This window comes from Chitinophaga sp. YR627 (genome assembly GCF_900114995.1).
In the GTDB taxonomy this organism is placed as follows: Bacteria; Bacteroidota; Bacteroidia; order Chitinophagales; family Chitinophagaceae; genus Chitinophaga.
The window spans coordinates 1-115,343 of record NZ_FOUX01000006.1 but is presented as its reverse complement, the minus strand read 5'-3'; the positions used below and the strand labels follow the sequence as shown (position 1 = coordinate 115,343).

The 115,343-nt window shown below is 46.3% G+C and carries 97 protein-coding genes; 33 read left to right on the top strand and 64 right to left on the bottom strand.

What is annotated here, in order from left to right:
- Positions 1 to 72: 72 nt before the first annotated feature.
- The 6 genes from BMZ72_RS29765 to pdhA form a co-directional block, all read right to left on the bottom strand.
- A complete protein-coding gene (locus tag BMZ72_RS29765) occupies positions 73 to 1,029 on the bottom strand; it encodes a DUF4349 domain-containing protein (protein WP_089814023.1) in 957 nt (318 codons plus the stop codon).
- A 69-nt stretch (positions 1,030 to 1,098) separates the two neighbouring features.
- Positions 1,099 to 1,512: an EVE domain-containing protein gene (locus BMZ72_RS29760; protein WP_089814021.1), complete on the bottom strand. Its 414-nt coding sequence runs from the start codon at positions 1,510 to 1,512 to the stop codon at positions 1,099 to 1,101.
- 30 nt (positions 1,513 to 1,542) lie between these two features.
- The gene (locus BMZ72_RS29755) at positions 1,543 to 2,262 is read right to left on the bottom strand and encodes a (Fe-S)-binding protein (RefSeq protein WP_089814019.1); all 720 of its coding nucleotides are present in this window, start codon (positions 2,260 to 2,262) and stop codon (positions 1,543 to 1,545) included.
- 125 nt (positions 2,263 to 2,387) lie between these two features.
- A complete protein-coding gene (gene ribH / locus BMZ72_RS29750) occupies positions 2,388 to 2,879 on the bottom strand; it encodes a 6,7-dimethyl-8-ribityllumazine synthase (protein ID WP_089814934.1) in 492 nt (163 codons plus the stop codon).
- Between the two features lie 14 nt (positions 2,880 to 2,893).
- A complete protein-coding gene (locus BMZ72_RS29745) occupies positions 2,894 to 3,607 on the bottom strand; it encodes a tetratricopeptide repeat protein (protein WP_089814017.1) in 714 nt (237 codons plus the stop codon).
- 138 nt (positions 3,608 to 3,745) lie between these two features.
- Entirely contained in the window at positions 3,746 to 4,756 is a 1,011-nt protein-coding gene (pdhA, locus tag BMZ72_RS29740; RefSeq protein ID WP_089814015.1) for a pyruvate dehydrogenase (acetyl-transferring) E1 component subunit alpha, read from the bottom strand.
- Between the two features lie 183 nt (positions 4,757 to 4,939).
- On the opposite strand from pdhA, the gene recF reads away from it, so the two are divergent.
- Positions 4,940 to 6,022: a DNA replication/repair protein RecF gene (recF, locus tag BMZ72_RS29735; RefSeq protein WP_089814013.1), complete on the top strand. Its 1,083-nt coding sequence runs from the start codon at positions 4,940 to 4,942 to the stop codon at positions 6,020 to 6,022.
- A gap of 24 nt (positions 6,023 to 6,046) precedes the next feature.
- Positions 6,047 to 6,334, top strand: a complete 288-nt coding sequence (locus BMZ72_RS29730) for a DciA family protein (protein WP_089814011.1) — start codon at positions 6,047 to 6,049, stop codon at positions 6,332 to 6,334.
- Positions 6,335 to 6,479: 145 nt separating this feature from the next.
- Here the strand turns inward: BMZ72_RS29730 and BMZ72_RS29725 are convergent, their stop codons facing one another.
- From BMZ72_RS29725 to BMZ72_RS29700, 6 genes are all read right to left on the bottom strand, one after another.
- Entirely contained in the window at positions 6,480 to 6,989 is a 510-nt protein-coding gene (locus BMZ72_RS29725; protein ID WP_089814009.1) for a DUF4252 domain-containing protein, read from the bottom strand.
- Between the two features lie 32 nt (positions 6,990 to 7,021).
- A complete protein-coding gene (locus tag BMZ72_RS29720; protein ID WP_089814007.1) occupies positions 7,022 to 7,543 on the bottom strand; it encodes a DUF4252 domain-containing protein in 522 nt (173 codons plus the stop codon).
- Positions 7,544 to 7,581: 38 nt separating this feature from the next.
- Positions 7,582 to 8,097, bottom strand: coding sequence for a hypothetical protein (locus BMZ72_RS29715; RefSeq protein WP_089814005.1), 516 nt, complete (start codon positions 8,095 to 8,097; stop codon positions 7,582 to 7,584).
- Positions 8,087 to 8,602: an RNA polymerase sigma factor gene (locus BMZ72_RS29710; protein WP_089814931.1), complete on the bottom strand. Its 516-nt coding sequence runs from the start codon at positions 8,600 to 8,602 to the stop codon at positions 8,087 to 8,089. The genes BMZ72_RS29715 and BMZ72_RS29710 overlap by 11 nt, the downstream gene beginning before the upstream one ends.
- Positions 8,603 to 8,783: 181 nt before the next feature.
- Positions 8,784 to 9,836 (bottom strand): ABC transporter permease, encoded by a 1,053-nt coding sequence (locus tag BMZ72_RS29705; RefSeq protein WP_089814003.1) that lies wholly within the window; start codon positions 9,834 to 9,836, stop codon positions 8,784 to 8,786.
- A 5-nt stretch (positions 9,837 to 9,841) separates the two neighbouring features.
- Positions 9,842 to 10,930: a BT_3928 family protein gene (locus tag BMZ72_RS29700; protein WP_089814001.1), complete on the bottom strand. Its 1,089-nt coding sequence runs from the start codon at positions 10,928 to 10,930 to the stop codon at positions 9,842 to 9,844.
- A gap of 83 nt (positions 10,931 to 11,013) precedes the next feature.
- On the opposite strand from BMZ72_RS29700, the gene folP reads away from it, so the two are divergent.
- Together folP and cdaA are read left to right on the top strand one after the other, a co-directional pair.
- A complete protein-coding gene (gene folP / locus BMZ72_RS29695; protein WP_255373329.1) occupies positions 11,014 to 11,880 on the top strand; it encodes a dihydropteroate synthase in 867 nt (288 codons plus the stop codon).
- Positions 11,881 to 11,909: 29 nt separating this feature from the next.
- Positions 11,910 to 12,722, top strand: coding sequence for a diadenylate cyclase CdaA (gene cdaA, locus BMZ72_RS29690; protein ID WP_012793063.1), 813 nt, complete (start codon positions 11,910 to 11,912; stop codon positions 12,720 to 12,722).
- Positions 12,723 to 13,116: 394 nt separating this feature from the next.
- Here cdaA and BMZ72_RS29685 read toward each other — a convergent pair whose 3' ends face one another.
- Both BMZ72_RS29685 and BMZ72_RS29680 read right to left on the bottom strand, forming a co-directional pair.
- Positions 13,117 to 13,992: an FKBP-type peptidyl-prolyl cis-trans isomerase gene (locus BMZ72_RS29685; RefSeq protein ID WP_089813997.1), complete on the bottom strand. Its 876-nt coding sequence runs from the start codon at positions 13,990 to 13,992 to the stop codon at positions 13,117 to 13,119.
- A 27-nt stretch (positions 13,993 to 14,019) separates the two neighbouring features.
- Complete coding sequence (locus BMZ72_RS29680) at positions 14,020 to 15,024, bottom strand: DHH family phosphoesterase (RefSeq protein WP_089813995.1); 1,005 nt, start codon at positions 15,022 to 15,024, stop codon at positions 14,020 to 14,022.
- 160 nt (positions 15,025 to 15,184) lie between these two features.
- On the opposite strand from BMZ72_RS29680, the gene BMZ72_RS29675 reads away from it, so the two are divergent.
- The 3 genes from BMZ72_RS29675 to BMZ72_RS29665 all read left to right on the top strand — a co-directional run bounded on the left by BMZ72_RS29675 (position 15,185) and on the right by BMZ72_RS29665 (position 17,992).
- Positions 15,185 to 15,604: a nucleoside-diphosphate kinase gene (locus BMZ72_RS29675; RefSeq protein ID WP_089813993.1), complete on the top strand. Its 420-nt coding sequence runs from the start codon at positions 15,185 to 15,187 to the stop codon at positions 15,602 to 15,604.
- A 108-nt stretch (positions 15,605 to 15,712) separates the two neighbouring features.
- On the top strand, positions 15,713 to 16,609 hold the full coding sequence (gene xerD / locus BMZ72_RS29670; protein ID WP_089813991.1) for a site-specific tyrosine recombinase XerD: 897 nt from the start codon (positions 15,713 to 15,715) through the stop codon (positions 16,607 to 16,609).
- A gap of 405 nt (positions 16,610 to 17,014) precedes the next feature.
- Positions 17,015 to 17,992, top strand: a complete 978-nt coding sequence (locus BMZ72_RS29665; protein ID WP_089813989.1) for a phosphatidylinositol-specific phospholipase C — start codon at positions 17,015 to 17,017, stop codon at positions 17,990 to 17,992.
- Positions 17,993 to 18,171: 179 nt separating this feature from the next.
- Here the strand turns inward: BMZ72_RS29665 and BMZ72_RS29660 are convergent, their stop codons facing one another.
- Complete coding sequence (locus tag BMZ72_RS29660) at positions 18,172 to 19,038, bottom strand: hypothetical protein (RefSeq protein WP_089813987.1); 867 nt, start codon at positions 19,036 to 19,038, stop codon at positions 18,172 to 18,174.
- A 433-nt stretch (positions 19,039 to 19,471) separates the two neighbouring features.
- Between BMZ72_RS29660 and BMZ72_RS29655 the strand changes: the two genes are divergently transcribed.
- From BMZ72_RS29655 to BMZ72_RS29635, 5 genes are all read left to right on the top strand, one after another.
- The gene (locus BMZ72_RS29655) at positions 19,472 to 19,879 is read left to right on the top strand and encodes a hypothetical protein (protein WP_089813985.1); all 408 of its coding nucleotides are present in this window, start codon (positions 19,472 to 19,474) and stop codon (positions 19,877 to 19,879) included.
- A gap of 27 nt (positions 19,880 to 19,906) precedes the next feature.
- Positions 19,907 to 20,575: a hypothetical protein gene (locus BMZ72_RS29650; RefSeq protein ID WP_089813983.1), complete on the top strand. Its 669-nt coding sequence runs from the start codon at positions 19,907 to 19,909 to the stop codon at positions 20,573 to 20,575.
- The gene (locus tag BMZ72_RS29645; protein WP_089813981.1) at positions 20,572 to 21,375 is read left to right on the top strand and encodes a sensor histidine kinase; all 804 of its coding nucleotides are present in this window, start codon (positions 20,572 to 20,574) and stop codon (positions 21,373 to 21,375) included. The genes BMZ72_RS29650 and BMZ72_RS29645 overlap by 4 nt, the downstream gene beginning before the upstream one ends.
- A gap of 136 nt (positions 21,376 to 21,511) precedes the next feature.
- Positions 21,512 to 22,171, top strand: coding sequence for a response regulator transcription factor (locus BMZ72_RS29640; RefSeq protein ID WP_089813980.1), 660 nt, complete (start codon positions 21,512 to 21,514; stop codon positions 22,169 to 22,171).
- 68 nt (positions 22,172 to 22,239) lie between these two features.
- Positions 22,240 to 23,082, top strand: a complete 843-nt coding sequence (locus BMZ72_RS29635) for a DUF2911 domain-containing protein (protein ID WP_089813977.1) — start codon at positions 22,240 to 22,242, stop codon at positions 23,080 to 23,082.
- A 136-nt stretch (positions 23,083 to 23,218) separates the two neighbouring features.
- On the opposite strand, the gene BMZ72_RS29630 is transcribed toward BMZ72_RS29635, so the two are convergent.
- The 5 genes from BMZ72_RS29630 to BMZ72_RS29615 form a co-directional block, all read right to left on the bottom strand.
- On the bottom strand, positions 23,219 to 24,925 hold the full coding sequence (locus tag BMZ72_RS29630; RefSeq protein WP_089813975.1) for a sodium:solute symporter family protein: 1,707 nt from the start codon (positions 24,923 to 24,925) through the stop codon (positions 23,219 to 23,221).
- A 285-nt stretch (positions 24,926 to 25,210) separates the two neighbouring features.
- Positions 25,211 to 25,375: a hypothetical protein gene (locus tag BMZ72_RS36720; RefSeq protein WP_012793077.1), complete on the bottom strand. Its 165-nt coding sequence runs from the start codon at positions 25,373 to 25,375 to the stop codon at positions 25,211 to 25,213.
- 8 nt (positions 25,376 to 25,383) lie between these two features.
- Positions 25,384 to 27,861, bottom strand: a complete 2,478-nt coding sequence (locus BMZ72_RS29625; RefSeq protein WP_089813972.1) for a PIG-L family deacetylase — start codon at positions 27,859 to 27,861, stop codon at positions 25,384 to 25,386.
- 80 nt (positions 27,862 to 27,941) lie between these two features.
- The gene (locus BMZ72_RS29620; protein WP_089813970.1) at positions 27,942 to 28,271 is read right to left on the bottom strand and encodes a DMT family protein; all 330 of its coding nucleotides are present in this window, start codon (positions 28,269 to 28,271) and stop codon (positions 27,942 to 27,944) included.
- Between the two features lie 460 nt (positions 28,272 to 28,731).
- Positions 28,732 to 29,046 (bottom strand): carboxypeptidase-like regulatory domain-containing protein, encoded by a 315-nt coding sequence (locus BMZ72_RS29615; RefSeq protein ID WP_089813968.1) that lies wholly within the window; start codon positions 29,044 to 29,046, stop codon positions 28,732 to 28,734.
- A gap of 383 nt (positions 29,047 to 29,429) precedes the next feature.
- On the opposite strand from BMZ72_RS29615, the gene BMZ72_RS29610 reads away from it, so the two are divergent.
- The 3 genes from BMZ72_RS29610 to BMZ72_RS29600 all read left to right on the top strand — a co-directional run bounded on the left by BMZ72_RS29610 (position 29,430) and on the right by BMZ72_RS29600 (position 34,596).
- Positions 29,430 to 29,972: an RNA polymerase sigma-70 factor gene (locus tag BMZ72_RS29610; RefSeq protein ID WP_012793081.1), complete on the top strand. Its 543-nt coding sequence runs from the start codon at positions 29,430 to 29,432 to the stop codon at positions 29,970 to 29,972.
- Positions 29,973 to 30,118: 146 nt separating this feature from the next.
- Complete coding sequence (locus tag BMZ72_RS29605; RefSeq protein WP_089813966.1) at positions 30,119 to 31,138, top strand: FecR family protein; 1,020 nt, start codon at positions 30,119 to 30,121, stop codon at positions 31,136 to 31,138.
- A gap of 14 nt (positions 31,139 to 31,152) precedes the next feature.
- Positions 31,153 to 34,596, top strand: a complete 3,444-nt coding sequence (locus tag BMZ72_RS29600; RefSeq protein WP_089813964.1) for a SusC/RagA family TonB-linked outer membrane protein — start codon at positions 31,153 to 31,155, stop codon at positions 34,594 to 34,596.
- 78 nt (positions 34,597 to 34,674) lie between these two features.
- Here the strand turns inward: BMZ72_RS29600 and BMZ72_RS29595 are convergent, their stop codons facing one another.
- On the bottom strand, positions 34,675 to 35,616 hold the full coding sequence (locus BMZ72_RS29595) for an aspartate carbamoyltransferase catalytic subunit (protein WP_089813963.1): 942 nt from the start codon (positions 35,614 to 35,616) through the stop codon (positions 34,675 to 34,677).
- Positions 35,617 to 35,701: 85 nt separating this feature from the next.
- A complete protein-coding gene (gene pyrR, locus BMZ72_RS29590; protein ID WP_089813961.1) occupies positions 35,702 to 36,223 on the bottom strand; it encodes a bifunctional pyr operon transcriptional regulator/uracil phosphoribosyltransferase PyrR in 522 nt (173 codons plus the stop codon).
- Between the two features lie 131 nt (positions 36,224 to 36,354).
- Between pyrR and BMZ72_RS29585 the strand changes: the two genes are divergently transcribed.
- The gene (locus BMZ72_RS29585) at positions 36,355 to 36,834 is read left to right on the top strand and encodes a peroxiredoxin (protein ID WP_089813959.1); all 480 of its coding nucleotides are present in this window, start codon (positions 36,355 to 36,357) and stop codon (positions 36,832 to 36,834) included.
- 323 nt (positions 36,835 to 37,157) lie between these two features.
- Here the strand turns inward: BMZ72_RS29585 and pruA are convergent, their stop codons facing one another.
- Both pruA and prfB read right to left on the bottom strand, forming a co-directional pair.
- Positions 37,158 to 38,792, bottom strand: coding sequence for an L-glutamate gamma-semialdehyde dehydrogenase (gene pruA / locus BMZ72_RS29580; RefSeq protein WP_089813957.1), 1,635 nt, complete (start codon positions 38,790 to 38,792; stop codon positions 37,158 to 37,160).
- Between the two features lie 304 nt (positions 38,793 to 39,096).
- A protein-coding gene (prfB, locus tag BMZ72_RS29575; protein ID WP_177222974.1) for a peptide chain release factor 2 occupies positions 39,097 to 40,186 on the bottom strand; the annotation gives its coding sequence in 2 pieces (ribosomal slippage) (positions 39,097 to 40,125 and positions 40,127 to 40,186; 1,089 coding nt in all).
- An 89-nt stretch (positions 40,187 to 40,275) separates the two neighbouring features.
- Here prfB and BMZ72_RS29570 point away from each other — a divergent pair.
- Together BMZ72_RS29570 and pgi are read left to right on the top strand one after the other, a co-directional pair.
- On the top strand, positions 40,276 to 41,079 hold the full coding sequence (locus BMZ72_RS29570) for a hypothetical protein (RefSeq protein ID WP_089813954.1): 804 nt from the start codon (positions 40,276 to 40,278) through the stop codon (positions 41,077 to 41,079).
- 157 nt (positions 41,080 to 41,236) lie between these two features.
- Entirely contained in the window at positions 41,237 to 42,889 is a 1,653-nt protein-coding gene (pgi, locus tag BMZ72_RS29565) for a glucose-6-phosphate isomerase (RefSeq protein ID WP_089813952.1), read from the top strand.
- A 75-nt stretch (positions 42,890 to 42,964) separates the two neighbouring features.
- Here the strand turns inward: pgi and BMZ72_RS29560 are convergent, their stop codons facing one another.
- From BMZ72_RS29560 to BMZ72_RS29535, 6 genes are all read right to left on the bottom strand, one after another.
- A complete protein-coding gene (locus BMZ72_RS29560; protein WP_089813950.1) occupies positions 42,965 to 43,177 on the bottom strand; it encodes a hypothetical protein in 213 nt (70 codons plus the stop codon).
- A gap of 371 nt (positions 43,178 to 43,548) precedes the next feature.
- Positions 43,549 to 43,974, bottom strand: coding sequence for a DUF3276 family protein (locus tag BMZ72_RS29555; protein ID WP_089813948.1), 426 nt, complete (start codon positions 43,972 to 43,974; stop codon positions 43,549 to 43,551).
- A gap of 159 nt (positions 43,975 to 44,133) precedes the next feature.
- Complete coding sequence (locus BMZ72_RS29550) at positions 44,134 to 45,930, bottom strand: ABC transporter ATP-binding protein (protein ID WP_089813946.1); 1,797 nt, start codon at positions 45,928 to 45,930, stop codon at positions 44,134 to 44,136.
- A gap of 79 nt (positions 45,931 to 46,009) precedes the next feature.
- Positions 46,010 to 46,939 carry a phosphoribosylaminoimidazolesuccinocarboxamide synthase gene (locus BMZ72_RS29545; RefSeq protein ID WP_089813944.1) on the bottom strand — a complete coding sequence of 310 codons (930 nt, stop codon included), beginning with the start codon at positions 46,937 to 46,939 and terminating at the stop codon, positions 46,010 to 46,012.
- Positions 46,940 to 47,074: 135 nt separating this feature from the next.
- Positions 47,075 to 48,445: an exonuclease domain-containing protein gene (locus tag BMZ72_RS29540; protein WP_089813943.1), complete on the bottom strand. Its 1,371-nt coding sequence runs from the start codon at positions 48,443 to 48,445 to the stop codon at positions 47,075 to 47,077.
- 168 nt (positions 48,446 to 48,613) lie between these two features.
- Positions 48,614 to 49,189: a DUF4142 domain-containing protein gene (locus BMZ72_RS29535; protein WP_089813941.1), complete on the bottom strand. Its 576-nt coding sequence runs from the start codon at positions 49,187 to 49,189 to the stop codon at positions 48,614 to 48,616.
- A 310-nt stretch (positions 49,190 to 49,499) separates the two neighbouring features.
- On the opposite strand from BMZ72_RS29535, the gene BMZ72_RS29530 reads away from it, so the two are divergent.
- Together BMZ72_RS29530 and BMZ72_RS29525 are read left to right on the top strand one after the other, a co-directional pair.
- The gene (locus BMZ72_RS29530) at positions 49,500 to 50,072 is read left to right on the top strand and encodes a TetR/AcrR family transcriptional regulator (protein WP_089813939.1); all 573 of its coding nucleotides are present in this window, start codon (positions 49,500 to 49,502) and stop codon (positions 50,070 to 50,072) included.
- 56 nt (positions 50,073 to 50,128) lie between these two features.
- On the top strand, positions 50,129 to 51,160 hold the full coding sequence (locus BMZ72_RS29525) for an alkene reductase (RefSeq protein ID WP_089813937.1): 1,032 nt from the start codon (positions 50,129 to 50,131) through the stop codon (positions 51,158 to 51,160).
- Between the two features lie 340 nt (positions 51,161 to 51,500).
- On the opposite strand, the gene uxaC is transcribed toward BMZ72_RS29525, so the two are convergent.
- From uxaC to BMZ72_RS29490, 7 genes are read right to left on the bottom strand one after another with little or no spacing between them, the layout of a single operon-like run.
- Positions 51,501 to 52,934 carry a glucuronate isomerase gene (gene uxaC / locus BMZ72_RS29520; RefSeq protein ID WP_089813935.1) on the bottom strand — a complete coding sequence of 478 codons (1,434 nt, stop codon included), beginning with the start codon at positions 52,932 to 52,934 and terminating at the stop codon, positions 51,501 to 51,503.
- 29 nt (positions 52,935 to 52,963) lie between these two features.
- Positions 52,964 to 54,628, bottom strand: coding sequence for a UxaA family hydrolase (locus BMZ72_RS29515; protein ID WP_089813933.1), 1,665 nt, complete (start codon positions 54,626 to 54,628; stop codon positions 52,964 to 52,966).
- A 12-nt stretch (positions 54,629 to 54,640) separates the two neighbouring features.
- Entirely contained in the window at positions 54,641 to 56,086 is a 1,446-nt protein-coding gene (locus tag BMZ72_RS29510; protein WP_089813932.1) for a tagaturonate reductase, read from the bottom strand.
- Between the two features lie 51 nt (positions 56,087 to 56,137).
- Positions 56,138 to 58,030, bottom strand: coding sequence for a DUF4350 domain-containing protein (locus BMZ72_RS29505; protein WP_089813930.1), 1,893 nt, complete (start codon positions 58,028 to 58,030; stop codon positions 56,138 to 56,140).
- 18 nt (positions 58,031 to 58,048) lie between these two features.
- Positions 58,049 to 60,244 carry a glycosyl hydrolase family 28 protein gene (locus BMZ72_RS29500; RefSeq protein ID WP_089813928.1) on the bottom strand — a complete coding sequence of 732 codons (2,196 nt, stop codon included), beginning with the start codon at positions 60,242 to 60,244 and terminating at the stop codon, positions 58,049 to 58,051.
- 19 nt (positions 60,245 to 60,263) lie between these two features.
- A complete protein-coding gene (locus BMZ72_RS29495; RefSeq protein WP_089813926.1) occupies positions 60,264 to 61,913 on the bottom strand; it encodes a RagB/SusD family nutrient uptake outer membrane protein in 1,650 nt (549 codons plus the stop codon).
- Positions 61,914 to 61,939: 26 nt separating this feature from the next.
- Positions 61,940 to 64,900, bottom strand: coding sequence for a SusC/RagA family TonB-linked outer membrane protein (locus tag BMZ72_RS29490; protein ID WP_089813924.1), 2,961 nt, complete (start codon positions 64,898 to 64,900; stop codon positions 61,940 to 61,942).
- Between the two features lie 381 nt (positions 64,901 to 65,281).
- Between BMZ72_RS29490 and BMZ72_RS29485 the strand changes: the two genes are divergently transcribed.
- A complete protein-coding gene (locus BMZ72_RS29485; protein WP_089813922.1) occupies positions 65,282 to 66,514 on the top strand; it encodes a hypothetical protein in 1,233 nt (410 codons plus the stop codon).
- Between the two features lie 53 nt (positions 66,515 to 66,567).
- Here BMZ72_RS29485 and BMZ72_RS29480 read toward each other — a convergent pair whose 3' ends face one another.
- Positions 66,568 to 68,196: a glycoside hydrolase family 43 protein gene (locus BMZ72_RS29480; RefSeq protein WP_255373328.1), complete on the bottom strand. Its 1,629-nt coding sequence runs from the start codon at positions 68,194 to 68,196 to the stop codon at positions 66,568 to 66,570.
- Positions 68,197 to 68,258: 62 nt separating this feature from the next.
- On the opposite strand from BMZ72_RS29480, the gene BMZ72_RS29475 reads away from it, so the two are divergent.
- Positions 68,259 to 69,281: a LacI family DNA-binding transcriptional regulator gene (locus BMZ72_RS29475; RefSeq protein ID WP_089813918.1), complete on the top strand. Its 1,023-nt coding sequence runs from the start codon at positions 68,259 to 68,261 to the stop codon at positions 69,279 to 69,281.
- A 2-nt stretch (positions 69,282 to 69,283) separates the two neighbouring features.
- Here BMZ72_RS29475 and gap read toward each other — a convergent pair whose 3' ends face one another.
- Complete coding sequence (gene gap / locus BMZ72_RS29470; protein WP_089813916.1) at positions 69,284 to 70,291, bottom strand: type I glyceraldehyde-3-phosphate dehydrogenase; 1,008 nt, start codon at positions 70,289 to 70,291, stop codon at positions 69,284 to 69,286.
- Positions 70,292 to 70,312: 21 nt separating this feature from the next.
- Positions 70,313 to 71,317: a GlxA family transcriptional regulator gene (locus BMZ72_RS29465; RefSeq protein ID WP_255373327.1), complete on the bottom strand. Its 1,005-nt coding sequence runs from the start codon at positions 71,315 to 71,317 to the stop codon at positions 70,313 to 70,315.
- A gap of 774 nt (positions 71,318 to 72,091) precedes the next feature.
- On the opposite strand from BMZ72_RS29465, the gene BMZ72_RS29455 reads away from it, so the two are divergent.
- The 3 genes from BMZ72_RS29455 (at position 72,092) to BMZ72_RS29445 (ending at position 74,448) form a co-directional block, all read left to right on the top strand.
- A complete protein-coding gene (locus tag BMZ72_RS29455) occupies positions 72,092 to 72,481 on the top strand; it encodes a hypothetical protein (protein ID WP_089813910.1) in 390 nt (129 codons plus the stop codon).
- An 89-nt stretch (positions 72,482 to 72,570) separates the two neighbouring features.
- Positions 72,571 to 73,401: a helix-turn-helix domain-containing protein gene (locus tag BMZ72_RS29450; RefSeq protein WP_089813907.1), complete on the top strand. Its 831-nt coding sequence runs from the start codon at positions 72,571 to 72,573 to the stop codon at positions 73,399 to 73,401.
- Between the two features lie 42 nt (positions 73,402 to 73,443).
- Complete coding sequence (locus tag BMZ72_RS29445; RefSeq protein ID WP_089813905.1) at positions 73,444 to 74,448, top strand: NADP-dependent oxidoreductase; 1,005 nt, start codon at positions 73,444 to 73,446, stop codon at positions 74,446 to 74,448.
- 127 nt (positions 74,449 to 74,575) lie between these two features.
- On the opposite strand, the gene BMZ72_RS29440 is transcribed toward BMZ72_RS29445, so the two are convergent.
- From BMZ72_RS29440 to BMZ72_RS29395, 10 genes are all read right to left on the bottom strand, one after another.
- Positions 74,576 to 75,697, bottom strand: a complete 1,122-nt coding sequence (locus BMZ72_RS29440; RefSeq protein ID WP_255373326.1) for a glycoside hydrolase family 76 protein — start codon at positions 75,695 to 75,697, stop codon at positions 74,576 to 74,578.
- A gap of 38 nt (positions 75,698 to 75,735) precedes the next feature.
- Complete coding sequence (locus tag BMZ72_RS29435; RefSeq protein WP_089813901.1) at positions 75,736 to 77,535, bottom strand: RagB/SusD family nutrient uptake outer membrane protein; 1,800 nt, start codon at positions 77,533 to 77,535, stop codon at positions 75,736 to 75,738.
- Positions 77,536 to 77,553: 18 nt separating this feature from the next.
- Positions 77,554 to 80,931 (bottom strand): TonB-dependent receptor, encoded by a 3,378-nt coding sequence (locus tag BMZ72_RS29430; protein WP_255373325.1) that lies wholly within the window; start codon positions 80,929 to 80,931, stop codon positions 77,554 to 77,556.
- A 99-nt stretch (positions 80,932 to 81,030) separates the two neighbouring features.
- Positions 81,031 to 81,966, bottom strand: a complete 936-nt coding sequence (locus BMZ72_RS29425; RefSeq protein WP_089813897.1) for a FecR family protein — start codon at positions 81,964 to 81,966, stop codon at positions 81,031 to 81,033.
- 234 nt (positions 81,967 to 82,200) lie between these two features.
- Positions 82,201 to 82,794, bottom strand: coding sequence for an RNA polymerase sigma factor (locus tag BMZ72_RS29420; RefSeq protein ID WP_089813895.1), 594 nt, complete (start codon positions 82,792 to 82,794; stop codon positions 82,201 to 82,203).
- A gap of 61 nt (positions 82,795 to 82,855) precedes the next feature.
- Entirely contained in the window at positions 82,856 to 83,848 is a 993-nt protein-coding gene (locus tag BMZ72_RS29415; protein ID WP_089813893.1) for an MBL fold metallo-hydrolase, read from the bottom strand.
- A gap of 46 nt (positions 83,849 to 83,894) precedes the next feature.
- Positions 83,895 to 84,968: a serine hydrolase domain-containing protein gene (locus BMZ72_RS29410; RefSeq protein WP_089813891.1), complete on the bottom strand. Its 1,074-nt coding sequence runs from the start codon at positions 84,966 to 84,968 to the stop codon at positions 83,895 to 83,897.
- Between the two features lie 9 nt (positions 84,969 to 84,977).
- Positions 84,978 to 86,105 (bottom strand): lactonase family protein, encoded by a 1,128-nt coding sequence (locus tag BMZ72_RS29405; RefSeq protein WP_089813889.1) that lies wholly within the window; start codon positions 86,103 to 86,105, stop codon positions 84,978 to 84,980.
- A 135-nt stretch (positions 86,106 to 86,240) separates the two neighbouring features.
- Entirely contained in the window at positions 86,241 to 87,800 is a 1,560-nt protein-coding gene (locus BMZ72_RS29400) for a M1 family metallopeptidase (protein ID WP_089813887.1), read from the bottom strand.
- A gap of 21 nt (positions 87,801 to 87,821) precedes the next feature.
- Positions 87,822 to 88,244 carry a secondary thiamine-phosphate synthase enzyme YjbQ gene (locus BMZ72_RS29395; protein ID WP_089813885.1) on the bottom strand — a complete coding sequence of 141 codons (423 nt, stop codon included), beginning with the start codon at positions 88,242 to 88,244 and terminating at the stop codon, positions 87,822 to 87,824.
- Between the two features lie 123 nt (positions 88,245 to 88,367).
- Between BMZ72_RS29395 and BMZ72_RS29390 the strand changes: the two genes are divergently transcribed.
- Positions 88,368 to 89,213, top strand: coding sequence for a universal stress protein (locus tag BMZ72_RS29390; protein WP_089813883.1), 846 nt, complete (start codon positions 88,368 to 88,370; stop codon positions 89,211 to 89,213).
- 107 nt (positions 89,214 to 89,320) lie between these two features.
- Positions 89,321 to 90,535 carry a PAS domain-containing protein gene (locus BMZ72_RS29385; RefSeq protein ID WP_089813882.1) on the top strand — a complete coding sequence of 405 codons (1,215 nt, stop codon included), beginning with the start codon at positions 89,321 to 89,323 and terminating at the stop codon, positions 90,533 to 90,535.
- Positions 90,536 to 90,590: 55 nt separating this feature from the next.
- Here the strand turns inward: BMZ72_RS29385 and BMZ72_RS29380 are convergent, their stop codons facing one another.
- The 4 genes from BMZ72_RS29380 to BMZ72_RS29365 form a co-directional block, all read right to left on the bottom strand.
- Positions 90,591 to 92,261, bottom strand: coding sequence for a RagB/SusD family nutrient uptake outer membrane protein (locus tag BMZ72_RS29380; protein WP_255373324.1), 1,671 nt, complete (start codon positions 92,259 to 92,261; stop codon positions 90,591 to 90,593).
- A gap of 23 nt (positions 92,262 to 92,284) precedes the next feature.
- Positions 92,285 to 95,563: a SusC/RagA family TonB-linked outer membrane protein gene (locus tag BMZ72_RS29375; RefSeq protein ID WP_089813880.1), complete on the bottom strand. Its 3,279-nt coding sequence runs from the start codon at positions 95,561 to 95,563 to the stop codon at positions 92,285 to 92,287.
- 542 nt (positions 95,564 to 96,105) lie between these two features.
- Positions 96,106 to 96,846 (bottom strand): metallophosphoesterase family protein, encoded by a 741-nt coding sequence (locus tag BMZ72_RS29370; protein WP_089813878.1) that lies wholly within the window; start codon positions 96,844 to 96,846, stop codon positions 96,106 to 96,108.
- A gap of 1 nt (position 96,847) precedes the next feature.
- A complete protein-coding gene (locus tag BMZ72_RS29365) occupies positions 96,848 to 97,594 on the bottom strand; it encodes a nucleotidyltransferase domain-containing protein (RefSeq protein WP_177222972.1) in 747 nt (248 codons plus the stop codon).
- A gap of 179 nt (positions 97,595 to 97,773) precedes the next feature.
- Between BMZ72_RS29365 and BMZ72_RS29360 the strand changes: the two genes are divergently transcribed.
- Positions 97,774 to 98,241, top strand: a complete 468-nt coding sequence (locus tag BMZ72_RS29360) for a hypothetical protein (RefSeq protein WP_089813876.1) — start codon at positions 97,774 to 97,776, stop codon at positions 98,239 to 98,241.
- 64 nt (positions 98,242 to 98,305) lie between these two features.
- Here BMZ72_RS29360 and BMZ72_RS29355 read toward each other — a convergent pair whose 3' ends face one another.
- The 3 genes from BMZ72_RS29355 to BMZ72_RS29345 form a co-directional block, all read right to left on the bottom strand.
- Positions 98,306 to 98,725 (bottom strand): BrxA/BrxB family bacilliredoxin, encoded by a 420-nt coding sequence (locus tag BMZ72_RS29355; RefSeq protein WP_089813875.1) that lies wholly within the window; start codon positions 98,723 to 98,725, stop codon positions 98,306 to 98,308.
- 87 nt (positions 98,726 to 98,812) lie between these two features.
- The gene (locus tag BMZ72_RS29350; protein WP_089813873.1) at positions 98,813 to 99,619 is read right to left on the bottom strand and encodes an alpha/beta hydrolase; all 807 of its coding nucleotides are present in this window, start codon (positions 99,617 to 99,619) and stop codon (positions 98,813 to 98,815) included.
- A gap of 120 nt (positions 99,620 to 99,739) precedes the next feature.
- Complete coding sequence (locus BMZ72_RS29345) at positions 99,740 to 100,675, bottom strand: LytTR family DNA-binding domain-containing protein (protein WP_089813871.1); 936 nt, start codon at positions 100,673 to 100,675, stop codon at positions 99,740 to 99,742.
- A 154-nt stretch (positions 100,676 to 100,829) separates the two neighbouring features.
- Between BMZ72_RS29345 and BMZ72_RS29340 the strand changes: the two genes are divergently transcribed.
- Positions 100,830 to 102,410, top strand: coding sequence for a DHA2 family efflux MFS transporter permease subunit (locus tag BMZ72_RS29340; RefSeq protein WP_089813868.1), 1,581 nt, complete (start codon positions 100,830 to 100,832; stop codon positions 102,408 to 102,410).
- Positions 102,411 to 102,424: 14 nt separating this feature from the next.
- Entirely contained in the window at positions 102,425 to 102,871 is a 447-nt protein-coding gene (locus tag BMZ72_RS29335; RefSeq protein WP_089813866.1) for a MarR family winged helix-turn-helix transcriptional regulator, read from the top strand.
- 73 nt (positions 102,872 to 102,944) lie between these two features.
- Here BMZ72_RS29335 and BMZ72_RS29330 read toward each other — a convergent pair whose 3' ends face one another.
- The 4 genes from BMZ72_RS29330 to BMZ72_RS29315 form a co-directional block, all read right to left on the bottom strand.
- On the bottom strand, positions 102,945 to 103,490 hold the full coding sequence (locus BMZ72_RS29330) for a DUF4269 domain-containing protein (protein WP_089813864.1): 546 nt from the start codon (positions 103,488 to 103,490) through the stop codon (positions 102,945 to 102,947).
- Positions 103,491 to 103,501: 11 nt separating this feature from the next.
- Positions 103,502 to 104,137, bottom strand: coding sequence for a hypothetical protein (locus tag BMZ72_RS29325; protein ID WP_143087816.1), 636 nt, complete (start codon positions 104,135 to 104,137; stop codon positions 103,502 to 103,504).
- A gap of 68 nt (positions 104,138 to 104,205) precedes the next feature.
- Positions 104,206 to 105,081 carry an ATP-grasp domain-containing protein gene (locus BMZ72_RS29320; protein ID WP_089813860.1) on the bottom strand — a complete coding sequence of 292 codons (876 nt, stop codon included), beginning with the start codon at positions 105,079 to 105,081 and terminating at the stop codon, positions 104,206 to 104,208.
- Positions 105,082 to 105,105: 24 nt separating this feature from the next.
- Positions 105,106 to 107,595, bottom strand: a complete 2,490-nt coding sequence (locus tag BMZ72_RS29315) for a glycoside hydrolase family 95 protein (protein WP_255373323.1) — start codon at positions 107,593 to 107,595, stop codon at positions 105,106 to 105,108.
- A 427-nt stretch (positions 107,596 to 108,022) separates the two neighbouring features.
- On the opposite strand from BMZ72_RS29315, the gene BMZ72_RS29310 reads away from it, so the two are divergent.
- Together BMZ72_RS29310 and BMZ72_RS29305 are read left to right on the top strand one after the other, a co-directional pair.
- Positions 108,023 to 112,102, top strand: coding sequence for a hybrid sensor histidine kinase/response regulator transcription factor (locus BMZ72_RS29310; RefSeq protein WP_177222971.1), 4,080 nt, complete (start codon positions 108,023 to 108,025; stop codon positions 112,100 to 112,102).
- 10 nt (positions 112,103 to 112,112) lie between these two features.
- Positions 112,113 to 112,682, top strand: coding sequence for an SMI1/KNR4 family protein (locus BMZ72_RS29305; RefSeq protein ID WP_089813856.1), 570 nt, complete (start codon positions 112,113 to 112,115; stop codon positions 112,680 to 112,682).
- On the opposite strand, the gene BMZ72_RS29300 is transcribed toward BMZ72_RS29305, so the two are convergent.
- Positions 112,679 to 113,755 carry a WD40 repeat domain-containing protein gene (locus BMZ72_RS29300; RefSeq protein WP_089813854.1) on the bottom strand — a complete coding sequence of 359 codons (1,077 nt, stop codon included), beginning with the start codon at positions 113,753 to 113,755 and terminating at the stop codon, positions 112,679 to 112,681. The two genes, BMZ72_RS29305 and BMZ72_RS29300, sit on opposite strands and share 4 nt — an antisense overlap.
- Positions 113,756 to 113,911: 156 nt before the next feature.
- Here BMZ72_RS29300 and BMZ72_RS29295 point away from each other — a divergent pair, with 156 nt between their 5' ends.
- Entirely contained in the window at positions 113,912 to 114,385 is a 474-nt protein-coding gene (locus BMZ72_RS29295; protein ID WP_089813851.1) for a VOC family protein, read from the top strand.
- A gap of 72 nt (positions 114,386 to 114,457) precedes the next feature.
- On the opposite strand, the gene BMZ72_RS36855 is transcribed toward BMZ72_RS29295, so the two are convergent.
- On the bottom strand, positions 114,458 to 114,715 hold the full coding sequence (locus BMZ72_RS36855; protein ID WP_218155298.1) for a hypothetical protein: 258 nt from the start codon (positions 114,713 to 114,715) through the stop codon (positions 114,458 to 114,460).
- Between the two features lie 258 nt (positions 114,716 to 114,973).
- The gene (locus tag BMZ72_RS29285; RefSeq protein WP_089813847.1) at positions 114,974 to 115,156 is read right to left on the bottom strand and encodes a hypothetical protein; all 183 of its coding nucleotides are present in this window, start codon (positions 115,154 to 115,156) and stop codon (positions 114,974 to 114,976) included.
- Positions 115,157 to 115,343 lie beyond the last annotated feature (187 nt).

Sequence of the window (115,343 nt, the reverse complement as noted above, 5' to 3'; positions counted from 1 at the left end):
GCACTTCAGTATATCGAAGTGCCTCTTTTTTTATATAAAACCGAATTGCCAGTATCAACAAACCACCCACTATCAGGCCACACTTGCCATTTTCCTCCTCCTTCTTCTTTTGATATATCTTCTGATGAGTACCACTATCACCACTATAACTGCTATACCCGGCCACATCTGTACGATCCCTACTAAGAAAGAAAGCAGATCATTCCAGCCGTCCTTAATTGAAAAAAAGATGCGGGAAAGGAAGCCAGGACCCTGCGGAGAAGAAGTTGCAAACGTCTGAAAAAATGAAAGATTGATCGTGCTCATGGCCACGTTATGATCGATGTATTGCAGACGGCCCTGTGATGCCTCTATTTCTTCACGAATGCTTTTCAGCTGCTCTTCTACTTTCAGAATACCTTCTACTGTTTTCGCCTGTTTCAGAATATCCAGGTAACGCAGCTCTACTTCTTTTTTTGCTTTCATTCGGGAAGCAACATCAACGTATTCTTCTGTTACATCTGTAGCTGATACATTCTTTTCTATCAGTGTATTTGCGGTGCCGGCAAGGGCCTCCAGACAGGAGTCAAATTTCTGGGCGGGAACTTTAATACTGACTTTTATTTCCCAGCTAAGATCTGAGCGGGACTCATTCTCCTCTGTGATGTAGCCATTATAACGGGCAATAATAGCATTCATGGCTTTGCGCGCGTCATTGTAATCTCTCACGGAGTAACGCACCTCGCCGTTTTTAATGATCTTTTTTTGTATTTCTGCGGATGACGCATCCTTTACTAATACAGGAGGTGTAAACTGCACCATGCCTGACGCCGCATCTTTCCCTGCTGAACTTTCAACATGGGTGACAACGTCTTCGGCATCGGAGCTAAATGTTGTTGCTGCCGGACTGGATTCTTTCAATGCCAGATATGCCGGAGCCATGCTTTTTTGTTCTGCATTATGTGCGCAGGACACAAGTGTGAGTAAACTCAATAACAGTATTGATACAGGGATCGGGGTATGCTTAAAAAAGAAACATCTTCTTGTCATAGACCAGTATTTAGTGATAAATATTGCTATAACAAGAAGATGCGCTCAGGAATAAAATTCCACAAAAAATTATTTCTTCGTCTCTCCCATTTCCAGGATGGCGTCAAACTCTTCCTCCGTAACGGCGCACACAGAAAGGCGGCCCTGGCGGATAAGAGAGAGATTTTCCAGTCTTTTTTCGGCTTTCATCTGCGCCAGTGTTACCGGCGTTTTGAAAGGTTTTACCGGCTGCAGGTCTACCACTACCCAGTTAGGATCAGGTGTGGTCGGGTCCTGGTAATGCGCTTTCGCAACTTTCGCGATACCCACTACTGCCAGTCCTTCATTACTGTGATAGAACAGTACCAGGTCTCCTTTTTCCATGCCTTTCAGGTTGTTGCGCGCCTGGTAGTTGCGCACGCCATCCCAGAAGGTTTTACCGTCTTTTACAAACTGGTCCCATGAATACTTGAATGGTTCTGATTTAACAAGCCAGTAGTTCATTATCTGATGATTTAAAATTCTTCCTGCTGCTTACCAGCCACTGGCCAGTACATCAGCAATATGCATTGTTTTGATATTCAGTTCGTGCTTCCGGATATAACCCTCCAGGTGCATCAGACAGGAAAGATCTGTTGAGATGAGGTAGTCTGCGCCACTTGCGATAGCATTATTTACCTTCTGTTCGCCCATACCGATGGAGATCGGTTCGAACTTCACAGAGAAAGTACCTCCAAAGCCGCAGCAGGTCTCACAATCATTCATTTCTTTCAGTTCCAGTCCTTTTACGTTGGAGAGCAATTTACGCGGACCTTCCTTGATACCGCATTCACGCAGGGCGCCGCAGGCGTCATGATAGGTCGCAACACCATTCAGGCTGGCTCCCAGGTCAGTCACATGCAGGACCTCTGTGAGGAACTCTGTAAATTCAAACAGGTTCTTACGCAGTGTCTTTACTTCATTATGAGCGGCGGAATTGTCAAAGAGTTTGCCGTAGTAATTGCGGACAAACCCTGTACAGGATCCGCTTGGCGCTACGATATAATCTACGGTATGAAAGTCCTTTACGAATTTATTTGCAACGGAGCGGGCTTCATCCCAGTACCCGGCATTAAAAGCCGGCTGGCCACAGCAGGTCTGGTTGGGATTATAATCGACGTTACATCCCAGCTTTTCCAGCACTTTCACCATATTGAAGCCTGTTTCCGGGAACAGCTGATCAACGAAGCATGGAATAAAAAGCTGTACGTTCATTGAGTTAGTTCTTTTATTAGAGGCCGCAGTGGAATACTGCCGGCGTCAGGAATCAATGTATCTCGGCTAAAACTGTAGCAACAATGAACATCACATGTAATAAAAATGGGGCTAAAAAGCTGCTCCTACAGTTGACGCATCATAGATATCATTTTCAGCGCGGTGATCGCGGCTTCTTCCCCTTTATGGCCATGGATGCCTCCCAGTCTGTCCTGTGCCTGCTGCATGTTGTCAACAGTCAGGATACCAAAGATAACAGGTACGGGCAAATCAAGGTTTAATTGCATCAGTCCTTCTGTTACGCCCTTACAAACATAGTCAAAATGCGGAGTTTCGCCTCTGATTACACAACCAAACGCAATAATAGCGCCAGGCTGTCTATGTGTTCCTTTTGTACGTTCCCAGTATTGCTTACAGGCGAATGGTAATTCAAATGCTCCGGGTACGATCACCTTGGAGACTTTTGATACGTTGTATTGTGCCAGGGACCTGTCACAACCGGCCACCAGTTCGTTGATCACCGTATCATTCCATTCGGTATACACTATAACAACACTGGCATCCTCTGATTGGAGAATGCCAGCATCGTTCAATAAACTTTGATTATGTATTGACATGATCTGATTTAATATCAATTACTTCTCACTTCGCCCAGGCGCGCCAGATATTTTTCTATTTCGCGACCTTCAGCTGTCTGAGGATATTTGCTTTGAATCTCTTTGTAGATCGCAACTGCATCAGCGGATTTGTTAGCTTTTTCCAGTGCCAGACCTGCGCGGAACAGGTAAGTTGGTGCTGTCAGCTCGTTATCGCTGTGATGACCTGCTTTCTTATAATATTCGATACCTTTATCGGTTTGGTTCAGTTCCATGTAAGCGTCACCGGCTAAACCGTATGCCATTGCCTGTACTACCTGGTCACCGCCATTGAAAGATGTCAGCAGATCTGCACCTTTCTGGAATTCGCCCAGTTTCACATAGCTAACGCCAGCGTAATATTTTGCTAACTGACCTGTTTTGGTGCTGCCGTATTTATCAATTACCTGCAGAAAACCTTCATAGTTACCGTCACCATTTAAAGCCAGACGGAAAGAGTCTCTCTCGAAATACTGCTGAGCATGGAATACCATGTTCTGTGCTTTTGTTTCGTTAGGACCTTTGATGAACTTGCTGTAGGCAAAAGTACCGCCTACTACCACCACAACTGCGAGCAGGGCGATGATAATAGTGTTTTTGTTCTTGTTGAAAAAGTCTTCCGCAATGTGGAGTGAGTCTTCCAGTTGGAATTCTTTAGACACAGGAGCAGGAGTATTTTCAGCTGCGGTCTTATTTTTTGTTTCGGTCATTGTAATTGTGGTCGTTAAATTGTTATTTCTTTATTACGGTACAGGTTTGGCTGTTGTAAATGTCCGCAAATATAAAAAAGGTTAGCGAATCATCCGCTTATTCTTAAACGGCCGGGATCGCTAACCTTCTCATTATTATTAGTCAACAATGAACGGGTAATCATCCTGTACATATACGTCTTTCAGCAGTTCATCATCTGCAGGCCATGGAGACTCTTCAGCGAACTGTACGCAATGTTCAACTTCCTGTTTTACCTTGTCATTGATAGCTTCGATCTCAGCGTCCGTAGCCCATTTGTTCTTCTGGATAGTAGCCAGTACCTGATTGATAGGATCTTTATCTTTATACTCTTCTACTTCTTCTTTGGTACGGTATTTCGCAGGATCACTCATGGAGTGACCACGGTAACGGTACGTTTTGATTTCCAGTAAGGAAGGACCTTCACCGGCACGTGCACGTTTTACCGCTCTTTCGATACCTTCATGTACAGTCTCACAGCTCATACCATCGATAGTAGCACTTGGCATATCGTAGGCATTCGCCAGCTTATAGATATCCAGTACGTTAGAAGTACGTTCTACTGAAGTACCCATCGCGTACATGTTGTTTTCGCAAATAAAAATTACAGGCAATTTCCACAGCATAGCCATGTTAAATGTCTCATGCAGCATACCCTGACGGGCAGCACCATCACCGAAGAAGCAAAGCGCTACGTTATCAGTTCCTTTGTACTGCTCAGCAAATGCCAGACCCGCACCAGTACCGATCTGAGCACCTACGATACCATGACCGCCGAAGAAACCCTTATCAGGAGCAAAGAAGTGCATGCTACCACCTTTACCTTTGGAACAACCTGTCGCCTTACCATACAGCTCAGCCATACATTCGTCAGCAGTCATTCCTTTCGCGATCGCCAGAGCGTGGTCGCGGTAGGCAGTGATGAACTTATCGTCCGGTTTAGTTGCACTCATCGCGCCTGCAGCAATTGCTTCCTGTCCTATGTACAGGTGGCAAAAACCACGAATCTTCTGCATCCCATACAATTGGCCGGCTTTTTCTTCAAAGCGGCGCAGCAAGAGCATCAATTCATACCAGTACAAATATGTCTCTTTGGTGAATTTCGTCTTTACGTCTGTTTTTGTAGCCACTGTTTCTTAATTTGTCCGCAAATATAACAGGAAAATCCTAAAAACTAAATACTTTGCAACTTTGCACGAAGTTACCGCTCCTGAACGCCTCTTCAACAAGGCCTGATTTCCAGTCTTTCCCGGCATCAGCGCGGATTACGATAAATTTATTTTTAATTCATAACTGATAATCAGAAGGTTAATTTGCTGTCGCTTAAAAAGATATCACTCGTCCAGTTTAAAAATTATTCGGGAAAAAGTTTCAGCTTCCATAAACGCATCGTAGGCATTACCGGGCGGAACGGCTCCGGTAAGACCAACCTGCTCGACGCCATATATTATATATGTTTCACTAAAAGCTACTTCACCAGCAGCGAAGCCCAGAATACACAGTACCAGACCAACGGCTTCCGCCTGGAAGGCATCATGGACAGAGACCACCAGGAAGGAAAGATCGTCTGTACACTCAAAGACGGCAAAAAAGAAATTGCCCTCAATGATGAAGCCTACGAACGCTTCTCCCAGCATATCGGTCGCTACCCTGCTGTTATGATCGCACCTGATGACGCTGAAATCATCCTTGGTGGCAGCGAGGAACGCCGCAAATGGCTGGATGCACTGCTATGCCAGTTACATCCGGGCTATCTTGATCACCTTATTACCTACCAGAAAATACTCCAGCAGAAAAATACCCTGCTCAAAACAATGACTGGTCAGGGTGGTAGTCAGGATACCCTGCTCGATATATTTGATGAACAACTGGTCAAACACGGTACGCCCGTATTTGAATGGAGACGCGCCTTCCTCCCCGGCTTCATCCAGCAGGTACAACAACTGTATGATTACCTGGCCGGTAAGCATGAAACAGTCAATATACAATACCTGTCCGGTCTGCACGAACAAACCTTCACCGAACTGCTCGCAGCCAACCGCTATAAGGATATGATGATGCAACGCACCACAGGCGGTATTCATAAAGATGACCTGCAATTCCTCCTGGATGATCATCCTATGAAAACAAGCGCCTCACAGGGACAACGTAAAAGCTTTCTCTTCGCGCTCAAACTCGCACAGTTTGAAGTGATTAAGGAACATAAAAAGTTCCCTCCCCTGCTGCTGCTGGATGATGTATTCGAAAAACTGGACCAGGACAGGGTAAGCCGCTTAATTAATCTTGTCGGCAGTCCCGTATACGGACAGGTCTTCATCACTGACACCCATGCTGATAGAATACTTGCAGCATTCAAAGAAAATATGGATAACTTTCAATTAGTAGAGATGGAGTAATGTGGAAATACGTATCTTTGCGGAATGCGCTACGGAATAACATCAATGGAGGATGCACTGAAAGATTTTATGTCGAAAAGCCGGTTAAAACCGAGGCTGACCGAAGTGCGCATACAGGAGAACTGGGAACAGCTGATGGGAAGAACCATTTCTCGTTATACAGAGAATTTACAGCTGATCGATGGTAAATTACACATCGCTACCACCGTTGCTCCACTCAAACAGGAACTGAGCTACTCAAAAGATCGTATTATCAAACTGGTGAACGAAATGCTGGGTGAACCTGTGGTAAGAGAAGTGATCGTTAGATAGTTAAAAACTTTTTATAAAGAAAGAGGGCGTTTGCTGATAGCAGACGCCCTCTTTCTTTACAGGACGCCCTCACAATCGCCTGATAACGCAAGAAGGCCAGTCTTTCACAGACCGGCCTTCTTGCGCTATCGCGAATAATTTATTACTAATTCTTCACAAACCCCTGTATCAGCATATTCACATCATCCATATGCAGCGTCGTTCTCAGATTCACCATCACGAAATCTTCTTCATCCTGCACCAGTATCACCACATTCCCCAGTTCATCGTCTTTCCCCTTATTCATCATATACACGTTCGCATCTGCATGACGTACCTCCACCAATGATTCAAAGCCATCTTTTTCAATCAGCGTCTGCTTCAGTGCATGGATCGCTTTGCTGTCGATCAGGCTGTTGCTGACACCTGCCAGTGTATATACTTTCACCTTCTGCAGTTTCCCGATCAGTCTTTTCAATTCTGTACCGTTCTCCATTTTAGCACTGTTAGGCATGACCCAGCTGGCGAATTTCAGCGGGATACGTCCTACACCTATTCTTACACCGACTGCATCTCCACGGTATTGACGATAGAATTTACGGAGTGATTTCTTCTGGGCCATCGCCGGACTAACAACCAGCAAAAGCGCTACTGCAATGATGGAAAAGTATTTCATATTATTCGGGTTGATCTGTGGTGATAAATGAATTATTTCTTGATGTTTTTCAGTTTGTCGAATCCGTCGATATTCATACTGTTGGCCAGCTGACTGATCTCGTTGAGATCAATATCGCCTATCAGGCTCATCGCAAGGAACTCCGTATCGCTGCCCACCAGCATGATCAGTTCTGCGATATTCCCTTTGGCATTTTCCTTTACCATAAAGCGCAGGTCATCTTTTCCATCACGTACAGTCATCAGTTCTTCAAACTCTTTACTCAGCAGAGAAGAAGCTTCTTTGAACAACTGATTACCGCCTTTGGTATTTTCCCTGGCCAGTATCCGCAGTCCTTTGATCTTTTTGACGATCTGCAGAAATTGTTTTCCATCGTTTGAATTGATGTCCAGCTTGCTGAACATACTGAACATTTTAGGCGTTACGCTGATCAGTGTAAAGGTCTGATCATTTTCATATTTCTCAAAAAAGCGGTCAATGCCGCTGCCTTGCTGGGCAAAGAGATGCGTACCGGTGACTGTCAGGAACAGCACCAAAAACAAAAAGCGTTTCATAAGTTTTTTTTTATGTCAGATTTTTAGAATGGCCGTAATTAATTCGCTCTGATCTTCTCAGTCGCGTCGTTGAAGTAAGACAGCTTCTGCACCTGTGCCGTTCCTTTATTGAGGTTGCGGGACAATAAAGCCAGTGCCTTCTGTGTCGCTGCAAATGCCTCTTTCGGATCGTCGTAGGTATCTGCGGCTATTGATCTTTCAGCCAGTACACCATCATGTCTGCTGGTGAATTGTCTGGCGCCATAACCAATACCTACTGCCATCAGCAAAATAGCTGCATACTTCATCCAGTGATGCCACACCATTGTTTTTAAGACCGTCTTTCCGGCCGGTGGCGGTGTCGGTGCGATCAGTGTTTCGATCTCAGGGAATACAGGCATCGGAATATCCGCTTCGGCTGCAAAGTATCCGAATAGTGCCTGCGCTTCTTTCAGATCAGCAGGGAGATGAGGGTGTTCCATGCTGAAAAAACTGCGCAGCTCCTCCTCTTCCTCCAATGTGGAGGCGCCATCCCAATAGCGGTCCAATAACTCCCTGATCTTATTAAACTCCATACACTTGCAGTTTTTGTAATTGTTCACGTACCGCTTTTCTGGCCCGGTGAAGATTGGTCTTCACCTCACTCAGATCGATGACCAGGATGTCTGCTATTTCCTGGTAGCTGTACCCATCTATATCTCTTAATTGTATAATAGTACGGTATTTTTCCGGCAGGCCGGCAATGATACCATGCACTCTTTTCATGACGTCCTGTTTCTCCGCAACGATATGTGGATTCTCCTGATGTATGGCTGGTAATTCGCTGGCCGTATCCAGGTCTTCTGACCGGCGGCACTTCCTCGCCTTTAGTTTATCCAGCGCCAGATTGCGTACGATACGCATACACCAGGCCTCCATATTCTGCAGATCGCTCATCCGTTCCTGTTGCTGCCATACCTTCATCAGGGTATCCTGTGTTACGTCCATCGCATCCTCCTCGTTTTCCAGCAGTCTGTAAGCGAAGCGGTACAGCTTCTGCCTGACGGGGACTACCTGTGAGAGAAATATTGCTAATGACATAAATAACAGATTCCTTGTTGCTAGTTTCAGATAACCGTTGCTGCTTCCATGTCCGTTCTCTCTTTTCTTCATCCCGGATGCTACAGGGCGTTTACATAAAGAAGACGATCCATAAAATACTTTGTTTCAAAAAAAGGGAAAGTTTTTTTTGGGAAATATTAACCTGCTATAAATGAGCTATTTATAACTTAATACGTGGATCAATAATGGTATATAACAGGTCAGCCAGCAGGTTAATTAATACAAAGATACCAGCTGTAAATAAGATAGATCCCATCAGTACAGGGAAATCGAACTTTTCCAGGGCATCCACAGTAATTTTACCGATCCCCTTCCATCCAAAGATATATTCAACGAAAAATGCACCTGCCAGCAGTTCGGCGAACCAGCCCGTAATAGCCGTAATAACAGGATTCAAAGCATTACGCAGGGCATGTCTGAAAACGACAATCCGGGTAGACAGGCCTTTGGCATAAGCCGTACGGATATAATCCTGGTGCAGTACATCCAGCATCGCACTGCGGGTGAGTTGTACAATGATAGCCAGTGGACGGATCCCCAGGGTAATAGCAGGTAAGATAAGATTACGCAGGTTCAGGGTACGGCCGGCAAAAGCATCTGTTTCAAACAGACTGCCCGTCATATGTAAGCCGGTATAATCACTTAAGACAAATCCGAACAGATAAGCCACTACAATGCCCATAAAGAACGAGGGAGCAGAAATGCCGACCACACTGGCAAAAACAGCGCCCGTATCCATCCAGGTATTTTGTTTTACTGCGGATAAAACCCCAAGTCCTATTCCCACCACGGTTGCAAACAACATAGCGGCTAAAGCAAGTACCAGGGTGCCGGGCAATGCCTCTGTCAGTATTTCCCAGACTTCCTTTTTCCCCTGATAGGAACGGCGCAGATAAGGCGTCTTCAGCACCAGAATGCGTTCTTCTCCTACATGCGCCAGGGTCAGGTAATGCATATTGTCCCGGGCTTCCGCCTGGGCATGTACACCAATAGGCGAAAGGTCATTTAAATATAAAAGGAATTGCACCGGCAAGGATTTATCCAGGTGCAATTCCTTTCTAACATTTTCCAGCGATGTAACGTCTGCGCGCTGTCCCAGTGTCAACCTGGCCGGATCGCCCGGCAGTACGTTGAACAGGAAGAATACCAGCACCACTACTCCCAGTAATACCAGTATGCCATAACTGAGTTTACGCAGCAGAAATCTGAACATGCGGTTTATGGTATATCGTTATAATGCCATTTTCCTTTGATCGTGCCTTTTTCCAGCAAAATCAGACAAGGATTGCTTCTACCAGCTGTTTTAATTGCTGTTCCATCCATCTGAACGAATGGGAACTGCAACCCGTGTGCAGCGGTAAAAGCCGAAATATCTTCCTTACTGGAAGCGGTAACACCGTAAATGTAGACCTTTCCGGCTTTAAACTGTTCCTGCAGGGCTTTCATTTTGTCATCCCAGCCCTTGCCTGCTTCTTTTACGTTTTTCACCAGGAACAGATAAACAGGTGTCGGTTCTGCGAGGATCGCCTGCGTCTGATTCACGCCATCTGCATCTGTCAGGATGAAGTCCTTTACAGGCGCCTCTCCTTCTGCTTCTCTGACTAATTTATCACGACGATCTACAAAGACCCAGGTACTATCGGACCATGGATAGTTCTCTGCTGTAAATTCTTTCTGCTGACCATCCTTTTCATAGATCAGGACAGTCTCATATTCCGCCGGACGGGCACCTGGCGGCAGTTTCATTTTCTCCGGAATGTTATTACCTACCTTATAACCCAGACAGTCTACGATCGGCAGGTGTTCCAGTGTATACCATTGAATACCGCCTGCAAATACAATAGATACGATCAGCAGGATCAGGTTCAGCTGCTTGCCGAACAATGGTTTGATGCGTTTATTATATAAAAAGAGGATCAGGATCATGACCAGCAGTACCACATCTTTCCAGAAGGTCTGTGATGCCGTCAGTTTGATACAGTCGCCAAAACAACCACATTCTTTGATCTCTCCGCTGTACAGCGCATAGCCGGTCAGGAAAGTGAAGAAGGTGATCATGATCAGCAGCAGTATAGACACCAGACGCATACGGAAACCAAGCAACAGGGCAGCGCCCAAGCCAATTTCCAGCGTGTTCATGATGATAGAATAGGCCAGTGAATAGGGAGAGAGGAATGTCATGTGCAACACTTCAAAAAACTCTTCCATTTTATAACTGAGCCCCAGCGGGTCGTTTGCTTTGACCAAACCGGAGAAGATAAACAAGACGCCAACGATAATTCTTAATAGGTTCAGGAGCAGTTTCATGGATAACTTTTTTATCGGTGCTGATATACATACTTGCAGATCACCACATTATTCTATTTTTGTCTGGCAAAATAATCAATAAAATGCAAATGGATACTATGGAAGGGAAGAACGGCGAATATACCACCATCAACTGTCAGGGCACATTACTCGATTTGTCCAAACCAGTTGTGATGGGTATTATTAACATTACGGAGGACTCATTTTTTGCCGGCAGCAGAACGCAGCATATTGATCTTATCCTGCAAAGAGCCGCACAACTACTGGAGGAGGGCGCTCAGATCCTGGATATCGGCGCACAAAGCACCCGTCCGGGTTCTATCTCCGTCGGACCAGATATCGAACTGGAACGCCTGGTACCGGCAGTACGTACACTGAAAGAACATTTTCCGCAGGCCATCCTGTCCATTGACACTTACTATGCGAATGTAGCTGAACAGACTGTCAATGCGGGCGCAGCCATCATCAATGATATCAGTGCAGGTGATCTGGATGCGCAAATGATACCTGTAGCGGGCAGACTGGGTGTACCATATATCGCTATGCACATGCAGGGCACGCCTACTGATATGCAGCAACACCCGCATTATGAAGATGTGACACAGGAGGTACTGGATTATTTCATACGAAAACGCGCACAATGCCTGGAAGCCGGTATCAAAGATATTATCATCGATCCGGGTTTCGGTTTTGGTAAAACCATCGCCCACAACTATACACTACTCAAAAAACTAAATATCTTCCATATACTGGAATGCCCGTTGCTGATAGGTATTTCAAGGAAATCCATGATCTATAAGCTACTGGAAACAACACCAGCGGAAGCACTCAACGGTACAACGATACTGCATACACTTGCCTTACAGCAGGGAGCGCACATTCTGCGTGTACACGACGTCAAAGCAGCCGTGGAAGCGGTTAAGATCACACAGTATATGAATGCATTATAGCTGGCAAATATTTGCTATTTTTACAATCTATGGAGGACTTATTTAGTTTTTACGGATATCGTTTCCACTGGCTGAATATATTGGATGCGGCGATTGTTATATTCCTGGTGATCCAGCTGTACCGGCTGCTGAAGGGAAGCCTTGCGTTTAACATTTTCGTAGGGCTGTTGATGATATATCTTGCTTACTTTATCGTACAGCATCTGCAGATGCCCATACTCTCCACCCTGTTGCAGAGTTTCATCAACGTAGGACTGATCGCGATCATCATTATCTTCCAGCCGGAGATCCGCAAATTTCTGCTGGTACTGGGCAAGAAGGCCCCGCTGAGTAAAGACAGTTTCTTTACAAAATTGTTTCTGCCGGACAGGTTCAAGAGTTATAAAGAAGAAGAGAATATCATTAATGAAGTGATCACCGCAGTCGCCCGTATGGCAGGTAGCCGGACCGGTGCACTGATCGTGATTGCCAATACCTATCGTGTAAAATTTGATACCGCATCCAGCATCGCGATCGATAGTAATATCAATGCTAAATTACTGGAAAGTATCTTCTGCAAAGGTAGTCCGCTGCATGATGGTGCACTGATCATTGTAGGTAACAAGATCCTCGCGGCTAAAGTGATACTGCCTGTCTCCGAGAATCCCAATCTGCCTACCCGTATAGGTTTACGTCACCGTTCTGCTGTCGGCATCACGGAACACAGTGATAACCTTGCGATCATCGTATCAGAAGAAAGAGGTACTATTTCCTATGCGCAGGATGGTAATCTGGTGCAGGATATTTCGCTGGAAGAACTGAAGGTGAAAATGTATGAGGTGATGGTAGAAGGATATGCCTGAGGCAATCAGGAATAGATGGGCAATCAGGAATACTGAGATGATAGAAGAATATAAAAAGGTACATCAGAGAGACCCGCTCCGTACCTCCTTAAATAATAGCCGTCAATATCTCCTCCTGCCGCGAGGTTTGCAGATGGAGATGAAGGGCCTTAGCCCTTTACGCATCACCCGGTCCATGCCTCCGAAATCCAATCAATGCCCCTCTGCCTAATTGCCCTACCGCGTCCCATAGCAGGAACGCGTAGAGGGCGTCAGCCCGGAATCCCATCTGAAACCGGCCAGGCCTCCAAAAATAAATGATCAACCCACATAAATAACGAATTTCCTGCCACAATAAAAAAGAGGCTGTCCACCTTTCGGCGAACAACCTCTTTCTATATAAAAGACGTAGAAATTACTTTCCTTGCTGCAGTGCTGCAGGAGCAGCCGGAGCTTCAGGCTTGCCTTTCACGATGTCAACCAGCTGTACATCAAATACCAGTACAGAGTTAGCAGGGATAGGACCGCTTGCCTGTAAACCGTAACCTAAAGTAGACGGGATCAGCAGGGTAGCTTTACTACCTTTGTTCAGGGCTGCGATACCAGCGTCCCAACCTTTGATCACGAAACCGCGACCCAGTGGGAATCTGATAGGCTCGATCTTAGCACCTGGTCTTAAAGTAGTATCCAGGCTGGAATCAAATACAGTACCGTTGATCAGTTTACCGGTATAGTGAACTACAACAGTATCACCTGCCTGTGGTTTTTCGCCTGCACCCTGTTCGGATACTGCTACGTAAACACCTTCAGGAGTGGTGGTAGTATTCAGTTTGTTAGTTTTAGCGTATTCAGCGATGATTTTGTCATCAGCAGCTTTTTGTTTTGCGCCGGTATAGGTACCTACTACTACAAAAGTCAAATTCAGCTTATCACCTTTTTTCGCCATTGGCGGACGCTGAGGTAAGCTATCGATAGGAATAGTGAAAGTGGCGCTATCACCTTCTTTCAGCATTACCAGACCATCCATCAGGTCATATTTGTTAACTGATTTGGAGATCACGAAAGGAACAGGACCGCCTGCTACCTTGCGGGATTCAACTATAACTGAATCGTTCAGACTCTGGATGATGTTCAACAGTACAGTGTCGCCCAGCTTCAGCTGCGCGCCGCTTCCTGACTTATGAACAACGAAATCTACCCCACCTGGAGTTTTTTTGGCGCCACCACCGGCACCGCAGCTCGCCAGGAAAAGGCCTAATGCTGCAACCAATAACTGTTTGTTCTTTTTCATTTGACTGTATTAGTAGGATTGAATAACTTACTGTAACTGCTCTTCGTTTTCTTTAATGGCTTCGAGAAAATGTTCTACGGTCTTATCGAGTGTCTCAGAGCTGTGTCCGCCGGAAGCGTGGAAATGTCCGCCGCCGTCGAAATATTTTCTTGCGAAGGTGTTTACGTCGAAATCTCCCTTAGAGCGGAAAGATAACTTAATTTCCGAGTGACGGTCTATGATCAGCACCGCCAGTTTGATACCCTGAATAGACAGCAGGAAGTTCACTACCCCCTCAGTATCGCCGGTCTGCAGGTCAAAACGCTTCAGATCAGTATATGGGATAGCGATCATAGCGGTATTGTATTCATAGTATACTTCCATACGGTTCAGCAGGCTATGGCCCAGGAACCGCAGGCGGTTTTCAAGGAAATTATCGTAGATCGCAGAGTGGATGATCTCATGTTTCAGACCGCGGTCGAACAGATCAGCCACCATACGGTGTACTCTCGCTGAAGTAGAGGCAAAACGGAAAGAACCGGTATCGGTCATGGTACCTGCATAGATGCACTGCGCCATGTCTTCGTTAATATACTGTTCATCTCCAAGTTTGTAGATCGTTTCATATACCAGCTGTGCGGTAGATGAAGCGCTCGTATCGCTGACACCATACTCAAAAGTAGGTTGCGGCTCCAGGTGATGATCGATCAGGATCTTCGTACACGTCATCTTTGTCAGATAAGGCTCCATACTCTTGGTACGGTACAATGCATTGAAGTCCAGGCAAAACAGCAGATCGATACCTTCCAGTGCCTTAAACGCCTTTTCCTGCATGGATTCAAAATCGAGTACATCCTTTGCACCAGGCATCCAGATAAGGAAGTCCGGGAAATTGGTCGGAGAAATCACGGTTACATCGTGCCCTTTCTGTCTCAGATAATGATATAAGGCCAGTGACGAGCCCATTGCATCTGCATCGGGTTTCTGATGCATCGTTATTACCACTCTTTTAGGGGTCTCCAGCAAGGGCTTAATTTCCTCTATCCTCTTCATTCTTAACCTTTAAATATGCAGGCTGCCCTGCTTTTATATTAACAATAAAATGTAACCGTTTTTGCCAAAAAATGAAGTGCGAAGTTCTCTTTTTTTTTATCACTAAACAAATTCTAGCTACATTTGCGCGCAAAATTAGTTAATTAGGAATTCTAAATATATGGCTAACAACAGAACTTTTACAATGATTAAGCCGGATGCCGTAGAAAACGGACATATCGGTGGTATTCTGAACAAAATTAACGAGGCAGGTTTCCGCATCGTAGCAATGAAAATGACCCGTCTTTCTTCTCAGAAAGCTGGCGAATTCTATGCTGTGCATAAAGAAAGACCTTTCTACGGTGAACTGGTTGAATTCATGAGCAGTGGTCATATCGTGGCTGCTATCCTGGAAAAAGACAACGCTGTTGAAGATTTCCGTAAACTGATCGGTGCTACTAACCCTGCAAATGCAGAAGAAGGTACTATCCGTAAGATCTACGCTGAATCCATCGGCCGTAACGCGGTTCACGGTTCTGATTCTGACGAGAACGCAGCAATCGAAGGTGATTTCTTCTTCTCCGGTCTGGAAAAATTCTAATTACCGAGCCGGTAGCCTGCTACCGGCAGAAGATATCAGGGGCCGTCCGCCATATGGCTGGACGGCCTTTTGTATTTTTAGCCCTCTTCTTATATTATCTTGCCGCTCATGTGGGACGTTTATCTCAAAGGATTCAGGTCATATCTTCAGCTGGAACGCTCGCTTTCCGCCAACTCGATCGAGGCATATCTCCGCGATGTCGAAAAGCTGGTCCAGTACCTGCAATCCGTTAGTATTCAATCCCCTCCCGACCAGGTATCCCTCTCAGACCTTCAGGCCTGTGTACACTGGATCGCTACTTTAGGTATGACTGCCACCTCCCAGGCGCGTATCATTTCGGGTATCAAGGCATTTTACCGTTACCTGGCCCTGGAAGATATCGTCCGCCAGGACCCTACCCTCCTGCTGGAAGCGCCTAAAACCAAAAGACAGTTGCCCGATGTACTCAGTTTTGAGGAAATAGAGCAGATTATCGGACAAATAAAGGCAGGCACACCTGAAGGCCAGCGAAACCGGGCCATCCTGGAAACCATGTACAGCTGTGGCCTCCGCGTCAGCGAAGTGATCAATCTGCAGATCTCCCAGCTCCATTTTGACGCCGGTTTCATCCGGGTAGTTGGTAAGGGAGATAAGGAAAGACTGGTCCCTATCGGCAGTGACGCCGTGAAATACATTAATATATATAAGGACGAGGTCAGGGTCCATGTTCCTGTCAAAAAAGGACAGGAAGATATCCTTTTCCTGAACCGGCGGGGCAGCGCACTGACCCGTGTTATGATATTTCTCGTCATTAAAGACCTGGCTGCTGCCGCTGGTATTGACAAACAGGTCTCTCCCCATACCTTCCGGCACTCTTTTGCAACGCACCTGGTTGAAGGCGGAGCAGACCTCCGGGCCGTCCAGGAAATGCTCGGACATGAGAGTATTACCACCACAGAGATCTATACACACCTCGACAGGGAGTATTTAAGAGATACTTTACAACGGTTCCACCCCAGGTTTTAAGTCCGCAGGAGAAAATTTCCCCCTCACTGCGCCGCAAACACTACCCTGTATCTGTATATTTATCCTGTCTGTATCGCTTTCATATTATCTTGATATTAGTTATCCGTCGTTGATCCTCCGTTTCTGAATGAAGGATCAATGAAAGATGACTAACAGCTAAACGGTATCAGCCCCTCCTCTATCCACTCCAGTACAATCATTCACCAATCCGGTCTTACGATTTTATATAAACGCCGTCATACCGCAGACGGGCATCCTATTATTACCGTATTGTTAACTCCATTTTTTGAATAGTTGGAAAGCTTTTTAGTTGTGTCTTATATATGTGAAGACCCGTGCAGAATGAAAACCTGTAATAAAATCTTTACTCCATATAAACCTTAAACCTACAATTAAACCTACAAGATGAAAACACAACGTTTCATGCCCGTTGCCGGCTTTCTGCTGTCTACTGTATTTTTTTCTGCATGTTCCAAAGAGGATGTTACCCAACCGGCATCAACACTCCGTGTTGAGAACGAAGTGGCTGTAACAGCGCAAGCTGCAGCTGTAGCGATGAACAGCTGGATGACCAGCCTGTCCGACAATACCAGCCTCGCCGCATTGTCTATCCCTGGTACACACGACAGTGGCGCCCGCAATGAGCCTGTATCCGGTACTGCAAAATGCCAGGACCTCACCATCGCACAGCAGCTGGAAGCAGGTGTACGTTTCCTGGATATCCGTTGCCGCCACATTGGTAACGCATTCGCTATCCACCACGGCTCTATCTATCAGAACCTGAACTTTGATGATGTACTGGGCGCTTGTACCAGCTTCCTGGCCGCACACCCGAAAGAAACGATCGTTATGAGCGTAAAAGAGGAGTATGATGCTACCGATAATACCCGTTCATTCGAGCAGACTTTCGACACTTATGTACAGAAATATTCCAGCTACTGGTCAACCGGTGCAACTATCCCAACCCTGGGACAGGTAAGAGGCAAGATCGTATTGCTGAGAAGATTCGGTGCTACAGCTACTCCTAAAGGTATCGAGGCTACCAGCTGGGCTGACAACACAACTTTCACTATCAACAACAGCAATGCAAGCCTGAAAGTACAGGACCAGTATGTAGTGCCTGATAATAACGCAAAGTGGACAAACGCTACTAACCTGTTCACCGAGTCCAGCACACAAAGCAACAACACCCTGTATATCAACTTCACCAGCGGTTACAAATCACTGATCTTTGGTATTCCAAGCATCACGACCGTATCCAACGCGATCAATCCGAAGATCAATACCTATTTCACTACCAACACACATGGCAGATATGGTATTATCCCAATGGATTTTGTAAATGCGGACAGGGCGTCTCTGATTGTAAATACAAACTTCTAAGAAAGTTAGAATAAGGCATATAAAAGGGCAGCGCCGGGAGATGATCTCCGGCGCTGCAAAAAAACAGCTACTCAGGTCCTGAGTAGCTGTATAATGTGTAATGAATGTGTATGTGTGGGTTACCAAACGAAGACTGGGGCTTGTAGTACAAAATATAGGTTAAATAGTACTTTAACACCTTAATGATTGACCAGTGACGACTTCCGTCTTGTCACCGCCCAGTTGTTCAACCAACCGGGTACATAACCTGATGCTTTTCTGAGTACAGTGTCCCTGATATTGATATTAATCGTACTGCAGGATGGCACTGACTTTCTTCCCGGCATCATGCCTGTCTGGGCGTCTTCCTCCCAAAGCAATTGCTTGTCGCGGTAGACCTTAAAATAAATATCCGGCCCCTTTTGCTGACGGGGCTCGCCGACCAGTATTAACCTGCTGGTTAGTTCCCTTTTGCTGAACCGGAGCTGATACCGACCATTTTCATCGGTATGCGCGCAGCCCAGCAGGCGATGGTTTCCGGCATTGTACGCTTCAACTCTAAGATGTGCTTGTCCCTCTCTGGATTTCAATCGCTTTACTGTTCCCGCGATAATCCATGTACCATAATTGGCCCTGATCTGGCTCCAGCATTCTACTGGAATAATATAGGCATAAGCAGCGACGTATCGCTGTCCTGAACGGGCCCAGTTTGGCACTACCGTACCCAGGTGATAATGGGTTTCGACTCCCCTTATATCAGCCTGTTCCGGCATATGCTGCAAACAGATATCCAGTTCAAGTGGTTCCGTAAAAAGATGTAGTTGTTCCCAGGTCAGCTTAAAATTTCCTCTCTCATCCAGTCCTGTCTCTGCCAGTAAGCGATCACGCTTTGCTTCAACCATTGCTTTTGTAAGCTGACCGGGCCCACTTAAAATATCCGTTTTGGGGCGGTTTTTCGTGGGGTAACGGCCGTCTGGTAAGTATACACGTAATTGTGCATTTACCAGAGGCTCTGTACAATCATCAGAGATCAATGCAGAAATGTTTCCGATTAACAGATAACACATAGCTCAAAGCTTTAAAAATTAAAAGAAGGGGTTAACATACTTAACCTCATTCTGGCCGATATGGTATAGCCGCTTTTTTCTCTGCATGTCTAAACAAGGAGGAACAAACATGGGTAGAAAGGCCCATTGCTATTGCTCGTATGAGTCAAAGAACTTAAACCATAACTCACCCTGCAAAGATTATGAAGTTCTTATAGTAAGACAAGCGTTAACCTACTGTTTTCTAAGAATACGTAGTTCTACGCATTTTTTATCGGTATCTACGCGGGCTCAGGCGTACTAAAACGGACATTTTTTGCATTAAACAGTTGATTATTAATATAATTACACATTTTTACTACACTACATGGTACAAAGATGTTATATACGTATTCGCTTTGTCAAGTGATTATTTGTAATAATTTTACCATCAACTTAAAACCACAGCACAACCATGGACATTCCTAAACACTTCCCCCCAGACACGGGCGACTTCATTTCCAGAAAGGAAGCCGACAGATTAAGGGACAATTACTTCAAAAAGAAACACAAGAAGCATGGTAACGAATTTATCCAGGCTTACTTCTTCGGTAAGGAGAAATTGCTCGAATTACTTAGCTGTCAGGAAGATATCGCCGGTTTACGTATCTACTACGGTGATGACAGCGATCAGGACGGAAAGGACGACAAAAAAATGGTGATCTACGCCGTAGATAAGGCAGGAAAAAACATCCTGTACAAGAAAAAACAAAACACATCAGAGGTAAATTCATTCATGGCAACAGCAGCAAAAAAAGCGAGCGATGATGATGATGGTGGTGCACTGGATAACGGTCTGCCTTGCCCTGCTGATTGTCCGTGAGAGGTTCATCAATTAAACCCATACTAAGTGTCTATTCATCTGATTTTGTTTTACATTATGGGGGGGATCGAATGCTTGCTTTTGATCCCCTTTATTATTCACTTCGGCAGGCTTGATAAAAGTAGTAAGTGGATATTTTATTTCCTGATATCAAGTATCGTTTTTGCAGTCGGCACAAAAGTAATCGCGCAGATATGGGGGAATAATCTATGGTTTTACCACACCATGTATTTTCTGGCGTTTGTCATCCTATCTCTTTATTTTCATGCAGTAATCAAATACAAAATCGTGCGGGGGATCGTTCTTGGAATGATCTTCCCTGTTCTTGCCTTTGTCATACTGGATTATGTGAAACTCGAGGGGCCCAATGTCTTCAACTCATATGCCACATCACTGGAGACCTTTATCCTGATGGTCTATTGCGCAATTTTCTTTTATCAGCTGCTGAGAGACGATGAACTGGTCAAACAATCCGTTTTTATCAACTCTTTGCCCGACTTCTGGTACAATTCAGGAATTTTCGTTTATCACTGTGGTTATTTTCTTTTTTCCCTTGCTTATAGCTTAATGAATTTTGGATACCAGGGTGTGAAAGGTTCTACAAGAATGACTTTGGCTGTAACTTTTATTGCCGGAATAATTCAGCTGGTCCTTTTGTATATTGGTTTCACAAAAGTTAAAAAAGTCCGTTCATGATTTTTTCAGACCTGCTTATTATCGGGACCGCAGTGATGTTGTTACTTAGTATCCTGGTGATCGTACTCGTAATCTTTCAGCAGAAACAGGTAATTCAGCACAAGCTGGTCATCCGTGATAAAGACCTCCAGTTACAAAAAGAGAGGTTAATGGCCATTTTACAAGGTCAGGAACAGGAACGGAAACGCATAGCAGAAGACTTACATGATGAAGTGGGGGCGCAGTTGTCCGTACTTAAACTCAATCTAAACCAGCTGCAACCATTATTGAAAACCGGAAATGGAGAAACGGAGCAGTTAAAGGAAACCAAAGACTTTACTGATACGATCATTCAGCATCTCCGCTTCATCTCTCAAAGCCTCCATCCCCAGGCACTTGAAAATCTGGGCCTTTCCAAAGCCCTTGACTCATTCTGTAACCTGATGAATAAAAATAAACAGGTCAGAATATCTTTCAAGGACGAAGGAAGCCCGCTCCACGTCGACATTGAAAAAGCATTGAATATCTATCGCGTTGTACAGGAACTCATCAACAACATTCTGAAACATGCCCAGGCTACCCATATAGAAATAACCTATCGATGTAGCACAAACGCTCTGGTAATCAACGTAGTGGACAATGGCAACGGCCTTTTGCTCCGCTCACTGGATAATTCCCGTCAGAAAACCGGCAGCCTGGGTCTCAAGAATATTGAAAGCCGCCTCAACGTTATTGGCGGCACAATTAACTACCTTCCCGGCATAGATAGTGGCACTAACGCTGAAATAAGAGTGGAAAATTATCAAAGCGCTGAGGAATAAGACGAATTTTTCTAGCTTTGTCCTGCTGAGCAGTCGATAATTGATGACCGGGGAACTAATTCCACAGTCGTCCGTCACACTATCCTGTATCAGACAAAGGGACAATTCTATCAAAATACTTAAACAGCCTCCCCCTATGGTGAACAACATTAAGGTGGCTATTGCCGATGATCACAAGATCTTCCGCAGCGGTGTTATTAATACCCTCACCCCCTACGAGAATATAACTGTGGTGTTTGAAGCTGAAGATGGGGCCCACCTGCTGGAGATAATGGAAGAGCAACAGCCTGATGTTATCCTGATGGACCTGAAAATGCCAAATATGGATGGCATTGAAGCCACTAAAAAAGTGCGTGAAAAATACGCCAATGTCAAAGTAATCGTACTAACCATGTACGAAGACGATAACTTCATTGTACACCTCATTGAAATGGGCGCTAATGCCTATCTGCTCAAAAATGCAGAGCCTAATGAGATCTACGAAGCGATCTGCACGACCTATGAAAAAGGGTTCTACTTCAATGAAAATGTGAACCTGGCCCTGCTCAAAAAAGTCATGCACAAAAACAAACAGCACTTCAAGCCTACCTTCAGAAATGAAGTACAGCTCACCGACCGTGAACTCGAAGTACTACGCCTTATCTGTAATGAATACACGACCCAGGAAATATCCAAAGAAATATTCCTGAGCCCACGTACAGTAGAAGGCCTGCGCCAGAAACTCCTGGAAAAGACCGGCGCCAAAAATATAGTCGGCCTGGTCATGCATGCTTTCAGAAACGGAATAATTGAATGATAAGTGGGTTGATGGTCTGACAAAGATGATTCATCTTTGCACCTCACTAAACCACCAAACAAACACATATGAAACCTTTATTCCGTTACCTGTCAGCTGGTTGCTCCCTGCTGCTGTGTGCTCAGTTATCTTTTGCTCAGGGCGTTAAAATGCCAGCTCCGAGCCCTGGACAGACTATCCACCAGGATTTCGCTTTATCTTTCGTTGAAGTAAACTACTCCCGCCCGGCTATCAAAGGCAGGAAAGTAATGGGTGACCTCGTTCCTTTCGACAAAGTATGGAGAACCGGTGCTAACGGTGCAACTGTAATCACTTTCGGCGATGACGTAAAATTTGGCGGAACCGAAGTGAAAGCAGGTAAATACGGACTGCTGACCATCCCGGGTAAATCTGAATGGACAGTGATCCTGACAAAGAGCCTCGACGTAACCAGCCCTGCTGCTTACAAACCAGAGAATGATGTGGTACGCGTGAAAGTGAAACCAACTGCGCTGCCTTTCGCTGTAGAAAACTTCATGATCACTTTTGATGATGTACAGTCATCTTCTGTAAACATGCTGCTGATCTGGGAAAATACCATGGTATCTGTTCCTATGACCGCTGAAGTAGACAGCAAAGTAGTAGCACAGCTGGATGCCGCCATGAAAGGTGATAAAAAACCTTACTTCCAGGCAGCTTCTTACTATTATGAAACCAACCGTGACCTGAAACAGGCACTGGCATGGGTAGAAGAAGCAGTAAAAGAAAATCCGTCTGCATTCTGGATCGCTACACTGAAAGCACGTATCCAGGCTAAAACCGGCGATAAAAAAGCGGCTAAAGCAACTGCAGAAAAAGCGATCGAACTGGCAAAAACTGCAAAAAATGATGACTACGTAGTGATCAATCAGAAGATTATCGCTTCTTTATAAGTTATTCTTTTTCTATCAATCAAAGTGGGTGTTCACCATATGGCGAACACCCGCTTTGCATTTGGGACAATGCTGCAAATAAAAAAGGGAAGCAGTCCTGACCGCTTCCCCTCTGAATTTCATATATCAATGACTGTTATACCTGTACTTCAGCTACCTTCTTCTTTCCTGCTATCAACTGGAACAACGTCGCTGTAATAATCACCAGGAAACACCCGATCGCATTCAGCCAGAGGAAAGACACAATATTCAACAGATAGATCACAATCACCCCTATCTCTGAAACAATTGCTGCCCAAAAAGTAGCGCTGCCACCGATCCACTTACAATAAAATGCCACCAGGAAAATACCGAGGATCACACCATAAAACAACGAACCCAGGATATTCACCGCCTCTATCAGACTACCCAGCTGACTCGCAAACTGTGCCACCACAATACAGAACAGGCCCCAGAAGACCGTCCACCAGCGGGATACAGATAAATAATGCGCATCCGTTTCCTCCTTCTTAAACATCCGCTGATAAATATCGATCACCGTTGTAGAAGCCAGCGAGTTCAGTGCTGCCGCAATACTCCCCCACGCTGCCAGGAAGATAATAGCGATCAGCAATCCCACCAGGCCTTTCGGCAGATTATTCACCACAAAATGCAGGAAAATATAGTTCGTATCATTCGTATCCGCTGCCGGATCTGCCTTTTTGATCAACGCGATCGCTTCTTCCCGGGTCTCATTTGAACGAACATCCGTCGCCTGCAAAGCCGCCTTCTTTTCCGCAATAACACGCTCATCTCCGGCTTTGATCGCAGCTGCCATTTCCTTTACCTGCTCCCCCTTGACGGTTGCAAGCTGTTTATATTTATCTTCCACCGCCCTGAAGGCCACCCCCTGTTCAGAGTTATATACCTTCTTTATCTGTGCCTGGTTAAAGAACACCGGGGCTCTGAAATACAGGTAAAACACAAATACCATCGCACCGATCAATAAGATCAGGAACTGCATCGGCACCTTTACCAGCCCATTCATCAACAGTCCCAGCCGGCTTTCCGTCACAGAACGTGCGGTCAGATAACGGCCTACCTGTGACTGATCCGTACCGAAGTAAGACAAGGCCAGGAAGAAACCGCCGATCAATCCACTCCAGATATTATACCGGTCTTTCCAGTCAAAATCTGTCACGATCACGTTCAGTTTGTCCATCTTACCAGACACCTGTAAGGCTTCTTTAAAACCAATATCCGCCGGTAACAGATGCACGACCATCCAGCCTGCCAGGAACATTGCTGCGAATATGATCACCAGCTGGAAGGTCTGCGTATAACTCACCGCCCTGGTTCCTCCGGAAACAGTGTAAATGATGAGCAATCCGCCCATAATAATATTGGTCACATAAATATTCCAGCCCAGCAGGGAAGACAATATAATAGAAGGCGCGTAAATACTGATACCTGTAGACAACGCACGCTGCACCAGGAATAATGCGGAAGTAAGTGTACGGGTCTTCAGATCAAAACGCTGTTCCAGGTATTCGTAGGCCGTGAATACCTTCAGCTTATGAAAGATGGGCACAAAAGTGATACAGAGCACCACCATCGCCAGCGGCAGACCAAAGTAATATTGCACAAAACGCATTCCATCAGTGTAAGCCTGGCCGGGCGCAGAAAGGAAGGTCACAGCACTTGCCTGTGTACCGATAATAGATAATAATACAATGTACCAGGGCATAGACTGGTTGTCGAGAAAATATCCCTGCATATCGCGTTGACCGCGACTTTTCCAGATGCCATACAAAACAATTCCAACCAGTGTGACGACCAGTACAATCCAATCTGCTACGCTCATGAAAATACTTTAGTGAAAAAATAAAAACCTCCAATCAGTAGTGCCAGCCATACAATGACCAGGGCATACCAGAGGGGCCAGGAAGGCAGTAATGGTGGGCGATCCTCTTTCATAAGTGAATGTTTTGATGTGAAATAGTAAAAATTAAGAATTAAAAATTAAGGATTAAGAGTTGATGCAATTGGCACCCGATGTTGTACTACATTCAAATACAACATTTATCAGAAAGTCAGACTTAAAAAGCAGGTATGACTAACCCAATTCTTAATTTTTAATTCTTAAATCTTAATTTCTTTTCTTTAGCATGTTTCCGCTGAGCAGTCCTAATGCGAGACCAATCAGGAGTCCGATATGCACTCTCTTGATCTCAAATCCGATGACCAGTCCTACGACGATACACAGTATCGCCGTAATAGTGAGCCTTGATCCGTTTTCCCGTTTTTTGCTCATTGGAGAGTTTATTTCTTCTTTGAAATAAGATTCACAAATAAGCGATATGCACCTGGCACGCCTGCTGGCAGTTCACGGAAGAAAGCCAGTGATGTGTACACATATCTGCCTTTGCCATAATTTGCTACCAGTGTAGAACCCTGCAGGTCTTCCTCTCCTTTATCATGCATCGCAAAGAGCTTCTGGTAAGAAGCATCTGCCATCTGTGTGAAGTAGAGTCCTCTTTCCTGGATCCATCCGTCAAAGTCATGGTCTGTTATCTTATTAGGATAATGCATGATCTCGTTCTGTGGTTGCAGGATGCTGACAGCAGCGTTTTCATCGGTTACACGGTCACGGGTAAGCGTAAACGGATAAGGTCCGATGTCAGTGGTCACCAGTGGAGAGCTAACGTTATACTGTACCAGGTAGGTACCGCCGTTCTTAACATATTCCATCAGGCGGGGCTGCCAGTATTTAATACGGGGATTGATATTATATACCCTTACACCAGCAATGATCGCATCATACTGTTGAAGATCACCGTTCATGATTTCCTTTTCATCCAGGATGGTCACTTCGTAACCTACCTGTCTGAGAGAAGCCGCCACCATATCGCCGGCACCGGAGATATATCCCAGTTTACGGCCGTTGCGTTGCAGGTCAACTGTTACCAGTCTTGCTGTTGCTTCAGGGAAGATATTGATGTCAGGAATGTGATCGTATGCAATGGTGCGGATACTTTGTGTATAGACCTTTCCTTCGCTGCGGATCTCTACGCGCAGGGTATCGGTACGGTTGATACCAGCTACTTTCTGTGGTGCGATATGGAAAGTGACAGCGGTTTCGTCTCCTTTGGAGGACAGTTCATAGGACTGCTCTGCTTCCTGACTGGTAAAACCGGCAGGCAGCTGCAGACGTACCGTTCCTTTATTCGGAAGACCCATCGCACGCAGTTTTACCTGTACAGGCTGGGACTGGGTCTGGGTGAAAATGAATACGCTGTTGTTCAGTGTAGCTATTACAGGCGGAGCAACCACCAGCGGCTCATATAATTCTCCTTTTACAGGATCTGTAAATTTGTATTGTACGGGTCTGGTAACTGTCAGCTGTTCTCCGTTGATACGCAGTCTGATCACCGCTTCCAGTGCTGGTTTATTCTCCGGATAACCCACCATCATCGGATCCTTGATCGTATAGATCCCGATCGGATGTGGGTCCTGTAACCAGTATGGCTGTGATTCTGCCAGTCCGGCTGGCAGGGTCATAGACTCATTGATGGTACGCAGACGGTTAAACTCCAGTGGCAGTTTATTGAATGTCGTATCCTTTCCACCGAAAGTTATCTGATCAACCGTAACGTTTGCATTACTATTGCACAGCAGCTGTACGCTACCCTGCATCGGTTGTCCGGGTACCACTACCTGGGCATTGCTGTAAGCTTCCATCCAGAGACCGGCACAAGCCAGCAGCAGGTCTTCGGTCTCTTTCAGTTTCTGGGTACGCCAGTAACCTTCCGGCAGAGCCTTTATTGCTTTACGGATTTCCAGCAGAGCTGGTACAGAAGCAGCAGGATCTTCAATATTGAAGTTTGCCTGAGCTTTGTCAACCATCTCTCCTATCGGCTTACCACCGGTAATACGGGTCCAGGTGGTATTTACACCATCCAGTAGACTATACACCGGTTTATCACCTTTTACAGGAGAGAAATATTCGTAGGAGCTACCTCTTGTCGCAGCTACGCCAAAACCCTGACTCTTATGCTGTGAGCGGCTTTCAGCGGCAATCTCTCCATAACCACGACCCAGCAGGTAATTGAAGGTACCTACATTCAGCTCGTAGAGCAATCCGGCCGAATTATCGATCGCACCACCCCAGTTGAAGCTATTCCACATGATACGGTGTGCTTTCCATGGCTTCAGCTGTTTCAGTTGCTCAGGATATCTTTTCGGATCAGCCGCTGCTTCGAAGGCTTCTTCAGCCAGCATGGCAGATGCGGTATGATGACCATGACCCGCGCGGCTGTCCGGTGGGAAACGGCATACGATAACGTCCGGCTGGAACTTACGGATCATCCAGACTACATCACCCAGGATCTTTTCTTTATCCCAGATGGTGAATGTCTCCGCCGGATTTTTGGAGAAGCCAAAATCCAGTGCGCGGGTGAAGAACTGTTCTGCACCATCGATACGACGGGCAGCGAGGAGTTCCTGGGTACGGATGAGTCCCAGTAATTCGCCCTGTTCATCCCCTACAAGGTTCTGACCACCATCTCCCCTGGTGAGGGAAAGATAGCCGGTACGGTATAACTTATCTTTTGCCAGGTATCCCAGTAAGCGGGTATTCTCATCGTCAGGATGAGCGGCGATATATAATACGCTACCCAGCGTATCTAATTTTTTGAGTTGCAGTTTTATATCTGCCGCATTGATCAGCGGAGAGCGTTGAGCCCATGCGGTAACGGCGACCAGTCCTGAAATCAGTGTTAAACAGAATCCTTTTACCATTTCTTTTGCTTAGTTAAACAGTGGCCAAAAATAGCGATTAAATATAGCCGTAAAAGAAAATGTGATAAAAGGAAAAAAGATCACTTCTTAAACATGAAGTAGACGGCCCCGAGGATGAAGAGAAAAGAGACGAGATAGTTCCAGCGCAGCGGTTCTTTCAGGATAAAGATGGCGAAAAGGCTGAACACTGTCAGGGTGATCACTTCCTGGATTGTTTTCAGCTGAAACCCTGTAAAACCTTCCTGTGCGCCAAAGCGGTTAGCGGGCACCATGAAGCAATATTCGAAAAAGGCGATGCCCCAGCTGATGAGGATCACTTTCCAGATCGGAACATTTTCGTATTTCAGGTGGCCATACCAGGCGAAGGTCATGAATGTGTTGGAAATCAATAGAAGAATAACTGTACGCATGTCGTATTAAAGTCTGAAGAACGTAAAGATAGGGCCTGGGGAATTAGGAATTAACAATCAGGAATGAGGAATTTGGCTTTTGTTGGTGTCATCCGGCGGCAATCATTGATACAACCGCTTAAAAGGATATGAAGATTGCAGCGGACTGGACATGGTCATTACAGCTAAAAACTGGCCTGTCGATAAATAAGTCTTTAGTTTCAGTATGTGTAAAAAAAAACGATTTGTGCGCAGAAGATATAGGCCATTCATGAGTCCATGTGAGACTGCCAGCCTTGATAGATCATCAATAGATACAACCGATCCCGGGGTTGACTGAATTTATGATGATTTGCTGATCCAACTCCTTATCGAGACTTTTAGAAAAAAAATAAACCGGCCCAGAAGAGCCGGCCGGTTGTTACAGGTCTCAACTTTCCTATCATGCTTAGGAGTTGTAAGTTTAAACGCTAAAGCGGTTTTAATCCAGCTTTATTTCACCCAGGTCTGTTACTTTGCCGTCTTCGACTTTCACGTCTTTCAGGGTGGCGTCTTTATAAGGATCTTTAGCGTCGATGATCACGGTATAGGAGCCTGCCTTAGCAGACTGTACTGAAAAAGCGCCGTCGGTTACGGGGGCTTTCAGCGTATCCATGCCTGAGATAGCCCAGACTTCCGTTGCCCCGTCTACCGGCGTCACTTTGCCACTGATGGTTCCCCCGTCAAAGGAATTGAAGGCCAATGCTCCAATTACCATGGCGACAAGTGCCGATAGGCTAAACTTTGTCGTTTTCATACAAATTGGTTTTAGGTTTTTTACAATATCGAAATGGTTATAAAAAACTCTTTAAACCGCACTTGTTGAGCAGGCGCCTGCAAAGTGCCGCTTTTGTTCACTGTCTACATATACAATACAACCAGTTTGAACCTTACCATTAGTCATTTAGAAAAAAAAGTTGTCTTTTTTTTAGCATTTAGGGAAATTCGGCGGAAAGCAGCTACAGTAGCGGATTTGATTTTTAAACTTTCTGAAATCTCTGGTTCTGAACGCCGTTGGTCCGTCAATTAGCTAATTAATTGATATAATAAACTAATTTTGCCTTGTTCTGTTTTTGATAGCCGACTTTAGTCCGTTGCAAATAGCAAATACAAAAAAGATTAGAAAAGATAAGTTACAGGATGCTGCCGCTCAACAATACAGATATAGTTAATGGGGTCCGGAACAGGGATAAACAGGTTTTTGAAGTCATATTCAATCAGTTTTCACCCTCCATGTATAGTATCGCCCTGCGATACCTGCGTGACCAGGACGAAGCACAGGATGTTGTGCAGGATGTGTTCCTGAATCTATGGCGCACAGCTGACAACCTGGATGAACGTGCCCCTGTACAACATTATCTGGCCAGAGCAACTGTCAATACTTGTCTTAACCGGATCAAAAAGGCGCAAAGACAGCAACAATATGCGAAAGAACAGCAATTCACTTCCACGGAATCTACAGTCGAACATTTGCTGCTGGAACATAAGGAATTGGAAGCCCAGTATTTATCTATCCTTGAGAAATTGCCAGATCAATGCCGCCGGGTATTTGAAATGAGCCGGTTCAAGGGATTATCTCCTACCGAAATTTCCCAGCAACTGAATATTTCCATCAACACGGTCTATACACACCTGACCACCGCACTGAAAAAGATCAGACTCGGTTTGTTAAACCAACAGTAAGCGGGAACATTACCTTTATATTATCTGTTTACTATCTATATATATAGTTATATAGTAAAGGCAACAGGAACAGATTACCGCCCTCAAAAGGTTTTTTTAAAAAAGACTAATGGTAAGGGTATTTTTGATTGTATTAATGTTAAGAGATGAAACAGCAACCTGATATCGATGTCGTTATCCGCTACCTGGAGGAACCAGGGAATGAGGAGCACAAACGTTCACTGGATGAATGGTTGCAGCTGGATGCTGCCAATCTGGATATCTTCCTGGAAACGAAAGCTTTATGGCAGGGAGAAGTATTGCCCACTGCTGCTTCCTACGATGTCGCTCATCAATGGCAGTTACTGGACGCACAGCTGACAGCTAGCGCTACAGGCATACCTGCCGTAACCGCTACCCTGCCTCCCGTACAACCGGTGCAAACCGTACAGGCTCCTGCCAAAGGAAAGGTCAGAGCCCTGTCAACCCGTACCTGGTGGGCAGCCGCAGCAGCAGCTATCGTGATAGCAGCTGCAGTTATCATCTACCGCCAACCAATATATATAGCGCAGCAAACCGCTCAGAATACAGACAGTCTTTTACTGCCGGACGGCACCCGTTTATATCTGAATGCCCACACCAGCGTAAAATACCCCCGCAATTTCGAGAAAAACAGCAGGGATGTATTTGTACAACAGGGTGAAGTCTTCGTAGATGTAAAACATATGCCGGAAAAGCCCTTCTCCGTCCACCTGAAAAACGTTGACATTGAAGTACTGGGTACCTCTTTTGATGTAAAAGAGACCAAACAGGGCGTCAAAGTCTTCGTACAGAGCGGAAAAGTGAAAGCCGTCTATAAAAATGGTAAGAAGTCTGTAGTCCTCACGCCCGGCGAAGAAGCAGAAATGCTGCTTGCTGGCACGACTATCAGTACCCGTCATCACCGGAACAATAATCCAATCGCCTGGAAAACGGGCCAGCTTACTTTCGTGGACGCTCCGCTTTCCGAAGTAGCTGATGTACTGGAAGATTACTATAAAGTAAAGATTACAGTTGCTGAAGGTCTGGCAGACAAAAAACTGCTGGCTACTTTCCATAAAGAATCTCTGTCAGAGGTTCTGGACATTCTATCCAAAACATTACAGGTAAAGGCCGTACAAAAAGATAGCCTTGTAGAAATTTATTAGTCGTCCGGAGGAAAATGCAGTTTAAGATACAGGCATTCCGTAAGGCGACTTACTATAGACGCTGGTGTATACTACTTTTTTTAGTATGCGCGGGGGTCTCATTATCCTATTTATCCCATGCCAACCCTCCTACTCTTCAGTTAAGCGACTTCCAGGATGGTGATTCCATAAAGGTCACACTCAAAGTATCCAGGGGTAGTCTGCGCCAGGTCATCCGCCTCATAGAAAAACAAACCGGACTCACATTCGCAGTCTCTTCCACCGTTCTCGATAACGCCCGCTCCGTATCCTTACAGGTACAGCAACAGCCGCTGACAAGCGTATTGCGTCGCATATTTGCCGGCACCAATTACGTTTTTGAAATCCGTAATAAACAGATCATCGTCTATCCGGACACCGAGGTACCCGTGGCTACCGGTATCACACACCGCCCTACCAGTCCCGAACCGGAGAAATATGTCATCACAGGCCTCATCACCGATGGCGAACGTCCATTAGCGGGTGTTTCTATCCGTGAAAGAGATACACATAACGGCGCCAGTACCAACGAAAATGGGCGCTTCCGCATGCCCGTAGCGAACGGACAGGCTGTCCTCCAGTTCTCTCTTATCGGTTATGAAACCAGGGAAATCACCCTTCGGGATCGCAAAACATTGGAGATCATTCTGCAAAGCGATACCAAAACCCTCAATGACCTCGTCATTATCGGTTATGGTCTGCATACAAAAGCCAATATCACCGGCGCCATCACCAAAGTAGAAGGTCGCCGCCTGAAAAGCCGTCCCGTCACCAACGTCATGGCTGCCTTACAGGGGACTGCTCCCGGTCTGCTGGTAACGCGTAATAACGGTCAGCCGGGTAAAGAAGGTTTCAACCTGCAGATCCGCGGTCTTTCCTCCGGCAACTATAGCGAACCGCTCGTACTGATAGACGGTGCGCCCGGATCCATTACCCTGCTCAATCCCAACGATATTGAATCGATCTCCGTACTCAAAGACGCGGCAGCAGCTTCTATTTATGGTCCGCTGGCAGCCGGTGGCGTCGTACTCGTCACCACCAAAAGAGGTAAACCTGGTAAAATTGCGGTTGAATACAGCAGCCTGTTTGGCTTCGAAAGGCCGATCTCCCTCCCTAAACGGATGCACTCCTGGCAGGCAGCTCCCCTTGCAAACGAAGCAGCCGCCAATGCCGGTCTCCCGCCCGTATGGACGAATGAAGATATCAGTCTGCTGAAAAATCCCAATGTCAACTTCCTGCCAAAATTCGATGGTACACAGAATTTCAATTACTTTGACGACTTCAATCCGCTGAACAGCGTCACCCGTAATAACAGTACCACCGCTACCTATAATATCAGTGCCAGAGGGGGGAATGCTGATCACCAGTATCTGCTCTCCTTCGGACAATTCTCCCGTCAGGGCCTCTTCAATACCGGTTCTGATAAAACCTCCCGTACAAACATACAGGCGAATCTCAACAACCGTTTCAGTGACGTACTGAGTCTGGAAACAAGTCTCCAGTATGCACAAAGCAATACCCTCTCTCCCGGCTGGCGTGTAGATGGTAATTACGGTCTGCTGAATTACCTGTACCAGTCGCCTGCCAACGTACCGGTATACGTACCTGGTACCCGGCATTATACCACTGGTTTCAATGGGTATGCCCTGTTAAAGGACGCTGGTAAACGGGATGAACAAAGCACCTATGCAGATGCGGTTTTCACCCTGAAAGCAGAGAATTTATATAAAGGACTTACGCTGAAAGCAGTGTATAGTCCGCAGCTGACCACCACACATGACGGACTCGGAAAACGTACGGTCGACTTCTATAACGGAGACGGATACGTGAACAGCGTCAACGATCCGAATACATTGAAGAGAGGTTATCTGATGGAAGTGCAGCACAGTCTGCAATTACTAGCAGACTATGACCTCTCTGCCGGCAAATCCAATACTGTACACATTCTCGGCGGATATGCCTATGAAAGTCACTATCAGCACCAACGTGTAAGAACAGCCGAACATTTAAGTGAAAACGAAATTTCGCAGCTCTCCTTCAACGATCCGGAGCAGACAACACAGCTCCATTTCAAAGGTGCTGGTTCGCTGGCTTCTGTGTTTACACGTATCAATTATAATTTCAAAGACCGCTATTTACTGGAAGCAAATCTTGTTGCTTCACAGCTCAGCTATAATAGTACACAGCAGAAAGAAATGCAGCGGGAACACCTGTTTCCTTCCTTCTCTGCTGGTTGGCGACTGAACAATGAAAAATGGTTTGCCGCAGCCTTTCCCTTCTTTGATGAATTCAAACTGCGCGCCTCCTGGGGGATGCTGGGGAACTTTAACTGGCGCAGCGGACTGAATGACTTCAACTACCGCGACCAGCTATTACGTCCCGCAGCGTATCCGCTGATGTCTTTTGAACCCAATGACCGCTATATACCCGGTAATAATAACTGGGAGACGGTTTCCACCACCAACGCCGGATTGGACCTGACGCTTTTCAAAGGCAGACTGAATATCAATGCAGACTACTTTGTGAAACACAACGGACGTATGCAGATCGCGGAACAGACCTTCCCGGAAGTGAACTGGCTGGCGCCGCGTTTCTTTAATGCAGTATTACGTTCATGGGGATGGGAACTGAACCTTGGCTGGAGAGATAACCGCGGACCGTTCAGTTACTGGGTCAATGCCAATGTCTTTGACGACCAGAATAAGATCTTACGCGCCAATGGTCCTACCGCATGGCTGAGTGGCAATAACCGCGGACTGACCGGACTACCTTACAACGCCATTATTGGTTACCAGGCAGCAGGATATTTCCAGAATAACCTGGATGTAACCGGTCACGCCTACCAGGGGAATAGTACCGCTCCCGGCGATATCAGGTATGTAGATATGAATAAAGACGGGAATATTGACGGTGGAAGTCATACAAAGGATGACCATGGCGACCTGGTATACCTGGGCAGTTCCCAGCCGCGTTACTCCTTTGGCTTTGATGCCGGCTTCTCTTCCAAGGGATTTGATTTCTCTATCTTCTTCCAGGGTATCGGCGCCAGAAAAATGCTGGTACCCGGTAAATATGCCATGCCTTTTGTGGATGGCTGGCAGCAGCCCTGGCTGATCCATGCTGATCACTGGACGCCGACCAATCAAAATGCTGACTTTCCAAGGCTGTATGCAGGCGATAACCAGAATCTGACCCCAAGTTCCTTCTGGGTAATGAATGCGGCTTATATCCGCCTGAAAAACCTGCAGGTGGGCTATACTTTCCATTTCAACAGAAGCCATCCGCTGATCAATAGTCTGCGGCTGTATTTCTCCGGACAGGATCTATGGGAAGTAAACAGGATGCGGATCCGGTATTTCGATCCGGAGCAGGCGACCAATATAGGCTATCAGTATCCTTTCTTCCGCTCCTTTACACTGGGGCTGAATGCAAACTTCTAAGTTACACCCCGTTTCCAGCGCATAAAAAAGGGTGAAAAGCCCGAAGCCCTTCACCCTGCTTATTTTTTAGTTGTGTAATTATTCTACTACTTTTCCCGGCTTTTTGCCTGACAGCAGATACAGTACCGCCATACGTACCGCTACCCCATTCTCTACCTGATTCAGGATGATGGAATGACCGGAGTCAGCCACATCTGAGTCAAGCTCCACACCACGATTGATCGGGCCTGGGTGCATTACGATGATTTCCTTCTGCAGACTATCCAGCAGCTTTCTGTTCACCCCGTAAGCCAGGGAATATTCCCGGAGGGAGGAGAACAGTGGTGTGTTCTGTCTTTCCAGCTGTATACGCAGCACGTTCGCCACATCACACCATTGCAGTGTTTCGCGGATATCGTAGCTGACATTTACACCGAGCGCGGCTTCCATGTGTTTTGGGATCAGGGTTGGCGGACCAACCACTGTTACTTCTGCCCCTAACTGCTTGAGGCAGTAAATATTGGAAAGCGCTACCCTGGAGTGCATGATGTCGCCGCAGATAGCGATCTTCTTTCCAGCCACACTACCCAGGCGCTCCCTGATAGAGAAAGCATCGAGCAAAGCCTGCGTGGGATGCTCGTTGATACCATCTCCCGCGTTCACGATAGGTACATCAATATGCCTGGAAAGGAAGTGAGGCGCTCCGCTGGCGGAGTGTCTCATTACAACCATATCCACTTTCATGGACAGGATATTGTTCACCGTATCAATGAGCGTTTCGCCTTTCGAAACCGAAGAGCCGGATGCGGAGAAGTTCACCACATCAGCGCCCAGCCTCTTTTCAGCGAGCTCAAATGAAATACGTGTACGGGTTGAATTTTCGAAGAATAAATTAACGATGGTGGTATCCCTGAGCGAAGGAACTTTCTTGATCGGTCTTTGTAAAACCTCTTTGAACTGATCAGCTGTTTGGAAAATAAGTTCAATATCCTGGCGCTGCAGACCGCGAATTCCGAGAAGATGATTTACTGATAATGACATTTAAGATGCAAATATAAATGACCTGATTACAAATCCCAAAATCAAAATCAGGATGCGGACAATCTGACGCATCCATCTATATCAGTTATTCGAGGATGACCTCGTCTTTACCATCGCGTTCAGACCAGCGTACTTTCACCTTTTCAGAGATGATAGCGTCTACTGTACGGCCTGTATAGTCAGCCTGAATAGGCAACTGACGGGTAAAACGACGATCGATCAGTACCAGCAGTTCCACTACGGAAGGACGTCCAAAATCAAGCATGGCGTCCAGTGCGGAACGGGTAGTGCGACCGGTATATAATACGTCGTCCACCAGGATCACTTTTTTATTTTCCAGGGAGAAATCGATCGTTGTCTCATTGGGTACATGCAAAGCGGTATTGAAATCATCCCTGTAAAAGGTGATGTCCAGTTTCCCGTAATTGATATGTACTCCGGGTAATAATTTTTTCAGGGTGTGATAGATCCGATCTGACAGATAGATCCCTCTCGGCTGCAAGCCTATCAGCACACTCTGGGAAAAATCCAGGTGATTTTCAATCAACTGGTGACAAAGTCTGTCTACGGTTATGGCCACTTGCGTACCATTCAATATGGTCTTCAAAGTTTGCGGATTTAAAGGGCCAAAAATAATGATTAATAGCGGGTAACAAAAGTTTCATGCGTATTTTCTGTTTCGTACATTTACCCTAACGTATTAAAATGAACATCAGATCCATACTTATAATCCTATTTATGATTCTTTTCGGCAAAGCCCAGGGCCAGCTGAAAGTCGGTGATAAGATACCGGCTTTCCAGTTGCAGGACCAGAATGGTCAAACCTTTGATATTAACACCGTACTTGGCAAACAGCCACTGATCATTTACTTCTATCCCAAAGACGAGACCAGCGGCTGTACCAAAGAAGCCTGCTCATTCAGGGATGCTTATGAAGATTTTACCAGTCTTGGCGCCAAAGTGATCGGCATCAGCGGAGACGACGTGGCTTCTCATAAAAGCTTTGCAGAGCATCACAGACTCCCCTTCACATTACTGGCTGACAAAGGCAATAAAGTAAGGAAGCTGTTTGGTGTGCCGAAAACGATGTTTATTCCCGGCAGGGTGACGTATGTGGTAGATCAGCAGGGTGTGATCACATATGTGTTCAATAACCTGACAGACGGGCCGAAACATGTGACTGAAGCATTGACGGCGTTGAAGGAAATTAGGAATTAGGAATTAAGACGTAAATGCGTGTTTGTATTGGAATTATCTGTTTGGTGGATGAGGCGGAAAAATTACGAATTGATACGGAATTTTCGCATCGAATCTATGGAGGACTGTAAAGTTTTATGTATTTGATAATTTAGTAAGTCTCCATTATCATCAGGCAGGGTTCCGGCAATGGGAAAAGAAAAGGTAATTCTTATTCAATAATAATAAAAGGAAGGGCGCTTCAATACTGAAGCGCCCTTCCTTTTATTCAGGAATAAAAAATCAATTGCTCAATAATACATCCGCACAAATCTCCACTGCATTCAATTCCTAATTCGTAATTTCTACTTGTCTTCCTTCAGGAAAGGATAACGGTAATCCGTTGGCGGAACCAGCGTTTCTTTCACCGTTCTTGCACTTAACCAACGGTACAGGTTCAATGCAGAACCAGCTTTATCATTGGTACCGGAAGCACGTGCGCCGCCAAATGGCTGCTGACCAACAACTGCTCCGGTTGGCTTATCGTTGATGTAGAAGTTACCTGCTGCATTCACCAGCTTTTTGGTAGCCAGATCGACAGCGTAACGGTCCTGTGCAATGATGGAACCTGTCAGCGCATATGGAGAAGTCGTATCAACGATCTCCATGATCTCTTCGAATTTATCTGCTTCGTATACGTAGATAGTCAGCACTGGTCCGAAGATCTCTTCGCACATGGTTACATAACGCGGATCAGTTACTTCTATCACCGTTGGTTCGATGAAATAACCTTCAGATTTATTGTAGTTACCACCGGCAATGATCTTTGCCTTAGGGTCTTTCTTTGCATTCTCGATGTAGTTAGCGATCTTATCGAAAGAGCGCTCATCGATCACGGCATTGATAAAGTTGCTGAAGTCTTCTGTAGTCCCCATTTTCATGGTTTTCAGTTCAGCAACCAGTTTTGCTTTTACGGCTTCTGCAATGTTGGATGGCAGGTAAGCGCGGGAAGCAGCAGAACATTTCTGTCCCTGGTATTCAAAAGCACCACGTGCCATTGCAATAGCAGTGATATCGACATCCGCTGATTTATGCGCCAGTATGAAGTCTTTACCACCGGTCTCGCCTACGATACGCGGATATGTTTTGTATTTGTGGATGTTAGTACCGATTGTCTTCCACATGTGCTGGAATACGCCGGTAGAACCGGTGAAGTGGATACCGGCAAAGTCAGGATGACTGAAGCAGATATCACCCAGTACCGGACCGTCTGTATATACCAGGTTGATCACGCCATCAGGCAGACCAGCTTCTTTCAGGATCTGCATGATCACATGTGCAGCCAGTACCTGTGTATAGGCAGGTTTCCATACTACGACGTTACCGCACATAGCGGCGGAAGTAGGCAGGTTACCGGCAATAGCGGTAAAGTTGAACGGAGTGATGGCTACTACGAAACCTTCCAGCGGACGGTATTCCAGACGGTTGTGGATTCCCTGCGGACTGTAAGGCTGTTGTTTGTATATATCGGTGAGATAGTGAACGTTGAAGCGGAGGAAGTCGATGAATTCGCAGGCGCTGTCGATTTCAGCCTGGTATGCGTTCTTACTCTGACCCAGCATGGTTGCTGCATTCAGGTGATAACGATACCTGGTAGCGATCAGTTCTGCGGCTTTCATAAATACGCCGGCGCGCTGTTCCCATGGCGTGTCAGCCCATTGTGTACGGGCAGCCAGAGCAGCAGCGATAGCATCTTTTACATGGCTGGCATCTCCTTCGTGGAAATGACCCAGTTTATGCTTTATTTCATGAGGAGGACGGATGTCGATTGTCTTACCTGTACGCACCTCTTTATCTCCGATATACATCGGAATATCAAACTCCTGTGCTTTGAAAGCGGCCAGTTGTTTTTTCAGCGCTTCCCTTTCGGGGGAACCTGGTGCATAGCTGTACACTGGCTCGTTGGCAGGTGCAGCAAATTGAAAATAAGCATTATGCATTCTCAGAATGTTTTAGTTTTCGATCTTGTTGTTTCCACTACACTCCGTAAGTATAGTTGCTAATGTTGTAACGTCATAACGCGGCAGCAGTGCTATGTCTTTTCTCTGGCAATTGGCTGTGCCGGCACTTCACTGTGTGTCAGCGGAAAGTCTGCTGACGGGTACCCTACTGCATCCGCACGGCTGTGTTATCCGCAATAAATATCCCTCATGCATCAACCGGTGCATGTTGTATAATATGCAAAAGTGCTGATAAGTTGAGCTTATTCAACTTATCAGCACATGGCATATGGGCAAAGTTACGTTATTCTTCTCCTTTGGACATCATCAGGTAAGCCTTGATGAAACCCTCCAGTTCGCCGTCCATAACAGGCTGTACGTTTCCTACTTCATAATCCGTACGGTGATCTTTGATCATTTTGTAAGGATGGAATACATAGGAACGGATCTGTGAGCCCCATTCGATCTTACGCTTGTTAGCGTTGGCGGCGTTTTTAAGTTCCTCACGTTTGCGCAGTTCCTCTTCATACAAGCGGGATTTCAGCATTGTGAGCGCCTTTTCACGGTTCTCACCCTGCGTACGTGCCTGCTGACATTCAATGATGATGCCTGAAGGAACGTGCTTCAAACGCACTGCGGTTTCTACCTTGTTTACGTTCTGTCCACCTTTACCACCTGAACGGTAGAATTCCCATACCAGGTCAGCAGGATTGACAGCGATTTCAATGGTATCGTCCACCAGCGGATATACAAATATGGAAGCGAAGGAAGTGTGCCTGCGGGCATTGGCATCAAACGGAGAGATACGTACCAGACGGTGTACTCCACTTTCTGCTTTCAGCAATCCATAGGCGAAACTGCCATCCATTTCCAGGGAAGCCGATTTAATACCAGCGCCATCCCCGTATTGCACATCAATTTCGGATACTTTCCAACCCTGCTTTTCCCCGTACATACGATACATACGCAACAGCATCTCTGCCCAATCCTGGCTCTCGGTACCACCGGCGCCGGAGTTGATGGTGAGCACTGCCGGCATTTCATCTTCCGGTTCGTTCAGTGTTGATTTGAACTCTAGTTCATCGAGAGCTTCAGTGGCAGAATGGTAGGCCTGCGTTACTTCCTCTTCAGAGGCTTCGCCTTCTTTCTGGAATTCGAGCAGGACTGCGCTGTCCTCTATAGACGTTTGCACGTTCTCATAAAGGTCAACCCAGAACTTATTCACTTTGATCTCTTTAAGAATTGACGTAGCCCTGGCGTTGTCGTCCCAGAACCCGGGGGCTAACGTTAATTGTTTGTCGTTTTCGATTTTAGCTATGCGGTCCTGGACGTCAAAGAAAACCTCCCAGGACATGGAGACGGTCCCTCATAGCTTTGAGTTGTTCTGCTGTCATAATGGGCGCAAATGTAAGGAAAAAGGGGAACAATATTTGCGGGACTTTTAGCATATTAATTCCCAGTCAATTAAAAACTTTTTCTATCTATGACAACCTCCCATAAGACCCTTCATTATAAGAACAGTGCGATATTTAATACAATAGGGTACATCATGGTGATCGTTGTTAATCTGCTGGCCAACCTCAATGTCATTAACAACAGGAGCACCGGCGACGTCTCAGACAAATACGATAACCTCTTTGTACCTGCTGGTCTTACTTTCGCCATCTGGGGGCTGATTTACCTCACTTTACTGGGTTTTATCTTCTATCAGTTATGGCTGACATTTTCCAATGGTCATACGGAAGAACTGGGGCGCTTTATGGAACGTCTGCGCGGCTGGTGGCTGATCAGCTGTATGGCTAATTCCTGCTGGCTTTTTGCCTGGCATTATGAACTGCTTCCCCTGTCCGTACTACTTATGTTAGCACTGCTGGTATGCCTGCTGGCCATTCACCTTAATTTCAGCATCTCTCTCCCCCGCTCTGCCAGCAAGGTCGAAAAGCTGTTCGTACACCTGCCCTTCAGCCTTTATCTTGGCTGGATCTGCGTGGCAACGATCGCGAATATTGCTGCCTTTATGGTTTATCTCGGCTGGAACGGCATGAGTGTGCCGGGGACTATTTTTCTCATTCTGTTATGTACCATCGGCTCAACGTTGCTGATTATACGCAGACATAACATTATCGCAGGCCTGGTGGCCCTCTGGGCCCTTTATGGTATCATTGTAAAACGACAGACCGCAGGTGGCGCAGCCGAGATGCCGATTATCTGTGCATGCATCGGCGCCATGCTCGTTATCACCATCAGCAGCGCATGGCGGCTGATCACCAACCGCAGATTGTCATGACCGATGTCGTTATCCGTGTTTCCCTTGTATATTTTACCGGAGATATAGCTCACACTGCCTGAACAGGTTATCTTTAATATTGGTCCTCCTTTCCGGCCTTTTGGTCCTGTGACTATCTAACTATTTTATTACTTTTGATACCATAAAATGCGTTTTTATGTTCCCAACGACTAATCCTACTGCTACAAAAGCCTGGCAACAGCTGGAGCAGCATGCTTCCAAGATGAAGGAAACGCACCTCCGCACATTGTTTGCGAAGGATGCGGACAGATTCAATAAGTTTACTCTTTCTTTTGAAGACATATTGTTCGACTACTCAAAGAACATCATCACAGAAGAAACGCTTCAATATTTACTGCAACTGGCCAAAGAAACCGGTGTTGAAGAAGGTATCAAAGCCATGTTCAGTGCAGAAAAGATCAATGCGACAGAAAACAGGGCCGTACTGCATACCGCACTCCGTAACTTCTCCGGTAATCCGGTGGTACTGGACGGAAAAGACGTGATGCCTGAAGTACAGGCCGTACTGAATAAAATGGAGAGCTTCACAAAGCGTATCCATAGCGGCGAGTGGAAAGGTTATACCGGTAAGCCTATACGTTATATCGTAAATATCGGTATCGGTGGCTCCGATCTGGGTCCGGTAATGGTAACAGAAGCTCTGAAACCTTACTGGAAAGAAGGTATTCAGCCTTACTTCGTATCCAATGTAGACGGTACCCACATCGCTGAAACACTGAAAAAAGTAACGCCGGAAGAAACCCTCTTCCTGATCGCTTCCAAAACTTTCACCACACAGGAAACAATGACCAATGCATTAACTGCACGTCAGTGGTTCCTCGATACGGCGAAAGATGAAGCATTCGTAGCAAAACACTTTGCGGCACTGTCTACCAACGAAAAAGCTGTAAAGGCATTCGGTATAGATCCGGCTAACATGTTCGAATTCTGGGATTGGGTTGGCGGCCGTTATTCATTATGGTCCGCAATCGGTCTGAGCATTTCCCTCACCGTTGGTTTCGATCATTTCAAAGCATTACTGGAAGGTGCACACGCGGTAGATACCCACTTCCGCACAACGCCGCTGGAGAAGAATATCCCTGCTATCATGGCCCTGATCGGTCTGTGGTACGGTAACTTCTTCGATACTGCCACTGAGGCTATCCTGGCATACGACCAGTATATGCACCGCTTTGCCGCTTACTTCCAGCAGGGTAACATGGAAAGTAACGGTAAATATGTAGACCGTAATGGTCAGCCTGTTTCTTATGAAACAGGTCCTGTTGTATGGGGCGAACCAGGTACTAACGGACAGCACGCATTTTATCAGCTGATCCACCAGGGTACCCGTATCATTCCGGCTGACTTTATCGCACCTGCTATCAGTCACAACCCTATCGGCGACCATCATGTGAAGCTGTTATCTAACTTCTTCGCACAGACGGAAGCGCTGATGAACGGTAAGACAGAAGAAGAAGTACGCGCAGAACTGGTTAAATCCGGTCTGAAAGAAGAAGAAATTCAGAAATTACTGCCTTATAAAGTATTCACCGGTAACAGACCAACCAACTCTTTCCTCGTAAAAGAGATCACACCAAGGACCCTTGGTTCACTGGTAGCGCTGTACGAACATAAGATCTTTGTACAGGGTGTTATCTGGAATATCTACAGCTTTGATCAGTGGGGTGTTGAACTGGGTAAGCAACTGGCTAACAAGATCCTGCCTGAACTGGAAAGCGCGGATGCTGTTACCAGCCATGACGCCTCTACGAATGGCCTGATCAATGCCTGGAAGCAGATGAAAAAATAAGCATTGATTGTATAATTGAATAATGACAGAGGACTTCGTAAGGGGTCCTTTGTTGTTTAAAGACCTATCATTTTATTAATCAACTGGATACAGCGCCACGTTCTCTGCCGGTATCTTCATATTACCGCCGGTCGACAATGTTTCGATCACATAACAGTGGAGCTTTACATCATCAAACAATCCTTTCCAGCCCTTATAAAACGCGGTAAGCGCTTCGTCATCCGGCGCCAGATAAGCAGTGTCTATGGTCTCATGCGCAATGATCCCGAAATTAAGTGTAGCCTTCAACAGACGTACCCCACTGAAAACAATACGGCTACGTGATTTATCCTTCAGTTATACCGCCATTACACCGTTATTATGCCGCTACCCCTTCGCTCATAAGCGTAGAGATAGCGGCATAATAACGGTATAGTTACGCTGTATAGCGAAGACTAAAGACATATCAGATTAACAATCAGCCACTTAAGTACAATTCAAGCGAAGAAACCTTATAAAAAATTAATAATCAATTCCTTAGGAGCGATAAAAGTGCAATAATATCTCATTACCACGGAATAACTGATAAAGGATAATCCTATTGATACAGGGGCATAAAAAAACCTCCGGAGAAACCGGAGGTTTTATATATCATCAAATAAAAATGATCTAAAGTAATATTACCATTTGTCTACGTCCTCAGTATGAGAAGAAGCAGATGCGGCAACAGGCGCTGCAACAACAGCAGCTTCAACTACTGACTCAACAGCAGCTTCTGCACCTTCGCTATCTTCATCATCACGTACGTAGTCATGGTTGTAGGCATCAAAATCGAAGTCGGGCATCAACTCAGTCTTTACATAGTTGATGGTCTCTGTCAATGCATTCAGGAACTTGTTGAAGTCTTCCTTGTACAGGAACACTTTGTGCCTGTCATAACCATTGTCGTTAAAGCGTTTTTTGCTTTCAGTAATGGTCAGAAAATAATCATTTCCACGAGTGGTCTTTACATCAAAGAAGTAAGTTCTCCTTTTGCCCGCTTTCAATCGTTTAGAAAAGATACTGTCATTATTTCTTTCCTGCTGATTGGTATTTTCGTACGCCACAGTTGATAGATTTAAGTTGTTAACGAATCAAATCCTTTTTCCAATAAGAAACAAATATACTATTAGTTTACAAATATCAAAATAATTTTAAATGATTTTGAAAAATGATAGAATATAGCTTTACCTACTGATTCACAGGTATATATAAGAATATGATTACTATTCTATTACAGTTTCCTCTTCGCCAGACTGCTGGCGTGCGTATAACTCAGCGTAGTAACCATTTAATGCCAATAATTCGTTATGTGTACCTGTTTCAACTATTTTGCCTTCATCAAGGACAATGATCTTATCAAACTCAAATAACGCAAAAATGCGATGGGTAATGATGATGGCGGTTTTATCTTTCAGATAAGCGTACAGGTTACCGATGATCTCTTTCTCCGTACGGGCATCTACGGCAGACAGACAGTCATCAAATACCAGGAGGTTCGGATCCTTGATCAGACCACGTGCTATGGAGATACGTTGTTTTTGTCCGCCGCTCAGGGTAACCCCTCTCTCCCCTACCACCGTATCAAACCCTTCCGTAAAATTCAGGATGTCTTTTTCGACAGAAGCCTGACGGGCAGCCTTTTTCACGGTTTCCGGATTCGCCTCCGGCGTACCAAAACGGATGTTATTCTGGATAGTATCAGAGAAAAGGAAGACGTCCTGTGGTACATAACTGATCTGACTACGCAGACTTTCCAGTTTAACCTGCCGGATGTTCTGCTGATCCAGCAGCACCTCTCCCTCCTGCGGGTCATACATACGTATGAGTAACTGTGCCAGGGTAGATTTACCGGACCCGGTACGGCCAATCACTGCCACTTTCTCACCAGCCTTTACCGTGAGATTGAAGTTTTTGATCGCCTGAATACCTGTATGCGGATACGTAAAAGATACATTCTTAAAGACCACTTCGCCCCTGATATCCATATTCACAGCCCCCGGATTGTCCGTGATAGCTGGTTTGATATCAAGGAATTCGTTGAGACGTTGCTGGCTGGCAGCCGCACGTTGGATCATAGACGCTACCATTCCAATAGAAAAGAACGGGAACATCAGCATATTTACATAGATCACAAATTCCGCCAGGTTACCTACGGTAATATTTCCATGGATCACCTGGATACCACCGATAAAGATCGTGATCACCACACTCAGACCGATCATCAGCGCCATACTTGGCTGGAACAGCGCATCGGTCTTGGCCAGACTCACAGAACTGATCTTATAAGCCTCACTGGCCTGTTCGAAGTGTTTAATGCTGTCTTCTTCCTGTACATAGGACTTGATCACCCTGATACCAGAGTAAGATTCCTGCGCAATGGAAGTAATATTGGATAACTGCGACTGTATACGCTCACTTTTACGGTGAATGATATGGTTCACGTAATAGATGATCAGCGCCAGTACAGGCAGTGGCGATAAAGTATATAATGTGAGCAGGGGGTTAACGTCTATCATCAGGTACACCACGATCACGATCATAAAGAGGGTGCGGGTAGCATACATAATAGCCGGTCCGACGTACATACGTACCCTGGAAACGTCTTCCGTAATACGGCTCATCAGATCGCCGGTACGGTGCATTTTAAAAAAGTTGAGGTCCAGCAGCTGGTAGTGCTGATAAATTTCGTTCTTGAGGTCGTATTCTATATGACGGCTCATCACGATGAGCGATTGCCGTTGCAGATAGAGGAAGAATCCGGAGAGAAGGGCAAACAGCAGGATGCTGACGCCATAGAAAGCCAGTACACTGGTAAATTGTCCGCGGAAAGCCGCTTTCAGTCCGGTGTCACTAAGCAGGTTATAGTTATCGAGGTTTTGCGCCAGCAGATCAAAGATCTGGCGCACCATGATAGGCTGGAACACGCTGAATACAATGGATACAGCAGTACAGATCAATCCGGTGAGGAATCTCCATTTGTACTTTACAAAATACTTGTTTAGCGTGGCCAGGTGTTTCATGTTGGTCTATAGTCAGATATCCTTCTCTGAAAAGCAGCGAGGGCATATCTGTAATATGCCCTCTGCTCTGTCAGTTTATTTATAATGTCTTCAGTGTGTCGATGATCTTCTGTTCAGCATCTGCCTTGGAAACATCTTCCTTTACAAATTGCTGACCGGTGATATTCTCGAACAGCTCGATATAACGTTCACTTACGGTTTTAACGAATTCGTCGGTCATTTCAGGCACCTGCTGTCCGTCTTTACCCTGGAAGCCATTTGCCATCAGCCATTCACGTACGAATTCTTTACTCAGCTGTTTCTGCGGTTCACCGTTTTTTTGTTTTTCCTCATAACCTTCTGCATAGAAGTAACGGGAAGAATCCGGTGTATGGATCTCGTCGATCACATAAATGGTATCGCCGATCTTACCAAATTCGTATTTGGTATCTACCAGGATCAGACCACGTGCAGCCGCCAGTTCCTTACCACGGGCAAACAGGGCCAGTGTATACTTTTCCAGCTGTTCATAATCCTCTTTGGTAACAAGCCCCTTTGCAATGATATCTTCACGGGAGATATCTTCGTCGTGTCCTTCGTGTGCTTTCGTAGTCGGTGTGATGATCGGAGAAGGGAAGAAATCATTCTCTTTCAGACCTTCCGGCATGATTACGCCACACAGTTCACGTTTGCCGCTTTTGTAAGTTCTCCAGGCATGACCTGTGAGGTTACCGCGTACCACCATTTCCACAGGGAAAGTTTCACATTTCAAGCCAATTGTTACGTTGGGCAGGGGAACATTTTTCACCCAGTTTGGAACGATGTCCTTTGTTGCCTCCAGCATGATGGCAGCTACCTGGTTCAATACCTGTCCTTTGTAAGGAATCGGGCGGGGTAATACGACATCAAAAGCAGAGATACGATCGCTCGCTGCCATCACCATCAGTTTATCACCAATAGTGTATACGTCCCTTACCTTTCCCTTATAAAAAGCCGTCTGACCGGGAAGCTGAAAATTTGACTCTAACATGAATAAAAACTTACCTATTAAAAATGATTAAATGAAAGCCTTCATTTACAGGTCATTGACAAGGATATCAATAACCGGTTTTGCATTCAGGTCCGCAAAAATACTTTAGCTTGAGGGAATTACCACAGTTTATCTCTAAGAAAACTTCAGCAGCTCCTGATCATGCGCGCCGGCATGCTGGTGAATGAGATTCAGAATATATTCATTTTCAGGATACTGTGTCAGCCATTCCTTGCACTGTGGCCCTTCTGTAATTGCGGTGTCCCGTGGGATATACCCCATTCCGTAGAAACGCCCCTTCTCCATCAGGATACAGCTTTGCTCCTGTGCATCGCGTCCCATACCAATAATGGCGAACGTCGGTTGCTGTTGCTGCATATGGATAATGGCCGCTTTTACCCGGAGATTGTATGTTTCGGGTGTTTCTTTTTTCTCACAGGCGCCCCGGCAGGTATGATCAGGGATCGGTGAACAGGCCCCGTGGCCTTTTTGTAAAAAGCACAACCGCGGACAAAGATCAAATTCTCTGATCAGGCCCCGTAGCATCTGATGCCCCTGCACCAGTAAAGGAAAGGAATGCAGCGGTGCTGAGTATTTACGGCGTTTCTCGATCGCCAGGCGCAGATAGCCTTCCTGGTCTTCAAAACAATAAAAGCCGTATTTGAATTCTATATATTTCTGCGAATAGTTATAAACCGGCCACAGTCGTTTGATCTCCACACTTTCCAGGATATGCGCCATCAGCTCTGTGCCTGTCACTTCGTGGGAAATACTGTAAATATTACGAAGGAATTCCTGTCTTTTCCTGCCGGCACTGTTACCCGTAAAGTGACTATTGACACGCTTCCGGATATTTTTGGCTTTGCCGACATATACCACTTTCCCTTTCTGGTCATGGAAATAGTAGACACCCGGCGTACCTGGTAACGCGGTTACCTGTTCAGGAGGCAGATGCGGTGGCAGGAACTGCTCTTTGGAATGAGCGGACAATGCATGTGCAATGGCCTTGCCTGTATCCTGTTGCAATAAGAGGCCAAACAGCTTTACTGTAGCAGCCGCATCTCCCGCAGCGCGGTGACGCTGTGTAACGGAGATCTCCAGTGACCTGCAGAGGTTACCCAGACTGTAAGAAGGCAGTCCTGGAATGATCTTACGGCCAAGCCTTACCGTACACAGTTTTTTGCTGCGCAACTGATAACCTGCCTGGGCAAGATGATATTGAATAAAGGAATAATCGAAATTAACGTTGTGTGCTACGAAGATCTTATCATGTAAAAGGGCAAATATATCTCCTGCGACTTCATCGAAGGCCGGCGCAGTTGCTACCATTTCGTCCGTAATACCGGTAAGGGATTGAATATATCGGGGGATGGGCACACCCGGATTGATCAGCGTTTCGTATTGCTGTACAATGTTCCGGCCGTCATAAATATAAATGGCTATTTCCGTGATGCCGTTTGCACTGGCATGGCCACCTGTAGTTTCTATATCAACTATTGCGTACATAACTCTCCACTCGTCCGGACAAATATAACCACAAGTTCCAATCTGGAGAATTATTTATATAAAGAAGAGTTGTTAGCTTCCGGATCGACATTCCCGAACTCAACAATCACAACAAATCATCCGAAAACTAACAACTACTTATTTTAACAATCAACGCTATCCGTTGTTCTATTTCTTCTTCATGGCAGCCTGGATCGCCTTGGCAGTATCCTGGTGTGCCTTCAGGGTAGGCAGTGTGTTACCTGCCCATGTTTTCAGATCCGGATCTGTCAGGTTCTGGGAAGCTTTATCAAACATATCTACATCTTTATCATGGTCATTTACCATCATATCAATGAAGTGTTTGTCAAACTCTTTACCGGAGAGTTTACTCATATCTCTCAGGTGTTCTGAATAATCGGAGCCTACGCTATCCGGAAGGGTAATATTCTTAGTCGTCGCCAGACTTTTCAATTCATCGCCTGCTTTTGAGTGGTCAGCCACCAGCAATGCGCCGAAGTCTTTTATACGCTGTGTTGTACCTTTCTCCTGTGCCAGTTTACCAGCCTGTACTTCCAGCATGCCACCGTCAGCGGCTTTTACCGCGAAGTCAGATGATTCTTTGTCTACAGGAGCGGTTTCTTTATTTACTGCCTGCGCACTATCTACAGCATCTTCGTGTTTGGCTGCTGTGTTTCCTCCGTTACAAGCCTGAAACATCCAGGCAGCCAGCATAGTCGCGGCAATAAAAGTGAGCTTTTTCATGTCTTCCTTTTTTGGTTTAACAAATAGATGTAACAGTTTAACGTGTCATCTAGTGATGTCATACATGAGGCAAAAAAGGTACCATGCCAGCCCGACCGGTTTTTTCCTCCTGAAAGAAATATCCTTAAAGTCCAGCGCTGTATTACGTTTCAGCAATACGAACTGTACTATAATGATTATCAGCCCCTACCGCTGACGCGGAAGGATATTCTGTAGACCGCTTTCCCCGTTTCCGGGTAAATAAATCATTCCGGAACGCTCATTCTAAAAATATTTTGGAACATTCATTCTATTATTCTACATTTGCATCATGGCACGGAATAAAGCATTTGATCCTGAGGAAAAGCTGGAAAAAGCAAGGGATCTCTTCTGGGAGAAGGGATACAACGCGACGTCCATGCAGGACCTTTGTGAAGAGATGAAACTGAACCGGGCCAGTATATATGATACTTACGGTGACAAATACGCCCTCTTTCAACAGTGTCTGCAGAACTACGCGAAGGAGAAACTATTTGATTACAAACAATGCTGTGAGAAGGTATCACCCCTTTCAGCGATAGACAGTATCATACGAAGAGCGGTCCACAACAGGAAAGAAGGGAAATCCTGCCTCATGGTAAAGACATCCTTTGAACTGGCTTCAATGGATGAGGGTATAAGACACATTGTACAGGAACAGGCAAAGCAAAGCATCAGCGTATTACAGGAACTTTTGGAGAAAGCACAAAAGATGAACGAAATACCAGCAGAAAAGGATCCGGCTACATTAGCACAGTTCCTATACGCAAGCTTCAGTTCGATCTGGTTGATGGACGTATTATTCGGTGATAAAGCAATGTTGGACAGCATGGCAGACCATATATTGTATAGCATCAGGCATTGATATTTTTTTGCATTTTTTTGGAACAATCATTCTGGAATTAATTAACTGAAGAACCCATGTATCCAACATTACTATCATCCGCTACTATAGGCAATTATGCCATTTCAAACAAGGTGGTTATGGCGCCCACCGCTAGTAAAAGTCACGTACCTGCGGGCATTCCCAACGACGTGACCGTCAACTACTACAGCCAGCGGGCCAAAGCCGGCCTGATCATCGCAGAGGGAACCGGTCCTGCAGAAAACGGTATGGGCCAGGCGCACATGCCAGGGATTTATAGCAAGGATCAGATTTCAGGATGGAAAAAAGTAACAAAAGCCGTACATGAAAACGGCGGCCGGATCTTCCTACAGATCAAACACACAGGGCGTATTTCACACCCTGCCAACATGCCGGCTAAGGCAGACGTAATAGCTCCTTCGGCCATTACAGCCAAAGGTGAGATATGGACAGAGAAACTGGGCTGGCAGCCACATGCCACTCCAAGAGCAATGACTACATCAGAGGTAGGAAAAATGGTCCAGCAATATGTAAAGGCAGCAACACAGGCAATAGAAGCAGGTTTCGACGGAGTGGAAATACACGCAGCGCAAGGATATCTAATGGACCAGTTCCTGCACCCTGATACCAATCAGCGGACAGACAAATACGGTGGCAGCATTCCAAACAGGGTACGTTTTGTACTCGAAGCCGTGGCAGCTGTCAGTCACGCAATAGGCAGGCACCGTACAGGCATCCTCCTGTCTCCTTACAGCCAGGTCAATGACCTGCAGCATCACAATCAGATAGACGCTACTTACGAATACCTGACAGATGCACTGGATACTTACGGATTGTCTTACATCCACCTGCTGACCGAAACGGCAACTCCTGCCACACTGATTGCTGGCATACGTTCCCGCTTCAATGGAACACTGATCTTAAATGGTGATTACGACGCCTTAAGTGCAGAACAAACTGTGCAGAATGGCCTGGCTGATCTGATCGCATTTGAGAATCCATGTGTCTCCTCTCCTCTCTCCGGTAAGTTTGCAACAACTTCCAGTGAGCCGCTTAAAAAGCCCAATTACGCTTGCGCGAATTGTTAATTATAAATCTGAGAGTTGTTTAGTTGTATACACTTCCGTAGCGGAAGCCCTGTTGCGGAAGTGCTTTCTACAGGTAAAACATAAAGAACATTAGTGAAGGATATATATTTAGCTCGTTTAAGAATCACCGCCGTGTAGAAAGAGGAAGATTGTGACATTGGAGAATGCAATTCTCTACTAGTCCCGGAAGTATAAAATAGGCCATCTGTTGCCACATAATTTTTAAGACGCAAACAGATAGGATTTCCAATAAAACAGCTTTAGCGAATACCAACAGATAAAGCCTATTTTATACTGACCTGAGGATTATAATGACAGCCGCTATTTAAAGCGGCTTTTTTCATCTGCTTACACCCGCCTCCACAGCCAGTTCCTTCCAGTTGAAATACTGCTGCGCATTGTAATAGCAGACGTCTTTTACCACCTTACCGATCCACTCCACATCATTGGGTAGCTCTCCGTTTTCTACTTCCTGCCCAAACAACTCACATACGATCCTCCGGAAATACTCATGACGCGGATAAGATAAAAAGCTGCGGGAATCGGTCAGCATGCCCACAAACCGGCTCAGTAATCCCATATTGGACAATGCATTGATCTGTTTGATCATACCATCTTTCTGATCAAGGAACCACCATGCAGAACCAAACTGCACCTTACCAGCTACAGATCCATCATTGAAATTACCGATCATAGTAGCCAGCAGTTCATTATCCGCCGGATTCAGATTATACAATATCGTCTTCGCTAATTTATCCTGACTATCCAGTCTGTCCAGAAATTTCGCCAGTGCCCTCGCCTGAGAGAAATCACCGATAGAATCCCATCCGGTATCTGGTCCCAGTATACGCATCATACGCGAATTATTATTCCGCAAAGCACCCAGGTGATACTGCTGTACCCACCCCTTCTCCCAGTCCCATTCCGCCAGTTGTAACAACAAGGCAGATTTGATCTGACGGGCTTCCGGCAAACTTAATCGCTGACCACTCCTTACTTTCAGGAAGATGGAATTGATATCTTTTTCCAGAAAATCTTCTGCATAGATCTCCTCAATACCATGATCAGAAACTGAACAACCCTGCGAAGCAAAGAAGTCATGTCTGTTCTTTAATGCCTCCAGCAGATCGGCATACGTATCGATCGTAATACCTGCCGCTTCTTCCAGTCTTGCCAGATAAGCATTATATTTCTCCGGATCATCCACATTCATCGCCTGATCGGGACGAAATGCAGGCAGAATAGGTATTTCAAAACCATCCTGGCGCAACTGCTGATGATGCTCCAGTGTATCTGCCGGATCATCTGTCGTACACACCAGGGCTACATTCATTTTACGCAGCAGATTACGGGTGCTGAACGCGGATGTTTCCAGCTGCGCGCCGGCATTGTAATAGATATCCGAAGCTGTCGCCGGACTTAAAATATCATGTATATCAAAATAACGCTGTAACTCCAGATGCGTCCAGTGATACAGCGGATTACGCAGGGTATATGGCACGGTAGCGGCCCACTTCTCAAACTTCTCCCAGTCAGTTTTATTACCGGTGCAGTAACTCTCATGCACCCCGTTCGTACGCATCGCCCTCCATTTATAATGATCCCCATACAACCATGCCTGTGTAAGCGTACCAAAAGTGGCATCTGCCGCTATCTGCGCCGGCGGAAGATGACAATGATAATCGATCACAGGCATCTCCTTTGCATAGTCGTGATAAAGGCGTTTTGCGGTATTGTTAGTCAGGAGAAAATGTTCATCCAGGAACTTCTTCATTGTAGACAGTTTAATTAATGGTTAGTAGATTACAGTGACACACCTCTTTTCCAGGGAATAAAATCATCCTGTCCGTTGATGACGGATCTGGCTTTTGTAATTCCACTGGCCACATCAATGACATAGTTCAGGATGCGTTCTCCCGCCTCCGGGATAGACTCTTCTCCATCGATAATAGTGCCTGTATTGATATCGATAATATCCGGCATACGCTGATAAAGTTTTGTATTGCTGGACAGTTTTATAACAGGTGTTACGGGATTACCGGTAGGCGTACCCAGTCCGGTGGTGAATAATACGATAGTGGCTCCCGCCCCTACTTCTGCTGTGGTAGATTCAACATCATTGCCTGGTGTACAAAGCAGGTTCAACCCCGGCAGACTCACCTTCTGCGGATAGTCTAATACAGCAGCTACCGGAGAGGTACCTCCTTTTTTTGCTGCACCGGCCGATTTGATAGCATCAGTAATCAATCCGTCTTTGATATTACCTGGAGAAGGATTCATATCAAAACCGGAACCTGCTTCTTCTGCGCGACGTTGATACGTGCGCATCAGGTCTATAAAACGTAATGCATCTGTTGTATCCACACAACGATCACTCATTTCCTGTTCGACGCCGCACAACTCAGGAAACTCAGATAAAATAACCGAACCACCCAGTGCAACCAGCAGATCGGAAGTATAACCGATAGCAGGATTTGCTGAGATACCGGAGAATCCGTCAGAACCACCACATTCCAGTCCTATACATAGTTTTGATAACGGAGCAGGTGTACGGGTAATCTTATTGGCTTCAATCAGTCCCGCCATCGTCTGCCTTACCGCCGCAGTGATCAAAGCCTGCTCTGTCCCTGTCTGCTGCTGATCGAGTATAAACAGCGGTTTACTGAACTGAGGGGAACGTTTACGGATCTCTTCTTCCAGCATGGTGATCTGTGCATTCTGGCATCCCAGGCTCAGTACTGTTGCACCTGCGACGTTCGCATGTGTGATATAACCTGCCAGCAGACCACACAGGGTCTGTGCATCCTGACGGATACCACCACAACCACCTTCATGCGTCAGGAACTTAATACCATCCACATTTTCAAAGAGGCGTTGCTGACCATCTGCTGTGTTGTCTTCTGTATATACCGTTTCAAGTATAGCGGCAGCATCCGCACCCTGCTGGTATTGCTGCACCAGTTGGCGCGCAAAGGCGGCGTATTTCTTCGGACGGCCATAACCTAATTCTTCGACTAATGTCTCCCTTAATACTTCCACGTTCCTGTTCTCACAAAACACCATTGGGATCACCAGCCAGTAGTTACCGGTACCCACGCTTCCATCTGCTCTATGATACCCCATAAAGGTGCGGTCCTGCCATTTGGAAATATCCGGTATATGCCAGGCTGTTTTCCGCGTAGCTGCCAGTTGAAAATCACTGGATGCATGTTGTACATTACCTACTGCTATCTTCGCACCTGCTGCCAGTGTTTCTTTTGCTCTGCCTACCAGTACGCCATACATGGTGATCGCATCACCTGGCTGTAATACGGTTTCTGTAAATTTGTGCTTTGCCGGTACATCTTCTGTCAATGTATATACCTGCCCGTTTTCCTGCACGCTTTCTCCTTTTTTCAGATCTGTCAGTGCTACTACTACATTATCCTGCGGATGAACTTTCAGGACTTTTCTTTTCAATCCCGTCATATACTGTTTTATTTAAGCGATCGTTGTTTCTTCTGATACCCTTCTGATCAATGATGCGGCTCCTTCTGTGAGTAATGCACCCATCATGATCGTAACCGCATGCGCAAAACCCGGTAACTGTGTGAGATCGACACCCCAGAGGGCAGTATCTTTTAATACCGTCTGTACCAATACGGCTGGCTCCAGTCTTTGCCATTTTTCTTTGAAATAGTCCGCATAATCATCTGTTACTTCCCCATCACGCATGAACAACAGATAGGCAGCAAAACCTAATGCCATCAATGCAGGTACTTCTTCCAGGCGCTGATAATGCCGTACGATCACGGGTATTACGCGCATCTTCATTTTGGAAGTATACTGCATGGTGATGCTCTGCCAGCGATGCTCGATAAACGGATTTCTGAAGCGATCCAGCACACTGCCGGCAAAGCGTAAGGCCGCATCTTCCCGGATAGCTACATTCGTTATAGCAGGCACTATTTCATGTTGTGCCAGTGCAGAGATGCAGCTTTCCATCGCAGCATCTTCCATCGCTTCTTTCACGGTATTAAATCCCGCCAATACGGCCAGTCCGCAGCTCAGTGTATGTGTACCGTTCAGCAACCGCAATTTCAGTTCGCGGAAGATATTGATATCCGGCGCCAGGACTACCCCGCTATCCGCAGGTGCAAATGCCAGCACCTTCCTGACCCGCTCACTGGATGTTTCTATCGCCCATAAAGCATAAGGCTCTGACATGATCATCAGTTGATCTGTATACCCCAGTTGCGCCTCCACCGCAGCCTGTGCAGCTGCCGGAAGAGCGCCCGGGACGATACGGTCCACCAGTGAGTTACAGATATGATTCGCGGTAGATAACCAGTCTGTGAAAGCGGCTTCCAGTTGATGCTGTTGCGCCAGTTCCAGAAGGATCTGCTTTAATTTAGTTCCGTTGTCGGGTATCAGTTCAGTCGGAATGATGACCATTCCCTTATTGGTATCTCCTTTGAAATGCCGGTAACGACGTAAGAGAAATGCCAGTAGTTTACCGGGGAAAGAAGCCGGTGGAGCGGCATGGATATTATCCGCCGTCAGGGTAATACCTACTTCTGTCGTATTGGAAATAATGATCTCCATCTCCGGATCAGTGGCACATTGCAAAATTTGCTCCCATTCGCCGGTAGCAGACAACACCCTGCTGATCGCATCATTTACAACATATTCCTCTACTCTTCTGCCCTGCATGATCCCCTGGATACAATGCGTATACAGGTAATCCTGTTCATTGTAAGCATCGGTATTACCTTTATCCGTAGACTTCACCACAACGATACGGCCATTAAAAATACCGGCCTTATTGGCCTTATCAATGAAATAATCAGGCAGACCACGCAGTAATACACCGGTACCGAATTGCAGTACTTTTTCGGGCAATACAGCACGCGCTTTGCCTGTCAGAAACTGTTTGTTCAATTGCATATTTCTTATTTAATGCGTCAATGCACCACTTCCATCGACCGTATTTACTAATTATTTATGAGTAGCCTGTCTGAATAACCACTCCGTCAGATCAGTAGCTGCCTGGTAATTTTCAAAGGAAGCCGGCAAACGGCGTCCATCCAGGTATTCGTTATAAAACCAGGGATCGCCTACGGCAAATACTGCTCCCTTGCCGACTTTGGCAGTCGCCATGATCACATCTCCATTATCTGTATACAATGCTTTGGCTGGTTGTTTTAATGCAAGCGTAGAGATCTCTTTGATGTAGATCTTCTTTGTATGTGCGAATACACTGTTACCAGCCGGCAGGAAGAGTGCGCCCTGTTCAAATTGTTTGCCTTCCACATGATTACGGCTGTCTTCCTTAAAATGAATACCGAATTTATCTGTCAGTATATTGAAGGTTTTGATCTCTGAATTACCTGCATCATTCTGTAATATCACCAGCACACCGCCCTGCTTTACCCAGTTCTCCAGCTGTGTGGCATGTGCTTCCGTCATGTAGTTAGGCTTTGCTGTTTCCTTCTCTGTATCAGGATCCACAATGATCAGGATATTGGACTTTGCGAGATTGGCAGCAGTCGGTGCTTCGGATAGTGTATTGGTCTTTGCGCCTCTGTTATGGAAGATATGTCCCCAGAGCGAAAATCCGCCGTTGTCCATCTCATTCCACACGTAGTGCCAGGACTCCGGCTGACCGGTAATCCCTTTCCTGAATTCATTATTGAAAAAGTTATCGATGGTTACCATCAGTCCTTTACCTGTCTGCGGAATAGCTGCCTGCTCCATCTCATTTGAAGCCAGCATATAAGCGCCGACACCTTTCGGATCATTGGTCACTACTTTCTCACTCAGATAGTATGCATAACTGCCATCCCGGTAAGGATCGCCACCCAGACCAGCTACGCTCACGGTACCTTCCAGGTTAACGCCTCCTTCCGGAGCAGTACGTACAAATTGTTTTGTAATGCCTTTATAGCCTTTCTCGGCTACTGTCCGGTAGGACGCAGGCAGATATCCCAGTCTGATCCCTTTGGCCAGTGCATACACAAACATACAGGAACCCGAAGCTTCCAGGTAGTTCCCCTTCGACCCTGCTTTGTCCAGCACCTGGTACCAGCAACCGCTCGTTGGGTCCTGGTATTTCTTAACGGCTACCGCCATGCGGTTCAGGATCTGCAGCAGACTATCTCTACCCGGATGACCGGCAGGATAATATTCCAGTGCATCTACCAGCGCCATACCATACCAGCCCATCGCACGACCCCAGAAATTAGGAGAACGACCGGTAGTTTTATCTGCCCAGCGTTGTTCACGGGATTCATCATACCCATGATACAGCAGGCCTGTTTTATTATCACGGGAATGTTCTTCCATCAGTACAAACTGACGCGTGATGTCTTTGAATGCTGTTTCATCATGATACATCGCAGCATATTCTGCATAGAAAGGTTCTGCCATATACAATCCGTCCAGCCACATCTGGAACGGATAGCGTTTCTTGTGCCAGAAGCCGCCTTCTTTGGTACGCGGCATTTTATCCAGCTGTGCTTTTAGTTTATCGGCAGCCAGTTTATATTTCTCTTCATTGGTTACTTTGTATAACAACAGTAACGAGCGCCCATTCTTGATGTTGTCTATGTTGTAATCTTCAGCCTTGTAAGTCCGTATCGTACCGTCTTTCTCAATATAATGATCAAGACCTGTCTGTATGAATTTAAAATATTGCCCGTCGCCGGTGTTCTTCCACAATCCGGTAAAACCTTCCAGTACCACACCCTGGTCATACGTCCAATGTGCATGTCTTCCTGCCAGTTGTAAAGAATCGCCCCATATCCGTATCATGGTTTCCGCCATCTTTGCTGATTGTGCAAAGGCAGTCGCCGGCAGGAGGAGCAAAAGGGTATTCAGTAGTTTCTTCATGCCGTATACTTTGATGAATTATCTTTTACTAATGTCCAGTTTAACCTGTTTGCTATCCTGTACATTGAGTTTACCGTTGTCTTCTGTGATCAGCGTTACATTGCTCATACTGATATTGTTGCCAACGATACAGTCACCCGCTTTCTTCGCCTTGATCGTGATATCTTTCAGATGAATATCACTGATCGGCATTTCCGGTAATCCCCGTATGAAGATGGCTTTCTCTGCGCCGTGACACACCACATTACTGATATGGAAATCTCTGAACTGAGGAGTCGCTTCTGTTACCGGGAACAGTTCCACTTTTACCGCTTCACGTTTCTCTCCGGATAATAGCACAGGATCTTTCGCCATATAATACATATCAAAGAGGATCGCCTCCGCAGGTATATCTTTCATGTTGATGTTGTTGACATAGATCTTTTCTACAACACCACCACGGCCACGGGTTGTTTTAAAACGCAGGCCAATGTCCGTACCGAGGAAAGAGCAATTGGAAACGAACAGATTTCTGGCGCCGCCGGACATCTCACTGCCCACAACAAATCCGCCGTGTGCGTGATATACCGTACAGTTATTCACGATCACGTCTTCTGTAGCCACGCCACGCTTACGTCCCTGTTCATCGCGGCCGGATTTGATACAGATACCATCATCCCCTACATCAAAGGTGCAACCTTCGATACGTGCATAGCGACAGGACTCCAGATCGATACCATCGCCATTTTGTGCATACCAGGGGTTTTTAGCGTATACGTCTCTCAGGGTGATATGTTCGGTCAGCAGCGGATGCAGACACCAGGCCGGTGAGTTCTGGAAGGTGACACCTTCCAGCAACACATATTTGCAGGAAGTGATACTGAGCATATTCGGACGAAGGAAGTCCTTGATATCATTGTAGTCGGCAGCCGTCTTACCCGCTTCAATCACACCTGCGAGTTTGGTGTGTGATCCTTTCTGAGACTTTGCCGAAGGATACCAGGTCTTTTGATCCTCCCCTTCTATACCACCGGAAGCCAGTAACTTCTTCCATTGGGAGTCCGTCAGTTTATCTTTCTTAACAATACGCCAGGCATCGCCACCGCCATCTATGATCCCTTTACCGGTAATCGCGATATTCTCTGTGTTTACAGCAGATATTGGCGCCTGACAGCGCATAGCTTTCAATCCTTCATAAGTCGTTTCTACAAGCGGGTACTGGTCAAAATCTGTTGTGAACTGCAACAGGGCATTAGGCGCCAGGTACAGGTTCACATTACTTTTCATAACGACCGGGCCAGTGAGCCACAGTCCGGCGGGTATCATCACCACACCCCCACCGTTCTCACTGGCTTTGGTAATGGCGGCGTTGATACTTTTACTGTTCAGCGTCACACCGTCTGCTTTCGCGCCAAATGCGACGATAGTGAGCGTATCTCTTTTGAAATGCGGCTCATAGATCTCCGGCAGGTCAAAACGGTATTTACCTTCGAATTCAGTCTGCTGGAGGTATTTCTCCAGACCTATATGTTTATCCCTGATCTCTCTGGCTACCAGTCCTGCGACCAGGGTAGCGCCATAAGTATTGAAATGGGTATTATCCGTTACGCCATTCGGCAGGGTACTATAGTGCCCTGCCGGAGTGGTTTTAAATAACTTTTCAGAGCCCTGTACACCCTGTTGTACCAGTAAGGCCTCACTGCTTTTATGCAGATCGATCAGCGGTACTTTCAGACTGGCAGCCAGCTCCCGTACTACGCCGGGGTATTCGCCATGCTGGTCGACGAAGGCGCCTTTCTCATCAAATTTCCTGCGCATGACCGGTGTCACGAGGACAGGATTAGCCCCTTTTGCCCGGGCTTCTTTCACAAAACGGATCAGATTATCCTTATAAGCGCCCTTAGGAGCCGCAAAACGGGTCGAATCATCCTTTTTGGAGTCATTATGCCCGAATTGGATAATCACCCAGTCACCGGCCTTTAATTGCACAAGAACGCTATCCCAGCGATGCTCATTGATGAAACTTTTGGTACTGCGTCCATTTACGGCATAGTTCTTTACCGTCACGCCTTTCTGCAGGAACAGGGGAAACAGCTGCCCCCATCCTCTTTCCGGATTATCTGCCAAAGGCTTATCGGCCATGGTGGAATCTCCGATCATAAATACGCGCGGCGGATCGTCTGTCGGTATCCAGCTGATCAAAGGGAAAAGCAGCGCCAATAGATACAACTTCATGAGCTTCGGTTTAATGGTATTACTGATAGTTTGGATTCTGTGTAAATTCAGTTTTGTTGGTCACAGCGTCGATCTGATCCTGCGGGATCGGACGTAGATTGTGGAATTCCTGGAAACTCTTTGCAGCATCCGGATTGTGCGCAATAATGTGTGCGGACAGTTTACCGGTACGTTTCAGGTCAAACCAGCGGAGCTGCTCGCCTGCCAGTTCGCGGGCTCTTTCATCCAGGATAAACTCCAGGGTCATATTTGCAGCAGACACTTCCATTTCAGCCTCATGTCCCGGAATAGCCGCACGCTTACGCAGTACGTTGATATAGTCTGCCGCCTTACCGGTATTACCCAGTTTGATCTGTGCTTCCGCAGCGATCAGGTACAATTCGGCCAGTCTGATAATATAAGCGTCCTTCGCACTCTGTTCCTCATTCATGGAAGCGCGGCTTGGGTCATCAAATTTCTGTAAGGAAACGTAACGCGTACGGTCTTTACCACCCTGGTTGGCATAGTAACAGATATTCCTGTCATACACCCGGTATTTCTTACCAGCCGTGTCTGCATTGGAAACGACATATTTGGTACAGATCACCGCCGTATCACCCAGTTTCATACCTGCCGGCGCTGTCTTGGTATTGTTACACAGCCATACGCTTTTAAAGGTCGCATCATAACGGGCATCTGCTTTCTCATTGAACAGGTCCAGCAGATAGAGCGTAGGCATATATCTGTTGAAAGGACGGCCATTCAGGACATCACGCTGTAAACCCGGTAAGTCGTCATATTTCATACCAAACATCAGGTGACCGTTATTCGCACCGCGGGAGTGGCCATTTGGATATAAGGTTGCGTCAAGTCTGTCGTCAAACACCAGGTTCTTCATATAGTTAACGGCCCATACGATCTCTTTGTTTTGCAGGTTATCCATCTTCCACAGGTCCGCATATTTCGGCACGAGGGAGAAACCGTACTTAGTGATCACAGAATCAGCCAGTGCTGCTGCCCGGTCATTCATACCACGGGTCAGATACATACGCGCCAGGAATGCCTGTGCTACTGGTCTCGTGGCACGGCCATAATCACTGGTAGTCACCGGCAGATTCTTTACAGCAATATCCAGGTCGCGGAATATCTGTGCATAGAAAGTGTCTACGGGTGTACGGTTAGCCGTTGTTTCCACACCTGCCGTTTCTGTAACAGTAAAGTGTACGCCACCCCACATCTCTACAATATGCCAGTAATAGAATGCACGCAGGAAATGCAGTTCGGCATCGCGCATGGCGCGTTTCTCTTCCGTAAAACCGGCATTGCCAATTCTGCCGATACCTGTATTACACAAATTGATAGCGGAATACAGCTGTCTCCACATGACGCTCATCACCCCATTGCTGGCCTGTAAGTTGATATACTGTGTCAGGTCAGGATATTTATCACCGGTTCCGCTGGTCCAGAGATCAGTACCCATTTCTGAGATACTGTAACCTTCTTCTTTTCCATACCACCAGCGATTATAAGAATAAGCGGCGCTGACCAGTGTTTCAAAACCATCAGGTGTACTGAACACCTGATCTACGGTCAGTCCGGATGGATTATATTCTTCCAGTTGTTTGTTACAGGCAGCCAGCAGACCAGCCCCCGCGATCAATATGATAAAAAGATTTATATAGCGTTTCATGACTTGTAAGGTTAATTTGAATGAAATCAGAATTCTACGTTCAGACCGGCTACATACATTTTCGTCAGCGGATTACTCAGGTCACCGCCTCTCTCCGGATCATAGTCTTTCACTTTACTGAAAGTGAACAGGTTCTTACCTGTTACATAGACACGCAGGTTGGTCAGATGCAGGTTTTTGAGCGCTGAACCCGGCAGCGTGTAACCCAGGGAAATGTTACGGATCTTCACGAAAGAACCATCTTTATAGCCCAGTGTTCTGATGAAAGGCGTGCCGTCCTTCGAAACGCTGGCATTCGGGCGCGGATAAGCATTCGTTTCATGCTCAGGCGTCCAGTAGTCCAGCGGTGCACTATTCTCCAGGCCCTGCGGATCATACTTCGCTGCATATTCTGAATTGATCCATTGACCGATGCGGGCGAATACATACACATTCAGGTCAAAATTCATAAAGCGGATATCGTTGTTCAGACCACCACTCCAGGTAGGGACCTGTCTGCCGAGTATCACACGATCCTGTGAATTCAGCACGCCGTTACCGTCCTGGTCACGCACTTTGATATCGCCTGGTTTATAGCCAAAGGCAGTGGCCGCATCCGCTTCTTTGGTCTGCCAGATACCGACCTTTTCATAGTCGTAGAATACACGCACCGGATAACCGATAAACCATCCATTGGCAACATCATTGGTATTGGCATCAGCCAGTGCCACGATCTCTTCTTTATTTTTAGAGAAAACGATATTGGAATTCCAGCTGAAGTTTCTGCTTCTGACATTGACGGTGTTGATACCGATCTCAATACCCCTGTTCCTGGTCTTACCAATGTTCTGGATCACGGTACTTACACCGGAGGAAGATGGCAGTGTTCTTTGCAGCAACAGGTCTTTTGTTTTCGTATCATACAGATCGATGGTAGCGCCAATCCTGCCGTTAAAGAAACTCATATCCAGACCGATATCCGTGGTGGCAGAAAGCTCCCATTTCAGGTTCCTGTTACCGATCTGACTACCGATACCGTAGGCCAGTGCCGAGTTGGTATCATCGTAGGAGAACGGGATCTTGGTCAGATAACTGGCGGTGGCATATGGCGGTACCGCATCATTACCCGCGATACCATAGCTCGCACGTATTTTCAGATCGCTGAATACGCGTTGTGATTTCATGAAAGGTTCATCAGATACACGCCATGCACCTGCTACGGAAGGGAAGAATGCCCATTTATTACCCGGCGCCAGTTTGGAACTACCATCTGAACGGCCGGTGAGTGACAACAGGTATTTCCCTTTATAGTTGTAGTTGATACGACCGGTGAATGAGATCAGTTTATTCGCCATATAGCTGGAACGGATCGCAATACCACTTACGTTGTTCTGTAAAGCGTAATATAACTGCGCCGGCAGCAACTGGCCTTCACCCTGTAAAAAACTGGAATCCCGCTGATCAGAGAGCAAGCTGGCTACACCTGTCAGACCGAACGTATGATCGCCCAGTTTCTGTGTATAGTTCAGTACGTTTTCCCAGCTGATATACCGTTTGCTGCCACTATTGTACTGCGATCTGGAAGCCGATGCTGTGGAACGTTCGATCGTGTTTTTGGAAGCAAAGATCCCTGTGCGGGCATTATCCAGTGTCACACCCAGGTTGGAACGGAAGGACAGCCCCTTTAAAGGCGTCAGTTCTACATAGGCATTTACAAAGGTGCGGGTCACACGACCATTATTCTGATAGGCATTGGGCTGTTCGTCTGCCAGCGGATTGATCATAGAACCCATATTAGGGAACAGGATCAGGTTGCCATCTTCATCATAGGGAAGATTAAGCGGTACGATCTTATTTGCCTGGTTCAGTGGATCACGGCGATTATCCTGGTTGTAGTAGGTCACCTGACTCTGCATACCGACTTTCAGATAATCATTGATGGTCTGATCGAGGTTTAAGCGGGCAGAATAACGTTTCAGGTGATCCAGTTTGAAGATACCTTTCTCATCAAAATAATCCAGGGAGAGATAGACTTTGGTTTTCTCAGAACCACCGGATACGCCCACCTGATAATCCTGTTGTAAACCATCATGGATCAGCAGATCTGCATAGTCTGTCCAGAGATTGTTCTGAATAGACGCTACTTCTGCAGCATTGAAGATCAGGGGATCATCAGCTTCTGTTTTCCAGCGGCCGGTGGTACGGTTTGCCTCACGTTTCTGTGCAACATATTGCGGGCCGGTAGACATCGCAGGATAGCCTGCTACCTGTGAAATACCAGCGTAGGTGTTGACAAAAACACGCGGTTTACCAGAAGCACCTTTTTTTGTGGTGATGATAATGACACCGTTTGCGCCTCTTGATCCGTATACAGCGGTGGAGGAAGCATCTTTCAGTACTTCCATTGACTGAATATCGTTGGGGTTGATGTCCTGTATATTTTCGTATTGTACACCGTCTACGATGTACAGCGGACCATTATCCGCACGGATAGATCTGTTACCACGTACGGTCACATTGATCTTTGCACCAGCTGCGCCATTGCTTTTAGTGATATCGACACCTGGCAGTTTACCCTGTACAGATTCCATTACGTTAGTGGAAGGCACCTTTCTGAGTTCTTCGCCTTTCACGGATGTAACAGCGCCGGTCAGGTCACGCTTCTTTACTTCGCCATAACCTACGACCACGACTTCGTCCAGTTGTTTATTATCTTTTTCCAGTTTCACTACAATGTTGCTGTTGCCATTAATGTTTTGTGTCAATGCCTGATAGCCGAGGTAACTGATCATCAGTACACCGGTCTGAGCATCGGGAACGGTAAGAGAAAATGCGCCTGTAGCGTCGGTCTGTGTGCCTGTTGTGGATCCTTTGAGTTGCACATTGACCATAACCAGCGGTTCTCCGGTTTCTGCGTCGGATATCCGCCCTTTAATTGTCTGGCGCTGAGCAAATGTCACAGCGACACTTACCAGCAAAAGCCAGCAGATGATGAGTAGTTTTTTCATAACGTAACGTGTTGTATCTGTCTTCTAAAATTGGGTAATTGTTAGTCCGCAATGGAAATAGTGATATTGCTACAGTGGCAATATATTGTGGCACTGTTCCTCTTCAGTTCATCCTTTGGGTCTCCCCGAAACAATTCTACGCCGATATTCATTAATACGGAAAGGAATGGAGGTATTTATTTACGCAAACGTTTGCGGAAAAGGTATCAGGATCAGGGGCTCAGACAAAGAAACGGAGGGCGTAAAAGTGACCGGGAAGACAGGGCTGGCAGAACAATTGATAAATTATAAATAAAACTATATCTTTAGCACCATCTAAGAGACAATTCCCTGAAACGAGGCTAATATTACCGTTCAATCCCTGTACCTAAATCAGCTACCATGCATACACATGCTGACAATGCAATAGCGCAGAAAAGCAGCGCTGTTGCCGGTCATGAATCCCGGACAACTAACAGGAAGGCTGTACATCAGCTCATGAGCGATCGCGACGAAGATGCACTGCAAATGAAGTGGCAGGATATGGCTGATAACAGCGCACAGGTGCGACAGTTAAAACAGCAGCAGCAGATGGCAGATGTGAGTCCACACCAGCTTATACAGAGAAAGCAGATGGATGCTATCAGTAATAGTCCGAAGCTGGCAGCACAACTGCAACAAAAAGCCGCTGTGACAGAAAGAGGGGTGTTACAGGCAAAACCTGTTCCACAGACGGACGGACTGCGGACGGTACATATCAATCATGCAGCGCCTGTACAACGAAGAGAGATCCCGGCGATCAAAATCGACCTGGTTGCGCTGAGAGGAACCGCAATGCCCCCTTTACCACAATGGGCCTCAGCTGCGAGTATTGTAACACGGCAAACGCTGATCACGCAGAAGCGCGCCGAATTAGCCGTATTTATGGGAGAAGTGAACGAGAAAAAAGATGAATATCTGGCTCAGCGCACCTTTGTTCCTGCTATGGAATCTGCACCACATCTCAGAACCAGACTTGCCGCTTTGCCCGGTGAGATCAATAAGTTGAATGCAGATATTGCGGCAGGATCTGCTGCAGAACCGGCAAGGCCTCCGGCGGGAACGGTATGGGGAACAGTTGCTGCTACGCACAGAAGCTGGAAAGCATTGAACGATAATGTGGCAGCGAATACTGCAACCAGAACCGCCAGACAGGCAGAACAGACCAGATCCACTGCCGACTTGCCGGTAGCAGAATTGCTTGAGGCAGCACAACTGGTAAAAGAAAAACTGGACGCCGCGCAGGCATTGCTGGAAGACCGGAAAATGGAAAGGTATTTTGAGGATGTGATCACCAGCGTACAGCCGGTTTGTACAGACTTACACGATGAAGGAACATGGGGAAATGGTCCATCTGCCCTGGGAGTTTTTACATATACATTACCTGATTCTCTAAATGGCATTGATCGCTGTATCGAGCCATTCACAGTGCATATTCATAAACCGCATGCAGGCAAGGTCTTACGCAGAGCACACGTACGTGGTGGTGGAAGATTTAATAATACGATCCTCTATAGCGGAGAACCCGTGGGAGCAGGAGTAATCACAGGTTGGGAAGGACGTGCGCTAAATAAGGTATTTGCTGCACTACCATAAGTTACATCAGGGAGCAGGTGATAGCTCCATGCTCCCTGATGTAATATCAATACTCAATTTACCCTGAACCAATCATAATCCGCAAAGCCGCTATCATTGATCTGTGTATTACGCGTGCAAAAGAGCCCCACCTTCGCTCCTACCCATCTTCCCGGCTGTGCTACAAACGGCTTCCCCGCATCAATAAACTTCATACCATCTGTACTATAACTAAACTGACACACCGCTCCTTTATCTACCTTCACCCGGAACCAACAGGTATTCCCTTCTATCGTCTTCAGCACTTCCTGTTCTTCAGCAGCGCCTTTGTCTGCTTTCAGACAGGACGCATATAACAGTTGCAATTTATTATCCTTCTTCATCAGTGAGATGCCCGCATAGTCAACACCCATAATGATCAGGCCTGTACGCTCTCCTTCCAGTGCAGGATTTGGGGTAAATGTACATTTCGTGGTCACGGTGAAACTATCCGCCGGAAACTTCTGTAACAACAGATTTGGTACCTGCCAGTGATTACGGGAAGAATCAGGCACTTTCGCAGAAAATAAGCGTAACGCCCCTTTCGCCGGGTACATCATCATCCAGGTAGATACCGGATTCGCCTGCCATTGCCATTGCAACCCTAATGTCGCACTATTGAATTCATCTGATTCTGGCGGCGTGATCACCGGCATACCTGCCAGTGGTTTCCGGTAAGTCATCACCGGCTCTCCTTTCCCATCACCATCAGTATCCGCACCTATCACCGGCCAGTCCTTCATCCATTGCATGGGTTGCAGATGTACCACACGCCCATAAGCACCTTTATCCTGAAAATGCAGGAACCAGCTGCTGCCGGAAGGCATATCCACCCAGGCGCCCTGATGCGGACCATTCACCACACTCTTACCCTGGTCCATGACGATCTTCTCTTCATACGGACCATAAATGTTCCTGGACCGTAATACCAGCTGCCAACCGGTACTCACGCCACCTGCCGGCGCAAAAATGTAATAATAACCATTGCGTTTATACAACTTAGGACCTTCCAGTGTCGGGTGTGCGCCATGTCCGTCGAAAACCAGTACCCCTTCATCCGTGACTGCTGTACCGGCTTCATTCATACGATTGAGTGTCAGGATACTTTTGATACCCGCCCGGCTGCCTGCCCAGGCATGTACAAGATAGACCTTGCCGTCGTCATCCCACAGCGGACAGGGATCTATCAACCCCTTACCTTCTTTTACCATCACAGGACCAGACCAGGGTCCCGCCGCATTTTTTGCCTTGATCATGTATATACCGAAATCAGGATCAGGGTAATAGATATAAAATTCTCCTTTATGATAACGGATAGAAGGCGCCCATACCCCATTGCCATGCTGGACCTTGCTGAAATGCACAAAAGGAGGCTGGCGCAGGAGGGCATGTCCCACCAGCTGCCAGTTCACCAGGTCTTTCGACTGCAGAATGGGCAAGCCCGGGGCCGCATTAAAACTGGACGCCGTCATGAAAAACTCATTCCCTGCCCGGCAAACATCCGGATCGGAATAATCGGCATTCAATACAGGATTTTTATAGGAGCCATTTCCGAGATCAGCTACCCGGGAAAGGGAGCGCTGCTGACCATAAAACAGCGTTGGGAGGCACAAACCAGCCAAAATAAATAGCAGCTTTTTCTTCATCTGCAAAGCGTTTTTCATACGTGTAAGAATGACACTAATATAGTATAAAATAAATTATAAGTATATTTACTCACTACGTTATGAAATTTGAAGCAGCCACTATAAAAGATATAGCCATTGCGCTGGGGTTATCCACCTCTACTGTGTCCCGTGCACTGCGGGATAGTCATGAGATCAGTATTGCTACCAAACAGCTGGTACTGGAATATGCCACCCGGATCAATTATCATCCGAATCCTATTGCGCTCAGTCTCAAGGAAAAACGAAGCCGCTCCATCGGGGTGATCGTTGCTGAAATCGCCAACAGCTTTTTCTCCCAGGCCATTAATGGTATTGAGTCCGTCGCAAAGGATAAAGGATATAACGTCATGATCTCCCAGACGCATGAGTCTTTTGACAAGGAAGTGATGACCCTGCAATACCTGGCCTCCCGTTCTATCGACGGACTACTCATCTCCGTATCCAGTGGTACGGAAAATCTGGACCATCTGAAAGCATTACATGAAAGAGGATTTCCGATCGTCTTTTTTGACCGTATCGTAGAAGAGATCCAGACGCATAAGGTGATGGTAGATAATTTCAGGGGTGCTTATGATGCGACCTTACATCTGATCAATAAGGGGTACAAACATATTGCCGTTATCGCCGGACCGGAAAGTTTGTCCATCAGCAGAGAACGTATTGCTGGTTATCGGGAGGCACTGGCCCAGACGAAAGTGAAACCTGGTAAAGCCCTGATCAAATACAGCCGTTATGCCGGTCTGCACCTGCAGGAAGTAGAACAGGCCGTGAGTCAGTTACTGAAACTGCGCCCACGACCTGATGCTATATTCACGGCGTCAGATAAGCTGACCACCAACTGTATGCGGGTATTGAAGAGTAAGGGCATACGCATCCCGCAGGACATTGCCCTGGTGGGATTCTCTAACTCTGATCTGATAGAATTGCTGCATCCACCGCTGACTGTTGTACGACAACCAGCCTTCGAAATGGGACAGATTGCTACGAACCTGCTACTGCAACTGATAGAAAGTAAAAAGCCCGTGAAGGAGTTTGAAAGAAAAATTCTGAATACAAGCCTGATCATACAGGCTTCTTCCTGATACTAGGCCTGTGTTGCAGTCAGCCGTTGTGCCATCTGTACCGTCAGTTCTGCGATCCTGTTGGAAATACCAACTTCATTATCATACCAGGCCACTACCTTCACCAGGTTTCCGATCGTACGCGTCAGACTCGCATCTACGATGGAAGAATGGGTATTACCCAGAATGTCTGCTGATACCAGCGGCTCTTCTGTATATTCCAGTACACCTTTCAGATCATTGTCAGCATGCTGTTTGAACAATGCATTGATCTCTGCTGCGGATGCCGGTTTTACCAGGTTCAGTGACATATCTGCAATCGAACCGTCAATCACCGGTACACGATAAGAGAATCCATCCATCTTACCTTTCAGTCCGGGCAATACATCTCCGATCGCCTTTGCAGCACCTGTCGTCGTTGGTATAATTGACTGCGTAGCTGCACGTGCTCTTCTGTAATCTTTATGCGGTCCATCCTGTAACATCTGGTCCATGGTAAATGCATGCACCGTACTCATATAACCGGAAGCAATACCATATTCCTTATCCAGCAGGTATAATACCGGTGCGATACAGTTCGTCGTACAGGAAGCTGTAGACAGGATCTCATCTTCATCCGTGATCAGGTCATCATTCACACCTGCTACGATCGTCTTCACATTACCTGTTGCCGGTGCTGTGATCAATACTCTGCCCGCGCCCGCAGTAATATGCTGCTGTGCAAGGTCTTTCTGTGTAAAACGGCCGGTAGACTCAATCACAACGTCTATCCCCAGTTCTCCCCATGGCAGTTTTTCCGGAGATCTTTCATTCAGTAAAAGGATCTTCTTCCCGTTTACAACAAGATGTTTATCATCATGTGTAACGGTGCCGGGAAACTTGCCATGTGAAGTATCATATTTCAGCAGGTGCGCGAGCAACCCGATCTCTGTAAGGTCATTAATAGCCACTACCTCCACTCCTTTTTTGTCCTGTAATGCTCTGAGTGTCATTCTGCCGATACGTCCGAATCCATTAATAGCTACTTTCATCGTAAATATATTTTTAGGTGATCAATGAACGGTTTGTAATGATGTTCTGAATGTTCTGCGGTAATCACTGGGCGATACCATCATATGCCGCATAAAAGTGCGCCGCATAGATACAATCCCTCCCAGTCCGCATTTTTCTGCAATCTGCTCCATACTCATGTCGCTGTCCTCCAGGTATTTCCTGGCCATTTCAATCCGCAGCTTTTCTACAAATTTCCCTGGCGTCATACCTGTCTCTTTCAGGAATATCCGGTTGAAGTTGCGCAGACTCATATTACTATGTACTGCCAGTTCTTCCACGCTCAGGTCATCCTGTAGATGCTGCATCATCCAGGGTTGCAGTTTACCGGCAATGGAATTCTCCATCGAATGTACCTGTAACAGTGTACTGAACTGCGACTGATAACCCGTACGTTTCAGGAACAATACCAGCTTACGGGCAGCAGCAAGGGCAACATCTCTTCCATAGTCTTCCTCCACCAGCGCCAGCGCCAGATCAATACCGGATGCTACCCCGCCGGAAGTATACACATTGCCGTCTCTCGTATAGAAAGGATTCGTATCCACTTTGATATCCGGATAACGACGCTGAAAATCCTGACTGAATTCCCAGTGCGTAGTCGCCTGTTTACCATGTAGTATACCTGCCTCTGCCAGCGCATACGTCCCCACACAGACAGAACCCACACGGCGCAGCTTTGGATAGGCTTTTTTTAACCATTCACAGAAACGTTTGCCTGTCTCCTGGTTTCTAATAGAAAAACCGGCTACGATCAGTGTATCTATCGGCCCTTCTACTTCATCCACCTTTACCGGACAAATAATCTCCACCCCACTCTTCGTGGTGAGTTTTTTCGTACTAAGTGGAGAGGCTGTTATAATTTCATATCCGACGTCCTCTTTCCCTACGGTTTCAGAGAGCATCTTGTCGGCAGCTGCAAAGACGTCCAGCGGTCCTGCAATGTCCAGCATATAGGTACCAGGCATAGGTACAATAACGATGAGTTTTTTATGTTTTGGAGACATATAATTGCTTGAACAGGATAAAGGTAACATTGTTTAGGGATGGCACAAATGCCATAAATGATACAATTTGTGCCAAATGGAAGAATAAGTCAATAGCCTACGAAAAGTGTTTATTACTATCAAAAAAAATTCACGATCTATCCGATTAGATTTAAGAATATCTTTTCTATAAGAGATAATCATTAAAGTAATGTCCCAAGACAAGTAGCATATGTCAATTTCAATATTAAAAGAGTACTTTTTAAACCTCAATACGACTATGATATTAGACAAAATGATAGTCTACATATTAAAATGATTACTATCTCGAGATTGCTTACATAGCTTAAAAAGTAGTTTGAGATTAGATTATAATCCAGATCCTTGGCCAAGGTATAGGCTATTCAATAAAATGGAGCAAAATACTATTCTACATTATGTAAATGAATTGAGAAAGAATTTAACATCTCGGCTCAAACCCAACATAGGTTTGCAAATCACTATTTTTAACTGCGGTAATGAAGGTGCAGTATTAATTGTCTATTTTCACGAACAAATACCTTCCTCAGATAATTTTTCAAGTCAATATTCGAAGATATCAGACGTATTAAGTTCCATAAAACAAGATTTTGTTTCAGGCGACCTATCATCTGTAAATTTTAAGGGCACGAATATTATGATGGATCAAAGACGTATCATCCTTATTAAGGATTACAATCATACTGAATGGACCACTGATAAAGCCCAAGAAGATATAAACAAAATTCTACATACACCAACCAAATCAAACCGTATATGAAGCTTGGCTCGTTTGAAGGAACTCCAGAGGAACTTAAAGATATTTGTACGAATCACGGCTTCAATCCGGAAGATTTTTTGAACACAGCACCAAGATACAACCCAAAAGTCTGGGCGTTGCTGTTATTAGTCATTTTATTCGCCATAGTTAATATTTTCATCATGTGCCTTGACCCATCAAAAATTTTGAAAAATTCTCTAATAATAGCCAACTTCATAATCATTATAATGATAACAAGTATGGTTCATTTAAAATTTGAGAAAACGTACGTTACCTTACTTGTTTTTTTTGGTGGTTTAATTGTTTGCTCTGTGAGCTTAGGGTATATGACTCCCAAAGAGGCATTAAAACAAATGCAAACAAAGTTACCCGAAGTAAAAGAATAACGATCAGAACCTCGTCTGTAAATGCACGGTGACATTTATGACATGCCTGTTTAGGTGCTGAGCCTCTCTCTTTTCCTTACCTTCGCCTCATGCAACCCACCTCCTCCTACCTCACCGGCCACCTCCCCGTTCCCCCGGAATGGCAGGAGATCTTTTCCCCTTTCTACTTCGTCCACAACCGCACCTCCACCCCCGTCACAAAGATCCTCTCCCCAACCTTCCAGACCATCCTCATCTTCAACTTCTCCAACCCCGGCCTCTTCTTCATAGAAGAAAACATCCCAATCACCATCGATAAAAGCATGGTCATCGGCCCTATTAAACTCGCCCATCAATACACCATCCCGCCCAACGGAGAAATGCTGGTCGCCAACTTCAAACATGATGCATTCTACCGCTTCTTTGGCAAACACCTCCAGTCTTACACCGACTTCCTCCTCCACCCTGATGAGATCCTGGGGGAACACTGTTTTGCTGCTTTCTGGGATACGCTCAAAGCATTGAACAACATGCAGGAACGTGTAGACGCTATTCTTGATTTCTCCGCAGCCTATCTCCGTGAAAGAGATAAAGGATCGGAAGACATCATCAGTGCCGGCGAAAACGACAGTATTATCAATCCCATTAAAGACATCGCGGACAGACAGGGTCAAAGCGAAAGAAATATCCAGCTAAAACATAAGAAATACCTCGGTTACAGCGCCAAAGAGATGAACCGTTACCAGCGGTTCAAAAAGACCCTGACACGATTACAGGACCAGGCAGAAAGCGGTAATATTGACTGGTTTGAGCTGGTCCATGAAGGTGGATACTATGATCAGAGTCACCTGATTCACGATTTTAGCCACTTTTTAGGCCTTTCTCCGGCCCAATTCCTAAAATTACAGTCAACGGTATGCATTGCTGGCGGACGATCATAATTGGCCCCTAAATTGCCTACATTTGTTTCAGTAAGATAGCACATGAAAGCAATAGTCCTGAAACAGCTCGGCAGTGTCGACAATTTCGCATTGGCAGATACAGATCTCCCGCATATCAACGACAATGAAGTCCTCATAAAGATCACGTCCACGGCCTTCAATCCCATCGATTACCAGATGCGGTCCGGCGCCAACGAAAGCAAACGTATACACTCTCCCATACTAGGCAGGGAATTCTCCGGCGTCATTACCGCTAAAGGACGATCTGTCAGGAACTTTGACATCGGCGATGACGTCTTCTGCGCTTCTGGCAGTATGGGCACCAACGGTACCTATGCTGAATACATCGGCGTACCGCAGCAGATCCTCGCCAAAAAGCCGGCAAATATCAGCTTCGATCAGGCAGCAGCTATGCCGATCAGTGCTCTTACCGCCCTGCAGTGCTGTAACCGCCTCAAGATTTCCACGGAAGAATCCGTGTTTATCAGCGGCGGTGCGGGTGGTGTCGGACTCGTACTGATCAAACTCCTCCTTTCTCAGGGGATCAATAAAATAGTCACTACTGCTGGCAATGAAGACAGCAGACAGCAATTGCTCAACGCCGGACTTTCCACCAGACAGATCATCGATTATAGAGCCGATAACGTCATACCGGCTATTATACAGGCCAATAACAACCAGTTATTCGACTACAGCATCGACCTCGTTGGCCGTAAGATGTCTGAATTGTGCAGCAACCTCGTAAGACTCAACGGCACCTACGTAGATGTGACCAACTTCGCCACCGAAGAAGCCAGGGAAAACCTCTTTAATATCGGCGCCGTAGTCATGAACATCTCCAATTATGCCTATAGTCTGAAAGGTAATTTCTCCTATTACGGCGAACTGCTCGACCGCGTAAAGTCACTGGTCGAAAAAGGCATTATTACCCCTTCCCCTGTCAACGTACTCGGCGACTTCAGCGTAGACACTGTCAGGAAAGCACATACCATGCTGGAAAATAACGAGACCCGGGGACATAAACTGATCATGCGCATCAGCGAATAAAACCCGGCAGGATGAATGGAAACAAACAAATCAGCGCATAGAGAACATTAAAACTAAAAAAAGGGCGCACCAACGCCGTGGAGCGGACGTGTGATGCACCCTGAAATAGAGACATATAGGATATGGATTACTTTTCCGGTGGACAAACCTGCATGAACTCAACAGCACTGCTGGCTTCGTAGGACTGTACGATCCCTGTCGGACAAGGTATCTTATAGTTCCTGTGCATGATCCCTCTGGCAGCATCCCTGTTACCCCATGCCATATTAATATTCTTCCTGATCCATGGCAGGTATTGCGGCTGATTAGCGTCTTTTACCAGTGTCAGCAGATAATGCGCCAGGATGGCCTTTAACACACCCTGTTCATTCCAGTCTCCCTCCGCCGGCAGAATGCCATTCACATCAGACATTTTCTGCTGGGTATAGTCAGCTCCCTTCTTCGCATTATCGAGATAAGATTGCTGACCGGTCGCCTTATACAACATCACCGCAGCACCAATGAAAGTACCCTGGTTATAGGTATAATCAGACCAGCCTTTATTACCTCTGATATTGTTATCAGCTGCACGACCGGTGGTACTGTCAGTAAGATTCGCCAGTGACCAGCTGTACAGATCTTTTGCCTTATCAAGATACGCTGCCTCTTTTGTAATATTATACAAGGTCATGGCTGCTATCACAGTCGGGAAATTGATACAGGAGTTCTTACCTGTATGATTAAAATCCCACCACATACCGCCATGCTCCTTGTCGTAAGACTCCTGGTATACATACTGGAATCCTTCGATAGAACGGTTCAGATACTCCTGGTTGCCCGTGATCTGATGCGCGCGTGCCAGTGAAATGATCCACCACATCATATCATCATAGATAAACCATACTACTTTGTTACTCCAGTTATACTTGTCATAACGATTGTAACCTCCCTGGTACAGGTCGTCGATCATCTTGCGATGTGCAGCATCTCCCGTACGCCTGTAAGTATCCATGATCAGATCCCAGTACACCGCCTGTGTCCAGATGGCGCCGATATCCTTTTTCTCTGTATTGGAATAATACAGTTTGTCCGTCGTACTATAAAAGTACTGATTGAACGTGTTGAATGCAGCCGTCGCATCTTTCGATGTAAAAGATACGGGCGGTAGCACAGGTGGCTCTTCGTTAACCGGCCCCCGTGGGTTGCTCTTGCTGCAGGAAATGCTTACCAGCAAAACCGCAGCTGTCAGCAGACAGGTGAGACGCTTCATAATAGTCGTATATGTTAGCATGATAGAAAACTTTGTAATTACCAACCTGGATTCTGCACTAACTCCTTATCATTGTTAACATCATTGGAAGGAAGCGGGAAGAAATAATGACGTTTGTTGAATACGCGTGTTTCAAACACCACAACATTCAGGAAATTCGGCAGATCGCTGCTGATATTCAGTCCGTACATCGGTCCGTTCTGCGTCTGCTCTCCTATTTTCCAACGACGCACATCAAAGAAACGGTTATTCTCAAATGCCATCTCTACCCTGCGCTCTTTACGGATTGCTTCACGCAGCGCATCCTGTCCTGCAGGTGCCGGCAATGACTCAGAACCATATTGTGGCACCCCTGCTCTCTCACGGATCAGGTTCAGGTATCTCAGTGCTTCTGCACTACCTGGTTCTGATTCATTGAGACATTCTGCATAACTCAGGTACATCTCTGCTAAACGTAACAGGATAACAGAACGGTTGTCTACATCCCATCTGCCGGTACCCATCGCTTTACGCACAATGTAACCGGTTGGAGAATAGTCACCGCCACCGGTCTGTTTACCGGAGTTACCAGTATTATACAGACGTGTGGTGATCTCACCGAAAGAAGTATTCAGCCAGGTGCTGCCATCAAAAGTAATATTTACATAGAAACGTGGTTCCCTGTTTGCCCATTGATTATACACCTCGATCGGATGTGTATCATAAGGGGTCTGGTACTGGGAATAGCCGGTCTTCACATAACCTGACTGCGGATCATCGATGCTTCTGCCATTTTTGGTAAAGAATGCATCTACCATATTCTGCGTAGCGCCTAAACCACCACTGCCTTTTACATCACGGGAGCTTGCACCATTGTGATAAGGAGTCAGTTCATACTGTCTCGGGCCAATAGAGCTACCGGGTCTGGCGAAGATCACCTCTTTATTCCAGTCCTTCAGGATCACGTTACGGCAGGACAGATATGGATCATAGTTACCGTTCGCATCATTCTCTCTGTACAGATCATAAGTCCCTGGAGCAAAAGTACTCAGGAAGCTCTGATAAGCATCCGCAGCTACTTTCCATTTATTAGCATCATACGTCTGACTGATCAGGTGTTTACCATCTTTGTTGACCATATCCGCCAGATCGGTATTACCGTTATATAACGGACTTGCCGCATACATCAGTGCATTTGCACGGAAAGCCATCGCTACACCTTTGGTGATACGGCCATAGTCTTCCGTTCTGCCCTGTACAGTTGGCAGGTCTGCTGCCGCCTTTTCCAGTTCGCTGCTGATAAATGCCACACACTCATCAAAAGAGCTACGTGGTAACTGGATATTCATATCCACAGAAGGCACCTGATCGCCCAGGATCACTACTGGTCCATAAATACGGATCAGGTAGAAATAATACATCGCTCTCAGTGCTCTCGCTTCTGCTTTATATCTTTTGATGAGATCGGGTGACAGATCCGTGATCTTATCTGCATTTTCCATGAATACGCTGGCGCCACGGATACCACGGTAAAAGTTACGCCAGTAGTCACCTACAAAACCGGAATTCGCATCCCAGTTACCTATATTAATGTCATTGGATCTTACAAACCCCCATACAAAATCTGCTTCATCAGAACCGCCGGTCCATACCCCGCGGTTGCTTTCAGAACCTGCATCACGCTGACCGTATTCATCCGGTACACGACGGTATACGTCGGCCAGGAAACGCTCTGCGGTCGACCAGGTTCTGAAAGTTTCTTCAATAGTAAGCCTGTCATCCGGTACCTGATCCAGGTACTTTGAGCAGGATGTGGACATGAGTGCCAAAACGAGGAATGTATATACTAGCTTTTTCATGATCAGTTTCTTATAACGTTAGAATTTCAGATTCATACCCAGAGAAATAGTTCTGATGTTCGGATAAGCGGAACCATTGTCGGTGTTCAGCTCAGGATCCCACAGTTTGAATTTGCTGAAAGTAAGCAGGTTGATACCCTGCAGATAAACAGATGCCGCGCGGATACCGGTTCTGCCCATCATTGACGCAGGGAAGTTATATGCCAGTTGCGCAGACTTAAGACGTACAAAGCTTACATCTTTGATCCACCAGGAACTTGCCTGTGTATTGTTATTGTTCTCCGCTTCTCCATAAGCCAGTCTAGGGTAGAACGCATTTGGATTCGGATTGTCTACCGTCCATCTGTCTGTAGCGATCGCATAAGCATTGGTTACACCGCCACCACCATTAAATGGAATGATCGCAGAACCTCTCAGCATCCTGTCTGCATCTGAAATACCCTGGAATAATAAACCAAAGCTGAAGCCTTTGTAACCCAGGTCAAATCCAAAACCATACACCGTGCTAGGTACATCGCCACGACCGATCTTCGTTACATCATAACTGTTGATGATACCATCACCGTTCAGGTCTTTATACTTGATATCTCCTGGCTTCACTTTAGATTTATCACCTGGTACTGCACTCTTATTTACTTCATCTTCACTTGCAAATAATCCTTCCGCGATGTAACCATAACGCGCCAGTACGTTGTTACCTCTGTGCTCCATCCATGGATAGTTCTGTGGTGGACGGTCATCTTCGATCAGCTTATCTTTTGTATAGGTAATGTTACCTCTCAGTTTTAAATCTACCGCACCAAAGCGTGTAGTATATTCCAGGGTCGCGTCAAAACCTTTGTTATCTACGATACCCAGGTTAGCATAAGGCTGATTTTCCAGCCCCATAAAATCTACGCTTGAAGCACGCTGCAGGAAGATACCGGTACGGTGCTCCTTAAACAGGTCTACGATCACAGACAACTGATCATTCAGTGTACGGAACTCGATACCCAGATCCTGTTTATTAGACACAGACCATTTTACATTCGTTGCATAACGGTTGATATTGATACCACCTACAAACTGTGGCACCTGACCATACTTATAAGCATCGTTGTAAGTATTCAGATTCGTGATATACAGGAATCGGTCGCCTGCGCTACCCAAACCGGTATTACCATTGGAATAACGGAATTTCAGGAAGTTGATCGCATGTTTCAATGGTTCAAAGAATTTCTCTTCCGATGCGATCCAGCCTATGCCTACTGCAGGGAAGAAACCAAAACGGTTACCAGGTGCAAACAGTTCGGAACCGTTGTAACCTGCGTTCAGTTCAACGAAATATTTATCTGAGTAAGAATAGGTCACTCTGCCTGCAAGACCCAGTGAACGCTCAGGAATGGAGCTGATGAAATCTCCTGCCAGTGCGTTGGTTCTATCGCTGGAATAGAACAGCGCAAGACCACCTACACGGTGTTTACCAAAGCTCCTGTCATAGTTCAGAGACGCCTCTGTATAGAACTTACGGCTGGTCTGACGGCTGCCAGGACTATTATCAAATCCCAGGTACTGATTACCAGTATATGTCTTCACCAGGTTCAGCGAACCATCCGGTTTGTAAGGATTGGTCTGGTCAGGGTAATAGGTATCCTCTCTCTTTGAACGGATGATGTTGTTCTGGTTGTAGGAATCAAATGCGAACATCACGCTGGCTTTCAAACCCTGGGTCAGTGCGTCCATATCCTGGGTGGCCCTGATGTTGGAATAAAGCTGATTGCGGAATTCGTTGGTATAACCTCTGCGGGTGAGGTCTGCATAAGGGTTACGGAAACCTCCGTTGGATGATTGGCCGGGTACGAAACCGCCTGGATACATAATCGGATATGCAACAGGAGCTGCATCCATTGCACTCTGGAAGATGTCTCCGGATGATATGCCTGGATAGTTACCATTGGAAAAATATCCCTGTAAACCTACATCCAGTTTCGTTGTTTTAGTGACACGCAGATTCAGGTTACTGGTAAAGTTATACCTGTTGTACTTCAGCGATGAATTGTACTTCGCCAGGTCGTCTGTCTTCAGGAAACCTGATTCATTGTAATAACCCAGTGACACATAATACTGTGCATTCTCCACACCACCGCTGGCATTCAGGTTCGTGCTGCGGGTATGACCATATTTATTGAACACAGCATCCATCCAGTCTACATTCGGATACAGCAAAGGATCTTTTCCGCTGATAGTATTCTGGATATATTCTTCAGAGTATTTAGGATTCTGATTACGGGTGGTCAGCGCCTCATTAGCAAGACGCATGTAAGAGATACCATCCAGCATTTCCGGACGACGGGTAAATGTATTTACACCCTCATTATAATCCAGATAGATCTGTGGTTTACCTACTTTACCTGTTTTGGTTTTGATGAGAATAACGCCATTCGCACCACGCACACCATATACTGCTGTACCGGCAGCATCTTTCAGTACGGTGAATGATTCAACATCTTCCGGAGAAATGTTATTGATAGAACGTTCCACACCATCTACCAATACCAGCGGACCAGCATTGTTACCATTACCAAAAGTGGAAATACCACGGATCCACAGATCGGCAGCGCCTCTTCCCGGTTCACCGGAACGTTGTACACCTACCACACCGGCGATACGACCAGCCAGCATAGTACTGATGTTAGCGGTAGGTTGTTTGAATTCCGCAGGCTTAATTTCAGACTGCGCACCTACCAGACTTACCCTGCGCTGCGTACCGAAACCTACAACGGCCACTTCACCAAGGGACTTGCTCGCTATTTTCATATGTACCTCTACACTTGTCTGTGTACCGACAGTAACAGCAGCTGTTTCATAACCGATAAAGCTGAAGCCGATCACTGCATCACGTGATTGTACGATCAGTTTAAATTTACCGTCTGCACCGGTGGATGTCATCGTGCTGGTACCGCGTACAGCTACGCTTACACCAGGCATTGGATTACCGCTTTCATCCTTCACCACACCTGACACTACTATGTCTTCGCGGGTGCTCTTAGGAGCGATCGCTGACGCGTTGTTATTAGCCTTGCTGATAACAACAACATTATTAACTTCTTCAAAACCTAATTGCTTATTGCGCAGCAGCTGCTCCAGTACGACGTCCAGTCTTTCATTGGAGAAAGAACAGTCGGCTATAGGAAATGATCTTAACAGTTGTTTGTCGTAGGCAAAAGCAACTTTGGTGGAGGAGTGCAGGTCTTGTATCGCTGACTCCAATGAACCGCTTTTCAGACGGATCGTAACGTTGGTTTCTTTCAGGATTTGCCCTTTACCTGCATATACAGGCAGGAAAAGAGACGCACTGAGTACTAGGAAGACGATGGACAAAGCCCGTCTTCTGAAGGTCGTGGCAATTTTTTTCATACGTAGTTTAGGCATTAGAGTGTTACGTTAGTTGGAACTTCCGTCACAGTGGTTGCTTACAGTTTTTGCTTTGTGATTTTTGCTGATGCTGATGGCATTTTATTCATACAGTGCGACCTCGTGGCTGGTCACTTTAATTTTCAGATGGTGGATGGCTGCCAGTACTTCCGCGGCTTTCACAGGTTCCATATCGGTCGACAGTTCGGTGGTATACCGCGTCTCCCGTACACGCTGTACTGTTGTTGTCAGGGTAATGCCGTAGTTCTTCTGCATCAGGACAACCATATCGTCAAAGGAGGCGTCATTCAGCACTAATGTGCCCTGCTGCCATCCCAGCAGACTGTTATCCAGCGCATCTACAGAAACGGTCCCCTTGTGTCGGTCATAAGTCAGCGCTTCATTTTTTACCAATACATCGGCCTGGTTGTTTTCTCTCGCTACGCTTACTTTACCGTCAGTTACGGCTACGCTCATCTTGTTCAGGGCTTTATAGGCGCTGACATTAAAAGAGGTACCCAGTACCGTCGTGGTCAGCGGACCGCTCTCCACAATAAATGGTACATCCGGGTTCCCTTTTACATCAAAAAAGACCTCCCCATCAACGATGTCCAGTCTTCTCTCCCGATCCATATTTTCAGGTATACGGACGGTAGAACCGGCATTCAGCATCAGGCGGGAGCCATCTGCCAGCTGGATGGTCTTTTTCTGACCAATAGCAGTGGTGACAGTGGTATAGGCTGGCCCGGACGACTTCCTGGTCAGGAAATAGCCCGTCAGCCCTCCTGCAAGCAGTAAAGCGGCCGCTGCAGCCGCAGCCAGATTTCTTTTCAGATAATGTACCTTGCGGGTATGGATCTCTGGTTGAAGCTTACGCCAGATCTCCTGCCGGATCTGCTCTTCTTCCGTGGAATTCAAAGATGTTACAGGCTCATTGTCAAAGGATTGATACCAATTTTCAATAACGTGGTTTTCCTTTTCCTTCGCCTGCCCCAACAGATATTGCCGGAGTATGCGTTTCAGTTTCTCAGTTTCCAAAATGTGGACGTTTTAATAGCTTATCCGGAAAAAAGGGGTTTGGTACTAGTCTCCTGAAAAAAAAAATTTCCAGCGCTAAAAAAGAGGTAGAAAATGGTCTGTCTATAGTCTGACTATAGTCATCTAACATTAGTGCTTCGTTCAAAAGCCAGCACTATCGGAGAGTAACTATAGTCAGACTATAGAACAGCATACACACTATTGAATATCAATGATTTGAAGATAACAACAGCATTATTTCAGATGGCAGAAAATATAAGCCACAATAAAGGCCCAGTCGCCTGAAGAACTGTTTTTCAGTGAAGTACGCATCCTACGCAGGGCTTCGGTCAGTTGATTTTTGACCGTTTGTTCAGAAAGGTTCAGTTTACGGGCTATCTCAGCAATGGAAAGATCTTCTTCCCGGCTCATCCGGAAGATCTGTTGCATACGGGCGGGCAGCTGACCGACGGCCGCGGCAATATTGGCGGTCAGTTCTTTTGTTTCCAGTCTGTCAGTGGATTCCTGACTATCCAGCACGTCAAAGAGGGCCAGTTTTTTGATTTCTGCTGTACTAAAGGCATAGTGACTGATCACCCGGTATTTGATAGCGGCATGCAGATATTTTGCGAATTCCCCCTCCTTAAATACAGGTATCTCCTGGCGTCTGCGCCAAAGGCTAAGCATCACCTCCTGTACAAGGTCTTTTGCATCATCTGCGTCGACCCGCTGGCAGGCCCTGGTATAGAGAGATTTCCAGTAACGGTTGTACAGGGTCTCGAAAGCAGCGGTATCATCTCCTTTAAGCAGCTGTAGCAAGTCCCCATCACTGATATGCGTTTCGAACATCTTGAACTTCGTGAGCCGTAAAGAAAGCGCGAATTACTTAAGAAAACAAGTGCGTAAGGTATCAGATCGGTAATTTTTCTCCGATCCTCCTGCTTTCCAACCGTCCATCTATCGACCTCTGCTGCTCCAGTTCATGTAAAACAGCAATCGGATCCCCCATAGGCTCGTCCGCCAGGTCAAAAGTGCCATAATGCATCGGGATCATCACACGGGCATGCATATCATTGGCGCCCTTTACAGCATTCGCGGGAGATACATGGCTCTGGGACATGAACCATTCCGGCTTGTAAGCGCCGATACCTATAATACAATAATCTATTTCGGGAAATATCCGGCCTGCGTCAGCAAAGTGACTGCCATATCCGGAATCAGCAGCAAAATAAATGGTCTTTCCTCCTGCCTGTAAAACGAAGGCGCCCCACAGCTGTAAATTCTCATCCCGCAACCCTCTTTTCGTCCAGTGCCTGGCCGGCAGATAATAAATACGGATACGGTCATCGGTATTGTATTGCTGATACCAACCCGCCGTCTGGATCTTATCACTACCCGTAAAATGGGATAAAAGGTGCTCCATTTTCAGGCCGCTCAGATAGGTTACCTCAGGGTTCTGTCTGGCTACCAGTTGCAGACTATGCTTATCACAATGATCCAGGTGATTGTGTGATATCAGCACATAATCCAGTCCGGTTAAATGACCGGGATCTATAGGAAACGGTACGTGCCTTTTTATCAGGGGAATATTATAAAAAACAGGATCGATCAATATATTCACACCACCCAGGCGGATGAAGAAAGTCGCATGTCCCAGCCACACAATACAATCATCTCCGGAATGAATGAACGACTCATCATGATCAACGGGTGGGTTCCATACTTCCGCTTGTTTGGCCGCTTTCTGCGGATTACGCTGAAACTTCCATTTCAACACCTCCATCAGCGAGTACTGGTGTGGAAATTCATGGTTGACAAATCTGCCGCGATCATCGACAGGTGTTCCTTTCCATTCAAAAGGTAATTGCATGCCGGGCAAAGCCGGATTCAGAACATATTCCATAGCTGCTATTGATTCGTATCATATCAAATATACGCTTTCACAGCCGTTATCTGCCATAACGCTGCCGCAGCTCTTCCAGCAGAACAGCGATCCCTTCCTGGGTCACCGGAGCGGCTGCATTGGTAAAAATGATATAAGCTCTGTCTGCCTCCTTTATGACCTGCACCTTCGTAATAAAAGCGCCTGCATTTCCCTCATTGGTGGCAATATGATGTCCGGTTTCTTTATCCGTCATATTAAACCAGCCATAAGAGAAAGCCGGCATCCCATACAACAATTCCTCAAAGGTCTTTTTCGGCAACAGCTTGCTCTCCCCTTTCAATCCCTTTAACTGCAGCTGTATAAAATGAATATACTGTTCCAGCGACACATTGATATTCCCTGCCGACAGCAGCCAATTCATCTTATAGCTCTCTGCCGGTCCTAATGGCTGCAGATTTGTATCATGCCCCCAGGGCTGTGTGGTATCTTTCAGGTTCGGATAATCAAAGCGAAAGTCTATATCCAGCTGTTTGCCCAGATCAGCCACAAGTTCTTTATAAGACTTACCGGAGGCCTTTTCCAGCATCAGTCCTGCCATAATATAATCGATGTTGGAAGGTGTCAGTCCGTTTGCATCCAGTTTCATTGGTTGCTGGGTCAGAAAGTCGGCGACCAGTTGTTTCCGCTGACTGGCATAATCTCCAGGCAGATCCTGGAAGGTTGGCGTAGGTGTGTTATAACTATAGCCCTGTACCTTTCCCCGGAAAGTCAGCAGATTGGCCAGCGTAACCGTATCATATACATAACGCGTACGCCAGCGCAGATCAGGGAATAAGGTCAGGAAAGTCGTATTCCAGGTGATCTTCTTTTCCTTCACCAGCATCGCTGCAATAAAGGACGTTATTGCCTTGGTATTTGACCCTATATGAAAACGATCCCCGGGTTTTACTGTCAGGTCGGTACCGATACGCCGTACGCCCATCGTATGACAAGCCAGCACACTATCCGAAGAAACAACGGCAAAAGCCAGTGCAGGGATCTTATATTGCTGACGCACACTATCAGCGAAAGTAACAATGGACTGTCCGCGGACAATCACCGGCAATAACAAGAAAATAAAAGAAAACAGGCGTTTCATGTAGAGGGATCAGTTATGGTATGTTTTAATTTGTAAACTGGAAGGACCTGTCATCTTCACTTTAACACCGGTATAGGTCAGGCGGCCGGTCTGTATATTCCTGCGGAATACGACCACATCGCCACTGATCTGATTCGCGACCAATAAGAACTTACCGGAAGGATCGATCAGGAAATTACGCGGATGCTCTCCTAAAGTTGACTGATAGGTTACAAAGGTAAGACGTCCATCATCACCAATACGAAAAATGGCAATATTATTTTCATCCCCGCGATTAGATGCATATAGAAAACGACCATCCGGAGAAATATGTATATCTGCACTGTTATAAAAATCATAGGGTTCTTTACCATGTGTCATCAGACGTTGTATACTGTCCAGCTGCCCGTCTGCATAACGATACGCACTCACCGCTCCGGCCATTTCCTCTATACAATACGCATATTTCCCGTTGGGATGAAAGGTAAAATGACGTGGTCCGCTACCGGGTACAGCACGTACAAAACTATCCGGCTGTAAAGGTTGTGATGCCGATGCATCAAAACGGTAACGCCTGATCTTATCCGCTCCCAGATCAGGAGAAAACACATAACGATCATCCGGAGAAAACACCGTCGAATGGATATGCGCGGTTTTTTGTCTGCCGGTATCGATACTATGATCCGTAAACGGAATTACTTTTACCGCCGGCGCAATCGTCCCATCTGTCTTTAAAGGGAACACAGCGATACTGCCACCTGTATAATTCCCGTTCACCAGCCACTCCCCGCTTTTATCTGTTGTCAGATAAACAGGATTTTCTCCTCCGCTATCCTGTTTACTCAGTAAGGAGATCTTTTGCTGCCTGCGATCAAACGCATAACTACTCACACTTCCCATACCAGCTGTACGGGTTTCACTACAGGCGTAAATATATTGTCCATCGCGGGAAAGGATGAGATAAGAAGGATTCAGGATCGCGGAATAGGTACATACTTTTGTGAGTTGACCGGTCTGCATATTCATCCGGTAGACGTAAATACCGTCTTTATCTTTTGCAGCATTATAGGAACCAACAAATAAATAAGTATCCTGGCTATAGGCGAGAAGATGGGCGAACAATGCCAGTAATAGCAGCAGTGTGGAACGTTTCAGCAAGATGTGGGTGATTTATGGGTCAGAAATTGAAATGCCTGACAAAGATACTATTTGCGGGAGAGCTATTTTCAGACTTTTTCCTGAATGAATACATCCGGTAAAAAGTCTGAAAATAATGCTCCCGCATCAGATTAATTATAATGCACCGCTGAATAATAAATTAACCTCCGGGTCTATTTGCACCTGCTTTCCGGCGGATACAGGTAATACTGTCACGCGATCTTTAATCGTAATACGCTGTAACGCTGTACTACCTTCCACCCTGTATTCCAATGGGAAGGTAAACAGGTGTTCCTGTTGCTGTTCAACGACCACCGTATTCGGCTCCGTGCCCTTATGTACAGACAATACCGGTACGCCTGGCGTATATAACCATTGCTGGAAGAAAGCCCCCAGATCCTGCCCGCTGGCTTTTTCCATTTCCTTTTTGAAGTCCTCCGTATTGGCATTACGGCCGTCGTAATCCGCAAAATAAGCACGCACACCTTTCCAGAAAAGACTATCTCCTACCTGACGGCGCAGCATATGCAGTACCCAGCCGCCCTTCTGGTAACTATTAGCGTTCAGCAACTGCATATAGCCCCCCTGACGGGAAGTATCCACAACAGGCGTCTGTCTGCGTGCGGCAAAAGCCACGACCCTTTTACGGTCTGCCCGCAAACCGGCATGCAGGGTGTCGACGCCATATTTCTGCTCCATATAGACATTCGTCATATAGGTCGCAAACCCTTCACTCAGCCACACATGCTCCCAGCTGGTTTCCGTCACCGCATCGCCAAACCACTGGTGAGCGATTTCATGGGCCACCAGACTTTCCAGTGATTTCAGTCCGACTGACTCTTCTTCATAAAAGATAGCACCCGCATTCTCCATCCCGCCAAACATGGTCCGTGACTGTACATTCGCCAGTTTCTTATAGGCAAAAGGCCCCAGTCTGTCGATGAAAAAACGCAGCACTTCTACCGCTATTGCATAGTCTTTAAAGCCTCTTTCTTTATTCTCCGGAAATACATAACTATATACCGGGATACCATCCACATCACCGGGATGATCGATGGCAAAATCAGCCACACCTACTGCAAAGACCTTGGTCGGTAATACGACCGTCTCTTTATAATGTGTCCTTTTTAACTTTCCGGCCAACTGTACCTCTGCTGTTTTCAGCCCATTAGCGACAACGGAGTAATGATCCGGCGCCGTCACCGTAATATCAACCGCTGCTTTATCGGAAGGATGATCAATACAGGGTAACCAGTAATGCGCTCTGTCAGGCCAGTTATCAGTAAAAAAAGTACGCTTGCCAAACATGTTGTGGGAAATGATCAGACCATTCTTCGGAATACCGCTATAAATGATCTGATAGGTATGTGTCTCTCCTTTATTTGCATGGATGCTCAACCGCAGCTGCCGGTCATTTTGTCTGAAAGGGACCTTTACCTTTCCTTCTGTTACTGCTGATACGGCCATGCCGGTATCCTTTGTGCTACGTCCCACCAGGTCCAGCAGCAATTCAGCTGTATTTTCATTAAAACGTACAGTGATCCCCGTAACGCCGTTTATTTTATCCGTCTTGTCATTTAACGTAAGGGATATGTCGTAGTGCTGTACATCCGTCCTAACATCCTGCGCAATGGACGCAACACCCGTTCCCAGCAATAACGGCAATGCCGCCAGCAGTTTTTTGTAAATACTCATATGATATCAGTAGCTTTTCTGTTATTCTCCCCAGACGGTGATCACCAGTCTTCTGTTACCGCCATAATTACGATGCTCACAGAGATAGATCCCCTGCCAGGTGCCAAAGGCAAAATTGCCGTTACGGACAGGTATCATGACTGAAGATCCCAGCATCGCTGCTTTCAGGTGTGCAGGCATGTCATCCGGCCCTTCATCATCGTGTTCATAATCAGGATCGTTTTCAGGCACTGCTTTGCTGAAATACATCTCAAAGTCCCTTCTCACCGTCGGATCGGCATTTTCGTTGATCGTCAGCGAAGCGGAAGTATGCTGAATGAATACCTGGCACATGCCCACTTTGATGTCCCGGAGCTGCGGAATCGCCTGTAAAACCTCTGCGGTGATCAGGTGAAATCCTCTCCTTCTTTGCTGTAATACCAACGATTCCTGGAATATCTTCATATCTTAAACTTTATGTACCCGGACCTTGTTGTTTATTCCACAGAAAACGCCGGATACTGGCATATTTTTTTCTGATTTAAGCAGGACAAACTTAACTTAGTATAAGAGAAAAATGAAATCGTTATGAAAACATTACTGATTCCCGTTGATTTCTCCGCCACCTCAGACAATGCAGTGAATTTTGCCATCGAATGGGCCAGAGCCTACAGCTATACCCGGATCATCCTGCTCAAGACTTTCTACGATACTGTATTCGATCATATTGTTGTTTCTGCGGAATACGCGCCCGTAAGCCCCCATTATATGGCCAGGGAACGCGAGGAAGCCGCTCACCGGATGGAAAACCTGTCCAGAGAGATTGCCATCAAAACACGCGGTGTAGAGGTCATTTCCATGGTCAGCGAAGCGCCATTGCTACGCGCCATTATGGAAGTAATACACGAAGATGCCCCCGAGCTCATCGTACTGGGTAGCGACAACTACCGCTATTCCAGCGGCAGCTTCATTGCCGGCAACCTGATCTCCATCGCAAAAGCCAGTCCCATAAGAGTCCTCATTGTACCTTCCACCTATCAGTACCAGCGTGTGGAGAAAATACTGGTGCCGGCCGACTACAAAACGCTCGACTCTCTGGACAAAGTACGTAATCTCCAGATACCGCCTCAATGGAAAGACAGTAAACTACTGGTACTCAATGTCGATCCGAAAGAACGTTATCTGAATCCCGACGATCAGTTCAAAGCAGCCGAACAACACGTGCATGACCGCCTGAAAGACTATCCGCACGACATCTGTTACAGCAACGACAAAAACATCATCAACGGTATACTGAGTTTCACACAGCGCACACCCGTCCAGCTGATCATCTCCTTACCTGGCAAACATAGCTTTCTATATTATCTGACACATAAAAGCATTTCCGACGCCATCTGTCGTAACGCACAGGAACCTGTGCTGATCTTAAAATAGATTTCATCCCTGAAAACAGGTATTTCCCTGCAAATATTTACCTATTGGCGTAATAATCAATATGTTTATTTAGTTAATTTGTTATCTTTTCGCTTGAATCATCCAATATGCCCACAAGCAAAAGATTATCTACAGCTACAGGTTTCTCTCTCCGTACCACCCTCCTGGGTTCGGAAGATGAGTTTTCCTTCGGGCACCGGATATTCAATATGACCTGCGTCATTACACTCGCCATTCTTTCCACCTTCGTTTGTATCAATCTATTGATCAATGAGATGCAGGCTGCCCTGCTGGTGACAGGCTTACTCTGTCTGCAGATCTTTTTTTACGTCCTATCCCGCAGATTCCGTCAGTACCGCAGCATCATCGTCTGGTACGTCATCGCCGTTTACGGCGGATTGATCTGTAACTATTACCTCAATGCAGGTATTAATGGTCCCAGTCTGCTGCTGTTCTATACCACTTTTCAGCTCGCGCTGAATGTTTCTGCGAAGAAGAAATACGTCCTCTGGATGATACTCGGTATAATCATTCCCGGTGGACTGATATTCACCGAGTTTTACTTTCCGGAAGCCATCGGTGGCATGTATGAGAACAAACTGGATAAAACTATTGACCTGTTCGGCTGTTACCTGCTTGCCTTAGTATATATCGTCTTTGCCAGCTACAGTTTTAAAAGCGAACTGGAAGCACAGCACGAACGCGAGAAAAAAGGCAGTGCGGAACTTATGGAATACGGCATCCGCCTGCAGGCATTTTTTGAAAGCCTGTCCGATAACTTCATCCTCCTCGACAAGGAAATGAAGGTCATCTATTTCAATAAAGCCGCCCTCGACCTTTCCATCACGGAATACGGCAGAGCCTTCGAAGCCAATCAGCCCATCGAACAATTTATACACGAATCCAATAAAAAATCCTTCCGCCACGGCTTTAACACCGCCCTGGCAGGTGAGACCATTACATTGGATTTTCGCAGGGAATATGCCGTCAAGGAAACCTGGTGGCAGATCGCCTTCAATCCAGCCCGTAACGCGACAGGAGACATTATCGGCGTGACCATCGTCATGAAGGATATCACAGATGCTTACCTCTACCGGCTCAGAATAGAACGTAAGAATAATCTGCTGGAAAAGATCGCCTTCATGCAGGCCCATGAACTAAGAGGACCGCTAACCTCCGTACAGAGCCTTATAGAGCTTATTAAGGACGAATACGGCGATATGGACCTGATCTACACGAGGAAACTGGAAGAGGGCTTAAACAGGCTGGATGCGAAGATAAAGGAGATCATCGCCTTATCATCAGAACACAGAAAGGAATAATAAAAAAGAGACCGGCGATACACCGGTCTCTTTTTATGTCATGCTGATGATATATTTAGAAGTTAGGATTCTTTATTGCCACGCTTCCCTCTCCCGGCGGATTGATATCTGATTCATCCGCAGGCACGTCCCAGTAATCCAGGAAATCGTAGTTGATCAGTACATGGGTATTCACGGCGCCTGCTGAAGTCAGGAAAGTATTGCCATAACTACCGCCGCCATTATCTACATCATAGGTCCAGCCCCATCTCCTGCTATCGTAAAAAGACAATCCCCTGAACACCAGTGCCACTCTTCTTTCCATCACCAGTTCTTTCAGTGCACCCGCTTTTGTCAATCCCGTTCCCGCTATTGCCGGCACGCCTGCACCCATATAAGCCCTGACAGCATCGATTGCCGTCAGTCCTTCATTGGTATTCCCCAGCCGGATATTAGCTTCTGCCTGCATCAGCATATTTTCTTCATAGCTTGGTCCGATATAAAGTTCATACGCACCCGTTGTTTTCGTACCATATACATACACACCACTGGTACCAACACCACCGTCTGTAATACTGTACCGGCTGCCAAAAGAGAGATCATCCCGGTAGGTCGTTGCGGTATTGAAGTTATTGGTCAATCGTCTGTCACCCGCTTTAAAGTTCTGCACCAGGCGCTCCCCTATTTTAAAAGTAGCAGCCGTATTCACGCCTGTAGACAGGGCAGCAACACTACCTAAAGCAGCCGTAAAGAAACCATTGGCGGCAGCAGTTCTACCGGTAAATACAAGATCATTACTCCGGATACCTTTGCCCGCTAAGGTCAGCACCTGATTCCAGTCTGCATCCGTCATCACACCGGTAGAGGACTTCCCGATCACCGCATCAGGATTCCCGTTTACAAAAGGCGCGAGTTTGTTGATCAGCAGATTCCTGGCCAGCATTGTATTGATATTCCTGACCCACATATCGGTGGTGAGAATGCCTCCCTTTCCTACCTGACAAAATGAAGGGATCAGTTTACCCAGTACAGCGTTGTAATCTTCATTGCTGGTAATGCCGGCTGACAATAAACCTGCCGCCATCTGCAGATATTTATCAGAAGCAGCGAGTACAGAATCTTTTACCACATATTTATTACTCCCTACGCCATCCTGATCAACGATCAAACCAGCATAATAAAGAGACCCGATCGCCGCATAAGCATATCCTTTCCACCAGTAACACCAGGCTTTTACGGTATTAGCCCTGGTTGTCGCATTTCCGGTAAAAGGAATGTTATCGATCAATCCCAATACCTTATTACAAGCCCCGTTCATCGCATACATATTGAGCCACTGATAGTACAGCGGATTGTAGCCGGAGCCCGTCTGTGCACGGGTATTATTCGCTCTCAACTGACTGATATTGGAAATGGAAGTAGTCACTTTCGTATTGTTATCCAGCACAAAATATTCCGGAATACTGATCGTGCTGACCAGCTGGTTGGAGGATTGTGCACCGACCATATCCGCCAGCAGTTCCAGATATCCGTAAGGCAGGGAAAAGTAACTGTCACCCAGCCATACATCCCCTTTCTGAAAGCCGTTCACATACACCGCACCTATCGCCAGGGAAACAAGTCCGGCTTCATTGGTCACGTTCTGATCTACTGTAGGCAGATTGGGGTTTCCTACGTTCAGTTCTTTCTTACATGCACTGCCGCCCACTATCAGCAAACTAATAATTCCGATGATATATCTCTTCATGATTGTTCTCTTTTTGGTAAACATTAGAAGCCTACATTTAAGCCGATAGCATACGACTTCAGGTTCGGGATCGTGCTGTTATCAACCCCTCTGTCAAAGGAAGAACCGATGGCGCCCGAACTGGCTTCCGGATCAAAACCGGTGTAATTCGTCACTGTCAGGATATTCCTGCCGGTGAGTACCAATTGTAGTCTGTTGAAGTATTTTGTCTTCAGCACCTTCGCTATATCAAATCCGATGGAGATATTGCGGAGCCGCAGGAACGAAGCGTCTTCATAGAAATAGTCCTTGGTAGCATTATTACCCGGACCGTATAAACTACCCCAGGAAGAAGAATAGGCACTCTGATAAAATGCTGTGTAAGCAGCCGTTACCCCATTGAGCGTAATCGGTTTTGCAAAATCACCATGGATACCATCCCTGTACATCCATTCTTTTGTCTGATTGTACAGGTGTGCACCATATACCCAGTCAAACTGAAAGGAAAAAGTCAGGAAGTTCTTATACGCGAATGAGCTGATAAAAGAAGCGTTGAACTTCGGATTTGGATCACCCAGCGGATAAGCCTCCGAAGAGAACTGGATACCCCTGGTAGCGGTATCTACCAGCATACCATTTACCAGCTGGTACTTACCTGCATCCTGTTCTGATATATATTTCTCACCGTTTTTGCGGGTAGCGTTGGCACTGGTCAGCGCCTTATAACCATAGATCTGTCCGATCTTCTGACCACCGGTCAGCACCAGCGCCGTACTACCGGCATAGGAAGTCAGAATGATATCTGCTCCACCTTTGATACGGTCGATCATAGAGGTCTGGTGACCGAAATTGGTCGTGAAATCCCAGGCAAAGTTCTTCGACTGATATACCGGCAGGTTTAACTGGAACTGATACCCATTGGATGACATATCGATCGCATTGTTCAGTATACCGGTTGCGCCGGAAGACAAAGGCGCACTCACTGTATAGATCACGTTTTCGCTCTTTCTTTTCCAGTAGGTAAAGGAAGCATTGATGGCGCGCAACCACTTTCCTTTGCCAGCACTAAAGGTAAAGTCTGTACCGGCTTCAAACTCTTTCGATACCTCTACCTGCAGATCGGGATTCTGTCCGGTGATCGGTACAGAATAAACGACTTCAGAACCGATGGTACTCTGATCCAGTGTCGGATACCGGTCGAAAGGACCCGGTTGTATACCTGCTTTACCATAAGCGGCCCTCAGTTTGAAATAAGGCACCGCATCTTCCAGCCTGGACCAGAAACTGAAGGCAGAAGGCAACACATAACCGTTTACATTCGGGAACGTAAACGGAGACGCACCACTACCAAAAGCGGAGGACCAGTCGCTTCTGAATCCACCGCTGATACCGCCATAGTCACCAAATTCTATCTTCTGATTGATGAGGTAACCGTACGTAATAAAGGTCTCATCATATTTTCCGGTCGTCTTTGTGGTAGTGGAATAAGGCGCGACAAACAATTGTGAGGCCGTCGCCAGACTTACCGGCGGAGACAAAGGCAATCCCAGTCCGTACACATCTTCTTCCTTATATTTCCGCTTCCGGTAGTCATAGGAAATTTGTGTGGTCGTCTGGATCGGGAAATTGATATTAAAATCCTTTTCAAAATCAGTTCTGATATAGGCACTACCCAGGAAGTTCTGGAAAGTCGTGTTGTAATCCCAGTTATTTATCTCCCCCTCTGCGTTACTGGCGAAATTGTAAAACCAGGCATCATAGTACATGGTATTCGCGTTCTGCGTCTGGTTGAGGTAAGTCCATTTTGCATTTTCATTCCTGTAGTTAATACCGTATTTGGCGTCGAGTTCTACAAAACGATTGATCTGGTAATTGGCATTTAAGCTCTGTACGATGTCGATCTTATTATCCAGACCACTGCCATACTGTTTTACGAAGTAAGGGTTAAACGCATTAATACTTAAAAAGTCGGCCGTCTGGAAAGCAGGTGCATTACCGTCTTTCATTTTATAGGTCAGGTCAAAAAAGGGCGATGTATTGAGAAAGCTGAAAATCTGGGTGATATTGCCAGCTCTGCCACCTTTACCATACAGGTAACCACCCGCGCCACCCAGACCCTGTACTGTAGTATTCCTGGTATAGATCAGCTGTGTATTGGAGCGTAGCCGGAAGCCCTTAAAAAGCTCCATCCCGATATTGGCGGTGAGGTTGGTACGGTCCACGGAACCGTTCTTCATCACAGGACTCACGGTATGATTGTTCGACACCCCAAACATAAAGTCGGTTTTATCAGTCGCGCCGGAGAAGTTGATACTGTTGTTCCAGACAGAACCCGTCTGGAATACCTGCTTAAAATGATCGTAATACTTAAGATTCGCATTATAAGGCTTATTGGCGATGTTTCTCGGATCCAGGATACCATAACGGGTTGCGCCGCCATAAGCGTAGGAAATGCCCTCTATGGAGCCTACATCGGTGTAATCAAGGATATTCCCGTTCGCATCAATGATATTATTATTTGCGTCCGTCATATAGGGATGGAAGCGCGCTTTTTCTACATGCCCGCTATTGATATAACTGTTCGCAGAATAGTTGGTCGTATAGTTGACTGCAATGGCGCCTTTCTTTCCTTTCTTCGTAAAGAGCTGCATCACCCCATTAGCACCCTGTGCACCATAAATAGAAGCAGAAGCAGCCCCCTGTACGATCTCGGTACGTTCGACCGTACTCAGATCGAGGGAAGCCAGGTCAGAAGCACCTACCTGTACGCCGTCCAGCATGATCAGGGGTTGCGTACCATTCTGTACGGTATTGACGCCCCTCAGCAGGATATTGACAGGGTCTCCGGGGTTACCGCTGACAGAAGAGATCTGCGCGCCCGGTATCTTACCGATCAGGGCCTGATCCACAGAAAAAGTAGGTCCGGTGACCAGCTTCTCCGAAGTGACGGATTCCACTGAAATCCCCAGCTTCTTTTTACTGGTAGCGGTACCGACACCGGTGATCACTACTTCGGACAATACTTTCCGGTCAACAGCCAGCCTGATATGTATCGGTGTGCCATCAGCGACCACTTCCTGTGTCTCATAACCGATAGCCGTAAAGATCAGTTTACGACCTTTCTCTGCACTCAGCTGAAATGCGCCATTCGCATCAGATACCGTCGCTCCGCCACCCTTTACCTGAATACTCGTTCCTGGTACAGGTATGCCTGATTCGTCATACACGGTACCGGTGATCTTCAATAAGGACTGGGCTTTCACAGCACTGGTAAAGACATGGCATAACAATACCAGCAGGCATAGTAGCATTTTCTTTGTCATAGAGGTGTTTTAATATGACGGCATAAACCGTGTAATAAATCATCAACACAAACCGGGTGATAATCGCTCATGCATGTTCACTGCCGCGCTCGGACTGCGCATCATTAACAAGCCTTGTATGTACTGATGGCAGTACATAATATTCCCATTTTAAAGTTGGTCATTTAAAAGATCCAGTAAAAGATAACTGGACAGGTGCAATTACAAACCGCACAATCCTCCTGTGGGAGCCGGGTCGACACAATAGAAAAATCAATTAAAGTACTGGTGTGGTTCCTGGGTTTCCAAGCTAATGTTCCACCGATTTATCTGGTTATTTTCTTTTAGGTGTTGGGTGATATCGCTATCATGATAAATATAGAAAGGTTTCGCTAATTCTCATAATTTTTCTGGAAACAAAAAGTCAAAACAAAATATTGTTTTTAAATTAATATGATAGTACTCAGTGCACTCCTATAGATGATCCTGCAATCGTTATGCGGTAATTACTCATGCTCAGCATCCGGAGAACCGGTTGCTATTGACTGTCATAAAGACAATGTTCAGACTTCCAATATATAATAAGGTATTTCATACCCCGCTTTCGATAGTACGGGTTTGGCCACATTAAACACGCGTACACCACCGGTCAGGGTACCTTCCAGGGTACCCATATGTGCATGGCCATGGAATACGGCCGTCACTTCCCGACGGATCAATGGTTCTGCTAAACGGGAAGATCCCAGGAAAGGAAAGATCACTTCCGGTTCGCCTACGACCGTTTCTCTTAATGGCGAATAATGCAAAATGGCGATCTTTTTCAACTTGTCATGCTGCTGGTCGATCCTGGCCAGGGCCCTGTCCAGATGCAGGGCCTCATCCACCGCTTCCTGTACAAAAGCCTTCATGGCATCTTCGCCGAACATGGACAGCATATAGTTGTCAAATCCGCCACCAAAGCCTTTCACCCCTGCAAAGCCCACATCTTTGATCACAATCGCTTCTCCATCCAGTATATGTACGTTTTCGTTCTGCAAGGTCTGCCGGATCAGCTTCTGTCTGCCCTTTTCATAATCATGATTGCCGAGTACGGCTACAACCGGAATGGTACAGGCTTTCAGTTCATCACATAATATCTTTGCTTCACTCTCATCACCGGTATTGGTCAGGTCACCACAGATCAGTAATACATCCGCATTTTTAGACACCTCTTTAAAGTAATCTACCCACTTGTTCTTATCTGTATCTGTTACGTGAATATCAGCTACTGCGGCAATGCGCACCTTGTTGTTTTCTGTATCCATATCAAACCGTTTTTATAGTCATCCCTTTATAATGCCAGTCTGTAATATCGACGGCGTATTGTGTCTGATCAATAATTGGTCCACGGCATACCTTCTCCAGGGAAGGTGGCAGATCATACTGTTCGTTGGCACGTCTCATCAGTTCGTCAAACAGCCACCGGGGAATGATATCGGCATAATCTGACGGATAAACGTACTGGAAATTGAGTATCTGCGATAACAACAGATGCCAGTGTGGGTCAAGGCGGTGTAACAGTCTTTCCCAGTTTAGTTTCCTCCCATATTTCAGAAAGACGTGATTAACATCCGCACCGTCAAAACGTTCCCTGTTCTGAATAAATACTTTACTCCATACCAGCTCCTCCGCCCCTATCAGCCTTACAGGATGATCCATCACCACCGCATGCGTGGTATGTTCGTACCAGCTTTCATCTACAATGCAGATATTATTCGTACTGCTGAAGATGATATCTATATAATATTCGTCTTTAAATACCTTCGCCAGCCATCTTACATCCGTCAGTTCGATCTCATATCCGTTGGCGGCAAATAGCTTTAGGATATCGGCATACTGCGTAGGCATACAGAAAATATCAAGGTCTTTGGTATCTCTGTACATCCCCGTATAACCGAATAAGGCAAATCCTCCACCCAGCATAAAATCAAGCTTACTATCTACCAGTAAGGCCAGTGCCTCCCTGTAAAAAGTCTGGGCAGCCTGTTTCTGTTGTTCTTCATGCAAGTTCATACCTGAAACACCTAAAAAACTGTGCCGTTGGGCGATCAGAGCGGTCTTATCAGGGCAAACCCTTTTCATCTGACCCATTGAACCGGTACGCTTGATAAGTAAACCTGTAAATAATTTGCCTGTTTTGTGAAGATTTTACCCCATTTATTATATTTGATGCAAACATCTAATATCTCAACATGAAATGTGCTTCGCTTATCGCCATAGCTGTTACATTGCTGATGTCCTGTGATACCAAAAAGGACGCATCATCAGCAACAACCGAAAAATCTCCGCTTTCCGGTACCTGGAAACTCGTTAGCGCCAAGTCTATCCAGAATACGGATACGACAGTAACGGCACCTGTACCGGGACAGGAGACCATCAAGATCTTCAACGACAGTTACTTTGCTTTCTTCAACCATGACCTGAACCATGGTGCTGATACGGCAAGTGCCGCATTCGGTGCGGGTAGCGGTACTTACACCCTGGTAGGTGATAAATACAGTGAACACCTGGAATATTGCAGTTACAGAGGATGGGAAAACCAGGATTTCTCCTTTAAAATGGAGATCAGGAATGACACGATCATTCAGAGTGGAGAGGAAAAGATCGATAGCCTGAATGTAGACCATGTGATCATAGAAACATATGTACGGGTACGTTAGTATACCCTATCAATAAAATAAAACTCCCCCGGAAGCCAGTCTAACGGGGGAGTTTTATTTAATATCAGGCATATTCCGTAAACACACTTGCCAGATCACTGGCAATCGCATTAGCGTCTCTGCTTTCTATTCTGTGCCTGGGAATAAAATAGACCAGCTCCTGGTCTTTAAACAGCGCAATACTGGGTGATGAAGGAGGAATGTCTGGAATATGGCTTCTGAACCTTGCCGTAGCTTCCAGGTCCTGTCCTGCAAACACAGATACAATACGGTCAGGCTTTTTCGCATCATTATCCTCCAGCAGTTTTCTTACTGCAGGACGGGCGCTACCTGCGGCGCATCCACATACACTATTCACAACAACAAGCGTGGTCCCTGACTGTGCCAAAGCTTTGTCTACATCTTCCGGCGTTAATAATTCCTGAACGCCAGCATCCGTTAATTCTTCTCTGAAGGGTTTGATCAATAGTGGAGAGTAAGGCATTACCTTAAATTTTGAGGGTGAAAAAGGATATGTAATCAAATTGAAGCACGGTGTAGAACATTAACACTCCCACAAAAAGATTGTTCATCAGTGACCATAAATTAACTTTTCAATACGGCGTATATATGCTCCCGCATCCAGTTGCATAGCAGCCAGATGAGCACCGCTATATACGTAGAAGTCTTTCGGACCAGCCGCGGCATTGTATACCAATGTCGCTTCCGCATATGGCACCTCTTTATCTTCTTTCGAATGGACGATCAGTACAGGCATTTTGACATAACTGATATCCGTCTTCGCTGCATAGGGCACCTTCAGATACTGTTCGATCATCGCCTTTTGTTCAGCAGGCGCATAAGCAGCCGCCAGATCCGTAAAAGAACTGACAACGCCATCCAGTATCAATGCCTGCACTTTTTCCTGGTTATCCCTTGCCAGTTTTGTCGCGATCTGGGTACCTACGGAGGCGCCGAACAATATCAGTTTCGTTCCGCGAACATCTGGTCTCGCCAGCAGGTAATCCAGCACATACTGGCCATCGCTGGCTATATTCAGATGAGTAGGCTTCCCCGTACTTTTACCATATCCCCTGAAATCGATCATAAATACCTGGTACCCTCTTTCTACCAATGGCTTTATCATATACTGGTAAGAAGTGACATTCCCGCCCGCTCCATGACAAAACAGGACAGTCGCCTTTGATTGTCCCACAGGTTTGAAGAACAGGGCGTTCAGGATAACACTATCTACCGGCAGATTTACCTCTTCTATCTGCATGGAGGAATCCAGTGCCTTCCAGGTCTTGTTAGGGAAATAAAATTTATCATCAAACTGTGCTTTCAGCAGTTGGGTACTCAGTAATAAAACGGCGAGCAGATAGAAGGCTTTTTTCATGTTACAATACTTTTTAAAGACCAGTCCGGGTCATCCGGAACTGGTGTAAAAGTACTGGCAGACCGGCAATGATCTTTCCGGAAGGGGCCATCTGCATGGGCTTTGGGGCGAATTGCACGCTTAGGGGTGGGTAGCCTGAACCTGGGGAGACACGGGGGTGAATGGCATAGCCGGACGATTGGCCAGCTTTTCCCGCAGAGTAGTATTCAGGCTCCTCGATACAGGGATCGCATCGGGTAAATGAGAAATATGCAGACGGTAACCCTGGGCAGTACCGCTGACTTCCTCCACAAGGGAGAGGTTGACGATGGCTGTCCGGTGACAACGCCAGAAGGTTGTATGCCCCGTCAGACTGGCTTCAATTTTCTGCAGACTGGAACGCAGCAGCTCCTGTTTCAGGTGTCCTCCTTGCAGGAAATAGAGCCTGACATAGTTATCTGCCGACGTGACCGCCAACAATTGTCCAGGCAGCAGGGCAACCTGGTCCTTTCCGTTATCCGCCATAAAAGACAGCTTCTCCGGCGCCACAGGTATAAGCTCCTCCGCTGTCACAGGCGTGGCGATCGCCTGATTCAGCCCCGCCGCCCGCTTACGATAGCGCCTCAGTAAACGGGCCTGGTTGATCATGATGCTGGTCGTAGCCGGAGCAATCCCGATCACAGCAGTATAGACCACCATCAGAAAGACCTCCTTCCAGGAGTATCGCCATTGACCACTCAGCGCCATGACACCTATATTGGCCAGCGCGATCGCTACAATAATGACCAGGGTCCAGAGTGACTCCCTGCCGGTTGTCCATTGCTCTTCCCTGAAATAAGCCGGAAACAATCTGAATACCAGGCCATAATACAGCATCACCACCCCAAACACCGTGGCAGCTCCCTCCAGACTACCCCAGAAAACAGTCAGGGTATCCCGCTGACCATTAAAAGGCCGGAAGAGAAAAAGGAACAGGAATACCGCCCCGCTCAGGGCAATCGTCATGCTCCATTGTCTGCGCCAGGTTTCTGGTAAGGGATAGGGGCGTTTGAACAGGGAACTGATAGTATTGGTCATGCAGGCTGAAAATTTCGAACAGCATGATAATGAATTTTTTGAATAATACAGGTATAGCGGCCTGGAAGGGCAACAGAAAAATAGTTTGAATTCAATCTATTATTAGTTTGAAATTAAACCAATAGCCTATACCTTCGTATTATTAATTATAAGCATGGAGCAATTACCCTCTTTAGTAGAATACGGATCACGCCGGGTGATCATCACCATTACTGCCGTTGTCTGTGCATTGCTGGAAATAATAGACACCACCATTGTCAATGTCGCCCTTCCCGATATGAGGGGTAGTCTGGGTGCTACCTTAAATGAGGTCAGCTGGGTCATCACAGCTTATTCCCTGGCCAATGTGATCGTCGTACCGATGACCAGCTGGCTGTCCCAACAATTCGGCCGCCGGAACTACTTCGCTGTTTCCGTGGTCATCTTTACCATCTGTTCCTTTCTTTGCGGAAATGCCACCAATATCTGGGAACTGGTCCTTTTCAGGTTCTTACAGGGCCTTGGTGGAGGCGCATTGCTGGTGACCTCTCAAACCATTATTACAGAAAGCTGGCCGCCAGAGAAACGTGCCACCGCACAGGCGATCTATACCCTGGGGGTGATCGTTGGTCCGACCTTAGGTCCGCCGCTGGGTGGCTATATCATCGATAACTACAGCTGGCCTTACATCTTCTATATCAATATCCCGATCGGTGTTATTGCCGCGCTGCTCACACTACAATATGTCAGAAGTCCGCAGTACGAAGAGAAAAGAGACGCCAGCCAGGTAGACTGGCTCGGTATTGCCCTCCTGGCCATCGGTATTTCTTCTTTACAGTTTGTGCTGGAAAAAGGACAGGAAGAAGACTGGTTTAGTAGTCCGCTGATCATCATACTCACCATCATCGCCGTATTTGGATTATTCTTCTTCATCTGGCGACAACTCACCTTCTCTTATCCCATCGTGGAACTCAGGGTATTGAAGAACGGTAACCTGCGTATAGGCGTAATCCTTTCGTTTATAATGGGTTTTGGTCTCTTCGGATCGACCTTCGTAATACCGCTCTATACGCAGTCCCTATTGGGATGGACGGCTCAGCAGTCAGGTATGCTCCAATTGCCCAGTACCATCTTTGTGGCCGTCATGATGCCGGTGGTCGCTATTCTCATACAAAAAGGTGTGCCGCAGAAGTACCTGATTGCCATAGGTATGCTGATCTTCTTCATTTATAGCTACATGTCATACGAGATCCTTTCTCCGGATACCAGTTCAAAAGACTTCTTCTGGGTACTGATCATCCGTGGTTTCGGTCTGGGGCTACTGTCTGTACCTGTCAGCACCATGTCCCTCTCTACCCTCAAAGGAAAGGAGATCGGACAGGGCGCCGCCTTTTCCGGTATGATGCGTCAATTAGGAGGCGCTTTTGGTATCGCATTGATTTCCACCTTTATGACACGCCAGACAGACCTCCACAGAAGTAACCTGGTGAGTCATCTTGACGTAAATAATCCGGAAGTACAACAACGTATCTCTAATATGACAGGCGCCATGCGTGCGAAAGGTTTTGATATGATGGTGGCAAAAAGTAAGGCCTATGCAATGATGGACGGCGCCGTCATGAAACAGGCAACCGTATTATCTTACATGGATGTATTCCTCTGGGTAGGTGTTATGTTCCTCGTCTGTGTACCGTTCGTACTATTGTTTGTGAAAAATGCGAAGAATAAGATTAATATGGCGGATGCTGCACATTAAACTTATATTGCACTATGGCTATGGAACAAACACTGGAACTGGCGCGTGATCTGAGCAGGGCACTGATGGAAATGCGAAACTATATGCGCCAGCACTTACAGGTAAGGATCAAGGAGAACAATATAGATGTATCAGTCGAACTCCTGGAAATACTTGGCGTATTGTACAGAAAAGATGGTATCAATCAGCAGGAGATCGCCGATATCCTGATAAAGGATAAATCCAGTATCACCTATCTTATTGACAGTCTCACAAAGCGCGATCTTGTTGAAAGAAAAGAGGATGAAAATGACCGGCGGAATAAACTCATCTACCTTACAGAAAACGGTAAGCATATGAAACAAACCCTGCATCCATGGGTGGATGAGATCTATGAGCAGGCCACCAATGGCATCAAAGTAGCTGATCTTGAAAAGGCAGTAGCACTGGTGCAAAAGATGAATGAGAATCTGAAAAAATAAACGTTTTTATATTGTCTTAAAATAAAGCGGGCTGCATACTTCATATATGCAGCCCGCTTTATTTTATAAAACCTTATTGCTTCGCTTCCAGCTTCAGTAATTCCAGATAGGGATTTCCTTCTATCCCTAAACACAAACAAAATGCAGGCTCTGTTTTGTATCCTTCCTTCTTCAACCGGATCACCTCCTGTCGTAAACTATCTCCATGTTCCAGGAGTAAACGATGCTCGATCACCATATGCCGGTATCCCATCTGCTCCCGTACCGGTAACTGCTGTGCAAAGATCTCAAATGCATAACCAGCCTTCTCAAAATTAACAACCACACACGCCTGACCGTATATTTCAAACTCTTTTATACTGAATCCGGCAGCCTCACCAAAGCGCGTGATCATATCCTGCTTAAACACTTCCTGCGCTTTAAACGAACAAAGGATATCCAGATCACTACCGGGTATATCTACAGCAATGGGAATCGTTCCTGCCAGCACCGGGTCATATGCAGATAATAACTGCAAAACAGCCGTGTCTATTAACACTTCATAGACTTCCCGCTGCACAGCATTACCATGTTGCAGATAGTCAATATTAAAAAAGTCGATACCGCTATTCATACCCATATATACGCAGGTTAATCATAACTGGGTTCTGCGCTAACGTTACCATTATAATATACCCTGACCAATACCTGCTCCCCTATATCCGTTAATGGAATACTTAAACTATGACTGATCAGTACATGATCAAGATTGAAAGTGATCTGCGGCGTGAATAAAACCGCACATGCTCTCCTCTCTTCATCAATATTAAACATATCATTGTAAATATCAGTAGCTGCAATGGTCTTCCCGTTCTTATACACCGCAATGTCTGACTTGAAATGATGCGTAACAAATTGTTGCATACCATACATTGATACGAATTTCTCCGGCACTACGACACCGCTGTCTCTCAGACAACGATATTCATACACTACATGAAACTGATCCTTTCCACGGAAAAATGAAGTATCGATCATGATATGATTGTTGTACATCGCTTTGAAGGTATCTACTATTTCCTGCAGAGATGGAGTCACAAAATCATCGTCTTTGTCAGCTGCAACAGGAGAAAGTTTTACCGCTGCAGGGAGCATGGTATCTTTCTCAATTTTTTCAATGACTGCCTGCCGGGAAGCGGGGGTTTTATGCTCACAGGCAACGATTGCGATGGCGATCAGCAAGGCAGCTACCAATAGTTTTATGGGGTGTAGCAAAACACGTGACATAGGGATAAAGGTTTAATACGAAAGCACTCCGTTGCGGCGGAGTGCTTTCACTAATTGAATATCAATAATTATTTCTTCACTTTATCTAATGCTTCTATATACCGTTCAAAACTCTGCTCATCAAACACGGTATACAACAACGGCTCTATCAGTTCCAGTTCCATCAGCGCAAGCTTGCCATCCACCAGTACACCGTCTACTCTTGTATACAATGCACCGCCGGCAAAACGGCGTACCAGGGCAGTCGCTTTCTCAATCACCGCACTATCCGGCGTAGCTGAATGAATGGTCGCACCATATTGTGGCTGTACCCTGAAATCACCAGCTTTAGGTTTCTTCACGATCGTATGACTGTATGCTCCTCCAAAGAAAAGCATCGACCATTCTCCCTCCTGGATCTCTCTCATAAATGGCTGGGCAATAAACGCCTCCTTCGGCAACAATTGTTGCAGCGGATGTTCCTCCAGCACCGTCTCGCCACGTACCAGTGTAAAGGTATTCTTGGAGCCTCCGCTCACACAGGGCTTTACAATGATCTTATCTGTACCCAGTCGCTCAAACAGGGATGCCAGATCAGTTACTGTATCCTTCTCCAGGAATACAGAAGGAATAATATCAAAACCTGCTGCTGCGATCTCCTGCAGATAATGTTTATCGGCATTCCATAACACCGTCTCAACAGGGTTCAGTAATTGTACGCCCGCTGCTGCCAGTTTGTGCAACCATGCCCTGAATTCATCCAGTCTGTTGTGATAGTCGTACGGCGACTTCAGTATCACCAGCTCATAACTTGTCCAGTCAGTCTGACTGTCTTTCCAGTCTTTCTTTTCTGCATCCCATCCTGCTGCCTGCAATGTTTCCAGCAGACGGCGGTCTTCTGTCTTCGCCATATCAAACAGATTGGCTGGATCTTCACAGATGAGCGCTAATTTCTTATCCGGCATACTTTTCTCTTTTTCTTTCTGTTGTTATTCTGCTGCCAGCAATGTATATACACCTCCTGCTGTTGTTTTCAGCGCATAAGGATAACCTGCTGACGGGTCTTTTGGTTTCATTGGCGCCAACTGTGCATTTGCTCCGGCTTTCAGCCTGTTCTTTGCCAGCAGATAACAGGTGCCTGCTTTCTTCGCATAGATCGTTACACGCACAAGTTTACCTGCTTTCCAGCTCATATCGATGGTATGACCACCATATGCCAGTAAACCTTTTACTTCACCGGTTGCCCATGCATCCGGTAAAGCAGGCAACAAACGGATCATGTTCGATTGTCCGTTCAGTAACATCTGTGCAATACCAGAAGTACCGCCAAAGTTACCATCTATCTGGAATGGCGGATGCGCACAAAACAGGTTCGCATAAGTACCGCCTGCATTATGCATATCTACAGAGCCCTTTCCGGTTAATGTCAGCAATTCGCGTAACAGTTTATAGGCATGATTACCATCTTCCAGTCTGGCCCAGGTATTGATCTTCCACGCCTTACTCCATCCGGTACCTCCATCTCCCCTGATCTCCAGGGTACGTTTGGTCGCATTCGCCAGTTCAGGTGTAGTGGAAGGTGAGATCTGATCGCCAGGGAACAAAGCATACAGATGTGAAATATGACGATGCTCTGTTTCTCCGGATGGCCAGTCTTTGTACCATTCCTGTAAACTACCATCTTTCCCTATCTTAAACGGATAAAGACGATCTGCAGCTACCTGTAGGGAGTCACGCAGACCATTATCCACTTTCAGTACTTCTCCTGCCTTGATCACGTTATTGAACAACTCGCGGATAATGGTCATGTCCATGGTACTGGCAATGGAAACAGATTCCTGTGTACCATTGGCCAGCAGAAATTTATTCTCCGGAGAAGTAGCTGGTGCAGTCACCAGGTAACCGGAAGCCGGATCTTTCACCAGGAAATCCAGACTAAAAAGTGCTGCTGATTTCATGATCGGATAAGCCGTGTCTCTCAGGAACTTTTCACCACCAGTATAGCAGTAATGCTGCCAGAGGAACTGACACAGCCAGTTGCCCCCCATCATCCAGTTGGCCCACTGCGGATCACCTTTACCTTTATCACCTACCGGATTGGCAATTGCCCAGATATCCGTGTTGTGGTGTGCGACCCATCCTCTTGTATTATAAAACTCTCCTGCGGTAGCAGCACCGGTCACAGACAGTTCTTTCAGCAACTGGTATAAAGGCTGTTGCATCTCCATCAGATTACAAACCTCCGCAGGCCAGTAGTTCATCTGTGTATTGATATTGATCGTATAGTTTGAACTCCAGGGAGCACGCAGCTCCTTGTTCCAGATACCCTGCAGGTTCGCAGGCGCCGATGGTGTACGGGAACAGGAGATCAGCAGATAACGGCCAAACTGAAAATAAAGACTTTCCAGCGCCTGATCCTTTCCGCCCGCAGTATACCGGCGCAGTCTTTCATCTGTCGGTTCTGCTGACTGATCATCACCAGCCAGGTTCAGACTAACCCTGTTAAAATATTTATGATAATCCTGCACGTGACGTTGCAGCAGATTAGCGTAAGACAATGCTGCCGCTTTTTTCATTTGTCCGCCGGCAATCGCTTTCTCATCCAGTCCTTCACTATCCGGGCACTTATCAAAACCATTAAAGCTGGTAGCCGCAGTCAGCAATAAGATTGCTTCCGTAGCATTCTTCACGGTAATACCCGTTGCATCAGTAGTCACGGTACCATCCGGACTGATCGCCCGCATCCGCAGTTCATAACGCATCCCCTTACAACTACCGGCCGCTTCATACTGAATAGGCTCGGCGTTATAATTCACATAACTCGGGTCTACCTGCGAAGGCGCTTTACCACGCGTTACGATTTCCTTTGTACCAATAACGGTATTCTGATAATGCAACTGACTGGACGGATCGGCTTTAAACTGCAACGCACCTTTTTTACTGGCGCGCAGTCTGATGACGATCACCTGGTCTGGTGCAGAGATAAACATTTCGCGTGTATAGGTTACTCCACCGCTCACAAACTGCGTAATCGATTTCGCGTTCGCTATATCCAGATCACGCTTATACTGCGATATCATTGTATCCTTCAGTTGCTGATGGATACGTATATCACCCAATGGCAGGAATGACTGCGAATAAGCGCCCTGCATTTTACGCAGCAGACTATCCGCCTCATGATACTTTTCACTGAATAAGGCAGCGCGTACTGCAGGCAGATAAGACGCTGCCGCCGGATTCACCTGCTTACTGACCGGACCGCCCGACCATAAAGTGGCTTCATTCAGCTGGATCAGTTCCTCACTTGTTCCTCCAAACACCATTGCTCCCACACGTCCGTTCCCTAATGGAAGCGCCTGTGACCATTCTACTGCCGGTTCCTCATACCAAAGCTTTAACTTGTTATTCGTTTGCTGTGCGTGTGATCGCCCCGCTCCGAAGGCGATGATCAGCATTAAAGAGAGACCTGTTCTTTTCATATCCGTGAAGAATAAAAAAAATATATTAATAAGCAAGTTTAGCCTTTTTAAGGGCAGGATGCAAACGATTGCGCAAAAAAAGCAAATAAAACCTTGGTTATCACTCAGCGGGGCATTACATTTGCTTTGTAATCATATTTTATCGGTTACAAACAGCGTTGACCCTGGTTAGTGAGAAGTGAACAAATACCGGTGAAAAGCAGGCCAGACAAGGAATCAACAGCGCACATCAGACATAATTTCATCAGCTTTAGTTAAAATAATATTACAGCATATATACGCTAAACTTTTTATGGACCTGAGTACCATAACGTGGAATTTTAGCACAAAGGTCGAATTCTTTCGACCTTTCTTTTTTTATTTACAACAGAGGGTCTATATTGTAGCATAGACATTTATTTGCAGACAAATCCGCGTTATTACACAAGTGAACAAAAGACTACTCATTCTTTTCCTGCTGGTATACTTACCTACGCTGTTAAGGGGACAAAGCACTTCTTCGCAATACCAGCTAAGCAGGATAGATTTAACCCAGGGACTTTCTGCTAACCAGGTGAATTGCATTCTCAAAGATAGTCAGGGCTTTATGTGGTTCGGTACCATGTCAGGACTCAATCGTTTTGATGGATATAACTTTAAGGTCTTCCGCCAGATACTCAGCGACTCCACTACACTTTCCGACAACTTTATTACCAGTCTCATGGAAGGTCCTGACGGACTGCTCTGGATAACTAACCGCAACGGACAGAACATCTATCATCCGGAAACTGGTCAATTCGAACGTGATATCCATAAAACCCTCCGGCATTACGGGATTCCCGGCGATTCAGTGGGGCAGATCATGAAAGATAAAAGTGGTGCTTACTGGTTCGTTGTCCCCAAGAATGGACTATTTATCTATACGCCAGATACACATTCTGCTAAAAGGATTATGCAACCGAAAACCAGCACCGTTGCTGCGATTGCACAAGACAATAATGACAACATCTGGATACTGCAGGCAGATGGATTACTACAAAAAATAGATGCGCGCACCCGCCAGATCACCTGGCGGACCACCCTGCCTGAACAGAACGGTCGCAACAGTCAGCAGGACTATCAGATGATGGCCGATAGCGATGGCGATCTCTGGATCTTCAGCAACTCGGATGTACAGGGCGTCTATTATTATAACCAGCATACTACTGTATTCACTCACTACAACCAGAACACCGGTACACTCCGCCTCAATAACAACATCGTACGGGGTGTCGTACAGGATAATCAGGGACTTATATGGATCGGTACCGACCACGGTGGCATTAACATCATCGATAAAGCAAAACAAAGTATTCAATACCTGGTCAACAATAGTGAAAATCCTAAAAGCCTGAGTCAAAATAGTATCAACGCACTCTATCGTGACAACACCGGTATTATATGGATTGGCACTTACAAGAAAGGTATTTGCTATTACCATGAGAACATCGTTAAGTTTCCTTTATATCAACACGAAGCATTTACCGCCACTAGTCTGCCCTATGATGATGTGAACCGCTTCGCGGAAGATGCTCATGGCAATCTGTGGATCGGTACCAATGGCGGTGGACTGATCTACTACGACCGCAGCCGCAATATCTACAAACAATATCTCCATGATGCCGGTAATCCCAACTCTCCAAGCGGTAATGTCATTGTCAGTCTGTGGATAGATCGTCAGCAGAAACTATGGATAGGTTCTTATTTCGGTGGACTGGATTGTTTCGACGGGAACCGCTTTACACATTATAAACACGATGCAGCTGATCCAAACAGTCTGAGTGATAACAGTGTCTGGGAGATCTTCGAAGACAGCAAACAAAGACTCTGGGTGGGCACGCTTGGCGGCGGACTCAATATCCTCGACAGAACTACCGGCCATTTTAAACACTATGCCAATGGTGCGCCTAATTCCATCCGTTCCCCTTATGTATCTGCACTACTGGAAGATAAAGCAGGGAATATATGGATCGGTACTGCCGATGGCCTGGACGTCATGAACAATGCCGGCAAATTCACGCATTATGAGAGCATCGATAAACAAGCCGGTGGCATCAGCAACCGTAACGTCATCTGTTTGTATGAAGACAAACGAGGCCTCATATGGATCGGTACCCGGGAAGGACTGAATGTCTACGATCCCGCCACTAAAAAGATCAGCATCCTGCGCAAAGAGGATGGTTTGCCGGATAATACCGTCCTGAACATCCTGGAAGACCGTGACAGCACCCTCTGGATGAGCACTGCCAACGGCATTGTCAATCTTACCCTCTTACAACGTTCCCCTGTCTATCAGATCAGCTGTAAACAATACGATGAATCTGATGGTTTACAGGGCCGTGAATTCAATGAAAACGCTGCCCTGAAAACAAGCAGGGGAGAGTTTATCTTCGGCGGTGGTAATGGCTTTAATATCTTCAATCCGCATAACATTGCCGTCAATACCACTGTACCGCCGGTCGTGCTGACCGACTTCCAGGTCTTTAACAAAAGCATGGAACCCGGTGAACATTTCAACGGTCGCATACTATTGCAACAGGCCATTACCCGCACACAGGAAATCACCCTGAAATACCGGGAGAACGTATTCTCTATTTCCTTCGCAGCACTAAACTATTTTCATCCGGAGAAGAATCAGTATGCCTACATGCTGGAGGGTTTCAACAATGAATGGTTAACAACGGATGGCAGCGTGCGTAAAGCGACTTATACGAACCTCGATCCTGGTGAATACACCTTCCGCGTACGCGCCTCCAATAATGACGGTATCTGGACGCCTGCGCCACTGGAATTACATATCACCATCCTCCCTCCTTTCTGGCGCACACCACTGGCATTCTTCCTGTATATCCTGCTGATCATCGGTGCACTGATACTGGCCAGAAGGGTTGTACTGGAAAGAGAAAGACTGCGGTCACGTATAGAACAGGAAAAACAGGAAGCACAGCGTATTCACGAACTGGATGCACTAAAGATCCGTTTCTTCACGAATATCAGTCATGAGTTCAGAACACCCCTCAGTCTGATCATTACGCCGCTGGAAAAGATACTCGGCAAAGGAGTGGAAGCCAATATTCAGCAACAACTGGTACTCGTACAACGCAACGCCCGCCGCCTGCTTAACCTGGTGAACCAGCTCCTGGATTTCCGTAAAATGGAAGTACAGGAAATCAAATTACACACCAGTGAAGGCGATATCGTAGCATTCGTAAAAGACCTGACCACTTCCTTCTCCGACCTGTCAGAAAAGAAACAGATTCACCTGGACTTTCATAGCAGCATAAGGGAATTGAACATGTTGTATGATCCGGATAAGATCGAGAAGATCATTTTTAACCTGCTGAGCAATGCATTCAAGTTCACACCGGAGCAGGGAAATATTTCTGTGGATGTACAGGTGCAACACGGATCAACCCTGGCGATTATCGTAAAAGACAATGGTATCGGTATTCCGCTGGAACAGCAGGAACGCATCTTCGAACGTTTCTTCCAGCATGATATTCCCGGCTCTCTGTTGAATCAGGGCAGCGGTATTGGTCTGAGCATTACCCGGGAGTTTGTCAAACTACATGGTGGTACCATCACCGTAGACAGCGCCCCTGGTATGGGTAGTACCTTTACGATCCTGTTGCCGGTAAGAGGGCTTGTTGGTCTGCCGCTGGTAACGGCGCCTGTCAGCACCAATATCTTATCTGCCCCGGCACCTGCAGATCCGGCGCCTGCAGCTTACACAGGCAGGAAACCGGTCCTGCTCCTGATTGAAGACAGCGAAGACTTCAGGTTCTATCTTAAAGACAACCTTGGTGTCCATTTTCATATCATCGATGCCGCCAATGGTAAATTGGGCTGGGACATCCTGCAAAATACCGTACCCAATCTCATTGTCAGCGATGTGAATATGCCTGAAATGGACGGACTGGAGCTTTGTCGCCGGATAAGACAAAACCAGCGGCTCGCACACCTGCCGGTCATACTGCTTACCGCCCGTGCTTCAGAAGAAGATCAGCTGGAAGCACTGGATAACGGAGCTACAGACTATATCACCAAACCATTCAACTATGAAGTGTTGTTGTCCCGGATCCGCAACATCGTCTCCCAGCAGGTATCTTTGAAAAAGACCTTCCGCCAGCACATTGATGCACATCCGGAAGAAATAGCCATTTCTTCACAGGATGAGCTCTTCCTGCAACAGGCTTTACAGATCGTGGAGAAGAACATTTCCAATCCTGATTTCTCTGTGGAAGAACTCAGCCGCGGACTCCATATGAGCCGTGTATCTGCCTATAAAAAACTACTGTCTATTACCGGTAAAACGCCGCTTGAATTTATCCGGTCCATCCGCCTGAAAAGGGCCGCGCAGTTGCTGGGTAAAAGTCAGCTGACAGTAGCCGAAGTGGCCTATGAAGTAGGATTCAATAATCCTAAGTACTTTGCAAAGTATTTCAAACTTGAATACGGCGTCTTGCCTTCAGCTTATAAGAACAATTAAAACGGAACTTATGCAGGCATTCCTGAACAAACTTGACGAACACCTTCGTACCAAACGGGCAGACTATTATGCAACCTTACAACCCGGGCTATCAGCAGCAGCCATTGCGGCACTCGAGCAAACATACAATGTGACACTCCCTGCTGATCTCCGTGCTTTGTATCAATGGAAGAACGGACAACAGGCAGACAGCTACGAGGCCTTTGTCAATAATGCTATGTTCCTCTCCCTGCAACATGCCCTGGACTCCGCCAGCGAACTGACAGGCATGATAGGTACCGACTTTGAAATGGAAAACTGGTGGCATCCGGCCTGGATACCCATATGGGACAACGGTGGCGGCGATTATATCTGTTACGATACAGCGGGTGTATTTACCGGCATCAAAGGACAACTGATAGAGTTCTGGCATGCGGATAATGACCGTGACACAATTGCCCCGGACCTGACCGCTTTTATTAATTCAATTAATCAGCTGTACGCGACTACAGACAAGAAAGATTTCGATGAATACTTTGAAGTAAAAGCCCCGGATGGTTATCCAAAAGGCAATTTTGCCGGAGAGCCAGGTAAACGTTAAAACAGTTCATCCGGCAGGTTATACAGTCTTACTTCTCCTGCATTATGCGTCACCAGCAGCTGTCGCTGTTTATTCACACACACCGTAACGATTTCACCGGCGTAATCTACGATCTGGCGCGGGTCTTTTGTGGGCCGTCCCGCCATATCATAGGCCCTGATCTCACAGCCTTCCGGCATTAATTCCCCGGTACACTGCATGGTCTTTCTGTCTATCAGCAGCAATCTGCCAAAACGGGAAAATGCCAGCAGAGTTTTATTGCTGATATATTGTACGACATACTCGAGACTATCGGTATCTTCTTCGGATGGATATTCATTTCTTTCTGCGAATAGTTCCTCCTCTCCAAGGGTAGCTATTTCGCTGACGTCGGGGTAGCTGTAAATAGTGATTCCATCCTCGTAATGCGGAGCAGTGACAAACTCATGTCCATCCGGCGCAAAATTCCCCATGATCCTGTCATCACACTGCTTTAGTTCCTGTACCACTATTTTTCCTTCCGTCAGTGCAGCCTGGTACAACATATTACTATCCTGTCCGGCGGCAGCCTCAATGAGTACACCATTCTTATCCGGCGCAGCATGGATCACATAATTATACTCCTGGTTTCCCTCCATCATCCAGGTATCCTGTACCTTATTATCTGTCATGCTCACCACATAGAGGATATCATTCTCCAATGCCGAACTGGCCGGTACAATAAACCAGATCAATGCGCCATCATTCGAGAAGGTACACGATGATCCCAGGAATTTCTCCCAGCCATCATGCGGAAAGATCCACTCCAGATTGCCCTCCATATCCAGTATACGGATGGTTTCCATACACGAGAGCGCCATCTGCCGCCCCGTAGGACTAGCCGTGATAACACAGTTCACATAATCGCTCGTTTGCGCCTGCAGGTCTTTCTGCCAAACCTGTTGCAGGTCTTTATCCAGTCGCAGGACCTTCGGGTCTTTATTGAAGTTGAGGATATACCCACCATCTGCCAGTTCTGCAATACTGACCGGATTTGCTTCCAGCGCCAGACGCCGGTGTATACTGAGTGCAATGCGTGTAAATGTACTTCCCATAGTTTGAGGCATATTGCAAAATACCGGAATTTACCGGGAATACAAACCATCCCATCGCCCGTCCCAAATCCCCCTTCAGGAAGTCCTCTTCACACCGCCTGCGAATGCCGGACACAGTGTAAGTTTGTGACATCAAAACACCCAAAAACATTTGTTATGCAAAAGATCACTCCTTTCCTGTGGTACAATGATCAGGCGGAAGAGGCTGCAAAACTATACACCTCTTTATTTAAGAATTCCTCGATCGGAAAGGTCAGCCGTTATCCGCCAGGTGTACCTGGTCAGGAAGGAAAGGTGATGACGGTGGAGTTTACCCTGGATGGTCAGGAGTTTATCGCCCTCAATGGCGGTCCTCACTATTCGTTCACACCGGCCGTGTCAATGTTCATTCAATGTGAAACGCAGGCGGAAGTAGATACACTGTGGGATGCATTAACAGCCGGCGGCAGTATCGATAAGTGCGGCTGGTGCAGAGATAAATTCGGGCTCTCCTGGCAGGTGGTGCCAAAGGGCTTGCAGGAACTGATGCAGGATAAAGACCCGGGCAGAGCAAAACGCGCGACAATGGCGATGATGCAGATGGAGAAACTGGATATTGCTGCGATGGAAGCAGCTGCCAATGGGAATTGATAATTAAGAATTAAGGATTAAGAATTAAGGATTAAGAATTGTCCTCCCTTCAGGCAAAACAATTCTTAATCCTTAATTTTTAATTCTTAATTTTTCTCTCACCTTTTCCATCCAATCCTCCTCCTCGCCTATAATAACTGTCGCAAAATTATACTTCACCCCTTCCATCTCCACCCCGGAAGAATCATCCACATGCAAATCAATATTAAAAGCTCCCGGTAATTTCGATACCTCCTGCCCCTGTTTGCCCAATACTCTGTCATGCACGGTCTTATTAATAACCTTGTCCAGCCATATACCATATGACAGGAAAAGGCATCTGATATACATCGGTGACCGTAAAGAGGTGGTATACACATATACTTTACACCCCTCCTGTTTCAACTGGCGGATTAACAAAATACTACCCTTCCTCAAACGCTCCCGGCTGATCAGTTTGTGCCATGGAAATTGTCGTTCGAGTGGGAATTGTATTCTTCCGGGTATAAGAGTGTCGTCTAAATCGAAGGAAATTATCATGACTGTCCTGACTAATAAAAAAATCCTGCCAGCAATGCCAGCAGGATCGAAATATAAGTTTTAAAATCACTATTTATCGGATTTTTTTCGGCGCTGGGAAGGCTCAACAAAGGTACCTTCCTTTATCGCTTTGAAGATTTTTGCTGTTTTACGCGCATGATACTTTCTGCTTGCTGGAGACTGACTTTTATTCTGCATACCAATAAAACCGATGTCGTCAAGTGTATAGTACGTTTTAATATCATCATTCATTTGAACATATTTTTTATCCCTATAAATATACCGACACTCCAATCTGTTATCGTTAATGTCAGGTTAAATAACGCATTTTCTCAATATGACACTGTATTGATTCAGAATTGACTTTACATGTTGGAGATAAATAAGAACTAATTAAATTACCTACATGAAAAGAAAATCACCCGGACCACCTCCTACC

Bases quoted from the DNA above. Each gene is read 5' to 3' on its own strand.
- BMZ72_RS29730 (WP_089814011.1), top strand. From the start codon at position 6,047: ATGCGCTACGGAATAACATCAATGGAGGATGCACTGAAAGATTTTATG.
- cdaA (WP_012793063.1), top strand. From the start codon at position 11,910: ATGGAGGACTTATTTAGTTTTTACGGATATCGTTTCCACTGGCTGAAT.
- BMZ72_RS29665 (WP_089813989.1), top strand. From the start codon at position 17,015: ATGAAAACACAACGTTTCATGCCCGTTGCCGGCTTTCTGCTGTCTACT.
- pruA (WP_089813957.1), bottom strand. From the start codon at position 38,792: ATGCATAATGCTTATTTTCAATTTGCTGCACCTGCCAACGAGCCAGTG.
- BMZ72_RS29605 (WP_089813966.1), top strand. From the start codon at position 30,119: ATGAAACAGCAACCTGATATCGATGTCGTTATCCGCTACCTGGAGGAA.
- BMZ72_RS29330 (WP_089813864.1), bottom strand. From the start codon at position 103,490: ATGGGTATGAATAGCGGTATCGACTTTTTTAATATTGACTATCTGCAA.
- BMZ72_RS29390 (WP_089813883.1), top strand. From the start codon at position 88,368: ATGAAAACATTACTGATTCCCGTTGATTTCTCCGCCACCTCAGACAAT.
- BMZ72_RS29500 (WP_089813928.1), bottom strand. From the start codon at position 60,244: ATGAAGTTGTATCTATTGGCGCTGCTTTTCCCTTTGATCAGCTGGATA.
- BMZ72_RS29595 (WP_089813963.1), bottom strand. From the start codon at position 35,616: ATGTCATTATCAGTAAATCATCTTCTCGGAATTCGCGGTCTGCAGCGC.
- BMZ72_RS29435 (WP_089813901.1), bottom strand. From the start codon at position 77,535: ATGAAAAAGCTAGTATATACATTCCTCGTTTTGGCACTCATGTCCACA.
- BMZ72_RS29315 (WP_255373323.1), bottom strand. From the start codon at position 107,595: ATGAAAAGAACAGGTCTCTCTTTAATGCTGATCATCGCCTTCGGAGCG.
- BMZ72_RS29370 (WP_089813878.1), bottom strand. From the start codon at position 96,846: ATGGATACAGAAAACAACAAGGTGCGCATTGCCGCAGTAGCTGATATT.
- BMZ72_RS29760 (WP_089814021.1), bottom strand. From the start codon at position 1,512: ATGAACTACTGGCTTGTTAAATCAGAACCATTCAAGTATTCATGGGAC.
- BMZ72_RS29375 (WP_089813880.1), bottom strand. From the start codon at position 95,563: ATGACAAAGAAAATGCTACTATGCCTGCTGGTATTGTTATGCCATGTC.
- BMZ72_RS29340 (WP_089813868.1), top strand. From the start codon at position 100,830: ATGGAGCAATTACCCTCTTTAGTAGAATACGGATCACGCCGGGTGATC.
- BMZ72_RS29465 (WP_255373327.1), bottom strand. From the start codon at position 71,317: ATGTCTCCAAAACATAAAAAACTCATCGTTATTGTACCTATGCCTGGT.
- BMZ72_RS29455 (WP_089813910.1), top strand. From the start codon at position 72,092: ATGAAGCTTGGCTCGTTTGAAGGAACTCCAGAGGAACTTAAAGATATT.
- BMZ72_RS29680 (WP_089813995.1), bottom strand. From the start codon at position 15,024: ATGAAGAGGATAGAGGAAATTAAGCCCTTGCTGGAGACCCCTAAAAGA.
- BMZ72_RS29660 (WP_089813987.1), bottom strand. From the start codon at position 19,038: ATGTGTTATCTGTTAATCGGAAACATTTCTGCATTGATCTCTGATGAT.
- BMZ72_RS29490 (WP_089813924.1), bottom strand. From the start codon at position 64,900: ATGAAAAAACTACTCATCATCTGCTGGCTTTTGCTGGTAAGTGTCGCT.
- BMZ72_RS29485 (WP_089813922.1), top strand. From the start codon at position 65,282: ATGCATACACATGCTGACAATGCAATAGCGCAGAAAAGCAGCGCTGTT.
- BMZ72_RS29710 (WP_089814931.1), bottom strand. From the start codon at position 8,602: ATGTCATTAGCAATATTTCTCTCACAGGTAGTCCCCGTCAGGCAGAAG.
- BMZ72_RS36720 (WP_012793077.1), bottom strand. From the start codon at position 25,375: ATGAGCAAAAAACGGGAAAACGGATCAAGGCTCACTATTACGGCGATA.
- BMZ72_RS29515 (WP_089813933.1), bottom strand. From the start codon at position 54,628: ATGACGGGATTGAAAAGAAAAGTCCTGAAAGTTCATCCGCAGGATAAT.
- BMZ72_RS29475 (WP_089813918.1), top strand. From the start codon at position 68,259: ATGAAATTTGAAGCAGCCACTATAAAAGATATAGCCATTGCGCTGGGG.
- ribH (WP_089814934.1), bottom strand. From the start codon at position 2,879: ATGTCAATACATAATCAAAGTTTATTGAACGATGCTGGCATTCTCCAA.
- BMZ72_RS29635 (WP_089813977.1), top strand. From the start codon at position 22,240: ATGAAACCTTTATTCCGTTACCTGTCAGCTGGTTGCTCCCTGCTGCTG.
- BMZ72_RS29410 (WP_089813891.1), bottom strand. From the start codon at position 84,968: ATGAAACGCCTGTTTTCTTTTATTTTCTTGTTATTGCCGGTGATTGTC.
- BMZ72_RS29505 (WP_089813930.1), bottom strand. From the start codon at position 58,030: ATGAAGAAACTACTGAATACCCTTTTGCTCCTCCTGCCGGCGACTGCC.
- BMZ72_RS29550 (WP_089813946.1), bottom strand. From the start codon at position 45,930: ATGAAACACCTGGCCACGCTAAACAAGTATTTTGTAAAGTACAAATGG.
- BMZ72_RS29445 (WP_089813905.1), top strand. From the start codon at position 73,444: ATGAAAGCAATAGTCCTGAAACAGCTCGGCAGTGTCGACAATTTCGCA.
- BMZ72_RS29305 (WP_089813856.1), top strand. From the start codon at position 112,113: ATGCAGGCATTCCTGAACAAACTTGACGAACACCTTCGTACCAAACGG.
- BMZ72_RS29510 (WP_089813932.1), bottom strand. From the start codon at position 56,086: ATGCAATTGAACAAACAGTTTCTGACAGGCAAAGCGCGTGCTGTATTG.
- BMZ72_RS29335 (WP_089813866.1), top strand. From the start codon at position 102,425: ATGGCTATGGAACAAACACTGGAACTGGCGCGTGATCTGAGCAGGGCA.
- BMZ72_RS29495 (WP_089813926.1), bottom strand. From the start codon at position 61,913: ATGAAACGCTATATAAATCTTTTTATCATATTGATCGCGGGGGCTGGT.
- BMZ72_RS29400 (WP_089813887.1), bottom strand. From the start codon at position 87,800: ATGAGTATTTACAAAAAACTGCTGGCGGCATTGCCGTTATTGCTGGGA.
- BMZ72_RS29350 (WP_089813873.1), bottom strand. From the start codon at position 99,619: ATGAAAAAAGCCTTCTATCTGCTCGCCGTTTTATTACTGAGTACCCAA.
- BMZ72_RS29360 (WP_089813876.1), top strand. From the start codon at position 97,774: ATGAAATGTGCTTCGCTTATCGCCATAGCTGTTACATTGCTGATGTCC.
- BMZ72_RS29600 (WP_089813964.1), top strand. From the start codon at position 31,153: ATGCAGTTTAAGATACAGGCATTCCGTAAGGCGACTTACTATAGACGC.
- BMZ72_RS29300 (WP_089813854.1), bottom strand. From the start codon at position 113,755: ATGGGAAGTACATTTACACGCATTGCACTCAGTATACACCGGCGTCTG.
- BMZ72_RS29755 (WP_089814019.1), bottom strand. From the start codon at position 2,262: ATGAACGTACAGCTTTTTATTCCATGCTTCGTTGATCAGCTGTTCCCG.
- BMZ72_RS29365 (WP_177222972.1), bottom strand. From the start codon at position 97,594: ATGAACTTGCATGAAGAACAACAGAAACAGGCTGCCCAGACTTTTTAC.
- pgi (WP_089813952.1), top strand. From the start codon at position 41,237: ATGTTCCCAACGACTAATCCTACTGCTACAAAAGCCTGGCAACAGCTG.
- BMZ72_RS29450 (WP_089813907.1), top strand. From the start codon at position 72,571: ATGCAACCCACCTCCTCCTACCTCACCGGCCACCTCCCCGTTCCCCCG.
- BMZ72_RS29525 (WP_089813937.1), top strand. From the start codon at position 50,129: ATGTATCCAACATTACTATCATCCGCTACTATAGGCAATTATGCCATT.
- gap (WP_089813916.1), bottom strand. From the start codon at position 70,291: ATGAAAGTAGCTATTAATGGATTCGGACGTATCGGCAGAATGACACTC.
- BMZ72_RS29655 (WP_089813985.1), top strand. From the start codon at position 19,472: ATGGACATTCCTAAACACTTCCCCCCAGACACGGGCGACTTCATTTCC.
- folP (WP_255373329.1), top strand. From the start codon at position 11,014: ATGCAAATGGATACTATGGAAGGGAAGAACGGCGAATATACCACCATC.
- BMZ72_RS29380 (WP_255373324.1), bottom strand. From the start codon at position 92,261: ATGAAGAGATATATCATCGGAATTATTAGTTTGCTGATAGTGGGCGGC.
- BMZ72_RS29440 (WP_255373326.1), bottom strand. From the start codon at position 75,697: ATGAAGCGTCTCACCTGTCTGCTGACAGCTGCGGTTTTGCTGGTAAGC.
- BMZ72_RS29535 (WP_089813941.1), bottom strand. From the start codon at position 49,189: ATGAAAAAGCTCACTTTTATTGCCGCGACTATGCTGGCTGCCTGGATG.
- BMZ72_RS29610 (WP_012793081.1), top strand. From the start codon at position 29,430: ATGCTGCCGCTCAACAATACAGATATAGTTAATGGGGTCCGGAACAGG.
- BMZ72_RS29530 (WP_089813939.1), top strand. From the start codon at position 49,500: ATGGCACGGAATAAAGCATTTGATCCTGAGGAAAAGCTGGAAAAAGCA.
- BMZ72_RS29345 (WP_089813871.1), bottom strand. From the start codon at position 100,675: ATGACCAATACTATCAGTTCCCTGTTCAAACGCCCCTATCCCTTACCA.
- BMZ72_RS29700 (WP_089814001.1), bottom strand. From the start codon at position 10,930: ATGAAACTGCTCCTGAACCTATTAAGAATTATCGTTGGCGTCTTGTTT.
- BMZ72_RS29765 (WP_089814023.1), bottom strand. From the start codon at position 1,029: ATGACAAGAAGATGTTTCTTTTTTAAGCATACCCCGATCCCTGTATCA.
- BMZ72_RS29630 (WP_089813975.1), bottom strand. From the start codon at position 24,925: ATGAGCGTAGCAGATTGGATTGTACTGGTCGTCACACTGGTTGGAATT.
- BMZ72_RS29285 (WP_089813847.1), bottom strand. From the start codon at position 115,156: ATGAATGATGATATTAAAACGTACTATACACTTGACGACATCGGTTTT.
- BMZ72_RS29420 (WP_089813895.1), bottom strand. From the start codon at position 82,794: ATGTTCGAAACGCATATCAGTGATGGGGACTTGCTACAGCTGCTTAAA.
- BMZ72_RS29320 (WP_089813860.1), bottom strand. From the start codon at position 105,081: ATGCCGGATAAGAAATTAGCGCTCATCTGTGAAGATCCAGCCAATCTG.
- BMZ72_RS29570 (WP_089813954.1), top strand. From the start codon at position 40,276: ATGACAACCTCCCATAAGACCCTTCATTATAAGAACAGTGCGATATTT.
- BMZ72_RS29715 (WP_089814005.1), bottom strand. From the start codon at position 8,097: ATGGAGTTTAATAAGATCAGGGAGTTATTGGACCGCTATTGGGATGGC.
- BMZ72_RS29355 (WP_089813875.1), bottom strand. From the start codon at position 98,725: ATGCCTTACTCTCCACTATTGATCAAACCCTTCAGAGAAGAATTAACG.
- BMZ72_RS29545 (WP_089813944.1), bottom strand. From the start codon at position 46,939: ATGTTAGAGTCAAATTTTCAGCTTCCCGGTCAGACGGCTTTTTATAAG.
- BMZ72_RS29325 (WP_143087816.1), bottom strand. From the start codon at position 104,137: ATGTCACGTGTTTTGCTACACCCCATAAAACTATTGGTAGCTGCCTTG.
- BMZ72_RS29685 (WP_089813997.1), bottom strand. From the start codon at position 13,992: ATGAAAAAGAACAAACAGTTATTGGTTGCAGCATTAGGCCTTTTCCTG.
- BMZ72_RS29615 (WP_089813968.1), bottom strand. From the start codon at position 29,046: ATGAAAACGACAAAGTTTAGCCTATCGGCACTTGTCGCCATGGTAATT.
- BMZ72_RS29720 (WP_089814007.1), bottom strand. From the start codon at position 7,543: ATGAAACGCTTTTTGTTTTTGGTGCTGTTCCTGACAGTCACCGGTACG.
- uxaC (WP_089813935.1), bottom strand. From the start codon at position 52,934: ATGAAGAAGTTCCTGGATGAACATTTTCTCCTGACTAACAATACCGCA.
- BMZ72_RS29705 (WP_089814003.1), bottom strand. From the start codon at position 9,836: ATGTTCAGATTTCTGCTGCGTAAACTCAGTTATGGCATACTGGTATTA.
- BMZ72_RS29640 (WP_089813980.1), top strand. From the start codon at position 21,512: ATGGTGAACAACATTAAGGTGGCTATTGCCGATGATCACAAGATCTTC.
- BMZ72_RS36855 (WP_218155298.1), bottom strand. From the start codon at position 114,715: ATGTATATCAGATGCCTTTTCCTGTCATATGGTATATGGCTGGACAAG.
- BMZ72_RS29725 (WP_089814009.1), bottom strand. From the start codon at position 6,989: ATGAAATACTTTTCCATCATTGCAGTAGCGCTTTTGCTGGTTGTTAGT.
- BMZ72_RS29620 (WP_089813970.1), bottom strand. From the start codon at position 28,271: ATGCGTACAGTTATTCTTCTATTGATTTCCAACACATTCATGACCTTC.
- BMZ72_RS29645 (WP_089813981.1), top strand. From the start codon at position 20,572: ATGATTTTTTCAGACCTGCTTATTATCGGGACCGCAGTGATGTTGTTA.
- BMZ72_RS29745 (WP_089814017.1), bottom strand. From the start codon at position 3,607: ATGACCGAAACAAAAAATAAGACCGCAGCTGAAAATACTCCTGCTCCT.
- BMZ72_RS29415 (WP_089813893.1), bottom strand. From the start codon at position 83,848: ATGGAATATGTTCTGAATCCGGCTTTGCCCGGCATGCAATTACCTTTT.
- xerD (WP_089813991.1), top strand. From the start codon at position 15,713: ATGTGGGACGTTTATCTCAAAGGATTCAGGTCATATCTTCAGCTGGAA.
- BMZ72_RS29395 (WP_089813885.1), bottom strand. From the start codon at position 88,244: ATGAAGATATTCCAGGAATCGTTGGTATTACAGCAAAGAAGGAGAGGA.
- BMZ72_RS29625 (WP_089813972.1), bottom strand. From the start codon at position 27,861: ATGGTAAAAGGATTCTGTTTAACACTGATTTCAGGACTGGTCGCCGTT.
- BMZ72_RS29540 (WP_089813943.1), bottom strand. From the start codon at position 48,445: ATGTACGCAATAGTTGATATAGAAACTACAGGTGGCCATGCCAGTGCA.
- BMZ72_RS29585 (WP_089813959.1), top strand. From the start codon at position 36,355: ATGATTCTTTTCGGCAAAGCCCAGGGCCAGCTGAAAGTCGGTGATAAG.
- BMZ72_RS29675 (WP_089813993.1), top strand. From the start codon at position 15,185: ATGGCTAACAACAGAACTTTTACAATGATTAAGCCGGATGCCGTAGAA.
- BMZ72_RS29385 (WP_089813882.1), top strand. From the start codon at position 89,321: ATGCCCACAAGCAAAAGATTATCTACAGCTACAGGTTTCTCTCTCCGT.
- BMZ72_RS29480 (WP_255373328.1), bottom strand. From the start codon at position 68,196: ATGAAAAACGCTTTGCAGATGAAGAAAAAGCTGCTATTTATTTTGGCT.
- BMZ72_RS29430 (WP_255373325.1), bottom strand. From the start codon at position 80,931: ATGAAAAAAATTGCCACGACCTTCAGAAGACGGGCTTTGTCCATCGTC.
- BMZ72_RS29295 (WP_089813851.1), top strand. From the start codon at position 113,912: ATGCAAAAGATCACTCCTTTCCTGTGGTACAATGATCAGGCGGAAGAG.